A 111,053-nucleotide genomic window follows, 5' to 3' on the forward strand; every position below is an offset into this window, starting at 1 on the left:
TGCTGGCCGCGCCGGTGCTGCCGCTGCTGGATGGCATCGGCAACCCGCACAATCTCGGCGCCATCGCGCGCTCCGCCGCCTTCTTCGGCTGCACGGGCCTGCTGCTGTCGGGCGATCCGCGCCAGGCGGGGCTGTCGGATGCCGCCTACCGCACGGCGGAGGGCGGGCTGGAGCATCTGACGCTCATGAAGCTCGCCAACCCCGCCATCGCGTTGCGGGCGCTGGCGCCCAAATTCACCACGGTGGCCGCGGTGGCTGCCGGCGGCGTGGCCCCATCCGAACTGCCACGAACGAAACCCTTCGTGCTGGTGCTGGGCAATGAGGAACGCGGCCTCCCCGGCCTCACCATCGCCGCCTGCGCCCACCGCGTGACCCTGCCGGGCAGCGGCCATGTGCAGAGCCTGAACGTCTCGGTCGCGGCGGCGGTGCTGATCCATGCGATGGGGATGCCGGGCGGGAAGATGGGGGCGAAGGCGGAGGTTCCGCCGCCGGCCGCGCCAGGCTGATCGCCGTCATTGTCGTCCGGGACACCATGACCCATTGTCCCGGGCGATCTCCGGGCCGCGATGCCGCATGAGCAAGGATCTGAACCCGACCAAGGCGCTGATTTTCCGGATCATCCACCGCGACAACATGGCGGATGCGCTGCGGGAGGGCCTGCATTGCCGCAACGCGGTCGCCGGCCGCGATGGCTTCGTCCCCATCGGCAACCCCGACCTCATCCGCAAGCGGCAATCGCGCGTCGTGGACTGCCCCCCTGGCGGCACGCTCGGCGACTATGTTCCGTTCTACTTCACGCCCTTCTCGCCCATGATGTTCAACATCAAGACCGGATTCCAGGGCGTGCAGAAGCGGCGCAGCGAGGAGATCGTGATCCTCGTCTCCTCGCTGCGCCACCTCGCACGGTCATCGATCCCCTTCGTCTTCTCCGACCGCCACGCCTATCTCCGCCTTGCCCGGTTCAGCAGCGACCTCGCCGATCTGGACTGGCTGGACTGGGAGGCCCTGCAGGCGCGGGACTTCCGGCGGGATGATGCGGACCGCTTCGAACGCTATCAGGCGGAGGCGCTGGTCCACCGCCATGTGCCGGTAGAGGCGCTGCTCGGCATCGTCTGCTTCAACGAGGCGGAAAAGACGCGTATTGAGGCTCTCGCCGCATCGGCCGGGAGGGATGTGCGGGTGATCGTGAAGCGGGGCTGGTACCTCTGATGATTTCCTTCACCACCGGCAACCTGCTGGAGGCCGAGGCCGAGGCGCTGGTCAATACCGTCAATACGGTGGGCGTCATGGGCAAGGGCATCGCCCTGATGTTCAAGGAACGCTTCGCGGACAATTTCACGGCCTATGAGGCCGCGTGCCGCGCCGGGGAGGTGGCTGTCGGCCGCATGCTGGTCACGCCGCAGACGCGGCTCGATGGGCCGAAGTGGATCATCAACTTCCCGACCAAGCAGCACTGGCGCAACCCGTCCCGCATGGAATGGATCGAGGCTGGCCTCGTCGACCTGAAGCGCGTGCTGGTGGAACACGGCATCCGCTCCGTCGCCGTGCCGCCGCTCGGCAGCGGCAATGGCGGGCTGCGGTGGGAGGAGGTGCGGCCCCGCATCGTCGCCGCACTCGGTGACCTGCCGGATACGCAGGTGCTGATCTATGAACCGACCGCCACCTACCAGAACGTCGCCAAGCCGTCAGGAGTCGAGCGCCTGACGCCGCCGCGCGCCCTGATCGCGGAACTGGTCCGGCGCTACTCCATCCTCGGCATCGATTGCTCGCTGCTGGAGATCCAGAAGCTCGCCTATCTGCTGGAACGCCAGTTGGAACGGCTGGGCATCGCGCCGGGGCTCGATTTGCGCTTCCAGGCCGACCGCTACGGCCCTTACGCGCCCCGCCTCGCGCATCTGCTGGACGCGCTGGATGGAAGCTACCTGCACTGCGACCGGCGCCTGGCGGATGCGCGGCCCTTCGATCCGATCCGCTTCGATGATTCCCGCAAGGACATCGTCGCCGCCTATCTGGCAGGGCCGGAAGCGCAGCCGTATCGCGTGGCGCTGGACCGCATGACCGATTTGATTGACGGCTTCGAATCGCCCCTTGGCATGGAACTGCTCGCGACCGTGGATTGGCTGGTCGCGCGCGAAGGGGCTGCGCGGTCCATCGAGGGCATTACCGCCGGCCTCCGGGACTGGTCGGCTGGCACCGACGCGGCACAGCGCAAGGTGCGCCTCTTCGATCAGCGGATGATCGGCATCGCGCTCGACCAGTTGTCGCCGCTCCACGCCGTCTGACCTCACAGGGCCGCTTGCCCACCCGCGCCGATCCGGCGCAGGCTTTCCGAAACCGGACAGGGCAGGGGCACCACGATGCTGAACCGACGCACCATCATCGGGGCCACTGCCGCGCTCCTCGCCGCCCCCGCACTGGCGCAACCCGTGGCGGGCGGGCGCACCGTGCGCCTCATCGTGCCCTTCCCGCCGGGCGGCGCGGTGGACATCCTGGCCCGCCTCATCGCCGAACGGCTCGGCCCCGTGCTCGGCCAGGCCGTTGTGGTGGACAATCGCGGCGGCGCGGGCGGGCTGCTCGGCGCCGATGCGGTGGCGAAGGGGGACCGGGACGGCACGGTGCTCGGCGTCATCAGCGTCACCACCCTCTGCGCCGTGCAGTACATGACGGCGCGCATGCCCTTCGACCCGGCGCGGGACCTGGCGCCGGTCAGCCAGATCACGGACGGCGCGCTGCTCTGCGTGGTGAATGCGGAGACGGCGCGGCGGAACGGCTGGACCGATTTCCGCAAGCTCATCGAATGGAGCCGCGCCAATCCCGAGCAGGTGAAGATGGGCTCCTCGGGCCCCGGCACGAACAGCCACCTGAACATCGAGGCCGTGAACAGCTTCGCGCGCGCCCGCATCCTGCACGTGCCCTATCGCGGCGGCGGGCCGGCCATCAACGACCTGCTCTCGGGCACCATCGACATGATGTTCGACGTCATGCCGGCACTGATGCCGCATGTCGAAAGCGGCAAGTTCCTGGCCTTCGCCGTCAGCAGCAAGGCGCGGCTCGGCATATTGCCGGAGGTGCCGGGGATGGGCGATTTCGCCGATCTCGGCCTGGGCGACCACAACCTGGTCAACTGGAACGCCATCATGACGGCGGGCGGCACGCCCGCGCCGGTGGTGGCGCGGCTGCACCAGGCGATCCAGGCGGTCGCCGCCGATGCCGCCTTCCGGGACCGGCTGCGGCCGCTGGGCTACGGCACCGTCACCAGCTCCACCCCCGCCGCGCTGACGGAACTCGTGGAGCGGGAGCGTCCGCAATGGCGCCGGCTGGTGGAGATCAGCGGCGCGCGGCTCGATTGAATCCTGGCGCGCCGGTTTTCGTTCCTGCTATGTTCGAACCGCCGCCGGGATCGCCGCGCCCTGGCGGCGGACTCCACCCCCGGAAATCGGTGCTAAACGCTCATAAACGGCTAAATCGGCTAAAAGGGGTAAGAGACTTGAATGTCACACGCCGAGGCCTTGTTCCGGCCGCCGGGGTGGGCATGACGATCACTCCTGCGTAACGGGGCGCTTGCCGGGCGGCCCCGACCCCCACATGGACGCCGAATGCCTCGCCTCCCCACGGATCCCGATCTGCTCGTCATCGGTGCCGGCGCCGCCGGTATCGCCGCCGCCCGGACCGCTCTCGAAGCCGGCCACAGCGTGGTGGTGCTGGAAGCCCGCGACCGCGTCGGCGGCAGGGCGGTGACGGATACGGCGCGGCTCGGCCTGCCCTATGACCTCGGCGCCACCTGGCTGCACCAGGCCGCGACCAACCCGCTGGTCCCGCTGGCCGCAGGGGTCGGCGTCACGCTGCATGATTCGGATGCGCTGCGGCGCGAACAGACCCGCATCGGCAACCGCCCCGCCGCGCCGGCGGAGGATGCGGAATACACCGCCGCCTTTGCCGCGGCCGAGCGCGCGATCGAGGCCGCCGCCAACGCGCCGGGCCCCGACCGCAGCCTGGCCGAGGGCATGGCCGCGACCGGCCCCTGGGCCCCCGCCATCGAGGCCTGGCAGGGAGACATCATCTCCGCCGCCCCGGCCGCGGAGGTCAGCCTGCGGGACTTCCAGGCCAATGCGCTGGAAGGCGGCAACCGCCTGCCGGAAGGCGGTTTCGGCGCGCTGGTCGCCCGCCTGGCGGAGGGCCTGCCCGTGATGCTCGGCGCGCCCGTCACCCGCCTGTCCTGGGGCGGGCGGCAGGCGGTGGCGGAAGGCCCCTTCGGCACGCTGCGCGCCCGCGCCGCCATCGTCACCGTGCCCACCAGCCTGCTGGCGGCCGGCGCCCTCCGCTTCGATCCGCCCCTGCCGGCGGAGGTGCTGCAGGCCGCGCATGACCTGCCGCTCGGCCACGTCGTGAAACTCGGCTTCCGGGTGGAGGGCGAGGAACGCTTCGGCCTGCCGCCCTTCAGCTCCGTGGACCGCCAGGTGGCGCCGGGCGAGCCGCTGGTTGCCATGAGCCTCTGGCCCTTCGGCCGCCCCGTCATCTCCTGCCATGTCGGCGGCGCCGCCGGCCGGGCGCTGGAGGCGGAGGGCGATGCGGCCGTCGAGGCTTTCATGCGGGCCGAGATCGCGACGCGCTTCGGCGCCGATGCGCCGAGGGCGCTGCGCCCCGGCCCGATCGTCTCGGAATGGGGACGGGACCCGTGGTCGCGCGGCGTGTACAGCTATGCCCGAATCGGGCGCGCCGAGGCCCGGGCCATCCTGGCCCGGCCGCTCGCTGGCGGCCGCCTCTGCCTGGCGGGCGAGGCCTGCGACACCGGCATGGCCGGCACCGTCGGCGGCGCTTGGCGGTCCGGCGTGGCGGCGGCGCGCGCGGCGATGGTGGCTGGGGCGGGGTGATGGCGAAGCAGGCGCAGGCATCGACGGGGCTGGAGGTCAGCGGGGGCGCGGCCCTGCTGTCCGGCCGCGTCGATACGGAAGCCGCCGCCCGCCTCTGGGATCCGCTGATGGCGGAGGCCCGGAAGGCGCAGGGCCTGGTGCTCGACCTCTCGAAGGTGGAGGCGGTCGATACCACCGGCGCCACGCTGGTGCTCAGCGCGGAAGCCGCCGGTGCGCGGATCGAGGGCGCGAGCCCCCCGGTGGTCGCGGTGCTGGACCGCGTGCGGGCCGCGCTGGCCGCACCGCGCCCGAAGCCCGCGACCTACCGCTTCTCCCCCGTCAGCGGCATCGGCCGCCGGGTGGTGAATGCGGGCCACAACCTGCTGGATGCGCTGGGCTTCGTCGGCGAATTGCTGGTGGTGCTGCTCGGCACCGTGATCCGGCCGCACCGGCTGCGCTTCCGCGAATTGCTGCGCCACCTCGATGAGGCCGGCACGCGCGCCTTCGGCCTCGCGGTGCTGCTGGGCTCGCTGCTCGGCGTCATCCTGGCCTTCCAGTCGGCCATCCCGCTGCGCCGCTTCGGCGCGGAGATCTTCGTGCCGAACCTCGTCGGCATCTCGCTCTTGCGCGAACTCGGGCCCCTGATGGCGGGCGTGGTGCTGGCGGGGCGGACCGGCTCCGCCTACGCGGCCGAACTCGGCACCATGACGGTGAATGAGGAAGTGGCGGCGCTGCGCATCATGGGCATCGACCCCATGGCGCTGCTGGTGCTGCCCCGCGTGCTGGCGGGGATGCTGGTGATGCCGGTGCTGTCTTTGCTGCTGACGCTCGCGGGCCTCATCGGCATGGCGCTGATCATGGGCATGCTGGGCTTCCCGCTGACGACGGTGACGCAGCAGCTGGGCTCCACCGTCACGGTCGGCGACATGCTGGGCGGCCTCTTCAAGTCGCTCTTCTTCGGCCTGGCGATCGCCGGCATCGGCTGCCGCGCGGGGCTCGGCGCCGGGCGCGGGCCGCGTGCGGTGGGCGATGCCGCGACATCCGCGGTGGTGGGCGGCATCGTCGCCATCGTGCTGCTCGATGGCGGCTTCGCCGTGCTCTACGAAAGGCTCGGCCTGTGACCGAGCCTACCCTGCTCCGCCGCCCCGGCGAGGCCGCGAAGCCCGTCTTCGGCCCCGCCGTCATCGTGGCGGAGGACCTGACCGCCCGCTTCGGGACCAACACGCTGTTCCGGAACGTCAGCTTCGAGGTGAAGCGCGGCGAGGTCTTCGTCATCCTCGGCGGCTCCGGCTGCGGCAAGTCGAGCCTTCTCAAGCTGATGATCGGCCTGGTGCCGCCGGCGGAAGGCCGCGTCTCCATCCTCGGCACGGATGTCTGGTCGACGGAGGGCGCGGCGCGGCTCGACCTGCTGAAGCGCATCGGCGTCATGTGGCAGCAGGGCGCGCTGTTCGGGTCGCAGACGCTGCTGGAGAACGTCATGATGCCGCTCGCCGAGCACACCACCCTGCCCGCCGCGGCGCGGGAGGAGGTGGCGCGCGCCAAGCTCGGCCTGGTCGGGCTCTCGGAAGCGGCCGCGCGGCTGCCGTCGGAGGTCTCCGGCGGCATGCTGAAGCGGGCGGGCATCGCCCGCGCCCTGGCGCTCGACCCCGCCATCCTGTTCCTGGACGAGCCCTCGGCGGGGCTCGATCCCATCACCTCGGCAGGGCTCGACGAGCTGATCCGGGACCTGTCGCGCTCGCTCGGCACCACCTTCGTGGTGGTGACGCATGAGCTGGCCTCGATCCTCGCCATCGGAGACCGCTGCATCATGCTGGACCGGGAGGCCAAGGGAATGATCGCGGAAGGTGACCCGCGCGACCTCAGGGACCACAGCACGCATCCCACGGTGCGCGCCTTCTTCCGCCGGGAAGCCGCCTGATGGCCGCGCGGGGGCTCTATCTCCGGGTCGGCGTGCTGGCCATCGCGGGCATCGTGCTGGCGGTGGGTTTCATCGTCTTCTTCGCCGGCGGGCGGGGGCTGCAGGCGACCGAGGTGTTCGAGACCTATATCGAGGAATCGGTGCAGGGCCTCGATGTCGGCGCGCCGGTGCGCTACCGCGGCGTGCCGGTCGGCCGCGTGACGCAGATCGGCCTGGTCTCCGCGGAGTACCGAAGGCCGCAGGGCGTCGCCTATGGCGAGGGGTTCCAGCAGGTCTTCGTGCGCTTCGGCATCGACCCCCAGCTGATCGGGGAGGCGCCGTCCCTGCAGGACGCCGTTCGGCTCGGCCTCAGGGCCCGCATCCGCGCCCAGGGCATCACCGGCGTGAACTACGTGGAGCTGGATTTCGCCAATCCGCAGCGCTACCCGGTGCCGGACCTGCCCTGGCAGCCGCGCAACCCGGTGCTGCCGGCCATCCCCTCCACCGTCGCGCAGGTGACGAGTGCCGCGGAATTCATGGTCCAGCGCCTGCAGGGCCTGCCGATCGAACAGATGGCGGCCGACCTCGCGGCGCTGCTGGCCAACCTCAACCGGCAGACCGGGGATGGCGATGCGGCGACGGCGCTGCGGGAGTTCGCGCGGTCCATGACGCTGGTGCGCGGCGCGCTGGAGGAGAGCGACCTGGCCGGGGCGCTGGGTGAACTGCGCGCCGCGGCGACGGATGCGCGCAACCTGCTGGCCGGGCCGGAACTGCGCGGCGCGGTGGCGAATGCCAGCGCCGCGGCGGCGGAACTGCGGCGCAGCGCCCAGCGCCTGCCCGGCGCGGTGGAGGGGATGGAACGGACGATGCGCGCGGCGCGGGAGACCACGGTGGACGTACAGGCCGAATTGCTGCCGATCCTGATCGACCTTCGGGCCACCACGGCGAGCCTGCGGGCGATGGCGGACCAGCTCCGTGCCTCGCCCTCCCAGGCGCTGTTCGGCGCACCGCCGACCCCGGACCGCCGGCGATGAGGCGGCGGGCCTTCATCCTCGCCGCGCCCGTGGTCCTGGCGGGGTGCAGCATCCTGCCGGACCGGCCGAATGTGCCGGTGCGGCGCTATGCGCTCGGCCCGCGCCGGCCCTCCACGCTGGAGGCCCCGCGCGGCGCGCCGGTGCTGCTGCAAAGGCGGATGCGGGCGGTGCCGGGGTTGCAGGACCTCGGCCTCCGGCGCGCGCGGCCCGACGGGGCCTACGAATTCCTGCCCTATGAGGAATGGATCGCGTCGCCCGCCGACCTCGCCGATGCCGCGCTGCGCGCCTGGCTGCAGGCCAGCGGCCGCTTCTCAGCCGTGGTGCAGGCGGGCACCCGCGCCGATGCGGACCTCGTGCTGGAATCGCAGCTGACGGTGCTGGAAGCGGTGCCCCATGCCGGCGAGGCGCGGGCTGCCATCGCCGCGGTGCTGATGCGGGAGGAGCGGCTGTCGTCCCGCATCATCGGGACGCTGGAGGCGACCGGCAGCGCACCGCTCGCCGCCAATGCCTCGCCACCGCAGCAGGCCCAGGCGCTGGAAGCGGCGCTCGGCCGGGCCTTCGCCGACCTGGAGGCGCGACTTCCGGCCGGGCGCTGAACGGTCTTGCCCCGGCCGCGTGAGATGAGTTCACGCCGGGCGGGCGGAATCTCGATTTCGGGACGTCCGCCCATCTCGCGTTAACGGTTTCCCCAGGAATCGCTGCGCAATCTCAGGACCGGAAACAGGACCCCGTCCTGTCTCCTTCCTGACGCAGCCAAGACGGCCCCAGGGCGATCCGCCAGCGCGGATTGTCAGGAGATGTATCGCGCCAGGAACTACACCAAAAAGTTGCGTTAACGGCCTTGATTGTCGTTAGCACAACTTTAACGTGCGGATCGGGCGATGAACACGCGGCGGCGGGCCATGATGTCGGACACGGAGTGGGACCAGGTCTGGAGCGACTACGATGCGCGCAACCCCGCGCCGGCGCCCCTGCCCACGCCCGTCCCCGCGCCGTTGCCGACGCGTCCCGCCTTCACCCGCGACAAGGCCCCGGCCCGGACTGGCGCTGGCCTGGCCGGACGTCTGGGCCGGGCCATGGCCGTGGCGGCGCTGCCGCTCCTGGCCCTGGCCTGGATCGCCACCCCCTATGCCACCGCCTGGAACCTGGCCACCGCGCTGGAGGGGCGGGACCATGCGACGCTGGCGCAGCACCTGGACCCCGTCGCGCTGCAGGGCGCCGTGCGCGCCGCCCTCAACCCGGCGGTGGCCGAAGGTGAGCAGGCCAACGCCTTCCTCGCCGCCATGGCGGATGACATCGCCGCCGGCTGGGCCTCCCCCTCAGCCCTCGCGGAAGTCGCGCGGGCTCGCGGCGTGCGTCCCGGCACCACGACGGAGGGCGTCCGCCGCGCCACGCCGGTCGGGCTGACGAAGTTCGAGATGCCGTTGCAGGGCGCGGCCTCCCCCATGACCCTGCAGTGGGAGTTGAAGCAGGAGGGCCTGGCGCCCCGCTGGCAGGTGACGGGCGTGCGGCTCGACCCCGCCGCGCCGGCCGCCAGCCCGGGCCCGGCGCTCCGCCTCAGCGCGATGCGCTGACCATGGCGGGGCTGACCACGCCGCCGCCGCTCTGGCCCGCCTGGCTCAGCCGGATGCGCGGCTCAACCGGTGCCGCGCGCCAGGGCGATGGCCTGCCGCAGCACGGCCATGTCGCCGATCTGGTTGGCGAGGATCAGGGCGAGGCGCGCATCGAAGCGCCGCGCCGCTTCGGCATCCAGGCCGCGATGGGCTTCCATGATCAGGGCGAGGAAGCCGTCGGGGTCCTGCAGCCGGGGTGAGGTATCAAGGTTCATGGTGACCTCCCCATCGCACGGTCGATCGCGGCGCTGACGGCTGCCTCATCCAGCGCGGCGAAGCGCGCCGCGATGTGCTGGTCCGGGCGGATCAGCACCGCGCCGCCAGGCGGCGCGCCGTAGCGCGCGGCGGCGAGGCCGCTGTGGTCCCAGAGCGCGCCGGGCGTCTCCTCCGCGGTGACGAAGAGGCAGCGCAGCCCCGGCAGCGTCGGCGACCAGACGGCATCGAAGACCAGCAGGCAGAAATCCTGGCCGAGGTGGCGCAGCAGCCAGTCCGGCTGTCCATCCCGCATCACCGGCGCATCCGGCGCCGGGGTCCCAGGCACCGCGCCTGCGGGCCAATGGCCTGAATCCACGCTGTTGAGCGGGCTTTCCGCCAGCGTCGCGGGGCGGGAGAGCCTTCCCGAATTGACCAGCGGCCGCGCGAAGGCATGGTCCCGCGCGAGTTCCAGCACCGCATCCCGCCAGGCCCGCGCGGCCTCCGATTTCGGCGTGATGAAATCCGTGCTGCGGGTGGAGTTGAGGATGTTCTCGTCCGTCGCCGGGATGCGCTCGGCATCGTAGCTGTCGAGCAGTCGCTCCGGCGCCTCGCCCCGCAGCACGGCGGCGAGCTTCCAGGCGAGGTTGTCGGCATCCTGCACGCCGCCATTGCCGCCCCGCGCGCCGAAGGGGCTGACCTGATGGGCGCTGTCGCCGGCGAAGATCACGCGGCCATGCCGGAATTGCTCGAGCCGCCGGCAGCGGAAGGTGTAGACGCTGACCCATTCGAGCTCGAAGGGCACGTCGGGCCCGAGCATGGCGCGGACGCGGGGGATGACGCGGTCCGGTTGCTTCTCGGCCTCCGGGTCCGCATCCCAGCCCAGCTGGAAATCGATGCGCCAGACATCGTCGGGCTGCTTGTGCAGCAGCACGGATTGCCCGGGATGGAAGGGCGGGTCGAACCAGAACCAGCGCTCCGTCGGGAAGGCCACATCACCCCTGATGACGACGTCGGCGATCAGGAAGCGGTCGCGGAAGACCTGGCCGGTGAAGGGCAGGCCCATCGCCTCCCGCAGCGGGGACCGCGCGCCATCGCAGGCCAGCAGCCACTCGGCGGTGAGGGTGTAGTCGCCGCCGGGCGTTTCGACGGAGAGCGCCACGCTGGCCGCGCCGGGCTCGATCGCGGCCACGCGATGCTTCCAGCGGAGATCGACGCCCGCCGCGACGCAGGCCTCCACCAGCCATTCCTCGACGTAGTACTGCTGGAGGTTCACGAAGGCCGGGTATTCATGGCCCTGCTCCGGCAGCAGGTCGAAGGCGTAGGCTTCCTGGTCGCGATGGAAGACGCGGCCGGTCTTCCAGGTCACGCCCTTGGCGCGGAGCCGTTCGCCGAGCCCGAGGCGGCCATAGATCTCGAGCGTCCGCTTGGCGAAGCAGATGGCGCGGCTGCCGGTGGAGACGGTGTCGTCATCATCCAGCACCGTCACCGCGACGCCGTGCCGCGCCAGGTCGAGCGCCAGCGTCAGCCCGACCAGGCCGGCGCCGACCACGACGACGCCGCGTGATTCCGGGCCGGCGGGCGGTGGCGGCGCGGCGTAGCGGGGGTTGGCGTGAGTGGGCATGGCCGCTCAGCCATGCACCTCCGCGCTCTTCATCGCGGTCCCATGCTCCAGCGCGCGCCACATCTCGACGTCGCGTTCCGCCGTCCAGATGCGCGGATGGTCCAGGCCCTTGGCCTCGTCGAAGGCGCGAGTGACGTTGAAGGGCATGCAGTGTTCGAAGATCACCCAGGATCCGTATTTCGGGCGCATGAAGCCCATGGTGTCGTCGTAGATCTCCTTGAGGCCCCAGCCCTTGGCCACGCCTTCCTTCACGCGGGTGAAGAGGTCCGTGGTGAAGGACCGCGTGCCCTCGATCGCCTCACGCACATCGCCCTTCGTCATCAGCGCGCGGCCGCGGCCGGGGACCATCCTCTCCGCGCCCAGTTCCGCGACCGCATCGAGCGTCCTCGACCAGTCCGCGAAATGCGCGTCGCCGCAATAGGGGGTGGCGCCGAACTCCACCGTGTCCCCGGCGAAGAGGACCTTGTCTTCCGGCATCCACACCACCGTGTCGCCCGCGGTGTGGCTGCGGCCGACATGGATGACCTGCGCCTCCCGCTTGCCGAGCCAGATCGACATGCGCCGGTCGAAGCTGTGCGTCGGCCAGGTGAGGCCGGGGATGCTTTCCTTGCCGCGGAACAGGCGCGGGAAGCGGCCGATCTCGCTGTCCATGTCCTGCTGGCCGCGCTCCACGATCAGGTCGCGAGTCGTTTCGCTGGCGATGATCACGGGGTTCCCATAGCCGGAAGCGCCGAGCACGCGGACGGCGTGGTAGTGCGTCAGCACCACCTGGCCGACATGGCGCGGCGTGACCGTCGCGATGCGCGCCATCACGTCCTGCGCCATGGCGGGCGTCGCCTGCGCATCGACGACGACGACGCCATCGGGGCCGACGATCACGCCGGAATTGGGATCCCCTTCCGCCGTATAGGCGAAAAGCCCCGGGCCCAGTTCGTCGAAGGAGACGGTCTTGTCTGCAAGGTCGTTCGCCGAGGCGAATCCGGACATGGCGCTGCTTCCTCCGCGGTTGGTGCAACCGTGGCATGGCGCCGGCGCGGGACAAGCGCAAGTGCAGGCGCGCGCAGGAGAATTCCCACAATGCCAGGGTTCTCGTCGGGGTCAGATAAGTATTCCAATCACGATCTTGCGGGGCTACCCTTCTCCTGTTGGATGGCGCCGGCGGGGTGCCTGATCGACGGGGAACAATGAGCCGTAATGCGAGCCTGACGCCTTTGCCTGGCTCCTGCGCCGCCTGTGCCGTGCGGCCCTTCGCCCTGTTCCGGGTGGTGCCGCAGGCCCGGGTCGGCGAGATCGCGAGGGTCCGCTCCGGCGTGCGCCTCGTCCGCGCCGGGGAAGCGATCCACGACAGCATCTTCACCCTCTATGCCGGCTGGGCTTTCTCTTGGACCGCGACGCCGGATGGCCGCCGGCAGGTGCTCGACTTCCACCTGCCGGGTGACCTGGTGGAACGGTCGGAGGATGGCGCGGAGGTGGAGGCGCTGACCGATGCCTCCTTCTGCATCCTGGCGCGCGACCGGCTCTGCGACTTCATGGGCCGCGACCCCGGCCTCGCCATGTCCTATGCGGAAGGGCTGACGCGCGACCGCGCGCGGCTGCGCGAACGCCTCACCAGCCTCGGGCGGCGGGATGCCGCGGGGCGCGTCGCGCATCTGCTGCTGGAACTGCATGGGCGGCTGATGCGCCGGGGTGGCGCGGATGCGCGCGGCGCCGCGGTGCCGCTGAAGCAGGCGCATCTCGCGGATGCGCTGGGCCTGTCGGTGGAACACGCCAACCGGGCGCTGGCCGCCATGCGCAAGGACGGGATCGCGACGCTCAACAAGGGGCGGCTCGAGATCCTGGACCGGGAGGCGCTGGAGGACATGGCCGGCTGGTCCGGCCCCGCCCAGCCCGGCGTCCTGGCCCGCACCCTGGCCGTTTGACGGCCAGGTCCCTGGCGGTCCGAGCCCCAGGCGGAGTAGCTTCCGGCGTCCGAGACCACCGGGATGCCGACCATGACGATGCCGCGCCGCCTGTTCGCCCTGCTGACGATGGTGCTGGGCCTTGTCGCCATGGCGGCCTTCCCGGCCAGCGCGCAGCAGGGCGATCCGTCCTTCACGCTGGTCAACCGCAGCGGCCAGGTCATCAACGAGATCTATGTCTCCCCGACGCGGGAGCCGAATTGGGGGCGGGACCTGCTCGGCCAGTCCACGCTGGCGGATGGGCGGAGCTTCCCGGTGCGCATCGCGCCCTCCGCCGGCTGCCGGCAGGATGTCCGCGTGGTCTATGCCGATGGGCGGCCGGAGGAACGGCGCAACCAGGACACCTGCGCGATTTCAGAGATGGTCTTCGGCGGTGCCGCCCCGCGCGGGCCCTCCGCCGCGCCGAATGCCGGCGGCAACCCGTCCTTCAACCTGGTCAATCGCGGCCGCAGCGCGATCCGGGAGATCTACGTCTCCTCCGCGCGCGACGACAATTGGGGGCAGGATCGCCTGGGCCAGAACACGCTGCCGGTCGGCCAGCACCTGCCCGTGCAACTGCCTCAGGGGGACTGCCGCAACGACATCCGCATCGTCTGGATGGATGGGCGCGCGGAGGAACGGCGCGGGGTGGATACCTGCGCGCTGGTGAACGTGGTGTTCCCCTGAGAGGTTGTGGCTTCATGTCCGACAGCGCTTTCCGTGCGGCGACCAGGCCGATGTCCGCGGCGGACATGAAGGCTCAACCTCGATCTGTCGTGGCACTCTGATGGCGTCGCTGGCGGAGCAGTATCGCGCGCTGCGCGACCGTCGCCGCGCCGGCGATCCGCCGGACTTCGAGGCACTGCTGCGCCGCTTCTACACGGGCTTCCTGAGGCCCGGCGACACGGTCATCGATGTCGGCGCCTTCAAGGGCAAGCACACGATCCCGATCGCCGCCGCCATCGCCGGCCCCGGCGCGGCACTGCACGCGATCGAGCCCAATCCGGAGATGGCGGCAGGGCTCCGGGAGCGGATCGCCGCCGACCCCGCACTGCATTTCGTCATGCTGCATGAATGCGCCGCGGCGGCGGAGAACGGCATCGCCGAATTCGTCATCGCGGTGGAGGCGCCGGGCTATAGCGGCCTGCGCCAGCGCGACTACGACAGCCCCGACGTCACCACGCGCCGCATCGGCGTGCACACGGTGCGGCTCGACTGGCTGCTGCCGCATCTGCCGAGCCTCGCCTACATCAAGCTCGACATCGAGGGCGGCGAATTCGATGCGCTGCGCGGCGCGGATGGCCTGCTGCGGAAGCACCGCCCGGCCATCAGCTTCGAATTCGGCAGCCGCGCCTATGGCGCCTATGGCGTCGAACCCGCCGCGGTCTTCGACTGGTTCGAGGAGAGGCGCTACACGCTGTTCGACATCATCGGCAACCCGATGCCGACGAAGGAGCGTTTCCTGCGCGCGGACCGCATCCCGGGGGTCTTCGACTTCCTCGCCGTGCCGGCCGAGAACCGCGCGCTGCGCCGGCTGGCGCAGGCGCAGCAGGACGCGGCCGGCGTCACCACGCCACCCGAACCCTGAGGCCGGGCTGCGCATCCTCCAGCGTGATGCGCATGCCGTGCAGTTCCGCCACCGCCGCCACCAGCGCGAGGCCAAGGCCCGTGCCCGGCGTGGTGCGGGATGCCTCCAGCCGGTGGAAGCGCCGGAACACCTGGTCGCGCGCCTCGGCCGGGATGCCGGGCCCGTCATCCGCGACGGTGATGGCCTGGCCTTCGAGGGTCAGCCGCACCGTGCCGTCGGCGCGGCCGTGGCGGATGGCGTTCTCCACCAGGTTGGCCAGCATCTGCACCAGCAATTCGCGGTCGCCCTGGATGGCCGGCCCATGGTCGATCTGCGCGACCAGGATCTGGCCATTCTCGTGCGCCGCGGGCGCATAGAGTTCCGCCACCGTCGCGCAGACCTCGTCCAGCGCCACGGGCGCGAAGGCGGCGCGGCGGGCGCCGCTCTCGACCTCCGCGATGCGCAGCAGGGCGGCGAAGATCTCCAGGATGCGGTCGCATTCCGCGACCGCCTCCTCCGCCCCTTCCATGGATTCGAGGCGGCGGCGCAGGCGGGTGAGGGGGGTGCGGAGGTCATGGGCGATGTCGTCGCTGACTTGGCGCAGCGCTTCCATGGTGCCCTGCAGCCGGTCCAGCGTCGCGTTCACGCGCCGCGCCAGCTGGTCGAACTCGTCGCCACCGGGGCGGGCATCGAGCCGCACCTCCATCCGCCCCTCCTCCACCTGCGCCAGGGCGCGTTCCATGCTGGCGGCGCGGCGGGCGACGCCGCGGCCCACCAGCAGCCCGCCACCGAGCGCCAGCAAGATGGCCGCGCCGCCCACCCAGCCGGCGGCGCCCAGCAGCTGCGCCTCCAGCGCCCTGACGGGCGCCAGGTCGCGGCCGACGAGGAGGAAGTGGTTGGCGGGCAGTGCGGTGCCGAAGGCCAGCATCACGCTGTCCTCCCGCGCCGTATCCACCTCGATGCTCGACCAGCCGGCCTGGCGAGGTGCCAGGGCGAGATTGCCGGCGATGCGCCCGCCATCGGGGCCGGAGAGCAGGAAGAACTGCGTGCCGCCACGATCGGCCGCGATCCGCGCCTCGATCGACAGCGCGAGGGAGGGCACGCCGCCAAGTCGCGCGGCGTTCAGCAGCACGCCGACATCGCGCTCGATCTCGGCGGCGATCTGCCGCACGGCGAAGCGCGACGTCGCCCAGTAGCCGATGCCCGCCAGCAGCAGCGTGCCCAGCAGCGTGAGTGCGAGGTGCAGCAGCGTGATGCGGAAGCCCGTCGTGCCGGCCCAGCGGCGCAGCGCGGTCATGGATCGGGCGGCCGGATGGTGTAGCCCGCGCCGCGCAGCGTCTGGATCAGGTGCGGCTCGCCCAGCTTGGCGCGGAGCCGGCTGACATGCGTCTCCACCACGGAGGTGCGCGGGTCGAAATGGATGTCCCAGACGCCTTCCAGCAGCATGCTGCGCGTGACCACGCGGCCGGCATGGCGCAGCAGGTATTCCAGCAGCCGCCATTCGCGGGGCTGCAAATCGATCCGCTGGCCCGCACGCGTGACCGTCCGGCGCAGCAGGTCCATCTCCAGGTCCGCCACGCGCAGCACCGTCGCTTCCTGCGCCATGGCGGCGGGGCGGCGGCCGAGCGCGTTCACGCGCGCCAGCAGTTCCGGCAGCGCGAAGGGTTTCGGCAGGTAGTCGTCCGCGCCGGCGTCCAGACCCTCGACGCGGTCGCCGAGCGATGCGCGCGCCGTCAGCATCAGGGCGGGGGTCGCGACACCCGCGGCGCGCAGCGCACGGACCAGGCCGAGGCCATCGAGGCCCGGCAGCATGCGGTCCACGACCAGCACCTCGAACCCCCCGCCGATCGCCTCCATCAGCCCCTGCTTGCCGTCCGCGACATGGCTGACCAGGTGCCCGGCGGCGCTGAGCGCGCGGGCGATGTCGGCGGCGGTGCCCGCATCATCCTCCACCAGCAGGATCCGCAACCCGCGCTCCCTTACAAATCCGTATGCCTGCCGCGAACAGCCCGAGAGGGCGGCCCGCTACCTCCACGCCACGCCATCCGACAAGGGATGGACGCTTCGCAGAGGGATACACCATGAGCGACAAGTCCCAGCCCGCCCGCAAGACCCCCGGCGGGAAGCGGCATTTCTGGGCCGCCGGTTTCCTGGCCCTCGCCTTGGGCACCACCGCGCTGACGACGCTGCCGCTGACCGGCAGCGCCCAGACGACGACGCCGAGTGCCCCCGCCATCGTCCTGCCGCATCAGCGCGGACCGCAGGGCTTCGCCGACCTCGCCGCCCGCGTGGCGCCTTCCGTCGTGCGCGTGACCGTGACGGGCCGGGCCGAGGCGACGCCCGCCTCGGTGGAGATCCCGCCGGAGCTCCGCGGCACGCCCCTTGAGCCCTTCTTCCGCCAGTTCGAGCGGGGGCAGCGCCAGCCCCGCGGTGAACAGCGGGGCGAACAACGCCGCAGCCTCGGCCAGGGCAGCGGCTTCATCATCGATGCCGCCGGCTACATCGTGACCAACAACCACGTGGTGGGGGAGGCTTCCGCCGTGAAGGTGGAGCTGACCGATGGCCGCGAACTGCCGGCGCGCGTCATCGGCACGGACCCGCAGACGGACCTCGCTTTGCTGAAGGTGGAGGCCGGCGGCCCGCTGCCCGCCGTGACCTGGGGGGATAGCGACCAGCTGCGCGTCGGCGACTGGGTGGTGGCCATGGGCAACCCCTTCGGCCTCGGCGGCAGCGTGACGGCGGGCATCGTCTCGGCGCGCGGCCGCCAGATCGGCGCCGGGCCCTATGACGACTTCATCCAGACCGATGCACCGATCAACCCGGGCAATTCCGGCGGCCCGCTGTTCAATGCAAACGGTGAGGTGGTCGGCATCAACACCGCCATCTACGCGCCGGCGGGCGGCAATGTCGGCATCGGCTTCGCGGTACCGGCGCGGATGGCGCGGCACGTCATCACCGATCTGCAGCAGGATGGCCGGGTGGCGCGCGGCTGGCTCGGCGTGTCCATGCAGCCGCTGAACGCGGAACTGGCGAGCGCGCTGCGCCTGCCGGATACGCGCGGCGTGCTGGTGGCGGGGGTGGAGCCCGGCAGCCCGGCCGCTACCGCCGGCGTGAAGGCGGGCGACGTGGTGGTTGGCATCGATGGCCGCCCGGTCGCCGTGGCGCGGGACCTGGCCGTGGCGGTGGCGGAAGCCACGCCGCGTTCGACGGCCACGCTGACCCTGCTGCGCGACGGCCAGCGCATGGAGCAGGCGGTGACGCTCGGCCAGCGGGAGGCCCCGCGGCAGGAGGCTCGCGCCGGCGGGGCGGAGGCGCCGCGCCACGCCTCGCTCGGCCTGCGGCTGTCTGCCGGCAAGGCGGGCGACGGCGTGACGGTGGCCGCTGTGGAGCCCGGCAGCATCGCCGCCACGCGTGGGTTGCAGGCGGGGGACGTGATCCTGCGGGTGGGCGAGCGCGAGGTGCGCCGGCCGGAGGATGTGAGCCAGGCCGTCGCCGCCGCCCGCAGCGAGGGGCGCCCGGCGATCGCCCTGCAGGTCGCGCGGGATGGCGGGAACGCCTTCATCGCCCTGCCGCTGAACGCGGGGTGACGGGGGGGGCGGGGTTCCGGCCCCGCCCTTCCCATGGCTACCCTGCCTCCATCATCCGGGCAGGGACTCTCCATGAACGCCACAGCACGCCGCCAGGCCTTCCGCGCCATCCTGGCGGGGGAGGCCTGCCTGCACCCGGCCTCCGTCTTCGATGCCATCTCCGGCCGCATCGCCGCCGAGATCGGGTTCGAGACGGCGATCCTCGGCGGCTCCGTCGCCTCCCAGGCCGTGCTCGGCGCGCCGGACCACATCATCCTGACCCTGACGGAACTGGCGGACCTGGTGCGCCGCATCACGCGGGGCGGCGCGCCGCCGCTGCTGGTCGATGCCGACCATGGCTTCGGCAATGCGCTGAACGTCATGCGCACGGTGGAGGAGCTGGAGGCCGCGGGCGTCGCCGCGCTGACCATCGAGGACACGCTGCTGCCCCGCCCCTATGGCCCCGACGCCGCCGCGCTGCTGCCGCTGGAGGAAGGACTGGGAAAGATCCGCGCGGCGCTGGCGGCGCGGAGCGATCCCTCCCTCGTGATCGTCGCGCGCACCGGCGCGCTCTCTGTCACCTCGACCGATGACGCGATCGCCCGCGCGCGGGCCTATGCGCAGGCCGGCGCCGACGGGATCTTCGTCACGGGGCTGTCGGACCTGTCGCAGCTCGACGCGCTGCGGGCCGCCACGGGCCTGCCGCTGCTGGTCGGCAGCGCCAAGGCCGGCATCGGCGGCGCCACGGCGCTGGCCGCGCATGGCGCGCGAGTCGCGCTGCAGGGCCACCACACCTTCCCCGCCGCGGTGAAGGCCATGCGGGATACGCTGCAGGCGCTGCGCGATGGCGTGGCGCCGAAGGACCTGCCGGGCCTGCCCGATGCCGCGACGATGAAGCGGCTGCAGCGGGAGCCCCATTACGACGCGGCGATCCGCGACTTCCTCGGGGGGTAGGCGCGCGCCGCCATTCCCGCATACTGCGCGGAATGACGGAGGAAACGGAGTGGGCGGGCCGCGGCGCCGCCTTGCGCGCGTGACGCGCCTGGCCGGCCTCGCGCCCTTCCGGCAGAAGGGCTTCCGGCGGCAGTTTCCCGCCGATATCGCGACCTCCTGGGGCTTCGAGATGGAGACCCTGGTGCTGGGCTGGTACATCCTGGTCAGCACGGGATCGGTCGTCTGGCTGACCGCCTTCGCCTCCGTCCAGTATCTCGGCACGCTGGTCTCGCCCATGTTCGGCGTGATGGGCGACCGGCTCGGCCATCGCGGCGTGCTCTGCGTGATGCGCGGGCTCTATGCGGTGCTGGCTTCCGTGATCGGGCTGATGGCGCTGACGGGGACGATGACGCCGGTCGCGGTGATGGCGGTGGCGGCGGTGGCGGGGCTGGTGCGGCCGTCCGACATGGGGATGCGCAACGCGCTGATCGCGGCGAGCGTGCCGGCGCCGCAGATGCCGGCGGCCATGGGCATCTCCCGCACCACGGCCGATACGGCGCGGGTGATGGGGGCGCTGGCGGGGGCGGGGCTGGTCGCAGCACTCGGCATCGGGGCGACCTATGCCATCGTCGTGCTGCTGTATCTGATCAGCCTCATGCTCACGCTGGCCGTGCCGGCGGTGCGGCGGGTGGCGGCGGCGCCGGCCTCGCCGCTGCGGGAATTGCGCGACGGCTTCGGCCATCTCCGCGACACGCCGCCGCTGATGGCGACGATCCTGCTCGCCTTCCTCGTCAACCTGCTGGCCTATCCCGTCTCCGGCGGGCTGCTGCCCTATGTCGCGCGGGAGGTCTATGGCGTGGACCGCACCGTGCTCGGCTACCTCATCGCCTGCTTTGCGGGAGGCGGGCTGCTGGGGTCGTTGGTGATGATCGGCCGTGGCGGCGTGGCCTTTCCGGGACGGGTGATGCTGGTGGCCTGCGCGATCTGGTTCCCCCTGCTGATCGCCTTCGCCGCGGTGACGGACCCGCGCAAGGGGCTGGTGCTGATGGGCCTCGCGGGTTTCGTGCAAAGCTTCGCCCTCGTGCCGATGTCCGTGATCCTGCTGCGCTGCGCGGAGGAGCGGTTCCGCGGGCGCGTCATGGGGCTGCGCATCCTGGCGGTCTATGGCCTGCCGCTGGGGTTGCTGGTGGCGGGGCCGCTGATCGAATGGCTGGGCTTCACGCGGACCATCACGCTCTACGCGGGTCTCGGCCTGATCTGCACGGGGGCGATCGCGCTGCATTGGCGCCGGCATCTCTGGCCGGCGGAGGCGCCGGCGAATACGGCGCTGCGGTGAGAATCGGATGTCGCCTGCCGGGCCGTGGTCTTCCCCCACCCCGACCCTCCCCCGCAAGCGCGGGGGAGGGAGCAGGATGCGCAGATGGCGCCCCCTCCCCCGCGCTTGCGGGGGAGGGTCGGGGTGGGGGTCTGCGCCACTTCTCAGCGGTGCATCCTAACCCGTGTGGCTGAGCGCCCCCGCCAGCCACTCGGAAAACGCCTGCACGGTGGATCGCCGCGCGGCCATTTCCGTCATCACCAGATGGTAGCCGGTGCCGTCCTCCATCCCGCCATCGAAGGCGCGCACCAGGCGCCCTTCCGCGATGGCGTCGCGCACCAGAACGCCCCAGCCGATGCCGATGCCCTGGCCGGCTTCCGCCGCGGCCAGCGCCATCGCCGTCTCGTCGAAGCGCGGCCCGGGCGCGACGAGGGCAGGGTCGATGCCCGCGGCCTCCGCCCAGGCGCGCCAATAGGGGCGTTCCGCGTAATGCAGCAGGGTCGCGCGGGGCAGGGCGAGGCATGGGTCGGCGGGCAGCGTCGCGCGCAGCGCGGGCGTGCAGACCGGCAGCATCTGCTCCCGCGTCAGGCGCCGCACGACATAATCCGGCCAGTCGCCATTCCCCGTGCGGATCGCGACATCGACATCCGCGCCATGCAACTGCGCGAAGTAGCGATGCGTCTCCAGCCTCAGCTCGATCCAGGGATGGGCGCGGGCGAAATCGCCGATGCGCGGCGCCAGCACGCGCATGGCGAAGCTGCGCGCGGCATTCACCACCAGCGTCGTGCGGCTGCGCGGCTGGCCAATGCGGAACAGCCCGTTCTCCAGCGTCTCCAGCCCCCGCCTGGCGTAATCCGCCAGCACGTCGCCGGCTTCCGTCAGCCGCAGCCCGCGCGGGCCGCGGGTGAAGAGCGGTGCCGAGAGCCGTTCCTCCAGCGCCTTCACCTGGCGGCTGATGGCGCCCTGCGTCACGCCAAGCTCCGCCGCCGCGCGCGCCATGTTGAGGTGCCGCGCCGCCGCATCGAAGGCCCTCAGCGCCTGCAAGGGCAGCCCGGCCATGCCTTGAGCTGAACTCATGGCTGGCGAGCCTATCCCGCGCCTTTCCCGCCCGCCATCCCCGCCCCAGACTGCGTCCAATCACGAAGGATGCCGCATGACCGAGGCTGCCAAGGCTCCCGCTTTCGATCCCGTCACGCTCCAGATCCTCTGGAGCCGGCTGATCTCCATCGCCGATGAGGCCGCGGCCGCGCTGCTGCGCACCTCCTTCTCCACCATCGTCCGCGAATCCAACGATTTCGCGACGGTGCTGATGGATGCCGAGGGCAACAGCCTGGCGGAGAACAGCATCGGCATCCCGAGCTTCGTCGGCCTACTACCCAAGACGCTGCGCCACATGCTGGCGGAGATCCCGCGGGAGGAGCTGCGGCCCGGCGACTGCCTGATCACCAACGACCCCTGGATGGGCACGGGCCATCTGCTCGACATCACCATGGCGCAGCCGATCTTCCGCGGGGACACGCTGGTGGGCTTCGCCGGCGCCACGTCCCACATGCCGGATATCGGCGGCACCTTGTGGTCGGCGGATTGCACGGAGGTCTTCGAGGAAGGGCTCCGCATCCCGCCCGCGAAGTTCCTCATCGAGGGGCGGGAGAACGGCGAGCTCGCCCGCATCATCCGCGGCAATGTCCGCGTGCCCGACCAGGTGATGGGCGACATCCAGGCGCAGGTGACCGCGACCAGCGTCTGCGCGCGGCGCGTGCTGGAATTCCTCGACGACACCGGCCTGCAGGACCTCCGCGCGCTGTCGGCCACGCTGCAATCGCGCGCCGATGCGGCGATGCGCAAGGCGATCGCGGCGCTGCCGGACGGCACCTGGCACGGCACGGTCTACGCGGATGGCTACGAGGACCAGGAGACGCGCATCCAATGCGCGCTGACCATCGCGGGCGACCGGCTTGCGGTGGACTATGCCGGCACCTCGCCCCAGATCGCGCGCGGCCTCAACAGCGTGATGAACTACACCTACGCCTACACCGTCTATCCGCTGAAATGCGCGCTGGACCCGCTGACGCCGCGCAACGAGGGCAGCTACCGCGCGGTGGAAGTCACGGCGCCGGAGGGCAGCATCCTCAACCCGCGCTGGCCGGCGGCGGTGAATGCGCGGCACCTGACGGGGCTGTTCCTGTCCGGCGCGCTCTACCAGTGCCTGGCGCAGATCGTGCCGGGCATCGTGGTGGCGGACAGCGCCAGCCCCGCGCCGCGCCCGGTCTATACGGGGCGGGACAATAATGGCGACCGCTTCAGCCAGGTGCTGTTCGGCAGCGGCGGCATGGGCGCGGCGGCGCATCGCGACGGCCTCAACACCACCGCCTTCCCGACCAATTCCGGCTCCGGCTCCATCGAGGCCTTCGAGGCCTCTGCCCCCATCCTGGTGTGGAAGAAGGATCTGATGCCGGACAGCGGCGGGCCCGGGCAGTTCCGCGGCGGGTTGGGCCAGGAGATCGAGCTGGAGGTGATGACGCAGGAGAGCGTGCGCCTCTCCCTCATCGCCGACCGCATGAAGCATCCGGCCGGGGGCCTCGATGGTGGGAAGGCCGGCGCGCCGGCACTCGTGGAATTGCAGGATGGCCGCAGGCCGCATCCGAAGTCGCGCAGCACGCTTCAGCCCGGCGATCGGCTGCTGATGCATCTCGGCGGCGGTGGCGGCTATGGCGACTCGCGGGCGCGCGATCCGGCGGCGGTCCGGCGCGATGTCGCGGATGGCTATGTCTCGCCCGAAGGGGCGCAACGGGATTACGGGGTGACGCCATGATGACCATCACGCGCCGTGCCTTTGCCGCCTTGGTGCTGGCTGCGCCCGCCGTGGCGCGCGCGCAGATCACGCGCCCGGTGCGCCTGATCGTGCCCTTCGCCGCGGGTGGAGGTTCCGACACGCTGGCGCGCCTGCTCGCGGTGCCGCTGAGCGAAAGGCTCGGCCAGCCCGTGGTGGTGGAGAACCGCGCGGGCGCGGGCAGCCAGATCGGGGCGGAGGCGGTGATGCGCAGCGCGCCGGATGGCACGACACTGCTGCTGGGCGACACGCCGCTCGCCACCATCCCCGCCGTGCAGGTCGCGGGCGGGCGGCCCGCGCCCTTCGATGCGGCGCGGGATTTCACGGCGGTGTCCGCGCTCGCCATCGCGCCGGCGCTGGTTGTGGTGGGCGGGCAGTCGCGCTTCCGCACGCTCGGCGAATTGCTGGCGGCGGCGCGCGCCAATCCGGCGGCGATCGACTTCGCCTCGGCGGGTGTGGCCAGCTCCACCCATCTCATCCTGGAACTGCTGCAGATGCGGTCCGGCGTGCGCGTCACGCATGTGCCCTATCGCGGTGCGGCGCCGGCGGTGCAGGACGTGCTCTCGGGCACGGTGCAGGCGACGATCATGGCGCTGGCCACCGCCGCACCGCTGGTGCAGTCCGGCCAGATCCGCGTCGTCGGCGTCGCATCCGAACAGCGCATCGCCGCCATGCCCGATGTGCCGACGCTGAAGGAACAGGGCATCGACCTCGTCTCCGGCTTCTGGTGGGGCGTGCTCGGCCCGCTCGGCATCCCGGAGCCGGTGCTGGCGCAACTCGTCTCGGCGATCGACGCCTCCATGGCCAGCGAGACGATGGCGGCGCGGCTGCCCTCCCTCGGCCTCAACCGCCTGGCGCTCGGCCCCGCCGAGTTCCGCGCGCTGCTGGCGAGCGAGACGCGGCGATGGGGCGAGGTGGTGCAGGCCGCGGGGATCAAGCCTGAATGAGTGTTCCCTCGGTTCGCATCGGCGTCGATGTCGGTGGCACCTTCACCGATTTCGTGCTGGTGGATGAGGCGCGATCGCGCGTCCTGACCGGCAAGCGCCTGACGACGCCGGACGATCCCGGCCGCGCCATCCTGGAAGGGCTCGACCGGCTGCTGGCAGAAGCCGGTGTCGGCATCGGCGATGTCCGGCAGATCGTCCACGGCACGACGCTCGTCACCAACATCGTGATCGAGCGCAAGGGCGCGAGGATCGGCCTGATCACCACGCGCGGCTTCCGCGACAGCCTCGAGATGGGGCGGGAGATGCGCTACGATCTCTACGACCTGTTCCTGGAGAAGCCGGAGCCCTTGGTCCCGCGTCCGCGCCGGATGGCGGTGACGCAGCGCCACGACGCCCATGGCACGGAACGCCTGGCGCTGGCGGAGGCGGAAGTGCGGGACGCCGCCCGCGCGCTGAAGGCGCAGGGGGTGGAGGCGGTGGCCGTCTGCTTCCTGCACAGCTACCTCGATGCCAGCCATGAACGCCGCGCGGCCGCGATCCTGGCCGAGGAACTCCCGGGCGTGCCTGTCACGCTCTCCTCCGACGTGGCGCCGGAGATCCGGGAATACGAACGCGCCAACACCGCCTGCGTGAATGCCTATGTCACGCCGCTGATGGACCGCTACCTCGCGGTGCTGGAGGCCGCGCTGAAGGCGAAGGGGCTGGGCGGGCCGCTGCATCTGATGCTCTCGGCGGGCGGCATCGCGACGGTCGGCTATTCCCGCGCCAACCCCGTGCAGCTGATCGAAAGCGGCCCCGCCGCCGGCGCCACGGCGGCCATGCATCACGGTCGCATCGCTGGTGTGGCCGACATGATCTCCTTCGACATGGGCGGCACCACGGCGAAGATGTGCCTGATCGAGAAGGGGGAGGCCGAGCATGCCTCCGTCTTCGAGGCCGCGCGCGTCCGCCGCTTCCGCAAGGGATCGGGCCTGCCGCTGAAGGTGCCGGTGATCGACCTGATCGAGATCGGCGCCGGTGGCGGTTCCATCGCGCAGGTCAGCGCCATGGGGCTGCTGACGGTGGGGCCCGAAAGCGCGGGCTCCGTCCCCGGCCCCGTCTGCTACGCCCGCGGCGGCACGCACCCCACCGTGACGGATGCGGACCTGCTGCTGGGCTACCTCTCCCCCGAGTATTTCCTCGGCGGCGAGATGGCGCTGGACCGTGGCGCGGTGGAGCGCGCGATGGAGGAGCATCTGGCGCGGCCGCTCGGCATCACCGTGCTGGAAGCGGCGGCGGGCATCCATGCCATCGTGAACGAGAACATGGCGGCAGCGACGCGCATGTATGTGGCGGAGAAGGGCAGGGATCCCCGCCGCTACGCCATGCTCGCCTTCGGCGGCGCCGGGCCCGTGCATGCCTATGGGTTGGCGAAGCTCTTGAAGCTGCCGCGCGTGATCGTGCCAGCGGGGGCTGGCGTCGCCTCCGCGCTCGGCTTCCTGGTCGCCGCGCCGGCGATCGACCTGGTGCGAAGCGGCGTGCAGCGCTTGAACGCCGTGGAGTGGTCCGGCGTCGCGCAAAAATTCGCGGCGATGGAGGCGGAGGCGCGCGCGATGCTGGAGGATGCGGGCGCGGCCCCCGGCGACGTGACGTTCCGCCGCAGCGTGGACATGCGCTATGCTGGCCAGGGCTTCGACATCGCCGTGCCTTTGCCCGATGCCATCGATGCCGCCAGCGTCGAGGCCGCCTTTCTCGACACCTACCAGCGCCTCTTCGACCGGCGCATCACGGGCGTGCCGATGGAGGTGCTGTCCTGGCGCCTCAACGCCACCGCGTCGCGTCCCTCCGTGCCGGAATCCAGCGCGGCAGGCGACGGCCATTCGCTGAAGGGCGAGCGCCCGGTCTGGTTCCCCGAGACCGGCATGGCGCCCTGCCGCGTGCATGACCGCTACCGGCTGCGCCCCGGCGAACGCCACGCCGGCCCTGCGGTGGTGGAGGAGCGCGAATCCACCATCGTCATCGGCCCCGATGCGACCTTCATGGCCGACAGCCACGGCAACATCATCATCGACCTGACGGGAGACGCCGCATGACCAAATCCGCCAGCCATGCATGGCTCGATGGCAAGCTGGTCCCCTGGGCCGAAGCCACCATCCATATCTCGACCGAGGCGGTGCTGCGCGGCGAGAATGTCTTCGAGGGCATCCGCGCCTATTGGAACGCGGAGGAAGGCCAGCTCTACGCCTTCCGCCACGCCGACCACATCGCGCGGTTGCGGCAGGGCGCGCATATCATGCGCATGGAAGTGCCCTACAGCGATGCGCAGATCGAGGCCGCCTCGCTCGACCTCATCCGCGCCTGCGGCTACCGGGAGACGATCCACTACCGCCCCGTCGTCTATTTCGCGGAGGGCGAGCTGACGCATTATTTGCCGAGCGAGATCCGCACGGGATTCTTCATCCTCGCCTTCCCGATGCCGTCCAAGCCGACCATCGAGACGGGCGTGAAGAGCTGCGTCAGCACCTGGCGGCGCAACAGCGACATGGCGTCGCCATCCCGCATCAAGGCCGGCAGCAACTACCACAATTCGCGCCTGGCCTATGTGGAGGCCCGGCTGAACGGCTTCGGCCCGCCGGTCATGCTGAACGCCGCGGGAAAGGTGGCGGAGGGCCCCGGCGCCTGCATCATGATCGTCCGCCGCGGCAAGCTCATCACGCCGCCCGTCACCGCCGACATCCTGGAGAGCATCACGCGGGAGACGGTGATGGAGCTGGCGGAGCGGGAGCTCGGCCTGACGGTGGTGGAGCGGGACATCGACCGCTCCGAACTCTACGTGTGTGAGGAAGCCTTCTTCTGCGGCAGCGGGGCGGAGGTGCTGCCCATCGCCTCCATCGACCATTACGCGATCGGGGATGGCAAGCCCGGCGCCATCACGAAGCGGCTCCAGCAGATGTACTTCGACGTCGTGCGCGGGAAACTCGAAAAATACCGGCACTGGCTGACGCCGGTCTATGGCGCGGAAGCCGCGCGCCAGGCGGCGGAGTGATGGGGCGCAGCGTCGGGCGCCTCGTCGCCGAAAGCCTCGCCGCGCAGGGCGTCGACCTGATGTATTGCGTGCCGGGGGAAAGCTTCCTCGGGCTCACGGATGCGCTGGTCGATGTGCCGCAGCTGCGTCTCGTGGTCTGCCGGCACGAAGGCGGCGCGGCCTATATGGCGGTGGCGGATGGGCGGATGCGGGCGGGGAAGGCGGGCGTCTGCCTCGTCTCCCGCGGCCCCGGCGTCTCCAACGCCATGATCGGGCTGCACACGGCGCATCACGACGCGGTGCCGATGGTGCTGCTGATCGGCCAGGTGGAGCGCCGCGAGCGCGGGCGCATGGCCTTGCAGGAGCATGACTACGGCAAGCTGCTGGCCGACATCACCAAGGCCGTCATCAATGTGGACCTGCCGTCCCAGGCCAGCGAGGCGGTGGCGCGCGCCTTCCACCTGGCCGAATCCGGCACGCCCGGCCCCGTCGCCGTGGTCTTCCCGGAGGATGTGCTGGACGAGCCGGCCGACGACCTGCCCCTGGCGAAGCCGCGCCCCCGCGCCACGCCCGGGCCTTCGCCCGCGCAGATGGACGAACTCGCAAAACGCCTCGCCGCCGCGCAGCGCCCGCTGGTGCTGGTGGGCGGCGCGATGGATGGCCCGCCGGAGACCCTGGCCGCGCTGAAGCGCTTCGCCGAGGCGTGGCACCTTCCCATCTCCCCCACCCATCGCCGGCCACACCTCTTCGACAGCCACCACCCGCACTATGCCGGCTATGTCGGCAATCGCGTGCAGGCGCGGCTGATGGCGGAGATGCGGGAGGCCGACCTGCTGGTGGCGCTGGGCGAGCGCATGACCGATGTGGTCAGCCAATCCTGGACATGGCCTACCGCGCCCGACCCGCAGATGCCCTTCGTGCATGTCTGGCCGGACCCTTCCGAGCTGAACCGCGTCTGGCGCGCGGACCTCGCCATCTGCGCCGAGCCCGCCGCCGTGGTGGCGGCGCTGCTGGAACGGAAACCCGCCCATCCGCCCGGCCGCTGCGCCTGGATCGCGCGGCTGCATGCGATCCACCGGGAGCTGACGGCGCCGGGCTGGGAGGCTGCGCCGGATGGCGTGAACTTCGCCGCCGTCTGCGTGGGCGTCGCGGAACGCATGGCCGCCGATGCGGTGCTGACGACAGACGCCGGCAATTTCACGAGTTTCGTGCACCGCCACATCCCCTTCCGCCCGGGACAGATCTTCCTCGGCTCCGCCGTCGGCGGCATGGGGGCGGGGATGCCCATGGCCGTCGCCGCCAGCATCCGCCACCCCGGCCGCCAGGTGATCGCGGTGGCTGGCGATGGCGGCGCGCTGATGACGGGCAACGAGATCGCGACGGCCATTCGCCACATGGCGGCGCCGGTGCTGCTGATCCCGGACAACCGGACCTATGGCTCCATCGGCATGCACCACGAGAACCGCTACCCCGGCCGGCCCTTCGCGGAGGCCGCCGATCTCGTGAACCCCGATTTCGCCGCCTGGGGCCGCGCCTTCGGGGCGGAGGGCTTCACCATCCGGACGGAAGCGGACATTGCCCCCGTCCTCGACGCCGCCCTGGCGCCGCGCACCGTGCCGGCGGTGGTGCATGTGCATGCCTCCGCCCTGCAGGTCACAGCCTTCCGGCGCCGGAAGGCGTGACCGCTACAGCAGCTCCAGCTGCCGCGCCGCCATCGCTCCCGGCACCTTGAACTGCGTGCAGTCGAGCGAGGCGCTGAAGCTGTTCTGGACGCCGCGGCCGGTATAGCCGCGGCCATCCAGCCCGAAGCGGCGCAGCGCCAGCTTGAAGCGCTGGGACAGCAGCTCGGCATAGGGGCCCGTGCCGGTCTGCCGCGCGCCGAAGCGGCTGTCATAGAGCTGCCCGCCCCGCGTCTCCCGCACCAGGGCCAGCACCCGGGCGGCGCGTTCGGGGTGGTGCTCCGCCAGCCAGGCCTCGAACATCGCCTTGATCTCGAGCGGCAGGCGCAGCAGCACATAGCCCGCCCGGGTCGCGCCGGCGCGGGCGCTGGCTTCCAGGATCCGCTCCATCTCCGCGTCGTTCAGGCCAGGGATCATCGGCGCCGCCAGCACGCCGACGGGGATGCCCGCCTTCGCCAGCTCCGTGATCGCGCCGAGTCGCTTCAGCGGCGATGCCGCGCGCGGCTCCATCACCCGCGCCAGCTTCATGTCGAGCGTGGTGACGGAGAGGCAGACATGCACCAGGTTCCGCGCCGCCAGGCGCTGCAGGATGTCGATGTCCCGCACCACGCCCGCGCCCTTGGTCACGATGGTCACGGGATGGCCGAACTTCTCCAGCACCTCCAGCGTGCGCCGCGTGATGCCGAGGGTGCGTTCCACCGGCTGGTAGGGGTCCGTGTTCGCCCCCAGCGCCACCGGCTTCGGCTCATAGCCCGGCTTGGAAAGCTCCTTCTCCAGCAACTCCGGCAGGTTCGGCTTGAACATCAGCCGGGTCTCGAAATCGAGGCCGGGGGACATGCCGACATAGGCGTGGGCAGGGCGGGCATAGCAGTAGACGCAGCCATGCTCGCAGCCGCGATAGGGGTTCAGCGAGCGGTCGAAGCCGATATCCGGGCTGTCGTTCCAGGACAGCGCGGATTTCGCATGGTCCCGCGTCAGCGTCGTCGGCAGCGGCGGCATTTCCGCGAATTCCGCGGCCAGCGTGCCCCAGCCATCATCCCATGCCTCGGTCCGCGTGCTTTCATAGCGCACGCCGGGATTGGTGACGGCGCCCCGGCCCTTGCGGGCCAGGGAGGGCATCGCGGAGGCTCCCCCATCAGGCATCGTCCGGTCCTTCGATTTCCTGGTTTGTTCTCACGGAAGGTGGGGTATCCCCGGGCAGTGCGTCAAGAACAAAATGCGAATTGAAGGCCTCTCCATCGTCATTCCCGCGCTGAATGCGGCGGCAAGCCTGCCGGGCACGCTCGCGGCGCTCGGAACGCAGGACATCGTCGTCGCCGATGCCGGCAGTGCCGATGCCACCGCCGCGGTCGCGGCCACCGCTGGCGCGCAGGTGGTGCAGGCCCCGCGCGGCCGTGGCAGCCAGATCGCCGCGGGGATCGAGGCCGCGGCCGGCCCCTGGCTGCTGCTGCTGCATGCCGATACGCGGCTCTCGCCGGGATGGCAGGAGGCCGTCCGGCGCGCGATGCGCGACCCGTCCCGCGCCTGGCATTTCCGCTTCGCGCTGGATGACGATTCGCCCGCCGCCCGCCGCCTGGAACGCGCCGTCGCCTGGCGCTGCCGCGTTCTCCGCCTGCCCTATGGAGACCAGGGCCTGCTGATCCACCGGGACCTGCTGCGGGCGGTCGGCGGGATGCGCCCCCTGCCGCTGATGGAGGATGTGGACCTGGTCCGCCGCCTCGGTCGTTCGCGGATCGGCGCGATGGAGGTCGCGGCGGTGACGAGTGCGGCGCGCTTCCGGCGGGAAGGCTATCTCCGTCGTTCCGCCCGCAACCTGTTCTGCCTCGCCCTCTGGTTCGCCGGCGTCAGCCCCGCCACCATCCAGAAGCTCTATCGGGGACGGGGATGAGGGGCGACACGCTGGTGATCTTCGCGCGGGCGCCACGGCTCGGTGCGGTGAAGCGGCGGCTGGCGAAGGGGATCGGCGCCCGGGCTGCGCTGCGCTTCTATGTCGGCCAGCTTGCCGCCGTGCTGCGCGCCACGGCGCGGGACCGGCGCTGGCGGACCGTGCTGGCCGTGACGCCGGACCGCGCCCCCGCCCGCTGGCCCATGGCGGTGCCGCGCGTGGCGCAGGGGCGGGGCGACCTCGGCCAGCGGATGCTGCACGCCATGCGGCCCCATCGCCGCTGCGTGCTGGTCGGCAGCGACATCCCTGGCGTCGCGGCCAGCGACATCGCCGCGGCCTTCAGGGCGCTTGGCCGCGCGGATGCCGTCTTCGGGCCGGCGCGTGATGGCGGCTACTGGCTGGTCGGACTGGGTCCGCGCCGCCCCGCCACGCCCTTTGCCGCCGTGCGCTGGTCCACGCGCCATGCGCTGGCCGATACCGAAGCCAATTTCGCGGGACGGCGGCTTGCCAGGGTCCGCACGCTGCGCGACGTCGATACCGCCGCCGACCTGGTGGCCCTCAGGAAGCGCAACCCATGAAAAGTCCCGACTGGAGCCGAACCAGCGCCGACTATGCCCGCCATCGCCAGGGCTTCCCGCCGCGCTTCCTGGACCAGTTGGAACGAGACGGGCTGTTGGCGCCGGGCATGGCGGTGCTGGACCTCGGCACCGGCACGGGTACCCTGGCGCGCGGCCTCGCGGCGCGGGGCGCGACAGTGCTCGGCCTTGACCCCGCCGCGGGCCAGATCGCGGAGGCTCGACGCCTGGCGGCGGAGGAGGGCCTCTCCGACCGCGCCCGCTTCGAGGAGGGCCTGGCGGAGCGCACCGGTCAGGCGGACGGCGCCTTCGACCTGGTCATCGCCGGCCAGTGCTGGCACTGGTTCGACCGCGGCCTGGCCGCGGCGGAGGCGTGGCGCGTGCTGAAGCCCGGCGGCGCGCTGGTGATCTGCCACTATGACTGGCTGCCGCTGCCCGGCAGCGTGGCGCACGCCACCGAATGGCTGATCGAGGCGCACAACCCCCGCTGGCGCATGGGCCGCGGGACGGGCTTCTACCCCGCCTGGGCGGGCGATCTCTCGCTGGCCGGCTTCCGCGACATCGGCTTCGCCGGCTTCGACCATGACGCGCTCTACAGCCGGGAGGATTGGCGCGGCCGGGTCCGCGCCTCCGCCGGCGTGGGCGGCGCGCTGGGGGGCGATGCGGTGGCGCGCTTCGATGCGGAACTCGCCACCCTGCTCGACCAGCGCTTCGGGCAGGACCCGCTCGTGGTCCCGCACCGCATCTTCGCGATCTGGGGCACCCGTCGGTAGCCCCAGCCGCCGTCAGGCGTGGGTCTTCGGCCTGCCCGCGAAGCGCGCCTTCACCCATTCCCGCATGGTCTGGAACACGACATAGAGCATCGGGATCATGAAGATGCCGATGATGGAGGCCGCGAGCATGCCGCCGAAGACCGGCATGCCGACCGCGCGGCGGGACGCACTCGCCGCGCCGGTCGCGATGACCAGCGGCACCAGGCCGAGCACGAAGGCGATGGAGGTCATCATCACCGCGCGGAAGCGGAGCCTGGCGCCCATCACCGCCGCCTCCTGGATCGACTTGCCGGCCTCCCGCTGCTCCTTCGCGAATTCGATGATCAGGATGCCGTTCTTGGCGGCCAGCGCGATCAGCACCACCAGACCGATCTGCGCATAGACGTCGAGCGAGAGGCCCGCGATGCCGATCGCCGCGAAGGACCCCAGCACGCCGACCGCGATGGAGGTGAGCACCGGGATCGGGATCACCCAGCTCTCATAGAGCGCGACCAGGAAGAGGTAGGCGAAGAGCAGCGCGAGGGCGAGGATGATGCCCGTCTGCCCGCTGGCCAGCCTCTCCTGGAACGCCGTGCCTGTCCATTCATAGCCGTAGCCCTGCGGCAGCACGCGGTCCGAGAGCTGTTCCATCGCCACCAGCGCATCGCCGGAGGAGACGCCGGGCCGCGGCGCGCCGTTGATGGAGACGCTGCGGACGTTGTTGTAGCGGCTGATGGTCTGTGGCCCGAGCACGACGCGGATGTCGGCGACGGAGCGCAGCGGCACCATCTCCCCGGCCGCGTTGCGGACATGGATGCGCCAGATGTCGGGGATGTCGTCGCGGTCGGTCGATTCGGCCTGGATGTTCACCTGCCAGGACCGGCCGAAATAGTTGAAGTCGTTGACGTAGAAGCCGCCCAGCGTCGTCTGCAGCGCCGTGAAGATGTCGCTGATCCGCACGCCCAGCGCCTGCGCCTTGTCGCGATCCACATCCAGGAACAGGGACGGGTTGTCGGCGGCGAAGGTCGAGAACACCGCCTGCAGCCGCGGATCCTGGTTGGCGGCGACGACGACGCCGAGCATGGCGCTCGACATCTCCTCCGGCGGCCGGCCTTCCAGGTTCTGCAACTGGTACTGGAAGCCCGCGCCGGTGCCCAACCCGATGATGGGCGGGATGTTGAAGGCGAAGGTGTTCGCCGCCCGCACCTGCTGCGTCGCGCCGAAGACGGTGCGGATGGCGCTGAAGACGCTTTCCTGCGCCGTGGTGCGGTCCGCGAAGGGCTTCATGCGGACGACGATGAAGGCGGCATTGGACTGCGCGCCGCCATCGATCAGGCTGAAGCCGACGATGGCCAGCACGCGCTCCACCCCCGGCACCGGCTTGATGATCTCCTCCACCTGCTCCACCGCCGCCCGGGTGCGGGACAGGGAGGCGCCCTGGGGCAGCTGCATCTGCACGAAGAAGGCGCCCTGGTCTTCCTCCGGCAGGAAGCCCTGCGGCGTCCGGCCGGCGAGGAAGGCGATGCCGCCCATGAAAACCGCGGTCAGCAGCAGCGACAGGATCGAAAGGCGCACCAGCCGGGCGACGATGTTGCCGTAGCCGTCCCGCACCCAGTCGATGCCCCGCATCACGGTCGCCAGCACGCCCTTCCGGGGCCCGTGATGCGGCCGCAGGAAGACGGCGCAGAGCGCGGGGGAGAGCGTCAGCGCGTTGATGGCGGAGATCACCATGGCGACGGAAACCGTCACCGCGAACTGCGCGAACAGCGCGCCGGACAGGCCCGGGATGAAGCCCACCGGCACGAAGACCGAGAGCAGCACCAGCGTGATGGCGATGATCGGCGCCGTGATCTGCCCCATCGCCTTCTTGGTGGCCTCCGCCGGCGACAGCTCCGGCTCCTCCTCCATCACCCGCTCGACATTCTCCACCACCACGATGGCGTCATCGACGACGATGCCGATGGCCAGCACCATGGCGAGCAGCGAGACGGTATTGGCGGAAAAGCCCACCACCAGCAGCACCGCGAAGGTCGCGATCAGGCTGACCGGCACGGCGATGACCGGGATGATGGTGGCGCGGAAGCTGCCGAGGAACAGCAGCACCACGATCACCACCAGCACGAAGGCCTCCAGCAGCGTCTTGATCACCTCATGCATGGTGTCGGTGACGAAGGTGGAGGTGTCGTAGAACACGTCCGTCCGCATCCCTTCGGGGAAGCGGCGGTTCATCTCGTCCAGCGTGCCCTTCAGCGCGGAAGCGGCGGCCACCGCATTGGCGCCCGGCGCGAGATAGGTGCCGAGCGTGATGGCGGGCTGGCCGTTCAGGCGGCTTTCCGTGTCCATCCGCGCCGCGCCCAGTTCCACCCGCGCCACGTCCCGCAGCCGCAGCAGGCTGCCCTGCGCATTGGCGCGGATGACGATGTTGCCGAACTCCTCCGGCGTCGAGAGCCGCCCTTGGGTTTGCAGGTTGAACTGGAACTGCTGGTCGTCGCTGATCGGCCGCGCGCCGATGCGGCCCACGGCCGCCTGCACGTTCTGCGCCTGGATCGCCGCCACCACGTCGGACGGCGTCAGGTTGAGGCTGATGAGCTTGTCCACCTCGAACCAGATGCGCATGGAGTAGTCCATGGCGCCGAACATCGACACCTGGCCGATGCCGGGCACGCGCGCCAGCCGGTCCAGCATGTTGATGGTGACGTAGTTCGAGAGGTAGAGCGGGTCATGCGCCGCGTTGCTCGACGTCACCGTCAGGAACTGCAGCACGGCGGAGGACTGCTTGCGCACGGTCACGCCCTGGCGCTGCACTTCCTGCGGCAGGCGGGCCAGCGCCGACTGCACGCGGTTGTTCACGTTCACCGTCGCGATGTCGGCATTGGTGCCGAGGGCGAAGGAGACGTTCAGCGCATAGGTGCCGTCATTGGCGCTGTTGGAGGACATGTAGATCATGCCCTCCACGCCGTTCACGGCGCTTTCGATCACCTGCGCGACCGTCGATTCCACGACGGTGGCGGAGGCGCCGGGATAGGAGGTGCTGACCTGCACCTGCGGCGGCACGATGTCCGGGAACTGCGCGACGGGGATGCGCAGCATGGCCAGCGCGCCGGCCAGCGTCATCACGATGGAGATGACGATCGCCAGCCGGGGCCGGTCGACGAAGACGGACGAGATCATGGTGGCTCAGCCCCGGCCGGGGCTGCGCAGCGGCGCGTTCGCCGGTCCGGGCTGCACGGGCTGGCCCGGGCGCACGCGCTGCACGCCCTCCACCACGACGCGCTCGCCACCCTCCAGCCCGCGCTCCACCACCACCTGGTCGGCGATGCTGCGGCCGAGTGTCACGGGCCGGCGGGCGGCCTTGTTCTCTGCGTCGAGCGCGAAGACGTAGTTGCCCTGCTGGTCCTGCAGCACCGCGCTGCGCGGGATCACCACGGTCGGCACGGGCTCCGCGCCTTCGACGAAGACGTTGACGAACATGCCGTCGATCAGCTCCCGGTCCACGCCGCCTTCCGTGCCGGTGCCAGGGCCGGGCCGCGGGGGGTTCGGGATCAGCGCGCGCACCAGGATCGTGTCCGTGTTGCGGTCAACCTGGGTGTCGATGAAGTCGATCCGCCCGACCTGGCCGTAGATCGCGCCCGTCACCAGGCGGATGCGCACGCGCGTGGCCTCCGCACCGCCGCGGCTGGCGTAGCGGTCGCGCAGTTCCGTGCCGGTGCGAAGGTTGACCGGGAAGGCGACGCGCATCGGGTCCTGGCTGACGATGGTCGCCAGCAGGTCGCTGGACGGCCCGACGACGGAGCCGACGGAGAAGGTGGAGCGGCCGATCTTGCCGTCGATCGGCGCCGCGATCTCCGTATAGCCGAGGTTGATCTGCGCCACGCGCAGCTGCGCCTGCGCGCCGAGCAGGGATGCCTGGGCGGAGCGCTGCGCCGCCGTCGCGTCATCCACCCGCACCTGCGTGCCGGCGGAGGTGCGGACCAGTTCCCGCGCGCGGGCCAGCGCGATGTTGGCGTTCTGCAACTCGGCCTCGGCGGAGGCAACGGTCGCCTGGGCGCGGGCGACCTCGGCCTCGAAGGGCGCGCGTTCCAGGCGGAACAGTACCTCGCCGGCCTTCACCTCCTGGCCCTCACGGAACAGGCGCTCCTGCAGGAAGCCGGTGACGCGGGCGCGGAGTTCGACGCGCTCCGGCGCCTCCACCCGGCCGACGAATTCGGTGCTTTCCGTCACCGGCCGCCGCTCGACCGTGACCACGCCGACCGCGGGCGGCCCGCCCGGCCCGGGCTGCGCCAGCGCGGGCGCGCCGGAGAGGAGAAGCAGGAGGGCCGCGCTGGGCGCGGCGAGGCGGGCAAGACGCATGGGCACCATCCGACGATTGGATCGGTTCTGGGCGCCTCGCCCTCCGCGCGTCAAGTTTCGTGAATGTTACTACCCGGCGGCGAGCGGGGGCCTTGAAGACTCGTAGGCCGCGATGTCGTCGGCCAGCGTCAGCGTCAGCCCGATCTCGTCCAGGCCACGCAGCAGGCAGTCCCGCGCGAAGGGCGGCACGGTGAATCCATGCTCCGCGCCGTCCGGTGCGGTCAGGATCTGGCGCTGGAGATCGACGGTGATCGTGGCGCCCGGCGCGGCGGCGACGGCGCCCCGCAGCGCGTTCACGGTCGACTCCGGCAGCTTCACGGGCAGCAGCCCGTTCTTCAGCGCGTTGCTGAAGAAGATGTCGCCGAAGCTCTCCGCCACGACCGCGCGGTAGCCCATGGCGAGCAGCGCATAGACCGCCGCTTCGCGGGACGACCCCACGCCGAAGTTGCGGCTGGCCACGAGGATTCCCGCCTGGTTGAAGGGCGGCTGGTTGAGGATGAAGTCGGGCCGCGTCGCACCCTCCGGAGTGAAGCGGAGGTCGTGGAAGCCATAGGCGACGTAGCGCTCATCCCGCGGCCGGCGCATGAAACGGGCCGGCATGATCTGGTCGGTGTCGACATTCGGCATGTCGAGCGGCGCGGCGATGGCCGTCAGGGTCGTGAAGGGCTCAGGCACCGATCAAGCTCCCGCCTGCATCAGGCGCCCGGCCAGCGCGGAAGCCGCGGCGGAGGCGGGCGACACCAGATGCGTCCGCGCCCCACGGCCCTGCCTGCCGGCAAAATTGCGGTTGGAGGTGGAGGCGCAGCGCTCGCCCTCGCCGACGCTCTCCCCGTTCATGGAAACGCAGAGCGAGCAGCCGCTCTCCTCCCACCGCGCGCCCGCTTCCAGGAAGATGCGGTCCAGACCCTCGGCCTCCGCCGCCCGCTTGGTGGCCGACGATCCCGGCGAGACGAGCATCGGCACGGCGATCTTCCGCCCCTCCAGCACGGCGGCGGCGGCGCGGAGGTCCTCCAGCCGCGAATTGGTGCAGGATCCCAGGAAGACGCGATCGACGCGCACATCGGCCATCGCCTCGCCCCCCTGCAGGCCCATGTAGTCGAGGCTCCGCTTCCAGGCGCGAGCGCGGGCCTCGTCGGGCGCCTCCTCCAGCCGGGGGACGCGGGCGGAGAGCGCCACGGCCTCCTCCGGGCTGGTGCCCCAGGTCGCCATGGGGGTGATGGCGGCGGCGTCCAGCGTCACTTCCCGGTCGAAGGCGGCATCCGCGTCGCTGTGGAGGTCGGCCCAGGCCGGGTCGGGCTGCGCCGGCGCGTGCGGGCGGCCGGCGAGCCAGGCGGCGGTGATGGCATCCGGCGCCACCATGCCGGTGCGGGCACCCGCCTCGATCGCCATGTTGCAGAGCGTCAGGCGGCCCTCGACGGACAGCGCGCGAACCGCACTGCCCGCGAATTCGATCGCGCCGCCGAGCCCGCCGCCCGTGCCGATCTGCGCGATCAGGGCGAGCGCCATGTCCTTGGCCGTGGTGCCGGCTGGCAGCGTGCCCTCGAACCGCGCGCGGATCTGGCGGGGCTGGGACTGCCAGATGGTCTGCGTCGCCAGCACATGCGCGACCTCGCTCGCGCCGATGCCGAAGGCCAGCGCGCCGAGGGCACCGTGCGTCGAGGTGTGGCTGTCGCCGCACACCACCGTCATGCCCGGCAGTGTCAGGCCCTGCTCCGGCCCGGCGACATGGACGATGCCCTGGTCGGGATCGGCCAGGTCGAAGGCACGGATGCGGTGGGCGCGGGCATTCTGCTCGAAGGTCTCGATGATGCCGCGGATCTCGGGGTCCTGCACCGCGTCGGTCCGGCGGGCATTGGTGGGGACGTAATGGTCGCCGAAGCCGAAGGTCAGGTCCGGCCGCCGCACGGGAATGCCGCGGGCGCGGAGCATGTTGAAGGCGTGGAAGCTGCCTTCGTGGAAATAGTGCCGGTCGATGTAGAGCAGCACGAGCCCGTCATCGCGCGCATGCACGACATGGGCATCCCAGATCTTCTGAAACAGCGTTCTTCCCATGGCCGGACCTTGGCCCCGGCCCCGCTGGACGGCAAGAGGGGGCGGGGGCAGGGTGCGCGGCATGTGGACCGACCCGCCCAAGCTGATCCAACCCTCCCTGCTGTCGCGCATGCCCGACCCGCTGCGCCGCCTGCGGCCGACCGCCTGGGCGGATGCCAACCGGGCGGGCCAGGCGGTGCACAGCTTCCTCGAGGGGCCCTGCTTCGATGCGGCGGGGAACCTCCATTGCACCGACATCCCGCATGGCCGGATCTTCCGGGTCTCCGGCAGCCATTGGGAGGTTGTCGCGGAGTATGAGGGCTGGCCGAACGGGCTGGCGGCGCGGGGCGAGGATCTGCTGGTGGCGGATTACCGCCACGGGCTGCTGACGCTCGATCCCGTCACGGGCGCCATGGCGCCGCTGCTGGAGACGATCCTCAGCGAGGGGCTGCGCGGCATCAACGACCTGATCCTGCTGCAAGATGGCGGCGTGGTCTTCACGGACCAGGGGCAGACCGGGCTGCAGGACCCGACAGGCCGCGTCTGGCGCCTGCATCCCGATGGGCGGATGGACAAGCTGATCGGCAACGGGCCGAGCCCCAACGGCCTGGTGATGAACCGCGCCGGCACGCATCTGATGGTGGCCATGACACGGTCCTGTGAGATCTGGCGCTTCGTGCTGCGCCCCGATGCGGTGGTGGCCAAGGCCAACCTGTTCTTCCGCATCCCCGCCGGCACCTCCGGCCCCGACGGGCTGGCGGTGGATGCGCATGACCGGCTTTTCGTCGCCAATCCCGGCCATGGGCAGGTCTGGGTGGTGGACCCGCACGGCCTCTGCACCCACCGGATCGACTGCACGGGCTTCGGCCGCATGCCCACCAACTGCACCTTCGCCCCCGATGGCCGCACGCTGGTGATCACGGAAAGCCAGTCGGGCAGCCTGCTGGCAGCGGAGATTCCGGCGCCCTGACCGGCGGCGGGCCGCGCGCCCGCTTGCGACGGGTGCGCCGGGCCGGTGTAGGCTGGGCGCATGCCGACCTACAGCCTGACCGGCGCGCGCTGGACCAAGCCCGTCGTGACCTGGTCCTTCGGGCAGCCAAGCCCGATGACCAGCTACACCACCGCCATCACCGCCCCGGCCGCGCAGGCAACGGTCGCCCGCGCTTTTGACCGCTGGGAGACCGTGAGCGGAATCGACTTCACGCTCGTGCCCGGCATCGGCGCCGCCGCCGATATCAGCATCGGATTCGCCGAGTTTCCTGGCCCCTTGGCCGGCTTCGCCTTCTACGTCGTGTCGGGCGACGGCGCGATTGCCAGCGCCGAGATCGTGATCGAGAGCGATCCGGGCTTCCTCTACCAGATCGCGCTGCATGAGGTGGGGCACGCCATCGGGCTCGACCACGTCAACGATCCGGCGGAAATCATGAATCCCGTCATCTTCGCCACGGATCTTGGCAGTGGCGACATTGCGGGGGTGCAGGCGCTCTACGGCCCGCCGCGCGCCGTGGCGCCACCACCGGCACCGGCACCGCCGCCGGCACCACCGTCGGCGCCCGCGCCGCTGGCGGTGGCTGGCGACCTCAATGCCGATGGGCGGGCCGACCTGCTCTGGCAGAACGGCACCTCGGGCCAGGTGGTGGCGTGGCAGATGAATGGCCTGGCCGTGACCGGTGGCGGGCTGTTGGGGCCGGCGGTAGGCGAGAACTGGCGCGTGGTCGGCCTCGGCGATGCGGATGCCAGCGGCACCGCCGACATCCTGTTCCAGGCCGCGGACGGGCAGGTGGCGATCTGGCTGGTCTCCCGCACCGGCGGCATCGGCGGCGGGCCGCTGGCGACGAACCCCGGCCCCGCCTGGCGCGCCGTGGCGGCCGCCGATTTCGACGGTGACGGGCGGGCCGACATCCTCTGGCGCGGGCCGGGCGGGGAGGTGGTGGTCTGGCAGATGAACGGCACGACCGTGGCGGGCGGCGGCATGGTGCCGGTCAATCCAGGCACGGCCTGGCGGGCCGTGGGCGCCGCCGATGCCGATGGCGATGGGCGGGCCGACATCCTCTTCCAGCACGAGAGCGGCGGGGTGGCGGTGTGGCTGATGCAGGGGGCGCAGCTTCGTGGCGGTGGCGTGGTGGCGGGCGCCCCGGGCGCGGGCTGGGAGGCGCGGGCCTTCGCCGACATGGATGGCGACGGCCGCGCCGACATCCTCTGGCAGAACGCGACCGGCCAGCCCGCCATCTGGCTGATGGACGGCGCCGCCATCCGTGGCGGCGGCACGCCCAGCTACAATCCGGGCCCGAACTGGACCGCGGAGGCGGCCCGCGACACGAACGGGGACGGGCGGGCCGACATCCTCTGGCGGTCCGATGCCGGGGAGGCCGCGGTCTGGCTGATGGACGGCACGCTGGTCGCCGGGGGCGGCCTGCTGTCGCCGGTCCCCGGGCCGGACTGGGCGCTGCTCTAGCAGGCTGCGGAAGAACGGGACGGGTCGGCTGGACGGCGCCTTTCCGCGCAGGATTCGTCTGCCGCTTGCCACGATGCAACCACATCGTGTCTGCGCGTCATCCTTTCCTGCACGAAAATTCGCTCGCCCATCCTCAGCCGCCCGTTCTTCCGCAGCCTTCTAGGGGCGGCTGCGCCTATCCCAGCGTGATCCCCGTCTCCCGGATCAGGTCCCGCACCAGGGCGCGTTCGCGGACCAGGCGGGCGCCGAGGGCATCGGCCTCGGCCGGTGTCGCATCGGCGCCGGCGGCGGCATAGCGAGCCTTCACCTCGGCGTCGGAGGTGGCGTGGTTCACCGCCTCCTCCAGCGTGCGCCGGACCGGCTCCGGCGTGCCGGTGCGGCAGAAGAGGGCGTTCCAGCTGGTCAGGTCGAAGCCGGCGAAGCCCTGGCTGGCGATGGAGGGATGGCTGCCGATGCCCGCCGCATTGGTGGTGCCGGCCACCACGGCGCGCCCGCCCTCCACCAGGGGGTTGAGGGAGTTGCCGGAAATGATGGCAGCGTCGAGCGTCCCGGATGCGAGGTCCCGCGCCGCCTCCGCGCCGCCGCGATAGGGCACGTGTTCCAGCCGCACCCCCGACCGGTGCGCCAGCATGACGCCGGCGAGGTGCCCGATGCTGCCGACGCCCGGCGATCCGTAGGAAAGCCCGCCCGGCGCCGCCCGGGCCGCGGCGAGGAAGCTGGCGACGTCCGTGATCCCCCGGCTCCGCGCGACGCCCAGCAGGTAGGGCACATCCGCCACCGTGCCGACCGGGGCGAAGTCACGCTCATAGTCGAAGCTGAGGTTGCGGTGGATGAACTGCGCCACGACGAAGCTGGCGCTGTCGAAGAGCAGGGTGTGCCCATCCGCCGGCGCCTGCACCACCTGCGCCGCCCCGATCGCGCCGCCGGCGCCCGAGCGGTTCTCGACCACGATCTGCTGGCCCAGGAAGGCCGACATGCGCGGCTGGATCAGCCGCGCCAGCGTGTCCGAATTGCCGCCGGGCGCGAAGGGCACCACCAGGCGAATCGGGCGGTTGAACTGGGCCTGGGGGCGCTGCGCCAGCGCCGGCACCGGCAGTAACGCAAGGGCGAGCAGGGCGCGGCGCGGGGTCATGGCGGTTCCTCCGGTTTGGCGCGGAGGCTAGAGCGGCCGCCGCCGCCTTGTCATGCCCGGAACGGAGTCGCGCCATGCCCGCCTTCATCCACTGCCACATCGCGACCAGCCTCGATGGCCGGATCGCGCGGGCCGACGGCTCCGTGGACTGGCTGCTGGAGGGCGCGCCCCCGCCGGAGGCCTTCGGCTTCGAGGCCTTCTACGCCGGCATCGACGCCATCCTGATGGGCCGCGGCACCTATGAGGCGGTGCGCGCCATGGGCGACTGGCCCTATCCCGGCAAGCCCGTGATGGTCGTGACCACGCGGCCCCTGGAGGATACGCCGGCCGGGGTGGAGATCATCGGCGGCGGGGTCGAAGCCGCCGTCGCGGCGCTGGAATCGCGCGGCCATGCGCGGATCTGGGCGGAGGGCGGCGGGCAGTTGCTGCGGGGGCTGATGGCGATCGGCCGGCTCGACCGGCTGGAGATGGCGGTGCTGCCGCTGGTGCTGGGGGAGGGGCCGATGCTCTTCCCGCCGGGCACGGTGGAGACCCGCTTCCGCCTCGTGGAGGCGCGCACCGTGGAGGGCGGGTGCCTGCACCTGGTCTATGACCGCATCGCCTGACGGCCGATACTCGCCGCCTGCAAGGAAAGACCGATGACCTCCCCGACCCCGCTGGCTGGCCTGCGCGTGCTGGAATTCACCCACATGATCATGGGCCCCTCGGCCGGCATGGCGCTGGCGGATCTGGGTGCGGAGGTCATCAAGGTGGAGCCGGCGCCCGATGGCGATTCGACGCGGCGGCTGACGGGCTCCGGCACCGGCTTCTACGCCGCCTTCGGGCGGGGGCGCCGCAGCCTCTGCGTCGACATGAAGAAGCCGGAGGGCATCGCGCTGGTGCAGCGGCTGGCGGCAAAGGCCGATGTGCTGGTGGAGAATTTCCGGCCGGGCGCCATGGCCAAGCTCGGGCTGGGGTATGAGCAGCTGGCCGCGGTCAATCCGGGCCTCGTCTATGCCTCCTGCAAGGGGTTCCTGCCCGGCCCCTATGAGCACCGGACGGCGCTGGATGAGGTGGTGCAGATGATGGGCGGCCTCGCCTACATGACCGGGCCGACGGGGCGGCCGCTGCGGGCGGGCAGCAGCGTGATCGACATCATGGGCGGGCTGTCCGTGACGGTCGCGATCCTGGCCGCGCTGCGGGAACGGGAGAGCACGGGCAAGGGCGGCCATGTGCAGGCCGGGCTGTTCGAATCGGTGGCGCTGCTGATGTCCCAGCACATGGCGCAGGCCCATATGACGGGCGTCGAGCCGCCGCCCATGTCCACGCGCCTGCCGGCCTGGCCGGTCTACGACATCTTCGACACCGCCGATGGCGGCCAGGTCTTCGTGGGCGTCGTCACCGACACTTCCTGGCCCATCTTCTGCAACGCCTTCGGGCTGGAGGACATGGCGACGGACCCCAGCCTCGCCACCAAGAACCAGCGGGTGGAGGCGCGGGCGCGGACCATCCCGCGCGTGGCGGCGGCGCTGGCGGCCTATACCAAGGCCGAGCTGATGGCGAAGTGCGAGGCGCTGGGCCTGCCTTTTGCCCCGATCGGCCGGCCGGCGGAGCTGTTCGACGACCCGCACCTCAACGGGTCGGGCGGGCTGGTGCCGATGACCTTGCCGGATGGGCGGCCCATCAAGCTGCCGGCGCTGCCGGTCTCGATCGACAGCGCGCGGCCAGGCGGCGCGGGCGACCTGCGGCCGGCGGGGGCGGATGGCGCGGCGATCGCGGCGGAGCTGGGCTATTCGGAAGCCGAGATCGCGGCGCTGCGCGCGGCGGGGGTGATCACCGGTGGGGTGTGACTTTTAAGTCGCTAAGCGACTTATGCCGATTATGCCGTTTATGCGCGTTTAGCACCGTTTTCGCGGGGGGGGGGGCGGAGGGCGGTCGCACGGGGGGTGGCGGCGTTCTCGAACATAAAGCGAACAAAACCCTGTCGCCACCTTTTTCTCTCATCCCGGCCGCTTCGCCACCGCCAGCCCCAGGCCGAGCGCGATCATCGCGGCGCCCGAAGCCTCCCGCAGCCGTCGCACCAGCCCGGGCCGTGCCGCCGCGCCGTCCCGCAGCCGGCCGGCGGCCAGTGCGACCGCGACATCGGCCAGGGTGTTCAGTGCGACGGAGATCGTGCCTAGCAGGACGAACTGCAGGCCTGCCTGGCCCGCAGCGGGATCGACGAATTGGGGCAGGAAGGCCAGGAAGAAGGCGGCGGTCTTGGGGTTCAGCGCCTCCACCACCACCCCCTCCCGGAAGGCGCGGCGGGGGCCGCCAAGGGGAGGCATCGGGGGCGCGGCGGCGCCGGGCGGGGCCTCGGCGCGGGCGGTGCGGATGGCGCGCCAGCCGAGCCAGGCGAGGTAGAGCGCGCCGGCCCATTTCAGGGCGTTGAACAGCTCCGCACTCGCCAGCACCAGGGCGGAGACGCCGAGGCTGCCGGCCATTACATGCGCCATGCCGCCGAGCCCGGTGCCGAGGCTGCTGGCGATGCCCTCCGCCCTTCCGCCGGCCAGCGTCCGCGCGGCGACGTAGAAGATCCCGGGCCCCGGCGTGACCGCGAGCAGCAGCGCGGCCAGCAGGAACAGCGGCAGCGTCTCCGTCATTCCGGCATCGCCGCCGCGACGGCGCGGTCCGCCGGCCGGTCGCTGGCGGCAAGTGCCGTGCGCACGCCCGCACGATCCTCGGCGCTGCGGTTCTGGCTCAGCTTCCGCTTGCCCTCCAGCCGCGCGATGGGCAGGCGCAGCCCGACGATGCCCTTCAATTGGCCGCGGATGAAATCGGCCGGTGCGTCGAAGACGGCCCAGGGCGCGGGGCGGGGCGATTCGTGGCGCTCGGTCAGCCTGGTCACCAGGGCCAGCAGCCGGTCCGGGTCCTCGTAGAACTCGGCCGCGCCATAGGCGTGGACGGTCACGTAGTTCCAGGTCGGCACCACGCGGTGATGCTCCTGCTTGGAGGGATACCAGGAGGGGCTGACATAGGCGTCCGGCCCCATGAACACCGCCATGGCCTGGCCGATGGCGGGCGTCCGCCATTGCGGGTTGGCGCGGGCGAGATGGCCATGCAGCGTGCCGAAGGGGCCGTCCTCGGGATCGAGGAAGAGGGGCAGGGGGCTCGCGACCAACCCCTCTGCCGTGGCGGTGACCAGGTTGGCGAGGCCCGCCGCGCGGATGGTGCCGTGCAGGCCGGGCAAATCGTCCAGGCGGAAGGCGGGGGGGATGTACATGGGCTCGTCCTCTTCAGCCTGGACCCTGCCGGCCTTCTGGCCCAGAAGGAATGGCCAGTTTCTGGCAAAACCACTGGGCCAGTTCAGGGATGAAGCAGGACGGCATCGGGCAGCGGATCGTGGCGGCGATCCGCCGGCGGATCGAGGCGGGGGAGGATGCGCCGGGGGCGCCCATGCCCTCCAGCCGCGCGCTGGCGGCGGAATGGGGCGTGTCCCGCACCACCGTCACCGCCGCCTATGACCAGCTGGTGGCAGAGGGCTATCTGGAGGTGCGGCCCGGCGCGCGGCCGCGCGTGGCGACGGGGCTGGGGCGGGGGGCGCGGGGCGCGCCGGCCGCGGCACCGGGATCGGGCGCCCGGCTTTCCGCCTTCGGGAAGCGCCTGGCGGCCCTGCCGCCGCTGCCGCCCGCGGGGATGGATGGGCTGGCGGCGGATTTCCGCTATGGCGAGTTGTCGGCGCGGGACTTTCCGCGCCTCGCCTGGCGCCAGGCGGTGACGGCCGCGGTGCTGCGGTCCCCGCCCATCCTGCGCTATGGCGACCCCGCCGGGTCGCCGCGGCTGCGCGCGGCGCTGCAGGGCTATCTGTGGCGGGCGCGCGGGCTGCGCTGCGCGGCCTCGCAGATCATCGTCGTGAACGGGTCGCAGCAGGGGATCGACCTCGCGGCGCGGCTGCTGCTGGACCCCGGCGATGCGGTGGTGATGGAGGAGCCCGGCTATGCGCTGGCGCGGCACGCCTTCGCGGCGCTGGGCGCGCGCGTGCTGCCCGTGACGGTGGATGGGGAGGGGCTGCGGACCGCGGGATTGCCGCCTGCGCGCCTCGCCTATGTGACGCCGTCCCACCAGTATCCGCTGGGCGCGGTGCTGTCGGCGGCGCGGCGGCGGGAGTTGCTGGCCTGGGCGAAGGGCTGCGGCGCCCAGGTGATCGAGGACGATTACGACAGCGAATACCGCTACGACATCGCCCCCGTCCCGCCGCTGCAGGCGATGGATGAGGAGGGGCGGGTGCTCTACCTCGGCACCGCCTCCAAGACCCTGTCGCCGACCTTGCGGCTGGGCTGGCTGGTGGTGCCGCCGGGCCTCGTCGAGCCCTTCACGCAGGCGCGCCGCCTGGCCGACCGCCACGCGCCGGCGCTGGAGCAGGAGGCGCTGGCGACGCTGATCGAGGAAGGCGCCTATGAGCGCCACATCCGCCGCGCGCGCCGGCTGAACGCAGAGCGCCGCGCCGCGCTGCTGGCCGCGCTGGCGCGGTACCTTGGTGATTCGGTGGTGGTGGAGGGGGCGGAGGCCGGGCTGCATGTGGTGGCCTGGCTGCTGGACGTGCCGGCGGAGCGGGCGGCGGCGCTGGTCGCGACCGGGCGCGCGGCGGGGATCGGGCTGCATCCGGTGACGCCACTCTTTGCGGAGGGGGTGCCGGGGCGGGTCGGGCTGGTGATGGGGTATGCGGGGCTGGAGGTGGCGGCGATCGAGCGGGGGGTGGGGGTGCTGGCGGAGGTGGTGCGGGGGGTGGGGTGAGGGACTAGCCGTGAGTGAGGCTGGATGGCTGCTTGCGACCCTGAGCGGTCCTTTGGATCCGGTCTAGGTCCGACAGACAGCAGCAAGGTGGTCACAACCTTGCAAACAACAGAGGCAGCGTCTTCGCCGATCAAAGCGCCTTCGTTCAAGCCGGCGACGCTTGTTACGGGTACTGCGTTTCGATGGACTTTCGCAACGAACGGAGTTGCTGCGTCAAATGCGCCCAGTCACTACTGGTCTGCTGTTCAGCCAACGCCAAAAAGAGCGATACTTGATCGGCGGCTAGAGACGAACGAGCCGACAACGCGCATTGGAGACGGTGTTGAACGTCAGCAAGAATTGGGCGATCGTCCGGATTTGGCCTAAGACAATCCGCCACCAAAACTGCCAAATCTTTATGGGGGAGCGGTTCTTTTACGTTGCACCCCATCTCCAGCCATTTTATCCAATATTTATTTTTTTGCCAGCGGTTGAAGCCGGGATTTATTTGGCGATGCCAGTCACCGCCATGAACACCTATGGGATGTACGCCGCGGGACAGAAGCTCGTGTAGCATAATCCCCGCAACGAAGACGCTGGTCCATTCTCCGATCTGCGCTCTCTTCCATTGCTCGGGAGCCATGTAGGGGCGTGTCCCGCCGAACTCCTGCTTCTCAGCAGCCAAGTTGACGCTGCCAAAGTCTGCCACCAGTGGGCGCAGCCAGAGGTCGTTGTCCGGAAGACCTTGAAAGCTTTTGCGCAGGTCACGGACAAAGATGTTCTCGGGCTTTAGATCTTGGTGGGCCAAACTCCGTCTGTGGCAATGGAGCAAGCCCGCAACTAGCTGCGTAATCAAGCAAATTCGGCCAATATCTCCGAAAGACGGTTCCTCGATGTAGTGCGATAGGTCGCCTTCCCAGCGGCGAAAGTAGGCTATCGGCACGCCTAAGATCATAAAGACCTTAAAAGGCCAATGGACGTTGGGGTGATAGTGAGCTGAGGCTTGAAGTTCAAGCTCCCTAAGAAATCGCACGGCTCGCTCGCGCGGACTCAATCCCTCGCGTCGCTTTGGATACTTCGCAACGATGTAGCGTGGATAAACGCCCTCCCCGTTGTCGAGAAACACGATCTCGCCCGCGAACCCCGCGCCTGCTTCGCACGCCTTTTTTGCCTTACCATGAAAAGCAATCAGCGCGTTCCTATACTGAATGGGAAGTTCATAGAAGGCGTCGGGCGACATAGAAGGCCGTCCATTGTTCGGGGGTGGAAGACCATTGGAATAAGATAAGGATGCTTCGGAAGCGCAAGGACGTCTAGGCCAGCAGCGTGTCTGTGCCGACGCAACAACTCAGTTTCAGCGCGAATGGCAGCTTGCGCCACGCGAAGTGGCCCAAGCTGTCGGACGTCACCCGGCCGAAGCCGGGGTCGCTCCCATTTACCGCTCCACAGTCAGTTCACGAGGTGGATCACGTTGTCAGGCTGCGAACCCTGTACAGCCGCTCCCCGCCCTTCTCGGACATCGCCATTCAGCGCTGGGCCCGCCCCTCAGTGGTGGATGAACACCGGGCAGCGCGCATCTCGCAGCAGCACATGCGTCGCGCTGCCGGTGACGAAGCGGCGGAGCCCGCTTTCCTCGAAGGCGCCGAGCACCAGCAGGCGCGCATTCAGCCCCTCGGCCTCCGCCAGCACCAGGTCGGCGGGGCGGTCGCCGACCAGCGGCAGGGGCGCGCATTCGATGGCGTGGCGGCGGAGGAAGGCGCAGGCTTCCTCGGCCATCAGCAGCGCGGCGTCGCGGTCCTCCGCCACGGAGGCGACGCGCACCATCGATCCCTCCGCCAGGCCGAGCAGGGCGAAGAGCTGCAGCGCCGCCATGGCGGGGAGGGAGGCGTCGTAGCCTACCAGCACGGGCCCCTGCGTGCCGAGCGTGGCCCCGGGCGGGATGACCAGGAGGGGCCGGGCGCCGTCCATCAGCAGCTGCTCGATGACGGGGGCGACGTTGTCCTCCACCTGCTCCCGGCCGAGGGTGCTGTCGCGCCCGACCACCACCAAATCATGCGTGGCGCCGGCGCGCAGCAGGGCGGGTTCGGGGGCATCGGCCAGGCGGAGTTCGGTGTAGGGCGTGTCGCCGGCAACGGCGGCGCAGGCGGTGAAGGCGGCGGCGGCATCGGCCTCCGCGCGCTTCGCCAGCGCCTCGTCCCGCCGCGCCTTGAAGGCGGCGCCGCCGATCGGGACGAATTCATGCTCGCTGCGGGTATTGGGCGTGTCGAGCACCACGGCGGCGGTCAGCGCCGCGCCGGTGCGGCGCGCCAGCGCGAAGGCGGCGTCGCGGGCGGATTGGGCGCCCTGTGTGTCGTCCAGCGCGACGAGGATGCTGCGCAGCATGGTGAGGTCTCCCCTTGGGTCGCAGCCTAACGCGGAACGCGGTCGGGCGACACCGGGGGTCAGCGCGCGTGGCACGCGCCGCAGGTGGCGCGGGCGGGATCGCGGAGCGCATCGCCGGCGCTGCCGCGGGCGGCGACGACCAGGCCCTGGTGGAGGGCGATGATCGCCAGCGCCGTGCCTGCCGCCAGCATCAGGGATTTCGCGAGCCTGCCCATCGCCGCCTCCGCCCTTGCGGGGGAAGGCTAGCGGGGCGCCGCGCGGCCGCGCCACTTCCGACAATGGGATCAGCGGGGCCGCAGCACCCAGAAGCCGAGGGAGCAGATGACCAGCGCGACCGCGAAGGTCAGCAGCGCCGCGCCGTTCCCGCCCCAGCCCGCGACCAGGCCCGAGAGGCCCTGCAGCACGGCGGCGCCGAAGAAGAAGCTGAGGTTGGAGCAGGAGAGCGCGCGGCCCGTCTGTTCCGGCGGCACCGCGCCGCGGACGAGGGAGAAGGCCAGGACCTGGAAGGAGATGATGGCACCGAAGAGCACCAGCAGCACCAAATCCCAGGCGACCGGCATGGCGGGCCAGGCCAGCGCGCGCGCGATCGGGTCGCCCGCCACGATCAGGGCGATGAGGCCGGCGCAGATGAGGTGGCTCAGCGTCATGAGCACGGGGGCCTGGCCGAAGCGCTTCAGCACCAGGCCGGCCAGCGCCGGGCCGATGGTCAGCGCCACCGTGCAGGCCAGCAGGATGTTGCCGGCGGCGATGCGGTCGAGCCCCTTGCCCTCCATCAGCCAGGGCCCACCCCAGAGGCCGCGCACGCCGAGCACCGCGGCGAAGGAGGCGAAAGTAAAGACCATGACGCCACGCAGCCCGGGGGTGAGGGCGACGCGGCCGACCTCCCGCAAATCATGCATCAGGCCGCGCCGTGGCGCGGGGGCGGGGCGGTCGGAGGGGACGAGCAGGGCGACGAGCGCGATGGCGAGTGCGGCGATCCCCGCGCAGGCCCAGAAGCCGGCGCGCCAGTCCACCGCCTCGATCAGCAAAGCGAGAGGGCTGGCGGAGAGCAGCATGCCGGTATTGCCGGTGGCCTGGATGATGCCGGACCAGACGGCGAAGCGGGGGGCGCTGAGGGCGCGGGCCGCGAAGGTGATGGGGCACATCAGCATCCCCGAGCAGCCGGCGCCGAGCACGGCCTGGGCGAGGGCCATGGACCAGGGCCCGGTGGCCAGCGCCGCCATGACGGCGCCGCATCCCGCGACGGTCAGCAGGAAGAGGTTGGTGCGCTTCACGCCATAGCGGTCGAGCGCGATGCCGACCGGGATCATCACGGCGGCGAAGGCGGCGGGGAAGATGCCGGTGATCTGGGCCAGCGCCTCGGCGGTGATGCCGAGGTCGCGCGTCAGGACATCGACCGCGACGGCGGGCAGGGTGCGCGCGGCGTTGGAGAAGATGTGGCCGGTGCAGAGCAGCAGGATGGCCAGCGCGACGGGCGTGGCGGGCATGGCGTTTCCTGGTTTCTTCATTCGTGCCGCCTCCCCCAAGGGGGAGGCGGAAGCGTCGTTCAGTTCCGGAACATCTTCCCGGGATTCATGATGCCCTTGGGGTCGAGTGTCGCCTTCAGGCTGCGCATCACGGCCAGCGCCTCGATCCCATGCTCGGTCTCGAGGAATTCGCGCTTGCCGAGGCCGATGCCGTGTTCGCCGGAGCAGGTGCCGCCCAGCGCCATGCCGCGGGCGACGATGCGGCGATCCATGTCCCAGGCGCCCTCCAGCCCCTTCGGGTCGTTCGGGTCGTAGAGCACCATCTGGTGAAAATTGCCGTCGCCGACATGGCCGACGATGCAGGTGGTGTGGCCGAGGCTCTTCGCTTCCTCCTTGGCGCCGACGAGGGCTTCCGTGAGGCGGGAGATGGGGACGCAGACATCGGTGGTCAGCGCGCGGCGGCCGGGGATCCAGGCGACGCCGGCCCAGTAGCTGTCGTGCCGCGCCTTCCACAGCTTGGCGCGCGCGGCGGGATCGGTCTCCCACCGGAAGCCGCTGCCGCCATGGTCGGTGGTGATGGCCTCGACGAGTTCCGCCTGTTCCTTCACGCCGGCCTCGGTGCCGTGGAATTCCAGGAAGAGCGTGGTCAGCGGCGCGAAGCCTTCGAGCTTCGAGAAGGCGATGGAGGCGGCCATCATGTCGTCGTCCAGCAATTCGATCCGCGCGACGGGGATGCCCATCTGCATGACCTGGATCGTGCTCTCCACCGCGCCGGCGAGCGTCGGGAATTGCACGACGGCGCTGCTCATCGCCTCCGGGATGCCATGCAGACGCAGCCGCACCTTGGTGACGACGCCGAGCGTGCCCTCGCTGCCGATGAAGAGCCGCGTGAGGTCGTAGCCATTGGCGGCCTTGCGCGTGCGGCCGCCGGTGGTGATGACGCGGCCATCGGCGAGGACGACCTCGAGGCCCAGCACATTCTCCCGCATCGTGCCGTAGCGCACGGCATTGGTGCCGGAGGCGCGGGTCGCGACCATGCCGCCGATGGTGCAGTGGCTGCCGGGATCGACGGGGAAGAACAGGCCCTTGTCGCGGAGGTATTCGTTCAACTGCTGGCGCGTCACGCCGGGCTCGATCAGGCAGTCCATGTCCTGCTCGTTCACCTCCAGCACCGCCACCATGCGCGAGAGGTCGAGGGAGATGCCGGCGCGGACGGGGTTCACATGCCCCTCCAGGCTGGTGCCGGCGCCGAAGGGCACGACGGGCACGCCGTGCTGGTGGCAGAGCGCCAGCAGGCGGCTCACTTCCTCCGTGGTCTCCACGAAGGCGACGGCGTCGGGCAGCGTGGGCGTGGAGCTGTCCTCGCCATGGCTGTGCTGTTCGCGGATCGCGCCATTGGTGGTCATGCGATCGCCCAGGAAGGCGCTGGCGGCGGCGATGACGGCATCCACGGGGCGGGGCGAGATGGTGTTCATGCGGGGCTCCGGGGGCCTGGCCCTGCCGGCCGGCCCGCAGCGCCACCCTGCCATGCGGAAGGCGGCTCGGCAAAGGCGCGGGCCCTGCGTTGACGGTAGCCCTGGCCCGGGCCTAGCGTCCGACTTGTCCTGTCATCATACAACCCAAGGGGGGGACGGAGTTCCAATGGCAAATGGCGTCAAGGCGGCCTGGGCGGCGGGCAAGCCGGTGGTCAATGGGTGGCTCGCCATCCCGAGCGGCTTCACGGCCGAGGTGATGGCCCAGGCGGGCTGGGACAGCCTGACGGTTGATATCCAGCATGGCGTGCAGGACTACATGTCCATGGTCGCCTGCTTCCAGGGCATGCAGCCGCATGGCGTGACGCCGATGGTCCGCGTGCCGTGGAACGAGCCGGGCATCATCGGCAAGGTGCTGGATGGCGGTGCCAAGGGCGTGATCTGCCCGATGGTGAACACGGAGAAGGAGGCGCGGGACCTCGTCTCCTTCTGCCGCTACCCGCCCAAGGGCACGCGCAGCTTCGGCCCGATCCGCTCCGGCATCTACGGCGCGGCCGCCGACACCAATGCGGCGAATGACGACGTGCTGGTGATCCCGATGATCGAGACGAAGACCGCGCTCGACAATCTGGAGGCCATCGTGCGCGTCCCCGGCGTGGACGCGATCTATATCGGCCCGTCCGACCTCAGCCTGTCGCTCGGCATGGCGCCGCTGCAGGACCGGCGGGAGCCGGAGTTCCTGGCGGTGCTCGACAAGATCCGCACCACCGCGCAGGCGGCGGGCGTGAAGGTCGGCATCCACACCATGACGGGCCAGTACTCGAAGGAGATGTTCGAGCGCGGCTTCAACCTGGCGACCATCATGAACGACAGCGGGTTGATGCTGACGGCCGCGAAGGCGCAGGTCGCCGTCGCGAAGGGCTGAGGCGAGGGGGCGGCGGGCGCGATGCCCGCCGCCTCAAGCCGCCTGGCGGGCGGCGACGGCGGCGATGATCTGGGTCAGCGCCTGGCGCTGGCTGTCATCGGGCGTGACGAAGCAGAGGCGGAGACGGTTCTCCGCGCCGACCACCACCGCATTGCCGTTGAAGGCGACGCCGGGATGGGCGAGCTGGATCGACACCGGCGATCCCACGGGCGGCAGGCTGGCCCCGGCTTCCAGCGCGCAGCCCGTCATCGACAGGTCCACCACCGTCACCGTGCGCACCGCGCCATTGGGCAGGCGGAGCTGCGCCGGGATATGGGCGGGGAAGCGGGGTGCGGAGCGGCGATCGACCTCCGGCGCGGCGTGCCGCACCACCTTCACGAGCTTGCCGCGCAGACCGGTCACGGCCTCGCTGGCCGCGGCGGCGCCCTCGCGCAGCTGGGTGGCGCGCGTGCCGCTATCCGCGACCTGGGAGGCGACGCGGATGATGCCGTCATTGACGCTGCCCGCGGCCTGGGATGCCAGGGCGATGGCGCGGGCGATTTCCTGCGTTGCGGCGCCCTGTTCCTCCATGGCGGCGGCGATGGCGCTGGCGGCGCCGTTCACCTCGGCCACCGCATCGGCCATCTCGGTCACGACGCTGACGGTGCTTTCCGTCGCGCGCGTCACTTCTTCGACCTGGCGGGCGATCTCCTCCGTCGCCTTGGCGGTCTCGGCAGCCAGGGCCTTCACCTCATTCGCCACCACGGCGAAGCCCTTGCCGGCGTCGCCGGCGCGCGCGGCCTCGATCGTGGCATTCAGGGCGAGGAGGTTGGTCTGCCCGGCGATCTCGGCGATCAGGCGGGCGACGCCGCCGATGCGATCCACCTCCCGCGCCAGGGCCTGGATGCTCTCGCGTCCCTCCTGCCCGCGGGCGGCGGCCTTGTTCGTGGCCTGCGCGGTGTTCGTCACCTGCGTGACGATCTCGCGGATCGAGGCGCCGAGTTCCTCGGTGGCGGCGGCGACGGTCTGGACATTCGCCTGCGCATCGCCGGCGGCGTTGCGCACGGCGCCGCTTTCGGTGGCGACCAGGCTCGCGGTCTCCGCCATCGCCTGGGTGTCGCGGGCGATGGCGGCCATCTGCGCGGCGACGAGATCGACGGCGCGGCCGGTCTCGGCCTCCACCTTCTCCGCCATGTCGCGCAGCGCCGCGGCGCGATCGGCTTCCGCCCGGGCGCGGGCCTCGGCCTGCGCGGCGCGGGCGGCATCCGCTTCGCGCAGCCCGTTCTGGAAGACGATGACGGCGCGGGCGAGTTCGCCGACCTCATCGCCGCGGTTGCCGTGGGGGATGGCGCCGTCGAGCCTGCCATGGGCGAGCAGGCGGGTGGCGGCGGTGACCTGGGTGATGGGGCGCGTGACGCGCAGCACGATCAGCGCCGCCACGCCGACCAGCAGCGCCAGCGTCCCGGCGAGCAGCGAGACGGCGATCCAGAGGTTGCGGTTGGCATCCTGCATCGTCGCGGTGACGAGCGCGCCGCTATCGGCAATCTGCGCATCGAGCAGCAGGCCGATCGATTCGGTCAGCGGGTCGATGGCGGGGTAGAGCCGTTCGCGCACCAGCTGGTCGAGCAGCGCCGCATCGCGTTCCCGCACGATGAGGGTGACATCCGCCAGCAGGCGCTGCGCCGCGCCGATGCGCGCGCGGGCATCGGCCATGGGGCCGGCGCCGGCGGGCGAGATCTCCATGGTGGAGACGGCGCGCCAGGCGCGGTCGATGATGGCGGTCGCCTCCGCCAGCGCCGCGGCCCCTTCCTCCCAGGTGAAGCCGCCATTGCGGACCTTGTGGGAGGCATCGACGACGCTGACGGCATAGGCATCCGACAGCGCCTTCAGATGCACCATCGGCTCCACCGCCTGGTGGGAGACGCGGGCGAGCGAATCGGAGGCCTGGCGGAGCGACAGCACGCCGAAGCCGGTGGAGCCGAGCGCGAGCAGGGCGACCAGGCCGACAAGGGCCGGCAGCAGGGCGGCGAGGCGAAGGCGCATGGCAGGCGTCATCCGGGCGGGGGGTGGCGGAAGCAATCTTCCTGACAAGAATTAACTGTCGTTGAACCGTAGCGGTGGCATTGCCCGCTGCCCTTCGGCTGGCGTCAGTCGCCGGGGCGGATGCCGGCCGCCTGCACCACGGCGCGATACTTCTCGAACTCCGCCTGCTGGAAGGCGGCGAAGTCGCGCTGGCCGCGGAAGGTGATGGGCGTCGCGATGCGGGCGAAGCCTTCCACCGTGGCGGGGGCGCGCAGCGCCTGGGCGCAGGCCGCTTCCGCGCGGGCCAGGAATTCCGGCGGCGTGGCGGCGGGGGCGTAGAGGCCGGCCCAGATGGAGGAAACGAGGTCGAAGCCCTGTTCCCGCAAGGTCGGCACTTCCGGGAAGTCCGCCGTGCGCGATTCCGCCATGACGCCGACGGCGACCAGGTTGTTGGCGCGCAGGCCGCCCGGCAGGTCCGCATAGATCGAGACGTCGTCGCGCAGCAGGGAGATGATGGCCTCCGCGCTGCCGCGGAAGGGCACATGCGTCATCGGCACGCCGGCGCGCTGGGACAGCGCCACCATGACGACATGCGGGATGGAGCCGGGGCCGGCGGAGCCGTAGTTGAAGCCACCATTCGTGGCGCGGGCGCGCGCCACCACATCAGCCACGCTGCGGATGCCGCTGACGGGGGCGGCCATCATCATGACGGGCGCATCGCCCAGCAGGCAGATCGGCGCGAAATCCGCGAGGCGATAGGGCAGGTCTGCCCGGAAATGCGGCTGGATCGCCATGGGGCCGGTCGTGGTCAGCAGCAGCGTCGTGCCATCCGGCCGGGCGCGCGCCACTTCCTGGGCGCCGATGGCGCCGGCCGCGCCGGTGGTGTTCTTCACCACGACGGAGGCGCCGAGCGCTTCCGACATCACGGGCGCCACCAGCCGCGCCATGCGGTCCGCGCTGCCGCCGGCGCCGAAATTCACGACGATGGTAATCGGCGCCTGGGCCTGGGCGCTGCCGATGGCGAGGGCGCCGGTCAGCAGCAGGGAGAGCAGGAAACGCATGCGGGGGGATGTCCTCGGGCGGGTTGGCCCCGCCCGCGAAGCAATACCCGCGCCAATGTTACGTTTTCGTGACGCGCGCTTCCGCCATCAGGCAGAGGATCTCGAACATCATCGTCGCGCCGATCAGCGCGGTGGCGTTGTTGAGGTCGAAGGGCGGCGCGACTTCCACCACATCCGCACCGATGATGGGCAGGCCGCGGAGCGCGCGCAGCATGCGCTGCGCCTCCCGCGGCATCAGCCCGCCGATCTCCGGCGTGCCGGTGCCGGGGGCGAAGGCGGGGTCGAGGCAATCGACATCGAAGGTGAGGTAGCAGGGCGCATCGCCGACGACGCGCCGCGCCTCCGCCATCGTCGCCTCGATGCCGAGGTCCTGGAATTCCTCGATGGTGATGATGCGGATGCCCTGGTCGCGCGCCCAATGCATGTCCGTGGCATCGAAGAGCGAGCCGCGGATGCCGATCTGCACGATGCGGGCCGGGTCCAGCAGCCCTTCCTCGATCGCGCGGCGGAAGGGCGTGCCATGGGTGAAGCGGGCGCCGCCGAAATAGGTGTCGTTGGTGTCGGAATGGGCATCGAAATGCACCATCCCGATCGGGCCGAGGTTGGGCTGCGCGCGATGCAGGCCGCGCAGGATGGGGAGCGAGATGAGGTGGTCGCCGCCCAGCGCCAGCGTCCAGGCGCCGGTCGCCCTGATCTCCGCCACGCGATCCTCGATCATCGTGAGCGACTGCATGAGGTCGGCCGGGTTGGTCGGCGTGTCGCCGACATCGGCGACGCGGCACAGGCGGCAGGGCTCGACCCGCGTGACGGGATGCGCGCGGCGGATGATGGAGGAGACGTTGCGGATTTCCCGCGGGCCGTGGCGCGGGCCGGTGCGGTTGGTGGTGCCGAGGTCGAAGGGCACGCCGAGCAGGCCGATATCGACCTGGGCGGCGTCCTCGATCTGCGGCAGGCGCATGAAGGTGACGGGGCCGGCGAAGCGGGGGGTGATGGCGCCGTCGAGGGGCTGGGGGAAATTGGTCATGCGCTCTCTCTCGGGGAGGAACGCGATCCTTGGCGGCAAGGTGGGCTGCAAGCAAGCGCAGGCGGTGGAACCCCCACCCCGACCCTCCCCCGCAAGCGCGGGGGCGGGAGGCGCGGATACTCCCTCCCCCGCGCCTGCGGGGGAGGGGTGGGGTGGGGGTTAGGCCGACGCTATGCCGGCAGCTGCTGCGGGCTGGTCCAGCCGATGGTGCCGACGGAATTGCACGTCGGGCAGGCTGGCGCCCATTCGGCATGGTCGGTGCCGCAGGAGGAACAGCGCCAGCGGGGTTCCGGCGCCGCGGTGGCGGCGGCGCGCAGCCAGCGGGCCTGGGCGGCGCGGCCTTCCGGCAGGTCGCCCTTCTCCACCTCCTCCAGGTCGCAGAGCGCGAGATAGGCGCGGCGGTCGGCGCGGCCGGAGGCGACCAGCGAATCGAGTTCCGTCCGCGCCCGGCCCGTGAGTCCGGCGGCGAGCGCCGCGCGGCCCATCAGCAGCTGGCTTTCCGGGTGCTTGGCGTTGTTGTGGACCAGCGCCTCCACCGCCTTCACGCGGTGCAGCGGGTCCGTCTCCTCCAGCAGGTAGTCGCGCGCCAGGTCCGGGTGCGGGCGGGCGGCCCAGGCCTGTTCCAGCGTGGACCGCGCCCGGCGCGGGCTGCCGGCCGCGCGCAGCCGCGCGGCGAAGGCGAGCGCCGCGGGGGCGAAGGCGGGGTCCGCCTGGAAGGCCTGGCGTTCCAGCTCGATGGCGCGGGAGGGATCGCCTTCCTGTTGCGCGGCGGCGAGCGCGAGGCCGGCCTGGGTCGGGCCGGGGGCGGCCAGCGACAGCGCCTCCCGCCAGTCGCGGGTGCGGAGCGCCAGCGTCTCCCGCTCCTGCCGCAGCCAGGCGGCGCCGGGCTGGGCGGCTTCCGCTTCGCGGGCCAGGCGCTGGGCGGTGGGCCAGTCCTCCCGCTGGATGGCCTGGCGGAGCAGGCCGCGGAGCCCGAGGAAGCGGGCATCGGGGCGGGCGGCGAGGGCCTGGAAGACCTCGGCCGCCGCATCCTCCCGCCCCGCCAGGCGCTCGGCCTCGGCGGCCAGCAGCAGGGTCTGGGGCGTGTCGCCCAGGCCCTTGCGGGCGCGCTTCACCTCGAGGCGCGCCACGTCGGGCGTGCCGGCGGCGAGCGCGATCAGCGCGCGGGTCAGCGCCGCGTCGCCCTCGTTCCGGTGCTTCGCCGCGCGCCTGTCGCGCAGGCGGCCAGGCAGGCGGCGCAGCCAGCCGATGCAGGCCAGGATCAGGTGCAGGACCAGGAACAGCACCGCGAGCAGCAGCAGGGCCACCGGCAGGCTGACCAGGATTTCCGCATCCGCCACGCGGATCTCGACCGCGCCGCCGAGGCGGGCGAGCCAGAGGATGCCGGCAAGGCCGCCGGCCAGCAGGACCAGGTAGAGAAGGGCGCTGCGCATCGGCCGCGCCCCTCAGCCGGCGGCCAGGCTGCGGAGCGCGGCGCGCGCCGCGACCAGCGCCTCGGCCTGGCTGATCCAGCCGCGCATCGCCTCCTTCGCCGGGGGCGAGAGGCGCGAGAGGCGCTGGATGGCGCCTTCGAGGTCGCCGGCCTCCAGCGCGCGGCGGGCGCGCTCGATCTCGGCGGCGGCGGCGTCGCCCCAGACCATCTCCTCGCCCCGGCGCACGGTGACGAGGCCGGAGAGGCGGCTGACGGCGCTGTCCAGCACGCCGGCACCCTCGCGGGCCGGTTCGCTGGCGGCGCGGCCGGCGCGGGCGGCGTCCTCGAAGGACAGGCGCAGCGCCGATTCGGTGGGCGGTGCCGTATTGGCGAAGCGGGTCAGGGCCTCCGGCGCGTCGCGCAGGCCGGCGAGCGCGCCGCCGAGGGGACGACCGGCTTCCAGCGTGGCGCGGAGCGCGTCGATCGTCGCCATGCGGCCGGCGCGGCCTTCCAGCGCCGCCAGCCGCTGCGCGGCGCCTTCCAGCGTGGCGATGCGGCCGGCCTGCGCCTCCGCCGCGCTGGTGCGGGCGGCGAGGCCCTGTTCCAGCGCGGTGGTGCGGTTGGCGAGCGCCTGTTCCAGGGCCGCGGTGCGGGTGGCGAGGGTCTGTTCCAGGGCGGCGATGCGCCCGGCCAGCGCCGCTTCCGTGGCGCCGATGCGCTCCCTGGCCTGGGCCTGGCCCTGTTCCAGCGCCGAGTCGCGGGTGGCGGCTTCGCGGGCCAGGCCCTCGATGCGGGCGGTGGTGGCGGCGGCGCGGGCCTCGTCCTGGCGGATCGCGGCCTCGGTGCGGTCGGAGAGGCGGTCCAGGCGCTGGGTCAGCGCCTCCACCGCCGTGCGGGCGGCGAGCTGGGTCGGGTCGATGGCCGGGCGGGCGGCGGTGTCACGCGCGATCCGCTCGACGCCGGCCAGCTGCTCGGCCAGCGCGGCGGCGCGGCGCTCACCCTCCGCGACCTGGTCGCGCAGCGGCGCGAGGTCGACGGGCGGGCGGCCCTCGATGGTGGTCACGCGCTGGGTCAGGCCTTCCAGGCCGGTGACGCGCTGCGCCAGGCCTTCGAGCGCCGCGATGCGGGGCGGCAGGGCTTCGAGGCCGGCGATGCGGGCGGTCGTGCCCTCCAGCGCGGCAATGCGGCGATCGAGGCCGGCCACCTGCTGGAGCTGGGCGCGGAGTTCCGCGACCTCCGCCGCCATTGGGCTGGCCGGGGGCTGGGCCGGCGGCAGGGGGCGCGCGATCAGCCAGGCGACGGCTCCCACCAGGACCACGCCGGCCACGGCGATGGGCAGGGCGGCGGGGTCCAGGCGCAGGCGGCGGAGGCGGTCCTGGAAGGACGGAGGCGGGGGAGGGGCGCTCATGATGCTCCTGGCGCGGCTGGTGGCGCGGCGCGGCCCGAAAGCAGCGCCAGCAAGGCGTCTTCACTGGGCCGGCCGGCGACGTGGATCGCCCGGAAGGCAAGGGGGGCGATGGCGGCCGCGGCGGCATCCGCCACCCGCTGGCTGATCGCGAACGCCTCCATCCCCGCCAGGGTTGCCGCATGGCCGGCGGCCCGGAGCAGGGTGATGGCACAGTGCGCGGAGCGAGGCGAGTGGAACAGGATGGATGTGATCGTTCCGTGCCCGAGCGCGGCGGCGCAGGCTTCCGGCAGTGTCAGGGCCGGGGCGGCGCGATAGGCAATGCGGCGCGCGACGCGGAAGCCGCGCGCGCGGAGATCGGCGGCCAGATCAAGGGCATAGCCTTCGCCGACCGCGAGAAGCAGCGGGCCGGCGGCGGGGTCCAGCCGTTCGGCGGCAAGGCGGGCGAGGTCGGCCGCGGTGCCGGCGGCGGCGGTCACATCCGTGAAACCGGATTCCCGGGCGGCGGCCGCGGAGGCCTCGCCGACGGCGAGGAGGGGGACGGGTTGCGGCGTCAGGGCCCGGGCTGCGGCGCGGCTGGTGATCAGGATCGCCTGGGCGCGTGGCACCGCGACGGGGCGCGGCTGCAGGACCAGGGCGGGCGCGAGGATGGGGGCGAAGCCAAGGGCGCGCAGGCGCGCGGCGGTCTCCTCGCCCCCGGGTTCGGGGCGGGTGACCAGCACCGCTTGCGGCGCCGCCTCGGTCAGGCGAAGAGGTCCGCGGGGCTGTCGCGGCGGAGGCTGTCGCCGAGTTCGCGGCCGAGGCGGACGGCATCGGCGGCCGGGCCGTGCAGGCTGCGCTTCAGCAGGAAGGAGCCATCGGCACGGGCCACCAGGCCCGTCAGGTGCAGCCGGCCATCGGGCAGCAGGCGGGCATGGCCGCCGATGGGTGTGCGGCAGGAGCCGTCCAGCGCCGCGAGCAGAGCACGTTCGGCGGAGGAGACGGCCTTGGCTTCCCGGTCCTCGATGGCGGAGAGGAGTTCGTGCAGCTCCACGTCATCGGCGCGGACGGTGACGCCGACGATGCCCTGGCCGGCGGCGGGGACCATGGCATCGGGGTCGATCACGACGCCCGCTTCCGCTTCCAGGCCGAGGCGGCGGAGGCCGGCCAGGGCCAGGAGGGAGGCGGTGGGGCCGCCGGGGTCGCGCACCTTGGCGAGCCGCGTCTGCACGTTGCCGCGGATCATCTCCACCTTCAGGTCCGGCCTTGCATGCAGGATCTGCGACTGGCGGCGGACGGAGGCGGTGCCGATGACCGCGCCCGCGGGGAGGCAGGCGAAGGGGTCGGAGGGGTCGGGCGCGTGGCAATCCGGGCCGAGGATCAGCGCATCCCGCGCATCCTCCCGCTTCAGGGTGCAGGCGAGGACGATGCCGGGGGGGAGTTCGGTCTCGAGGTCCTTGAGGCTGTGGACGGCGAAGTCGATCCGGCCATCGGCCAGCGCCTCATGGATCTCCTTGGCGAAGAGGCCCTTGCCGCCGATATCGGCCAGGCGCTTGTCCTGGATCCGGTCGCCGGAGGTGGTGATGGCGTGTTCCTCGAAGGCCTTGGCATCCCGCAGCACCGGACAGAAGCGGGTGATCAGGTGGAGGAAGTGGCGGGTCTGCCACAGCGCCAGCGGCGATCCCCGCGTGCCGACGCGCAGCGGGAGGGAGCGCATATGCGGCTTCACGGCCTGATGCGGGTGGGGCGCGCCAGGCTGGGACTGGGCGTGGGGATGGGCTACCGACATGGGCGCCGGACATAGGCCCGGTATCGGAAAGGCGAAAGTGGTGCAGGCGACGAAACCCATGCGGCCCCTGCGGGACAGCGACGTGGTGCTGGGGCTCGAATCCTCCTGCGACGAGACGGCGGCGGCGCTGCTGCGGGCGGATGGGACCATCCTGGCGGAGGCCGTGCTCTCCCAGCTGGAGGACCACACGCCCTATGGCGGGGTGGTGCCGGAGATCGCGGCGCGGGCGCACCTCGCCCACCTGCCCGGGCTGGTGCGGCGGGTGATGGGGGAGGCGGGCGTCGGGCCGGGGGACCTGGCGGCGGTGGCGGCGACGGCGGGGCCGGGGCTGATCGGCGGGCTGATCGTCGGCGCCACGCTCGGCAAGGGCATCGCGCTGGCGGCGGGGGTCCCCTACCTCGGCATCAACCACCTGGAGGGGCATGCGCTGACGCCGCGGCTGCCGGGGGTTTTCGCCGGCGGGCTGCAATTTCCCTACCTGCTGATGCTGCTGTCGGGCGGGCATTGCCAGTGTGTGAAGGTGGAGGGGGTGGGCCGGCATGTGCGGCTCGGCACCACGCTGGATGACGCGGTGGGCGAGGCCTTCGACAAATCGGCCAAGCTGATGGGCCTGCCCTGGCCGGGCGGGCCGCATCTGGAAAGGCTGGCGGCGTCCGGCGACCCGACCCGCTTCGTGCTGCCGCGGCCGCTGCTGGGGCGGCCGGGCTGCGACTTCTCCTTCAGCGGGCTGAAGACGGCGGTGGCGAACATCGTGGCCAAGGGCGTGGACGAGCAGGGGAGGGCGGACCTCGCGGCCGGGTTCCAGGCGGCGGTGGCGGCGACGCTGGCGGACCGCGCGGCGCATGCGCTGGCCATGGTGCCGGATGCGACGGCGCTGGTGGTGGCGGGCGGGGTCGCGGCCAACCAGGGCATCCGCGCGGCGCTGACGGCGGTGGCGGGCAGGGCCGGCTTGCCGCTGGTGGCGCCGCCCATCCGCCTCTGCACCGACAATGCCGTCATGATCGCCTGGGCGGGGATCGAGCGGCTGCGGGCGGGGCTGACGGAGGCGCTGGACCACGCGCCACGGCCGCGCTGGCCGCTTTCCGACCTCTCTGTCACCCCCGTGTGAGCGGCGGGAGCCAAGCGCGGCAAGGGGCGTTGCAGGGGCGGACAGTTATGGAGGATACGCCGATGCGTTTCGCCCCTCGATTCATGATGGTCATGGCCCTGGCGCTCGGCGTCGCGGCCTGCGGGTCCTCGCCCGGCAGCCGGGCGGTCAGCGGCGGCCTGCTGGGCGCCGGCGCCGGCGCGGCGGTGGGCTCGCTCTCGGGCAATGCGGGCACGGGCGCCCTGGTGGGCGGCGGGCTCGGCGCGGTGGGCGGGGCCGTGACGGCGCGGTGATACGTGCCTGACCGGGGTGGGGTCGGCTTGCGCCGACCCCACCCCGGCGCTAGCCCCCCGGCGTGAATTACCGCCACGCCTTCCATGCCGGGAATTTCTGCGACGTCGCCAAGCATGCGCTGCTGGTGGCGTTGCTGCGTGGGCTGCTGGCCAAGCCGAAGCCGTTCCGGGTGCTCGACACCCATGCGGGCATCGGGGCCTACGACCTTTCCGCACCGGAACCCCAGCGGACGGGGGAGTGGCGGGATGGGATCGGGCGCGTTTCCGGCGCGGATGACCCGGCGCTGGCCGATTATCTACGGACTGTGGAGGCGCTGGGATACCCGGCGGCCTATCCGGGATCTCCCGCCATCACCCGGGCGCTGCTGCGGCCGCAAGACCAGCTCGTTCTCTGCGAGCTTCATCCCGAGGACCATGCGACGCTGCGCGCGCGCTACCGGGGCGACGCGCAGGTTGCGGTCCACAAGCGCGATGCCTGGGAGGCGATCGAGGCGCTGACGCCCTTTCCGGAGCGTCGCGGCCTGGTGCTGATCGACCCGCCCTTCGAGCAGGACGGCGAGTTCGACCGCCTGGCCAAGGCCATCGCCCGGCTGCGCCACCGCTTCCGCGCCGGCATCGTCGCGGCCTGGTATCCCATCAAGCACCGCGCGCCCGTCCGCGCCTTCCACCATGCGCTGCAGGATGCCGCCGCGCCGGATTGCGTCGCCGCCGAGATCGTCATCCGGGAACCCGTCGACCCCACGCGGCTGAATGGCTGCGGGCTGCTGGTGGCCAATGCGCCCTTCGGCTTCGAGGAGCAGGCCGCTGTCATCCTGGCGCGCTTGCTGCCGCGCCTCGCGCGCGGCGAGGATGGGGCCGGCGCGGGCGTCACCCGCGTGACGCCGGAATAGGGACCAGCATGGCAGGAACGGGCCGGATCGCGGTGCTCGGCGCGGGCGCCTGGGGGACGGCGCTGGCGCAGCAGGCGGCGCGGGCGGGGAATGCCGTCACGCTCTGGGCGCGGGATGCGGGAAGGGCGGCGACGATCGCGGCGGCGCGAGAGAACCAACGCTATTTGCCTGGCGTGGCGCTGGAACCGGCGGTTAGCGTGACGGCGGAGGCCGCGGCGCTGGACGGCGCCGATCTCTGGCTGCTGGTGGTGCCGGCGCAGCACCTCCGCGCGACGCTCGCGGCCCTGCCGGATACCGGCGCGCCCCTGGTGGTCTGCACCAAGGGGGTGGAGCGGGGGACGCTGAAGCTGCCGCTGGAAATCCTGGAGGAGGTGCGGCCCGGCGCCGCTGCGGCCGTGCTCTCCGGGCCGAATTTCGCGCATGAGGTGGCGAAGGGGCTGCCGGCGGCGGCCGTGATCGCCAGCCGGGATGCGGGGCTGCGGGGGCTGGCGGCGGAGCGGCTGGGGACTGCGGGCTTCCGCCTCTATGGCGGGGATGACCCGATGGGCGTGCAGGTCGGCGGCGCGGCCAAGAACGTGATCGCCATCGCGGCCGGGGCGGTGATCGGCGCGGGGCTCGGGGAGAATGCGCGGGCGGCGCTGGTGACGCGCGGCTTGGCGGAGCTGTCGCGGCTGGTGGTGGCCCTGGGCGGGAAGGCGGAGACGGCGGCGGGGCTCTCGGGGCTCGGCGACCTGCTGCTGACGACTACGGGGCCGGGCAGCCGGAACACCTCGCTCGGCATCGAACTCGGCCGGGGTGCGACGCTGGAGGCGGTGCTGGCGGCGCGGGTCAGCGTGGCGGAGGGCGTGGCGACGGCGCCGGCCCTCGTCGCGCGGGCGGCGGCGGCGGGGGTGGAACTGCCGATCGGCGCGGCGGTGGCCGATCTGCTGGCGGGGAGGCTCACGGTGGCCGAGGCGATGGGCAGGCTGCTGGCGCGACCGCGGAGGGATGAATGAGCAGCCTCTTCCCGCCGGGAACGCGCGACAGCGTCACCCATCGCGTGCTGGCCTCCGAACTCGCGCCGGTGGCGGCGCTGATCGGGTCCGACGATCCCGCGCTGGCGGTGCGGGCGGCGGGGACGCTGATGACGCGGCTGCTGCTGACGCGCCTGCCCGGCCCGGGCTGCCGCCTGCTGCGGGAGGATTTTTCGTTCAGTGGCCATCTGGCGGAGGGCGACGAGGTCGTCATTTCGGCGGAGGTCGAGGCACCGACGAACCCCGGCGTGGTGCGGCTGCGCTGCGCGGTGCGGCATGCCGGGGGCGAGCCGATCCTGACGGGCATTGCGGAGCTGACGGAACCGCTGGAGCGGCATGGCGACCTGACGGGGCCCTTCGGCACGCAGCCGCGGCGGCTGCTGGCGGCCATGCTCGCGCGTTGCGTGGGGCGGCCGCCGGTGCCGACCGCCGTTGCCCATCCCTGCGACGGGGAGAGCCTGCGCGGTGCACTGCTGGCGGCGCGGCACGGCTTGATCGCGCCGATCCTGGTGGGGCCGGAGGCGCGCATCCGCGCGGCGGCGGAGGGGCTGGACCTCTCGGGCATCGAGATCGTGCCGACCCCCCACAGCCATGCCAGTGCGGAGGAGGCGGTGCGGCTGGTCAGCCAGGGCCGTGCGGCGGCGCTGATGAAGGGCAGCCTGCACACGGATGAGCTGATGGGGGCGGCGCTGGCGCGGGAGGCGGGGCTGCGCACGGAGCGTCGCGTGTCGCATTGCTTCGTCATGGATGCGCCGCTCTATCCGCGGCCGCTGATCATCACCGACGCCGCCATCAACATCGCCCCCGACCTCGACGCCAAGGCGGACATCATCCGCAACGCGATCGGGCTGGCGGCGGCGATGGGGGTGGAGCTGCCGCGGATTGCGCTGCTCTCGGCGGTGGAGACGGTGACGGCGAAGATGGTGTCCACGCTGGATGCCGCGGCGCTCTGCAAGATGGCGGATCGCGGGCAGATCGCGGGGGGCGTGCTGGATGGGCCGCTGGCCTTCGACAATGCGGTCTCCCTGGAGGCGGCCAGGACCAAGGGCATCGTCAGTGCGGTGGCGGGCCGGGCGGATGTGCTGGTCTGCCCGGATATCGAGTCGGGCAACATGCTGGCGAAGCAGCTGGCGCTGCTGGGCGGCGCGGCCAGTGCTGGCATCGTGCTCGGCCTGCGGGTGCCCATGGCGCTGACGAGCCGCAGCGACGACGCCAACAGCCGCCTGGCTTCGGCGGCACTGCTGCGCCTGGTCGCAGCCTGATTCGAGACGGTCCAGGGGCGTCTCGCCCCTGGCAAGGGGGTGCGGGGGAACAGCGTTCCCCCGCGGTTGAAACCCTCCTGCCGCGCGCGCATATCGCCGCCCGCCCATACTTCTCACCAAAGGGGACATCATCGTGAGCGAGACCGTGGAACGGCATGAATTCGGCGCCGAGGTGGGGCGCCTTCTCGATCTCGTCGTCCATGCCCTCTATTCCGAGCGCGAGATCTTCCTTCGCGAGCTGGTCGCCAATGCGGCCGATGCCGTGGACCGCCGGCGGTTCGAGGCGCTGTCGGACCCCACCCTGATGCTGCCGGGCGATGCCAGCCTGCGCGTGGTGCCGGACAAGGAGGCGCGGCGCCTGACGATCAGCGACACCGGCATCGGCATGAGCAAGGCCGATCTGGCGCAGCACCTCGGCACCATCGCCAGGTCCGGCACGCTGGCCTTCGCGAAGTCGCTGTCGGAAAGCCAGGCGGCGGACAAGCCGAGCCTGATCGGCCAGTTCGGCGTCGGCTTCTATTCCGCCTTCATGGTGGCGGACCGGGTCGAGGTGACGTCGCGCCGCGCGGGCAGCGAGGAGGCGTGGCTCTGGGCCTCCGACGGACGCGGCGAATACACGCTGGCGCCGGCGGAGCGGGCGGAAGCCGGCACCGACATCGTGCTGCACATCAAGGAGGATGCGACGGAGTTCCTGGAGCCCTTCCGGCTGCAGTCGATCATCCGGAAATGGGCCGACCACATCACCATCCCCATCACCGTGGCGCGCGACGGGAAGGACGAGCCGGCCAACGAAGGCACGGCGCTGTGGCGCAAGCCGAAGTCGGAGATCACGGCGGAGCGCTACACGGAGTTCTACCGCCATCTCGGCCATGTCTTCGACGAGCCCTGGGCGACGCTGCATTGGCGGGCCGAGGGGCAGATCGACTTCACCGCGCTGCTCTTCATCCCCGGCATGAAGCCCTTCCAGGCGGTCGAGGGGGAGCGGGAGAGCAAGGTGCGGCTGCATGTGCGGCGCATGTTCATCACCGACGAGGCCGAGCTGCTGCCGCCCTGGCTGCGCTTCGTGCATGGCGTGGTGGACACCGAGGACCTGCCGCTCAATGTGTCGCGGGAGATGCTGCAGGCGACGCCGGTGCTGGCGCGCATCCGCCGCGCGGTGACGAACCGCGTGATCTCCGAGCTGAAGACGAAGGCCAAGGATGCCGAGGCCTACACGAAGTTCTACGAGAATTTCGGCTCCATTTTGAAGGAAGGCGTCTGGGAGGATAGCGAGCACCGCAAGGATCTGGCGGGGCTGCTGCGCTTCAAGTCGTCGGCCGTCGAAGGCTGGACCACGCTGGCCGACTACGTGGCGCGGATGAAGGAGGGGCAGGAGGCGATCTACTACCTCGCCGGCGACGACGCGGCCGCGCTGGCGCAATCCCCGCAGCTCGAGGGCTTCCGCGCCAAGGGCGTGGAGGTGCTGCTGATGGCGGAGAACATCGACGCCTTCTGGCCGGAACGCCTCGACAAGTTCGAGGAGAAGCCGCTGCGCAGCATCACCCAGGGCAGCATCGACCTCTCCAAGGTGGCGGGCGAGGCGGCGGAGCAGGGCGAGGCCGCGGATCTGTCCCGCCTGCTGCCGCTGGTGAAGGACGCGCTGGGCGAGGATGTCAGCGAGGTGCGGGCGACGGACCGGCTGGTGGACAGCGCCGTGGTGCTGGCCGCGCCGGAATACGGCCCCGATCTGCAGATGCAGCGTCTGCTGAAGCGCGCGGGCCGCGCGGCGGGGGCGGGGGCGCCGATCCTGGAGATCAACCCGCGCCATCCCCTGATCCGCAAGCTGGCGGAGAAGGCGGCGGGCGAGGCCGACCTGAAGGACGAGGCCGGGCTGCTGCTGGACCTGGCGCGGCTGCAGGATGGCGACGTGCCGCGGGATCCCGTGGGCTTCGCGAAGCGCGTCGCGGCGGCGCTGGCGCTGTGATGCTTCCCTGACCCGTCGCGCCATGGAAGCATGGCGCGACGGGCAGGGGGGATTTGACCATGGCATCACCTGTCGCGCTGGTGACGGGCGCGGGACGCGGCATCGGGCTCGCCACCGCGAAGCGCTTCCGGGCGGAGGGGTGGCGCGTCGCGCTGCTCGATATCGACGCGGCGCTGCTGGACGACGCCATGGCGCAGATCGCGGCGCCCGATGAGACACTGGCGCTGGCCTGCGACGTGGCCGATCCGGTGGCGGTCTCGGCTTCCGTGCAGCGCGCGGCGCGCCAATTCGGGCGGATCGACGCGCTGGTGAACAATGCCGGCACGGCCGTGTTCAAGCCGATCCTGGAGACGACGCTGGAGGAGTGGAACCGCGTGCTGGCGGTGAACCTCACCGGCCCCTTCCTGATGGTGCAGGCGGCGGCGCCGATCATGGCGGAAGGCGGCGGCGGCGCGGTGGTGAACATCACCTCCATCTCGGGGCTGCGCGCCTCCACGCTGCGCGTCGCCTATGGGACCAGCAAGGCGGCGCTGGCGCATCTGACGAAGCAGCAGGCGGCGGAACTCGCCAGCCTCGGCATCCGGGTGAATGCGGTGGCGCCGGGGCCGGTCGATACCGCCATGGCGAAGGCGGTGCACACGCCCGAGATCCGGCGCGACTACCACGACACCATCCCGCTCAACCGCTACGGGCTGGAGGAGGAGCTGGCCGAGGCGATCTTCTTCCTGGCCAGCGACAGGGCCTCCTACATCACCGGCCAGGTACTGGCGGTGGATGGCGGGTTCCAGGGCACGGGGATCGGTCTGCCGACCCTGCGGGCGGCGCGGCGGAACCTGTAGGTCAGCGGCAGACCTCGCGCTCCACGACGCGCCAGCGGACATTGCCCCAGCGGTCGCGGAAGGGGACGCGGCGCGCCTCGATCCAGCAGCGGCGGCGACGGCGGCGATGGCCGGGGGGCGGGGCATGGTAGTACTGCGCCTCCTCCACCCGTGCTTCCAACTCCTCCATCAGCAGCTCCTCCGGCCGCGTCACTTCCGGCGGTGGCATGCGCAGCGCCGCATCGGCAGGGCGCGTCAGGGCGGCGATCGTGCCGGCCAGGCCGGCAAGGAAGAAGCGACGGCGTTCCATCTCTCTCCATCTGCAGAAGGATGCGGAGACGGAACGCCGGCGCGGGCGCCTGGTTTCAGAAGCGCTCGAGCAGCGGGCCGCAGCCCGCGACCTTGTCCTGGATGCCCATGGTGCGGAGCGCATGCCAGTAGGTGGCGGTGTTGATGGCGATAACGGGCTTGCCGAGCCACATCTCCGCCATCACGGCGAGCTTCACCATGGAGAGGTTGGTGCCGACCTGGACGATGGCGTCCACATCGTCGCCATCGATGGCCTTGATCGCCTCGACGCACTGCTTCGGCGTGACCTCCGCGATGCCGGTCCAGGAGGGGCAGTGCAGCGCGATGTCCTTCTTCACCGTGAAGCCCATGTCGGTGAAGTAGCGCGCCACCTGTTCGTTCATGGCGGGCCAGTAGGGCGACATGATGGAGATGTTCTTGACGCCGCCATAGGCGTTCATCGCGGCAGTGCAGGAATGGCTGCCGACGCTGATCTTGAGGCCGGAGACCTCCTCCACCTGCTTGACGAAGGCATCGGCCCCCTTGGCGCCGTCGAAGAAGGTGACGGCGGACATGCCCATGACCAGGTGGTCGGGCTTGCAGGTCATGACGGACTTCACGGCATCGAGCGTGTTGTTGCCGATGAGGCGCGCGCCGGCCAGGAAGGTCTCGTTGGAGATGGCATCGGCATTCGGCGTGTAGATGCGGCTGTAGTGGTTGGTGACGCCCGCGGGGCGCATCATGTCGTAATCCGGCTGCACCACCGTGTTGGTGGAGGGGCCCATCACCCCGAACTTGCAGCGCCAGCCCAGCACGTCACCCATCAGAGGCTCTCCATTCGCCAAGCCGGCGGGCAGGCTACCACGGTGTGTGGCAGGGGCCGGCCGGCGGGGCGATGATTTACCGTCCTGGCGGTCTTGCACAGGGGTGGGATACAACCCCACCCTCCGCGGCAAGGTTCCAGGAGCATAAGGACGATGTCGAAGCCCATGGTCACACGACGTGGTGCCTTGCTGGCGGCCGGCGGGGCAATGATGCTGCCCGGCCTGGCACGGGCCCAGGGCACGGGGGATTGGCCGAACCGGCCGATCCGCTGGATCAACCCGGGCCCGGCCGGCGGCGCCGGCGACGTGCTGTCGCGACTTGTCGCGGACCGACTGCAGGCGCGACTCGGCCAGCCCGTGGTGGTGGACAACCGGCCTGGCGCCGGGACGAATATCGGCATGACGGCGGTCGCCCGCGCCGCGCCGGATGGCTACACGGTGGGGCTGGCCTCCATTGCCGCCAATGCCGCGAACAAGTGGCTGTACCGCAACATGCAGTTCGACCCGGAGAAGGATTTCGCGGCCGTCGGCATGATCGCGCTGGTGCCGAACATCGTGGTGATCCCGCCGGCGGTGCCGGCGCAGAACCTCCAGCAATTCATCGCCTGGGCGCGGGCGCAGAACCGGCCGATCAATTTCGGCTCGGTCGGCGCGGGGTCTTCGCAGCACCTGGCGGGCAGCCAGTTCCAGGTGATCACGGGGCTGCCGATGCAGCACCTGCCCTATACGAATAGCGGCCAGATGAACACGGACCTCATCGAGGGCCGCATCGACATGCTGTTCCAGTCCATCTCGGCGGTGACGCAGATGGCGCAGGCCGGGCGCATGCGCCCGATCGCGGTCAGCGGGGCGGAGCGCGTCGCGGCTTTCCCCGATCTGCCGACGATGCAGCAACAGGGAGTGGAGATCGTCTCCACCGGCTGGTTCGGGCTCTGCACGCCGGCGGGCGTGCCGGAGCCGATCCTGGCGCGGCTGGAGACGGAGCTGCTGGCGGCGATGGAGGAGCCCGCGCTGCGGGAGCGCATTGCGACGGGTGGTTCGGTGCCGCGGCGCATGGGCCGCGTGGAATTCGCGGAGTTCATGGCGGCCGAGAGCGCGCGCTGGCGGACGGTGATCCAGGCGGTGGGCGCGACGGCGGATTGAGCGCGCCGCAGGGGGACGCCGTCCCCCTGCACCAACCGTGGCACGCAGGGGGACGCCGTCCCCCTGCAACCCCCGGCCAGGGCCGAGCCGGCCCTGGACCGTCTTCAGTTCACGCGCGCGCCCGAAACCTCCACCAGCCGCTGCCATTTCGGGGTCTCGCTGACGATCAGCGCGGCGGCGGCGGCGGTGCTGTCGCTCACCACGGCGTCGTAGCCGAGCGGGCGCATGGCGTCCTTGAAGGACTGGGTCGAACCCACCTGGCGGATGGCGGCGGCCAGGCGCTCGACCTCCGCGGCCGGAGTCGCGGCGGCCGTGACGATCATGTTCCAGGACCGGATGTCGAAGCCCTCCAGCCCCGCCGTCTCGGCGAAGGCGGGGATGGCGGGGAGCATGCCGAGACGGCGGCCCGAGGAGGTGCCGAGGATGCGGATGCGCCCGGCCTCCAGCTGCGGCACCAGGGCGGTCGGCAGGTCGGCGCTGCCCTCGATGGTGCCGTTCAGCAGGTCAGCCGTCATCTGCGCGCCGCCGCGATAGGGGATCTGGTTGAACTCCGCCCGGGACTGGGCGGAGAGCGCGGCCAGCGTCAGGTGGCTGACGGTGGCGGCGCCGGCATGGGAGACCTTGAAGACGCCGGGATTGGCGCGGCACCAGGCCAGCAGGCTCGCCATGTCCGTCCAGCCGCGACGCGTCGCGACCTCCGTGTTCACGGCCAGCAGCACGGCGCTGTCGCTGATCTGCGTGATGGCGCGGAAGTCGCGCGCGACGTCGAAGGGCATGGTCTGCTGCAGGAAGTGCGCGGCGCAGAGCGTGGCGGCGCCGATGACGCCGATCGTGGTGCCATCCGGCGGCGCCTTGGCCACGGCATCGGCGCCGATCAGCCCGCCGCCGCCGCTGCGGTTGTCCACCACCACCGACTGCTCCAGCACCGGCGCCAGGCGGTCCGCCAGCACGCGGCCGAGGCCATCCACCGATCCGCCCGGCGGGAAGGGGATGACGATGCGGAGCGGCCGGCGCGACTGGGCCTGCGCCAGGGAAGGCACGGCCAGCGTGGTGGCGGCCAGCAGCAGCCGGCGCGTCAGGCGAGGCGTCATCGCAGGGTCTCCCGTTGTTGCGGGAAGGGTAGGGATATCGGCGCTACCCCTGCAACGGGATCGCGGAACGCGCGGCGATCGATGCCGGAATGGCACCGCGCTTCGCGGCTTCCCGCCACACCCGCTCGATCGCGGCGCGGCCGCGCCTGGTGACGGAGGCCGCGTCCGCGGTGGTGGGCTTGCCATCCCGCAGCAGCACGCGGCCTTCCACCATCGCCAGCGTCAGGTCGGAGGCGCTGCCATTGGTGATCAGCGATTTCAGCGGATCCCAGACCGGCTGGTAGCGCGACGAGCCGAGGTCGAACATCACGAGGTCGGCCCGCGCGCCGGGCGCCACGAGGCCGAGGTCGTCCCGCCCGAGGGCCAGCGCCGCATCGCGCGTCGCGGCGCGGAGGATGCGGACGGCGGCGAGCCCATGCGGCGTGCCGGACTGCGCCTTGGCGAAGACGGAGGCGGTGCGGATCTCATGCAGCATGTCGAGCGTCACGCCATCCGTGCCGATGCCGAGCCGGAGGCCCGAGGCTTCCATGCGGGCCACCGGCACGAAGCGGCCGGAGCGCGCGAAGGCGAGCGGGCAGGAAGCGAGCGCCGCACCCTCCCGCGCGATCATCGCCATCTCCTCATCGGTGGCGAACATGCCATGCGCCAGCACCACGCCGGGGCGCAGCAGGCCGAGGCGACGCAGATGCTCGATGGAGCCGGTGCCATGCGCGGATTTCACGCGCTCGATCTCGATCAGGTTCTGCGCGGCGTGGATGGAGACGATGGTGTCGAGCTCCCGCGCCTTGGCATCGACGCGCTTCAGCAGCTCCGGCGTGTTGCTGTCCGGGCCATGCGGGCCGAAGCCGACGCGCGTCACGCCGTGCCTGCCCTCGTCGAAACGCTCGAAGAGCTTCAGCGTGGCCTCGAAGCCGGTGTTGTCGGTCGGCGTGTAGATGGGCTTGCCATCGGCGCCCATGCCGACCGTCTCGCTGAACAGGTAGGGGCAGGACCAGCTGCGCAGCCCGATGCGCTTCGCACGCTCGATGAAGGGCCATTGCTGCACGCGATAGACGTCGAGCAGCCCGGTGGTGCCGCTGCGCAGCCCCTCCATCAGCGCCATCTCGACGGCGTCGCCGATATCCTCCTCCGTCATCAGCGCGGCCGCGACGTCGCCGAGCGGCATGAGGAGGGAGAAGACGATGTGGCCGGGCAGGTCGCCCGGCGCGATGTCATCCGCCAGGCCGCGGAAGAGCGGCGCGGACATGGCGTGGTTGTGCAGGTTGATGAAGCCCGGCATCAGCAGGCTGTCGGGCGCGACGATACGCTCGGCGTCGAGGCTCGGGCGATGCGGCGTGACATCGGCGATGGCGCCGTCCTGGACGACGACATGGTGGCCGGGGCGCAGGCCATGGTCGGCGTCCCAGACCCAGCCGGGCTCGATGACGAGGGTCACGGCAGCACTCCCCTGAAATGGCCGATCAGCGCGGACAGCGTCAGCACCGACAGCGCCGTGGTGATGACGACGGCCGCACCCGACCGGTCCATGCCGATCGTGTAGCGGCGCGCGAAGATGAAGGCGTTGGCGCCGGTCGGCAGCGCGGACATCGTCACCGCGACGGCGGTCTCGATCGGCGTCGCGCCGATCGCGATGGCGATCAGCCAGACCAGGCCGGGCAGCGCCACCAGCTTCACGATGATGATGGTCAGCGTCTCCGCCCAGGCGGCGCGGCCACTGATGGCGGAGAGGCCGCCGCCCAGGCAGAAGAGCGCGACGGCGGGCGTGGCATTGCCCAGCAGTTCCAGCGTGCGCTCCATCGGGCCGGGCATGGTGAGGCCGAGCGTCGTCCAAACCAGCGCCGCCACCACCGCCATCACCACGGGGTTGCGCGCGACGCCGCGCACCGTCGTCACCGCGACGCGGCGCCAGGGCGCGTGCTCGTTCAGCCCCATCTCCGTCACGATGGTGGCGAGGCCCAGCAGCACCATGGTCTGAAGTGCGAGGATGCCGAGCATGGGCGGCACGCCGGCCTGGCCGAAGGCCGCGACGATGATGGGCACGCCCATCATCAGCGAATTGCCGAAGACGCAGGCCAGCGCGAAGAGGGCTGCTTCCGACAGCCCCATGCGGAAGAAGCGCCGCCCCGCCCAGGTGGCCAGGAGGAAGACCAGCACGCCGCCCGTCAGCAGCGCCGCCGCGGCGCCGCCGGCGCTGTCATGCGGCCTGGTGCCACCGAGGAAGATGAGGGAGGGCGCGGCGAGGCCGAAGACGAAGGCCGACATGCCATCGAAGGCCGCGCGCGGCAGCAGCGCCCGGCGGCCCGCGATGAAACCGAGCCCGATGAGGGCGAAGACCGGGAGGACGACTTCGACAACGCCCCCCATGCGCGCCTACCGGCCCAGCAGCGTATCGACGAAGCCGGGAAGCCAGGGCTGGCGGGCGCGGGTGGTGCGGGCGGCGTGGAGGATGGCGCGGACTTCCGCGACGCAGGCATCGAAATCGCGGTTGACCAGGACGTGGTCGAAATCGGACCAGTGGGTCATCTCCTCCCGCGCGATGGCCAGGCGCTTGACGATCTCGGCCTCATTCTCCTGCTGCCGGCCGCGGAGGCGGCGTTCGAGTTCCTCCATGGAGGGGGGGAGGAGGAAGATGCCGACGACGTCCTGCGGCAGCTTGTCCTTCAGCTGGCGGTGGCCCTGCCATTCGATGTCGAAGAGCACGTCATGGCCCTTGGCGAGGGCGGCTTCGACGGGGGCGCGGGGGGTGCCGTAGCGGCGGCCGAGGAAGCCGGCGTGTTCCAGCAGCTCGTCGCGCTCCACCATCGCCTCGAATTCTTCCTGCGTCTTGAAATGGTAGTGGACGCCATCGGTTTCGGCGGGGCGGGGCGCGCGGGTGGTGGCGCTGATGGAAAGCGAGAGGTCGGGCTCCGTCTCCAGGATCTTGCGGGAGACGCTGGTCTTGCCGCCCCCGGGGGCGGCGGCGAGGACCAGGCAGATGCCGCGGCGGGCGGGGAGGGTGGGGCTCATTCGACGTTGGCCGCCTGTTCGCGCAGGCGTTCGATCGCGGCCTTGAGGTCGAGGCCGATGCGCGTCAGCGCCGTGCTGGCGGATTTGCTGCAGAGCGTATTGGCTTCCCGCACGAATTCCTGCGTCAGGAATTCCAGCTTGCGGCCGACGGCGTCGCCGGACTTCAGCAGGGACCGCGCCTCGTTGATGTGGGCGGTCAGCCGGTCCAGCTCCTCCCGCACATCGGAGCGCTGGGCGAGCAGGGCCACTTCCTGGGCGAGCCGTTCCTCCGGCACGCGGGCGCGGAGGTCGCCCTCGCCCAGCAGGTTGGCGAGGTTCTCCATCAGCCGCGCGCGCTGGGCGGCGGGCTGGCCGGCGGCTTCCTTCGCGGCGGCCTCCCGCAGCGAGGCGATCTCATCCAGCAGCGTCGTCAGGATCGTGGCGAGCTGCGCGCCTTCGCGGGCGCGGGAGGCGACCAGGCCATCGAGCGTGGTCGCGAAGGCGGTGGCGAGGGCGGCGCGGCGGGCTTCCTCCGCGGCCTCGTCGGGCTCGACGATTTCGGCGCGAAGCACGCCGGGCAGGGTCAGCACGGCTTCGGGGCTCGGGGGCGCGGCGCCGGGGATGCGGGCGGCGACGGAGAGCACCAGGGCGATGGCCTGTTCCAGCGCGGCGGGATCGGGCGTCAGGCGGGGGGCGCGTTCCTCCCGCTTCACGGTGAGCGTGGCGGAGACGTTGCCGCGCTTGAGGCGCTTGCCCAGCGCCTCCCGCAAGGCAGGCTCCAGCGCATCCAGCCCGCCGGGCAGGCGGAGGCGGAGGTCGAGGCCCCTTCCGTTGACGCTGCGGAGTTCCCAGACGAAGGAGGTGCCGTCCGGCAGGGTGCCGCCTTCGCGCGCGAAGCCGGTCATGGAAGCGAGCTTGCTCATGGGGGGGTTCTCCCCCTTGTGAGGGTGGAGGGCAAGGTGGCGGCATACCCGTGGCGTGACGTGATGATCACCGGCGCGACCGGGGGGCTCGGCAGGGCGCTGGCCGAGGCCTGCGCGGCGCCGGGGGTGACGCTGCATCTGAGTGGCCGGGACGAGGCGCGGCTGGATGCGGTGGTGGCTTCCTGCGTGGCGCGGGGGGCGGCGGTCAGCCCGAAGGTGCTGGACGTGACGGACCAGGCCGCGATGGCGGATTGGGTCGCGGGGGCGGGCAGGCTCGACCTGGTGATCGCCAATGCGGGGGTTTCGGGCGGCACGGGCGGGCAGACGGAGCCGGCCGACCAGGTGCAGCGGATCTTCGCCACGAATGTTGGGGGCGTGCTGAACACGGCGCTGCCGGCGCTGGCGGTGATGGCCGGGCAGGCGCCGGATGCGGCGGGGGTGCGGGGGCGGATCGCGGTCATTGCCTCCATCGCCGCCTTCGTGGCGGCGCCGGGGGCGCCGGCCTATTGCGCCAGCAAATCGGCGGTGCAGCGATGGGCGGAGGCGCTGGATGCCAGCGAGCGGGCGCGGGGGGTCCGGCTGCACGCGGTCTGCCCGGGCTATATCCGCACGGCGATGACGGCGCGGAACCCCTTCCCCATGCCGCTGCTGATGACGCCGGAGGTGGCGGCGGCGCGGACGCTGGCGGGGATCGCGGCGGGGCGGGTGCGGGTGGTCTATCCCTGGCCGCTCTACGCCGCGGCGCGGCTGGTGGGGGCGCTGCCGCCGACGTGGCGGAACCGGCTGATGGGGGTGGTGCCGGCGAAGCCGCGGGAGGGGTAGGGGCAGCGGGACGGTATGACGATTGCGCCTGGACGTCATACTCGCCACGCCCCTAGCATCGGCGCTCCGAACCGGAGGCCTCCCCGTGCCGCGACTCCCCCGCCGCGCCCTGATCGCGGCCGCCCTGGCCGCGCCGTCCCTGTCCGGCGCGCGGGCGCAGGGGCCGGGGACCACCGTGCGCGTGGCGGTCTCCGCGCCGCGGGGCATCGGGGCGGCGGACCCGCACCTGGCCTCCGCCCATCCGGACCGCATGCTGGCCTCCTGGGTCCATGGCGCGCTGGTGCGGTTCCGGCCGGGCTCCACCAGCCCCGCCGAGATCGAGCCCGACCTGGCGGAGGCCTGGGAGCATTCGGCCGACCGGCGGGACTGGCTGTTCCGGCTGCGGCCGGGCGTCGCCTTCCATCGCGGCTTCGGGCCGGTGACGGCGGAGGATGTCGTCTTCAGCCTGCGCAAGGCGGCCAATCCCGCGACCTCCGCCCATGCCGGCGATTTCGCGGGGCTCGAGGAAGTGTCGGCGCCGGATGCCTCCACGGTGCGGCTGCGCTGGCGGGTGGCGCCGCCGGCGCCGCTCGGGCCGCTGACCAATTATGCCGGCGGCTTCATCCTCTCCCGCCGCGCGATGGAGGCTGGCGGCGAGGCGGCGGGGATGGTGGGCTTCGGCCCCTTCGCGGTGGCGGAGCACCAGCCCGGCCAGTTCATGCGGCTGGCCGCCAACCAGGCCTATTTCCGCGGCAGGCCGAGGCTCGTGGAAATCCTGTACCGCTTCGTGGGGTCGCCGGCGGTGGCGGACCTCGCCTTCCAGGCGAATGAGGTCGACATCATCGAGGGGCAGGGCGATCCCGCCTGGATCGCGCGGCTGCGCGCCGCCGGCGCCACGGTGGATGTGATCGAGCCGGCGGAGCTGTCGCAGCTGCATCTCAACGTCACGCGGGCGCCGCTCGATGATGTCCGGGTGCGGCGTGCCATCGGCCTGGCGGTGGACCGCGCGGCGCTGGCGCGCTGGCGGGGCGACGTGGCGCGGGCGGCGCGGGGCGTGCTGCCGGCGGGGACGCTGGGCTTCGTGGAGACGGGGCTGCCCGCGGCCGATCCGGAGGGCGCGCGGCGCCTGCTGGCGGAGGCCGGCTACCCCGACGGCATCACGCTGCGCAGCATCCACACCAGCAACACCGGCATGCTGGGCGCCATCCAGGTGGTGCAGGCGCAGCTGCGCCGCGCGGGCATCACGCTGGAGGTGCAGGTGGTGGACCACCTCTCCTACCACGCCATGATCCGGCAGGATCTGAGCGCCGTGGTGCACTACTCGGCGGCGCGCTTCCCGGTGGCCGATGTGATGCTGACGCAGTTCTTCCACGGACGCAGCATCGTGGGCAGGCCGGGGGCGGTGACCAACTTCTCCCATTGCAGCGTCGCGGATGACGCGATCGAGGCCGCGCGCGTCGCGACCGATGGCGCCGCGCAGATGGCGCATTGGGCGGAGGCGCAGCGGAAGATCGCGGCGGCGCATTGCGCCGTGCCGCTGGTTGAATCCATGGGCGTCTGGGCGCGCCGTGCGCGCTTCGACTACGGCTTCGAGTTCCGCGGCGCCATGGCGACCGGGCCGCTGCTGACGGAGCGGTCGCGCTTCACCTGACGCTCACTCGTGATGGTGCCCGCCGCGTCGCCTGCCGGCGCGGGGGGCGGGCATCAGGTTGATGCGGCCGAGCCGGACGCCGCGTTCCGCGATCAGGGACTCGGCGAAGGGGCGGACTGCCTGGGCGGGGCCGCGCAGCAGCGCGACCTCCACGCAATGATGCGCATCCAGATGGGCGTGCAGCGTCGCGACGCTGAGGTCGTGATGGGCGTGCTGGGCATCGAGCAGCCGCCGGCCCAGCTCCCGCTCCGCATGGTCATAGACGAAGGAGGCGACGGCGACGCAGTCGCCCTGGGGTTCTCCCGCCTCCTCCGCATGGCGGGCCAGGCCGCCATGCAGCAGGTCCCGCATCGCCTCCGACCGGTTGGCGGAGCCGCGCTGCGCCATGAAGGCGTCGAGCGCCGCGACGGTATCGTCATCGAGCGTGATGGTGATGCGCTGTGTCATGGCGGTCCCCGGGGCGGCTGGATGCTACGGGATGCGGCGGCGGGATGCCATTTGGCGCGATGGGTGTGACACCCTTGCCATCCTTTCTCGAAACCGCGTTACCCATGACGCAGTGTCATGGATCGAAAACGCGCAGTGTGCTGTTGTCATGGGCATGCCAACGTATATGCGTAGTGCCGGCCTCGCCTGTCCGCAGGCGGAGAACTGATCCCATGACGGGAGGATCCTCCCTGCTGGCCATGCGGCGGCTGCCGCGGGGGCGGCGCTGCCTGATCGCCGCCGTGGTCATCCTGGTGACCTTCGCGCTGAGGGTCGCGATCCTGGGCTGGCAGCCCGGCGGGGCCTACCTGCCTTTCCTGCCCATGGTGGTGCTGACGACGGTGCTGCTGGGCCTGGCGCCGGGGCTCTTCGCCGCGGCGCTGGGCTGGGCGATGGCCGTCGTGTGGTTCGTGGAGCCGGTCGGCGGGTGGCGCATCGCCGACTGGGGCGACATCGCCTTTGCCGTGCTCTTCCCCGCCGGTGCGGCCTTCGCCGCTGTCGTGACGGAGGTCTTCGTCAGCACGGCGACGGCGGGGCAGGAGGAGTAGCGGCGCGCGTCAGCTGCCCGTCTCGGCGGCCGGGAAGTTCAGCTCCAGCACCACCCCGTTGGGATCGGTCAGGAAGATCTGGGTGACGCCGTCGCGCGGCACCACCTGCTCGCGGAACGTCACGCCCTTGGCCTGGAGCCGCGCGCGCATCTCGGCCAGGCCGGTGGCGGCCAGCGCCACGTGGTCGATCTGGCCGGTGGGCTGGGCGCGGCGGGGCGGGCGGTTGGCATCTGCGGCGCGGGGGCCGACCAGGTGGATGACGGGCGCGCCGCCGGCATAGAGCCAGGCGCCGGGGAAATCGAAGGGCGGCCGGTCGCCCGGCTCCATCCCCAGCACCTCCCGGTAGAAGGCGAGGGTGGCGTCGAGGTCGACGGCCCAGATGTTGATGTGCTCGATCCCGCCGATGGGCATGGACGCCTCCCCTTGTTGCCGCGCGCATCAGCGCATGGGGCGGGCCCCAGCGTCCAGGGTCAGGCGGGGGCCTTGGCCGGTGGGGGCTGGGAGGTGGCGAGCCAGACGCCCGCCAGCACGACCAGCCCGCCGAGCAGCACGCCGGCCGCCGGCCATTCGCCGAGCAGCAGGGCCCCGACGCCGGCCGCGAAGGGCGGCTGGATGTAGCCGACCATGGAGGCGTCGGTGACGCGGGTGCGCGTCAGCAACTTGAGAAACATGGTCAGCGGGATGGCGGAGGTGACGATGCCGAGCAGCGCGATGACGCCGAAGACCCAGGCAGGCTGGTCATAGGCGCCGATGCCGTTGAAGGGCAGGGAGAGCATCCCGGCGACCAGGCCTGACACCACCTGCTGCCCCAGCACCAGCTGGGCGGAGGCGCCGGGCCTCGCCATGCGGGCATAGATGGTCCCGGCGGCATAGGAACAGCCGGAGATCAGGATCAGCAGCCCGCCGGTGAAGGACGCGTTGCCGGACAGCGCCGCGGGGCCGAGGATGACGGCGATGCCGGCGAAGCCCAGCAGCAGCCCGGCGACGCCCCGCCAGCCAGGCCGGTCGCCGGGCAGCAGGACACTCGCCATCAGGGCGACCTGCAGGGGGGTGGCGGCGTGGATCAGGGCGGCGGGCGCGGCCTCGATCCGGTCGAGCGCCAGGGCCGTCAGCAGATTGGGCACCCAGCCATTGCAGGTGCCGAGCACCAGGGCGGCGCGCCAGACATTCCAGCCGCCGCCCCGCAACTGGCCGGTGACGGCGAGGAAGGCGAGCACGCCGAGGGCGGCGAAGGCACCGCGGCAGGCGGCCAGCGCGAAGGGCGGCATCTCCCCCGCCACCAGGCGGAGCAGGGGGAAGGAGGACCCCCAGAGGCCGCCGATGACGAGGAGGCGCCACCAGAGGGCGGGGCCGGTCAGGGGCGTCATGCGGGAGGCAGGGGGAGGGCGGGCGTCACCGCGCGGGGGAAGCGGCGCGCGAGCGCTCGATCTCCCGCCAGCGGGCGACGTTGCGGTTGTGCTCCTCCAGCGTGCGGGCGAAGGCGTGGCCGCCGGTGCCGTCGGCCACGAAGTAGATGAAGTCCGTCGCTTCCGGCCGCGCCACGGCGCGCAGGGCGTCCCGGCCCGGGCTGGCGATGGGGCCGGGGGGCAGGCCGCGGATGCGGTAGGTGTTGAAGGGGTGGTCGCGGTCGAGGTCGGCGCGCGTCAGCGGGCGTTCCAGCACGCCGCCATCGGCCGCGGCATAGGCCGCCGTCGGATCGGATTGCAGCATCATGCCGCGCCGCAGCCGGTTGACGAAGACGCCGGCGACACGGGCGCGTTCGTCGCCGCGGCCGGTCTCGCGCTCCACGATGGAGGCGAGGATCAGCGCCTCCCGCGCCGTGGTGATGGGCAGGCCGGGCTGACGGGCGGCCCAGATTTCCGCCAGCGCCTGCTCCATCGCCTGTTCGGCGCGGCGGACGACCGCGGCGCGGGTGTCGCCGAACTGGTAGCTGTAGGTCTCGGGCAGCACCTCGCCCTCGGCGATCTCGGGCATCTCCCCGGTCAGGCCCTCGGCGCGTTCCAGGATGGCGGTGATCTGGCGGGCCGTCAGGCCTTCCGGGATGGTGACGCGGCGCTGGACGGGGCGGGCCTTGCGCAGGATCTCCAGCACGTCGCGCAGGCTGGCGCGGGCGGGGAAGGTGAATTCGGCGGCGCGGACGGCGCCATCGCCCCGCGTCAGCCAGACGGCGGCCAGGAAGGCGCGGGGGTCGGCGATGACGCCGCGCTCCGCCAGGCCCTCGGCGATGACGGTGGTGCCGCCGCGAGGCACGACGATCGTCGTGGCCTCCGCCAGCGGGCCGGGGGCGGTCCAGGCGCGGTGGGCATACCACCAGGCGCCGCCGCCGAGGCCGGCGATGAGGAGAAGCACGAGGAGGAGGGCGACGAGGCGGCGCATGGGCTAGTGGTGGCGCCGCCTTAAGGGTCTGGCAAGGCGCCCGCGCGTCAAACTCCCCGCGGGCGGGTCAGTGTGAAGGCGGACCGGCTGGCTGGCCGGTCCGAGCGCCCGGATGGACGCCGCCGGCAGTCCGGCAGACCTAAGCATGCGTAGCGCGCGCCCGGCGTCTGAGGGCATGACGAGAGGAGGCGGACCGGCTGGCTGGCCGGTCCGAGCGCCCGAACGGGCGCCGCCGGAAGTCCGGCGAAGCCAAGGCGGCGGATGCCGCCGCCCGGCGCTTGAGGGCATCAACAAAGGCTTGATCGTGGCCGCCGGAGGCGGCCGGGATCAAGCCGCCTTCTTGAAGATGATGCTCGCGTTCGTGCCGCCGAAGCCGAAGCTGTTGGACAGCGCGATGTCGATCTTGCGCGGCTGGGCTTCCAGGGCCACGCGGTCGATCGGGCTTTCGCGGGACGGGCTTTCCAGGTTCAGCGTGGGCGGGGCCACGCTGTCGCGGATGGCGAGGATGGAGAAGATGCCCTCCACCGCGCCCGCCGCACCCAGCAGGTGGCCGATGGCCGACTTGGTGGAGGACATGGCGAGCCTCGATGCCTCGTCGCCCCAGAGCCGTTCCACCGCCTGCAGTTCCAGGTCGTCGCCCATGGGCGTCGAGGTGCCGTGCGCGTTGACGTACTGGATGTCGGACGGCGCGAGGCCGGCGCTGCGGAGTGCCGCGCGCATGGCACGGAAGGCGCCGTCGCCATCCTCGGTCGGCGCCGTGATGTGGTAGGCGTCGCCGGACATGCCGTAGCCGATGACCTCGGCGTAGATCTTGGCGCCGCGGGCCTTGGCGTGCTCCAGCTCCTCCAGCACCACCACGCCGGCGCCTTCGCCCATGACGAAGCCGTCGCGGTCCTTGTCCCAGGGGCGGCTGCCCTTGGTCGGGGCGTCATTGAAGGCGGTGGAGAGGGCGCGGGAGGCGCAGAAGCCGGCCATGCCGATCTCCGCCACCGCGGCCTCGGCCCCGCCGGCCACCATGACATCGGCGTCGCCGAGGGCGATCAGCCGCGCCGCATCGCCCAGCGCATGCACGCCGGTGGCGCAGGCCGTGACCACGGCGTGGTTCGGGCCCTTGAAACCGTATTTGATCGAGACGTGGCCGGAGGCCAGGTTGATCAGGGCCGAGGGGATGAAGAAGGGCGAGATGCGCCGCTGCTTGCCCTGGGCGATGAGGAGCGAGGCCTCATAGATGGTGGGCAGGCCACCGATGCCGGAGCCGATCATGACGCCGGTGCGGCAGCGGGCTTCCTCCTGGTCCTCGCCAGGCATCCAGCCGCTGTCCTCGACCGCTTCCTGCGCCGCGACGAGCGCGAGCTGGATGAAGCGGTCCATCTTCTTCTGGTCCTTGACGGGGATCCACTCGTTGATGTCGAGCTTCCCCTCCGCCTTGGTGCCGAGCGGTACCTGGCCGGCGATCTTGGCCGGCAGGTTGCTGACGTCGAAGGACTGGATCGCCGCCAGCCCGCTTTCGCCGGCCAGCATGCGCTTCCAGACATTCTCGACGCCGAGGCCGAGCGGGCAGGCGATGCCCATCCCCGTGACGACGACGCGCCGCGGCGCCGCGAGATGACCGAACACCCCTGGATCCCCTACCCTGCCGAGCCGTTGCCTGGGTTCAGGCCGACTTCTGCTTCTCGATGTAGTCGATCGCGTCCTTGACGGTCGTGATCTTCTCGGCGGCGTCGTCCGGGATCTCCACCCCGAAGGCTTCCTCGAAGGCCATGACCAGCTCGACCGTGTCGAGGCTGTCGGCGCCCAGGTCGTCGATGAACGACGCCTCGGTCGTCACCTTGGATTCCTCGACGCCGAGGTGCTCCACGACGATCTTCTTCACCTTTTCGGCGGTGTCGCTCATCCCGCGATATCTCCTGCTGGTACGTGCCGTGCTGCGAACGCGAAGGGTGCCCGCCCGGCCGTTGGTTCCGGGGCGGCGCCGCTTAACATGGATGCGTCATCTGGCCTAGGCGGGCGCCGCGCGCAAGCCGCCCCAAGGCCGGAAGCGGTGGAAAGGCGAGGGGGAGCCCCGCCTTTTTTGCCGGGCTGGGGCGCATCCCCCAACTCTGGCGGCCGCCCTTGCGGCCGAGGCCGCGAAGGCGGCCCGCCGCAAGCGTGCCTTTGGCACGACGCGCTTGCGGGCATGGAAACTCAGATCATCGCCATGCCGCCATTCACATGGATCGTCTGGCCGGTCACCCAGCCGGCTTCCGGGCTGGCCAGATAGGCGACGGCGCCGGCGATATCCTCCGGCGTGCCCATCTTCTGGGTGGGGATGCGCGACAGCAGCGCGGTGCGCGCCGCTTCCGGGAGCGAATCGGTCATCGCGGTCTTCACGAAGCCCGGCGCGACCACGTTCACGGTCACGCCGCGGGTCGCCACTTCCTGGGCGAGGGACTTGGACATGCCGATCAGCCCGGCCTTGGCGGCGGCGTAGTTGGCCTGGCCGGCATTGCCGGTGACGCCGACGATGGAGGCGATGGAGATGATCCGCCCCTGCCGGCGCTTCATCATGCCGCGGAGTGCCGCGCGGGCCAGGCGGAAGGGGGCGTTGAGGTCCACTTCCAGCACCGCGTTCCAGTCGGCATCGCCCATGCGCAGCGCCAGCATGTCCCGCGTGAAGCCGGCATTGTTGACGAGGATGTCGAGGGCGCCGAGCTCGGCCTCCACCTTCTCCACCAGCGCGGCGGGCGCCGCCGGGTCGGCGAGGTCGGCGGGGGCGACCAGGACGCGGTCATTGCCGAGCGCTTCCGCCAGCGCGGCCAGCTCCGCCTCCCGCCGCCCGGTGATGGCGACCTTGGCGCCTTGGGCGTGCAGCGCGGTGGCGATGGCGGCGCCGATGCCGCCCGTGGCGCCGGTCACGAGCGCCACCTTGCCGTCCAGACGGAACATCAGCCTGTCTCCCCGCCTGCATCCAGGCGCTTGATCATGGTGAAGCGCGTCTGGCCCGGGGGGCAGTCGGGGATGGCCCCGACGACGCGGTAGCCCTGCTTTTCATAAAAGCCGCGGGCCTGGAAGGTGTAGGTATCGAGCCTGGCGCCGATGCAGCCCCGGGAGCGCGCCTCGGCCTCGGCGGCGTCCAGCAGCCTCGTGCCCCAGCCGGCGCCGCGCAGCGCGGGCGGCACGGCCAGGTTCTGGGTGTAGAGCCAGGACCAGCCCGTGACGCCGACCAGCCCGCCGATCACCGCGCCCGATTCGTCCCGCAGCAGCACGGCGAGGGGAACGGTATCGTGCGGGAAGCCGGCGGCGGCATTGGCGTCACGCAGCGCCCCGCGCGCGGCCGCCTCCTCCGCCGCCGTGGGGGCGGCAGTCAGGTGCAGCGTCGCGGTCACAGCGCCTTGAGGAAGGCTTCGATATCGGCGGGGGTGCCGATGGCGCTGGCCTGCGCCTCCGGCATCAGGCGCTTCATCAGCCCCGTCAGCACCTTGCCCGAGCCGACCTCCACGAAGCGGTCGCAGCCCATGGCGCCCATGGCCAGGATGCATTCGCGCCAGCGGACCGTGCCGGTGACCTGGCGGACCAGCAGGTCCCGGATGGTGTCGGGGTCCGTCGCCTTGGCGGCGGTGACGTTGGCGACGACGGGCACGAGCGGCGCCGCCATCCCGGCCTTGGCCAGCGCCTCCGCCATCGCGTCGGCGGCGGGGGCCATGAGGGCGCAGTGGAAGGGGGCGGAGACCGGCAGCTTCATGGCGCGCTTCACGCCGGCGGCCTTGGCACCCTCGATCGCGCGATCCACCGCGGCGGTGGCGCCGGAGATGACGATCTGCCCGCCGCCATTGTCGTTGGCGATCTGCACGACCTCCCGCTTCCCCGTCTCCGGATCGGCCTCGGCGGCGGCGCAGATGGCGGCGGCCTGGTCGAATTCGGCGCCGAGGAGGGCCGCCATGGCGCCGGTGCCGGGGGGCGTCGCCTGCTGCATCGCCTCGCCGCGCAGGCGCAGCAGGCGGGCGGCGGTGGAGAGGCTGAAGGTGCCGGCGGCGGCGAGTGCCGCGTATTCGCCGAGCGAATGGCCGGCCACGAGGGCGACGCGGTCGCGCAGCGCGAAGCCGCCTTCCTTCTCCAGCACCCGCACCACGGCGAGGGAGACGGCCATCAGCGCGGGCTGGGCATTGGCGGTGAGGGTGAGTTCCTCGGCCGGGCCCTCGAACATCAGCTTCGAGAGCTTCTGGCTGAGCGTGTCGTCCACTTCCTGGAACACCTCCCGCGCGACGGGGAAGGCGTTCGCGAGGTCGCGGCCCATGCCGGGGGCCTGGCTGCCCTGGCCGGGGAAGGTGAAGGCGAGAGCCATTTTCTTCTGCGTGACCCTGGTGTGACTCGCGCGGCCCTAGGCCCCGGGGGCGGGAGCGTCAAGGGTGGGGGATCACGCGGCGGTGAGGGTGGCGGGCCTGGTGGCTGGCCCTGGCGCGGACTCCGGGCTAATGGCGGCGGTCCAACCCGAACCGAGCAAGAAGGGCCTTCCGCCATGCCGCTCCTCCGCGTCGTCAACCGCAAGCGCCGCAAGGCCCTGGCCAACCTCAAGGGCGCCGACCTGAAGGAGCGCCTGGCCGCCGCCGCGAAGCGCCTGAAGGCGAAGCGCCGCCGCGGGCTGTGAGCTGACCGGCGGGGCGGCGACGCCCCCGGTTGCGTGACGAAGGGCGCGCCCGGCCAGGCCGGGCGCGCCCTTCGCATGTCCGGCCTGCCCGATTCATTTCTTGCCCCGGCGGGTCCGGCGTGCTTTACGCCGCGCTTCCCTGCCGGGACCCGAGGCATCGGTCCCGGCTATGCCCGTTCGTGCGTATTCCGGCATGGTGCCGGGGGCGCCTGGGCTGAGACAGCCGGAGGGACCCGATGCCCTTGTATGAATGCGTGCTCATGGCGCGCAACGACATCACGCAGCAGCAGGTCGAGGCGATCGCCGCCCAGGTGGCGACGACGGTCGGCGAGCAGGGCGGCGAGATCAAGAAGCAGGAATACTGGGGCCTCCGCGGCCTGGCCTACAAGATCAAGAAGAACCGCAAGGCGCATTACATGCTCCTCGGTATCTCCGCGCCCCCCGCCGCCATGCTGGAAGTCGAGCGTCAGCTCGGCCTGCACGAGGACGTGCTGCGCAGCCTGACGCTGCGGATCGAGGCGATCGACGAGGCGCCCTCCGCCATCCTGGCCCGCCGTGGCGAGGATCGTGAGCGTGACCGCGGCTTCCGCGGGCCCCGCCCGGCCGGCCGCTTCGGTTCCGGCCGCACCGGCGGCGGGCGCGAGCGCGACGACCGCGAGGAATACCGCGCGCGGCCGCGCGAGGAAATGGACATGGGCGCGGGCGAGGAGTGATCTGAGATGTCCGACCGCAACGACGAGATTTCGCTGAACCCCGCCATGCGCCGCCCCGCCGTGGGCGCCCGCCGGCCGTTCTATCGCCGCCGCAAGTCCTGCCCCTTCTCCGGCCCGAACGCGCCGAAGATCGACTACAAGGATGTGCGCCTGCTGAGCCGCTTCCTGTCGGAGCGCGGCAAGATCGTGCCGAGCCGCATCACGGCCGTGAGCGCGAAGAAGCAGCGCGAGCTGGCGAATGCCATCAAGCGCGCCCGCTTCCTGGCCCTGCTGCCCTACGTCATCAACGACTGACGGGCGGCCGAGGGTAGAGGCCGGGCGGTCATGGCCACGGACAGCACGCAGCAGGGGGCGGAGGAGGATCGGCGCATCGCGTCCGATCCCCGCTGGCTTGCCGCGGGCGCTGCCGGGCTGGCTGCGGCGGTGCTCACCCTCTGGGGCTTCCGGGGCATGCCCGGCGGCGCGCTGACGCTCTGGCTGGCGCCACTGCCGCTGTTCATGGCGGGCATCGGCTTCGGCGCGGGCGCGATGATCGCGGCGGTGGGGGTGGCCTTCGTGGCGCTTCTGGCCGTGGGCTCCAGCCTCGGCGCCGGGCTCTTCCTCGGCATCTTCGGCGCGCCGGCGGCGGCGCTGGTCCTCGCGGCCCGGCGCAGCGCCGAGTCGGGGCTGGCGGTGCCGGACCTGGCGGCGTCCTTCACCCTGCTCGGCATCCTGCCGGCGGCCGGGGTCGCGGTGGCGGCCTGGCTGCTGTCCGATGTCCCGGGCGGCATGGAAGGCGCGCTGCGCGGCGCGGTGGAACAGGCGATGTCCCGCATGGGGCTGCCGGTGGCCGAGGGGCTGGTTTCCGAACTGGTCCGGGTGAAGGCGGCCGCGATCGGCTTCTGGGTCGCGATGGCCCTGCTGATCAACGCCGCCGCGGCCTCCGGCCTGCTGGTCCGCCTCGGCATCACCACCGCCCGTCCGGCCTTCCGCGAGGCGCGGCTGCCGGCCTGGTATGTGGTGCTGCCCTTCATCGCCCTCGGCCTCTGGCTGGCGGCGGAGGAGGGGAGCGACGCGGTGGAACTCTCCCTGCTGCTGGCGCTGATGGTGCCGGTCTTCCTGCATGGGTTGGCCGCCTTCCATCGCGCGACCGCGGCGCTGCGTGGCCGGCCCATGGTCCTGGGCGGCGCCTATGCCGCGCTTCTCATCATGTCCGTCCCGGTGGCGCTGGCCGTCACGGGTTACGGCCTGTTCGATATCCTCAACGGAACACGGGGCCGGCGCGGTGCGCCGCCCCCCCAGCGCTGAAACGGTGCAGCCATGATCGAAGTCATCCTGATGCAAAGGGTCGAGAAGCTCGGCCAGATGGGCGAACTGGTGAAGGTCCGCCCGGGCTATGCGCGCAACTTCCTCCTGCCGCAGGGCAAGGCGATCCGCGCGAACAAGGACAACCTCGCGCGGTTCGAGCGGGAGCGCGCGCAGCTCGAGGCCCTGAACCTCAAGAAGCGCGAGGAGGCCGAGCGCATTGCCGAGCGTGTGCACGGCCTGACGGTCGTCATCATCCGCTCCGCCGGCGAGAGCGGCAGCCTCTATGGCTCCGTCTCCGGTCGCGACATCGCGGAGGCCTGCAAGTCCTCCGGCCTGACGCTGGATCGCAGCCAGGTGCTGCTGGAGCAGCCGATCAAGACGCTGGGCCTGACGCAGGTCCGCGTGGCGCTGCACCCGGAGGTTTCCATCCCGGTCGGCGTGAACGTCGCGCGCTCCGTCGAGGAAGCCGAGAAGCAGGCCCGCGGCGAGGACCTGCGCGCCGCCGACCAGGCGGAGGAGGAGAGCCTGGAGGCCGAGCTGGCCGCCGAGCTGGCCGAGCTGGGTGCGGCGTCCGAGCGGGATTGATCGGTCCGCAGGGGGCTCCGCCCCCTGCACCCCCGGCAAGGGCCCCAACGTCAGGATTTGGGGGCCCTTGCAACCCTTGTATTGACGATGGTCCAGGGGGGTCTCCCCCCTGGCGGGTGGGGTATGGGGAGGGCAGCGCCCTCCCCATCTTCATTTGTCCCCCCTCGTCCCCGATATCCACAGGCCAGCCCCGCCTGACGGGGGCGCGCCCGACTCGTCTGCCGCGCTATGATGCCGGCATGAACACCTTTGGCGCCCCGCCCAGCCCCGCCTTCGGCGGCGATGGCCTTCTCGGTCTCTCCCAGCGCCTGCCGCCCGCCAATATGGAGGCCGAGCAGTCGCTGCTCGGCGCGCTGCTGGCCAACAACAAGGCCTATGAGCGCGTCAGCGAATTCCTGGCGCCGGAGCATTTCGCCGACCCGATCCATGGCCGCATCTATGGCGCCATCCAGCGGCGGATCGAGGCCGGGCAGCTGGCGGATGCCGTCACGCTGCGGGCGGAGTTCGAGCATAACGGCCTGCTGGATGAGGTCGGCGGCACTGCCTATCTGGGCCAGCTGCTCGGCGCCATGGTCGGCATCATCAATGCCGGCGAATACGGCAAGGTCATCCATGACGCCTGGATGCGCCGCCAGCTGGTCGATCTGGGCGAGGTCATCGTCAACCGCGCCTTCGGCGCGGAGCCGGAGCTGGATGGGCGGCAGCAGCTGGAATCCGCGGAACAGGCGCTGTTCGACCTGGCCAAGGACAACGGCTCCGATGGCGGCTTCGTGCATTTCGAGAAGGCGCTGGCCACGGCGGTGCACCATGCCGCGGCGGCCTTCTCCAACCCCGGCGGCGTCAGCGGGTTGTCGTCGGGGCTGCGCGACTTCGATGCCAAGACGGGCGGGCTGCACAAATCGGACCTGCTGATCCTCGCGGGGCGGCCGGCCATGGGCAAGACCGCGCTGGCCACCAAGATCGCCTTCGGCGCGGCGCGCAGCATCCTGCGCAAGGCGCGGGAGAATGACCCGAACGCGATCCCGCGCGGTGGCGTCGCGATCTTCTCGCTGGAAATGAGCGCCGACCAGCTCGCCACCCGATTGCTGTCGGAGGAGGCGCGGATCAGCGGCGACCGCATCCGCCGCGGCGACATCATGCAGCGCGACTTCGACAAGTTCCTGGAGGTGAGCCGGGAATTGCAGGCGCTGCCGCTCTGGATCGACGACACGCCGGCCATCACCATCAGTGCGCTCCGCACGCGCTGCCGGCGCCTCCAGCGCACGCGCGGGCTCGACCTGGTGGTGGTGGACTACCTGCAGCTGATGCGCCCGGCGGCGGGGACCAGGCCGGAAAGCCGCGTGCTGGAGATCAGCATGATCACGCAGGGGCTCAAGGCGATTGCGAAGGAGCTGTCGATCCCGGTCATCGCGCTGTCCCAGCTCTCCCGCCAGGTGGAGAGCCGGGAGGACAAGCGGCCGCAGCTGTCGGACCTCCGTGAATCCGGCTCGATCGAGCAGGATGCGGACATGGTGATGTTCGTCTATCGCGACGAATACTACCTGGCGCAGCGCCAGCCGAAGGAGCTGAACTTCGAGAACCCCCAGAAGCTCCAGGAAGCCATGGAGAAGTGGCAGAAGGACATGGAGGGGGCGCACAACAAGGCGGAGCTGATCATCGCCAAGCAGCGCCACGGACCGACGGGCACGATCAAGCTGTTCTTCGAGGGCGAGTTCACCCGCTTCGGCGACCTCGACCAACACCACGACGATGGCGGCTATGGCGACTGAGGGGGTGGTCGTCCGCGCGGCGGTGCCGGAGGATTTCTCGGCCTGGCTGCCGCTCTGGCACGGCTACAACGAATTCTACGGGCGGGCGGGGGAGACGGCGCCGGCGGCGGCGCTGACGGCGGCGACCTGGGAGCGGTTCTTCGACGGCATGGAGCCGATGGAGGCGCTGGTCGCGGAGGCGGGTGGCGGGCTGGTCGGGCTGGCGCACATCATCTTCCACCGCAACACGGGGCTGGTGGGGCCGACCTGCTACCTGCAGGACCTGTTCGCCGCGCCGGAATTGCGCGGGCAGGGGGTGGGGCGGGCGCTGATCGAGGGCGTCTATGCCCGCGCCCGTGCCGCCGGGGCGAAGCGCGTCTACTGGCACACGCATGAGAGCAATGCGGTGGCGCAGCGCCTCTATGACCAGGTGGCCGAACGGTCGGGCTTCATCGTCTATCGGCAGGATCTGTGATGGTTCCCGGACAGGGCGTGCTGCGGATCGACCTTGGCGCCATCGTCGCGAACTGGCGGGACCTCGTCGCCCGGCATGGCGCGCCCTGCGCGGGGGTGGTGAAGGCGGATGGCTATGGGCTGGGCGCCGCCGCGGTGGCGGGCGCGCTGCGGGATGCGGGCTGCGACACCTTCTTCGTGGCCCACCTGACCGAGGGGCTGGCGCTGCGCCAGGCGCTGGGCGCTGGCCCCGCCATCATCGTGCTGAACGGCTTCCCGCCGGGGGCGGATGGGGAGGCGGGGCTCTGGCCCGTGCTGAACGGGCTGGGGGATGTGGAGGCGCATGCGGCGGCGGGGCGCGCGGCGGGGGCGGCGCGGCCGGCGCTGCTGCACCTCGATACCGGGATGGCCAGGCTCGGTCTGGATGCGGGGGAGCAGCGGCGGCTGGCGGAAGATCGGGGGCGGCTGGCGGGGCTCGACCTGCGCTACGTCATGACCCACCTGGCCTGCGCGGACGAGCCGGAGCACCCGCTGAACACGCGCCAGGCGCAGCGCTTCGGGCTGGCAGCGGCGCGGATCGCGCCCGGTGTGCCGCGCAGCTTCGCCAATTCCTCGGGTATCTTCCTCGGGGACGACCATGCCTCCGACCTCGCCCGGCCGGGCTGCGCGCTCCATGGCATCAACCCGACGCCGGGCCAGCCCAATCCGATGCGCCAGGTGGTGACGCTGGAGGCGCCGGTGCTGCAGATCCGCAGCATCGCGGCGGGTGATACCGTTGGTTACGGGGCTTCCTGGGCCGCGAAGGAACCCCGGCGGGTTGCAACCGTTGCGGCGGGCTATGCCGATGGCTACTTACGTAGCCTCTCCGGCCGGTCGCTGGCGCTGCTGCGCGGGCGGGCCGTGCCCCTCATAGGCCGGGTATCGATGGATCTGACGACCTTCGACGTGACGGATGTGCCGGAAGCCCAGGTCGGCGACAGCATGATGCTGATCGGCGGGCCCGGAAACACGCCGGATGACATCGCGGCGCGCTGCGGCACCATCGGGTATGAGGTGCTGACCAGCCTCGGCGCGCGCTATGCGCGGCTGTACAGCGGCGGCGCCTGATCGCCTTGGATCGTACCCTGGACCTGACCGCGGCGCTCGGCCGGGTCGTCATCGGCTTCCTTCGGTCGGTCGGCGCCATCGCGATCTTCGCGGCGGAGGCGATCAGCCACCTGGTGCGGCCGCCCTTCCATGGGCGGCTGTTCCTGAAGGCCTTCATCGAGATCGCCTGGTTCAGCCTGCCCGTGGTGGCGCTGACCGCGGTCTTCACCGGCATGGTGCTGGCGCTGCAATCCTATACCGGCTTCTCCCGCTTCAATGCGGAAGGGGCCGTCGCGAATGTGGTGGTGCTGTCCATCACCCGCGAACTGGGCCCGGTGCTGGCGGGGCTGATGGTGGCCGGGCGGATCGGTGCGGCCTTCGCGGCGGAGATCGGCACCATGCGGGTGACGGACCAGATCGACGCGCTGTCCACGCTGTCCACCAACCCGATGAAATACCTGGTCACGCCCCGCATCCTGGCCGGGACGCTGGCGCTGCCGCTGCTGGTGGTGGTGGCCGACATCCTGGGCGTGATGGGCGGCTGGCTGATCGGCACGCAGCAGCTGGGCTTCGCCTCCGGCGCGTATCTGAAGTCCACCTTCGACTTCCTGCACGCGGCCGATGTGATCTCCGGCCTGATCAAGGCGGCGGTGTTCGGCTTCGTGATCACGCTGATGGGGTGCTGGGCGGGCTACCAGTCCGGCGGCGGGGCGCAGGGCGTGGGCCGGGCGACGACCTCCGCCGTGGTGGCGTCCTCCATCCTGATCCTGGCGCTGGACTACATCCTGACCGCGATCCTGTTCGCCCGATGAGCGATACGCCGAAGATCAGGCTGCGGGGCCTGACGAAAGCCTTCGGGTCGAAGGTCGTGCTGGATGGCGTCGATCTCGATATCCGGGCGCGGCATTCGATGGTGATCCTGGGGGGCTCCGGGTCCGGCAAGTCCGTGACGCTGAAATGCATCCTCGGCCTGATCACGCCGGATGCCGGGACCATCGAAATCGATGGCCAGGACGTCGCGCGGATGAGCCGGCGGGAGCGGGAGGCGCTGAACGACCGCATCGGCATGCTGTTCCAGAACGGCGCGCTGTTCGACAGCCTGCCGGTCTGGGAGAATGTCTGCTTCAAGCTGCTGGCGCAGCGCCGCATCTCTCGCCGCGCGGCCCGCGACAAGGCGGCGGAGGTGCTGGCGCAGGTGGGCCTCGCGGCCAGCGTCGGCGACCTCTCGCCGGCGGAGCTGTCGGGCGGCATGCAGAAGCGCGTCGGCCTGGCCCGCGCCATCGCCGCGGAGCCCGACATCATCTTCTTCGACGAGCCGACCACGGGGCTCGACCCCATCATGGGCGCGGTGATCGACGGGCTGATCGTCGATTGCGTGGAGAAGCTGGGCGCGACGGCAGTTTCCATCACGCATGACATGGCAAGCGCCCGGCGCATCGGCGACGACGCGGCGATGATCCACAAGGGAAGGATCGTCTGGCGGGGCGGCGCGGCCAATCTCGGCGAGACGGGGAACGCGATGGTGGACCAGTTCGCGCGGGGGGAGCGCGAGGGGCCGATCCAGATGGAGTTGAGGAAGTAGGCGGCAGTCCCGGTCCTGGAGCGGATCAGACCAGGCGGATTCGCTCGATCTCCGAGAAGCGCAAAGTCTCGCTACCAATAGTGATGGTGCCGCTGAAGGACATGATCTCGCCCTTCGCATCCACGAAGTAGACTTGGTCGCCGGTTGCCCGCATCACCAGTTCGGACCGGCCGTCGACTCGCAGTGCGGACAGCAGCCCCGCCAGGCTCACGCTGCCGATGTCCAACGAGTCGAGGCCAGAGCCGCCGCGGAACTCGTCGTTGCCGTCGCCGGGCGTCCAGGTGAATCGGTCGCTACCCGCGCCGCCCAGGGCGAGATCCGCCGCGTGGTCGTTGGTGCCGCCAATCAACAGGTCGTCGCCGTCCCCGCCATCGAGCCGGTCCTGGCCGTAACCTCCATTGATGGCGTCGTTGCCGGTACCACCAAAGGCGGTGTCATTTCCTGCCGCCAGAAGCATGACGTCATTGCCGGCCTCGCCATACGCCTCGTCGTTCCCGGCCCCGATGGCCATGGTGTCGTTGCCATCCCCGGCGAACACCAAGTCGTCTTCGGCGCTGCCGAACACCAATTCACTTCTGGCGGTGCCTTGCTTGACGGCCCCGCCGGTCACCTGAGCGAGGTCTGCCGCCGTCAGGCGCTTCATCTGTGCCACGGTGGTTGGCCATCCCTTGCTGGGTCGATAGTGAACCGTATCATTCGTCACGCATGCCTGGAATGCATGGGTTCCGATGGGTGGCATAGGGCATGCCTATCCGGGGGGCTGGCGAGACGTGGCAAGCAGGGCCGCATGTCGCACTCGCGAGAATGGCGGCTCGCCATGGGTCGTGCTCCTGGTGCCTCCTTTCCGGTGATGCCGGCCGGTAGCAGGGTCGTCACGAAGTTCGACGTCATGGCCCGGAATCGTCGATCGTTGCGGCGCCGTAGGCGGACGCAATTCAGTCCCCGGCGCAGGGGGCGGTCTGGCGGTTGCGCTGGGCGGGGCGCGCGGAGCCGGAGGTGGAACGGGTGGCGGGGTAGGGGAACCCGCCCTGGTGCCGGGCGTGATGGCCCCTTCGGGAGAGGGAGCATCACGCCATGGACATGGGTCGCTGCATCGCCGCGTGCCTGGACTGCCACCGCACCTGCCTCGCCACCATCCAGCATTGCCTGACCAAGGGCGGGCATCATGCGGAGCAGGCGCATATCCGGCTGATGATGGATTGCGCGCAGATTTGCGCGACCAGCGCCGATTTCATGATCCGGGGGTCGGAGCATCATCCGCATCTCTGCGCGGAATGCGCGGAGATCTGCCGCCAATGCGCCGAGGATTGCGAGGGCCATCCAGGTTCGGATGACGCCATGCGTGCCTGCGCCGCCGCCTGCCGCGCCTGCGCGGAGGAGTGCGCCACGATGGCCCGTCCCCGCTGACGACGGTCCCGGGGGCGGTTCGCCCCTGGCAGGGGGCTGCAGGCGGGAAGTCTGGGCCACGAAGCGTGAGGGGTGAAGGCTCGCCCCCCCTTCATTGCCGTTCCTGTTTCGTGCTAGTCGTGGCGCATGGCCAAGCCCGTCACCCGCTATGTCTGCCAAGCCTGCGGCGCGCCGCACCCGAAATGGCAGGGCCGCTGCGATGCCTGTGGCGAATGGAACACGCTGTCCGAGGAAACGACGGAGGCGCGCGGCCCTGGCCCGGCGGCCAAGGCCGGGGGCGGGCGGCGGGTGGAGTTCGTGGGCCTCAAGGGCAGGTCGGCGCCGCCCCAGCGGATCCTGACGGGGATCGCGGAGCTGGACCGGGTGCTGGGGGGCGGGCTTGTGCCGGCCTCCGCCGTGCTGGTCGGCGGCGATCCGGGCATCGGCAAATCGACCATCCTGCTGCAGGCGGCGGCGCGGATCGCGAGTTCCGGGAGGCGCGCCCTCTACATCTCGGGCGAGGAGGCGGTGGAGCAGGTGCGGCTGCGGGCGGCGCGGCTCGGGCTGACGGACAGCCCGCTCGGCCTCACGGCCGCGACCAGCCTGCGGGACATCGTGGCGAGCCTGGAGGGGGAGCAGGATGTCGCGCTGGTCATCATCGACTCGATCCAGACGGTGTGGCTGGACGCGCTGGATTCGGCGCCCGGCACGGTTAGCCAAGTGCGGGCCTGCGCGGCGGAGCTGATCCGGCTGGCCAAGGCGCGGGGCTTCGCCATCGTGCTGGTGGGGCATGTGACGAAGGAAGGCACGCTCGCGGGGCCGCGGGTGCTGGAGCACATGGTCGATGCGACGCTCTATTTCGAAGGCGATCGCGGCCACCAGTTCCGCATCCTCCGCGCGGTGAAGAACCGCTACGGCGCGACGGATGAGATCGGCGTCTTCGAGATGACGGAGCGCGGGCTGGTCGAGGTGGCGAACCCCTCCGCGCTGTTCCTGGCGGAGCGGCGGGGCAATGTCTCCGGCAGCGCGGTGTTTGCAGGCATCGAGGGCACGCGGCCGGTGCTGGTGGAGGTGCAGTGCCTGCTCTCCCCGAGTAGCGGCGGGTCACCCCGGCGGCAGGTGGTGGGGTGGGATAGCGGGCGGCTCGCGATGCTGCTGGCGGTGCTCGAGACGCGGTGCGGCTTGGGCGTCGGCATGAACGATGTCTATCTCAACGTGGCGGGCGGGCTGCGTATCGCGGAGCCGGCAGCGGACCTCGCGGTCGCGGCGGCGCTGGTGAGTGCCGCGACCGACCGGCCGACGGACCCCGGCGCGGTCTATTTCGGGGAGGTCGGGCTCTCCGGCGAGGTGCGGCAGGTGTCGCAGACCGAGAGCCGGATGCGGGAGGCGCAGAAGCTCGGCTTCACCGCGGCGACCCTGCCGCGGCGCGTGGCGCGCGGGTCGGCGCCGCCGGCGGCGGTGCCGGGGCTGAAGCTGACGGAAACGGGGCACCTGGCCGACCTGGTGGCGATCTTCGCGGCCAAGACGGTGAAGAAGAAGGGGGAGGGGGCTACGGCTTCCCCGGCCCCTGCTTCTTCCTCTGCTCCGTGACATAGGCGCGGAGCACGGCGTTCATCCAGGTCTGGTAGCCGGGGCCGCTGGCCCGGAACCACTCGACGATGTCCTCGTCGATGCGAAGCGAGATGAGCTTCTTCGGAGGCTGGCGGACGACGACGGCGTTGTCGTGCCAGTTGGGCGGGATGTCCTTCCAGTCCGGGTCGTCGGCTATCGAGCGCTCAAGCTCCGCCTCCGTCATGGCGCGGATGTGGGCATCATCGGTGAGGCTTTCGCCACGGGCGCGCTTCTCATGAAGTTCGAGCATCGAGTAGCGGCGGATGTGGTCGTCCTCGGCCATGTTGTGGTCCTGGGTTGACGTGTTGCGCAAACCCCCACCCCGCCAGCCTTCGGCGTCGCGGCATTGCCGCAACCCCCCGCAATCGCGGGGGAGGGAGATTCCGGTTGTGCTACTGCCTCCTCCCTTGCACTTGCGTGGGAGGTTCGGGGTTGGGAGTAGGGCGGGGCATGGCGTAGCTACATCCGTCGCTACACGCAACACCTTACATCCCCCAAGACACCACCATGACACCCCGCCCCGCCCCCGCTATACCCGCGCGCGATGACCTGGGTTGATGGCCTTGTCCTGGCGGTGATCCTGCTTTCGGCGGGCCTCGCCTATTTCCGCGGTCTCGTGCGCGAAGTGCTGGGCATCGGGGCCTGGGCGGGGGCGGTGATCGCTGCCATCATCGCGGAGCCGCAGGCGACACCGATCGCCGCGCAATATGTCCAGCCTCCCTGGCTCGCGACCGGCGCGGCCGTCGGCGTGGTGTTCCTGCTGGTGCTGGTCGTCCTGAAAATCCTCATCGCCTGGCTGGCCGGCAAGGTGCAGCGTTCCGCGCTGGGCGGCGTGGACCGCGCGCTGGGGTTGCTGTTCGGCGCCGCGCGGGGTGCTTTCCTCGTCGTGGTTGCCTATATCGTCGCCGGGCTGCTCCTGCCCGCCACCGACAAATGGCCTGACCCCGTCCGCGAGGCGCGCAGCCTGCCCCTCGCGGCCGATGGCGCGGCCTGGGTGGTGGCGAAGCTGCCCGAGGAATTCCGCCCGCGCCTGCCTGAGGGCACGGGCCGCCAGGATCCCAGCATGGACCAGCTGCTCCGCCCCCCCGCGCGCAGCCGGTAGCGAAGGACGCGCATGACCGATCTTTCAACCCAGCCTTGGGAAACCGGCGATGACGACCACCCGCATGAGGAATGCGGCGTCGTCGGCATCTGGGGCAGCAGCGATGCCGCGGCGCTGACCGCGCTCGGCCTGCACGCCCTGCAGCACCGGGGGCAGGAAGCCGCGGGCATCGTCTCCCTCGCGGGGCAGGGGCAGTTCCACGCCCATAAGGGCCGGGGCCTGGTCGGCGACAATTTCGGCGATGCGCAGGTGATCGCGGGGCTGCCCGGCCACGCCGCGCTCGGCCACAACCGCTACGCCACCACCGGAGAGACGGCGCTGCGCAACGTGCAGCCGCTCTATGCCGATTTCGAATTCGGCGGCTTCGCGGTGGCCCATAACGGCAACCTGACGAATGCCCACCAGCTGAAGCGCGCGCTGGTGCGGCGCGGCTGCCTGTTCCAGTCCACGACGGACAGCGAGGTGTTCATCCACCTCATCGCCATCAGCCTCTACACCACCGTGATGGACCGGCTGATCGACGCGCTGAAGCAGGTGCAGGGCGCCTACAGCCTGGTCGCGCTGCACAACGGCGCGCTGATCGGCGCGCGGGATCCGCTCGGCGTCCGGCCGCTGGTGCTCGGCAAGCTCGCGACCGGCGGCTATGTGCTGGCCAGCGAGACCTGCGCCCTCGACATCATCGGCGCCGACATGGTGCGGGATGTGGAGCCGGGCGAGATCATCATTATCGACGACAGCGGCATGAAGTCCGTCCGCCCCTTCGCGCGGGCGCAGTCGCGCTTCTGCATCTTCGAATACATCTACTTCGCGCGCCCTGACTCGGTGGTCGAAGGCACGCCGGTCTATGACACGAGGAAGCGCATCGGCGCGGAGCTGGCGCGGGAATCGGGCGTGGCGGCGGATGTGATCGTGCCCGTGCCCGACAGCGGCGTGCCGGCGGCGATGGGCTATGCGGCGGAAGCGGGCATCCCCTTCGAGCTCGGCATCATCCGCAACCACTATGTCGGCCGCACCTTCATCGAGCCGACGGACCAGATCCGCCACCTCGGCGTGAAGCTCAAGCACAGCGCCAATCGCAGCATGATCGAGGGCAAGCGCGTGGTGCTGGTGGATGACAGCATCGTCCGCGGCACCACCAGCCGGAAGATCGTGGAGATGGTGCGCCAGGCCGGCGCGACGGAGGTGCATATGCGCATCTCCTCCCCTCCGACGACGCATTCCTGCTTCTACGGCATCGATACGCCGGAGCGCGGCAAGCTGCTGGCGGCGAAGCATGACGTGGCGGAGATGGCGCAGATCATCGGCGCGGACAGCCTGGCCTTCATCTCGCTGGACGGGCTGTACCGGGCGCTCGGCAAGAAGGGGCGCGATGCCGGCGCGCCGGCCTATTGCGATGCCTGCTTCACCGGCGACTACGCCATCCCGCTGACGGATGCGCAGGACAATTCGGAGCGTCCGCTGTCGCTCCTCCAGGCCGCCAACCGCTAGGAAGACCATGTCCCTACCGCTTGAGAATCGCGTCGCGCTCGTCACGGGCGCGTCGCGCGGCATCGGCGCGGCGCTGGCGCTGGAACTGGCGAGGCTCGGCGCGCAGCTCGTCCTCATCGCCCGCACCCAGGGCGGGCTGGAGGAGGTGGATGACCGGATCCGCGCCGAGACGGGGCGGGGTGCCACGCTGCTGCCGCTCGATCTGCAGAAGGATGCGGAGAAGCAGCTGGACCTGGTCGGGCCTTCGATCATGGAGCGGTTCGGGCGGCTCGACATCCTGGTGCACAATGCGGGCGCGCTGAACAAGCTGACGCCGGTCGCGCATATCGATCCGAAGGATTGGGCGGAGGTGATGGCGGTGAACCTCACCGCCGCCTGGCGCCTGATCCGCACCTGCGATCCGCCGCTGCGGGCTTCCGATGCTGGCCGTGCCGTGTTCCTGACCAGCGGCCGCGTGCTGCGGCCCAAGGCCTATTGGGGCATGTACGGGGCCGCCAAGGCGGGCATGGAGCATCTGGTGCAGACCTGGGCGCAGGAGGTGGTGCATACGCCGCTGCGCGTGAACCTGGCCGATCCTGGCGTGGTTGCGACGCGCATGCGCGCCACCGCGATGCCTGGCGAGGATCCGGCCAGCATCCCGCAGCCCGCCGATGTGGCGCCTGCGCTGGCGGCGCTGTGCCTGCCGAGCGAAACCCGTCACGCCCAGCGCATCGAACTCTGAAGACGGTCCAGGGGCGTCTCGCCCCTGGTGGATGGGGTCCGGGGAAGGCAAGGCCTTCCCCGGGATTCACCGGCCTCCCGGTCGCAGGCTCCGCTCCAGCCGCTGCGAATACTGGCTCATGGTGAAGCACAGCAGGAAGTAGACGGCGGCCGCGAAGACGTAGGCTTCCGTCGCGAAGCCCAGCCAGTTCGGGTCGCCGAGTGCCGCGCGGAGCGTGGTGAAGAAGTCGAAGACGCCGATGACGACCACCAGCGTCGTGTCCTTGAACAGCCCGATGAAGGTGTTGACCTGGGACGGGATGGTGATCGTCAGGGCCTGCGGCAGGATCACCAGCCGCATCTTCTTCCAGTAGGAGAGGCCGAGCGCGTCCGCGGCCTCGTACTGCCCGCGCGGCATGGCCTGCAGCCCGCCGCGGATGACTTCCGCCATATAGGCCGCGGTGAAGAGCGTGTAGGCGACCAGCACGCGCGCCAGCCGGTCCAGCGTGACGCCTTCGGGCAGGAAGAGCGGCAGCATGATCGCCGCCATGAAGAGCAGGCTGATCAGCGGCACGCCGCGGACGCATTCGATGACGGCGGTGGAGAACCATCGCACCAGCGTCAGGTCGCTGCGCCGGCCGAGTGCCAGCAGGATGGCGAGGGGATAGCCGAGCGCCAGGCCATAGACGGCGATGACACCGGTGATGGTGAGCCCGCCCCAGAGCCGCGTCTGCACCGCGGGAAGGCCGAAGACGCCGCCCGCCATGAGCACCAGCATGGCCGGCGCCGCGACCGCCCAGGCCAGCAGCAGCCCGCGGCCCCAGAGCCGCCGCTGGGTGGAGGCGACGACCATGACGATGAGGATCGTCATCATCGTCGCCGGCCGCCAGCGCTGTTCGTAGGGGTAGAGGCCGAAGATGGAGAACCAGAACTTCTCCCGGATGAAGGCCCAGCAGGCGCCACCGGCCTCCCGGCAGGCATTGGCGTTGCCGTTCCAGGTGGCGCGGGTGACGGCCCAGTCCCAGAAGGGCGGCACCAGCCACCAGAGCAGCGCCAGGCAGGCCAGCGTGATGGCGACGTTCAGCGGCCCATCGATGCAGGCGCGGGCGAAGGCGGTGGCGCGGCCGGCGAAGCCGGGCAAAGCGGGGGCCTGGCGCATCTCAGCGCTCCCTCAGCGCGACGCGCGCATTGTACCAGTTCATCAGGGCGGAGGTGGCGAGGCTGAGCGCCAGGTAGATGGTCATGAAGATGGTGATGACCTCGATCGCCTGGCCGGTCTGGTTGATCGAGGTATTGGCGACGGAGACGAGGTCCGGGTAGCCGATGACGACGGCCAGCGACGAGTTCTTCGTCAGGTTCAGGAATTGCGAGGTCATGGGCGGGATGATGACGCGCAGCGCCTGCGGCAGGATCACCAGCCGCATGATCCGCCCGCCCGGCAGGCCGAGCGCCCGCGCCGCTTCCCACTGGCCGCGATGGACGGATTGGATGCCGCTGCGCACGATCTCCGCCACGAAGGCGGCGGTATAGACGACGAGGCCGAGGAGCAGGGCGAAGAATTCGGGGGAGAGGGCGAGACCGCCTTCGAAGTTGAAGCCGGCGAGTTCCGGCCACTGGACCTGCGGCACGAAGCCGGCGGCCATCGACAGCGCGGGGAAGCCCAGCAGCATCAGGAGGCCGGGCAGGATGGTCGCGCGGCGCTCGCCCGTTTCCGCCTGGCGCGCACGCTCCCGCCGCAGCAGCAGCCACCAGCCGATGGCGCCGGCGGCGAGGGCCGCGAGGAAGGCGTAGAGCGCGGGGTCCGCCATCAGGGCCGGGATCTTCAGGCCGCGCTGGCTCAGGAAGACGCCGGGCAGCGGGTTCAGCGCCTGCCGCACGCTCGGCATCTGGAGCATCACGGCGTGCCAGAAGACGAGCTGGAGGACGAGCGGCGTGTTGCGGATGACCTCGATGTAGCCGCCGGTCAGCGCGCGCAGCAGGGGATTCGCCGAAAGCCGCGCCAGGCCGAGTGCCACGCCGAGGATGGTGGCCAGGAGGCAGCCGATGATGGCGACGCGCAGCGTGTTCAGCAGCCCGACGGTCAGCGCCTGGCGATAGGTGTCGGCGGGGGTGTAGGGGATCAGGCTCTCGCCGATCGGGATGCCGGCGGAACGGTCGAGGAAGCCGAAGCCGAAGCGCAGCCCGCGCGCGGCCATGTTGGCTTCCGCATTGGACCAGAGCCACATTCCCGTGGCGACGAGCGCGACCAGCAACGCGGCCTGGATCAGGTAGCCGCGGGCGGGGCCGCGAAGGACGGACAGGCTCATGCGGCGCTGATCCCGGAGAGGCAGAAAATGAGGGGGGCCGAAGCCCCCCTCCGGATCAGCGCGCGGGGGGCGCGTAGAGCAGGCCGCCGCGGGTCCAGATGTTGTTCATGCCGCGCTCCAGCCCGAGCGGGGTGTTGGTGCCGAGGTGCCGTTCGAACATCTCGCCGTAATTGCCGAAGGTGCGGATGATCTGGCGGGCATAGTCGGGGCGGGCGGCGCCCAGGCTCTCACCCATGTTGCCCTCGACGCCGAGCAGGCGGCGCACGACGGGGTTGGTGGAGGAGGCCGCGATCTGCTCGACATTGGCGCTGGTGATGCCGAGTTCCTCGGCGTCGATCAGGGCGAAGGTCGTCCAGGCGACGATGTTGGTCAGTTCCTCGTCACCCTGGCGGATGGTGACGGCGAGCGGTTCCTTGGACAGGCGCTCCGGCAGGATCACGTGGTCGGCGGGGCGGGCCAGCAGCGTGCGCTGGGCGGCGAGCGCGGCGAAGTCGTTGGTGAAGACGTCGCAGCGGCCGCTGTCATAGGCGCGGCGCAGCTCGTCCAGGTCCGCGATCACGACCGGCGTGAAGCGGAGGTTGTTGGCGCGGAAGAAGTCGGCGAGGTTCAGCTCCGTCGTCGTGCCGGGCTGGACGCAGACGGTGGCGCCGTTCAGCTGCCGCGCGCTGGTCACGTTCAGGCGGCGCGGCACCATGATGGCCTGGCCGTCATAGAAGGTGATGGCGGGCTGGTTGAAGCGGTTGACGTTGGTGTCGCGCGTCAGCGTCCAGGTCGTGTTGTTGGACAGCACGTCCACCTCGCCGGAGGAGAGCGCCGGGAAGCGGGACTGCGTCGTCACGGGGACGAATTCGACGCGGTTCGGATCGCCGAAGATGGTGATGGCGATGGCGCGGCAGACCTCGACATTGAAGCCGGACCAGCGGCCCTGGCTGTCGGGCACGCCGAAGCCGGGGTTGGAGGGGCCCTGGACGCCGCATCGCAGCGTGTTGCGCTGCTTGATCTGATCGAGGTCGCGGCCCGCCAGGGCCTCCGACACGCCAAGGGACATGAACGCCGCCGCGGCGGCGGCGAGCATCGACCACTTCATCTTCTGCTTCCCTGTTTCCCGGCGGGACCGTTCCGGCCCTCGCTGCGCGGCGGACATGGCGAAGATCGCGTATAATTGCAAGATTGTAATTCATTGGCCATTTCTTGGGCGTGGCTTGCCTCCGCTGCCTGCCTGCTGGTCAGGCGCTGGCGCGGGTTGGCGCGGTGGCTGCGGTAACCCGGGATTAAACCGCGGGCGGCTAGGTCTCCGGCGGCGGAAGATCCGCACCAGCACCGGGGAAAGATTCCACCGCATGAAGTCAAGGAAGTATCGCGGAAAGCGTGCCGCCCGGCCGCGTTCGGTGGTCGTCGTTCCCGTCTTCATCCTGGTGGGCGTCGCCGCGCCCGGCGTGGCCGGGGAGGTGGTGACGACGGACCGCACCCTGACCGGCACGCAGAATGGCGCCTTCGGCAGCGGCTACCTGGTGCAGGGCGCGACGCTGACCTTCAACAACGCCACCGTCTCCAATTTCGTGACGCAGGGCGGCGCGGGCAGCGGCGGCGGCGCGGGGCTGGGCGGCGTCGTCTTCGTCGACAATGGCGCCAGCCTGGTGCTGAACAACGTGACCATGGCCGGCAACAGCGCCGTCGGCGGCACTGGCGGCAGCGGCTTCACGGGCGGCATCCTCAACGGGCTTCTGACGGCCAGCGCGAATGGCAGCAATGGCAGCGCCGGCACGGTCTTCAGCGACAACATCGTCCTGATCGGCGATGGCAACGGCAATGGCATGCTGGGCGGCAATGGCGGCAATGCCGGCGCGGGCACGAATGGTGTCGGCGGCACGGGCGGCACCGGCGGCAGAGGCAGCGATGGGTGGGACCACAACCCCGCCCTGATCTACGCGGTCACGCAGGCGACCGTCGCGGAAGCCGTCGCGATCGCGGAGGTGACCGCTGGCTCGGCCGAGGTGCCACCCAACCCCGCCCAGGCCATCGCCGCCGCCGCGGCCCTGGTCGCCGCGACGGCGGCGCTGGGGGAGGCGACGGCCCAGCTCGTCAGCTGGGAGAACGCGCTGGCGGCGGGTGATGTGGGCCTGGGTGGCGATGGCGGCGCGGGCGGCGTCGGTGGCCAGGGCAGCTTCGGCTTCGGCGGCGGCCGTGGCGGCGCGGGCGGCGCGGGCGGCACGGGCGAGGGCGGCGCGCGGGATGGGCTCGGCGGCGCGGGGGGCACGGGTGGCGCGGGCGGGTTCGGCGCCGGCGGCGGCTCCGGCGGCCATGGCGGGCTGGGTTCGACGCGGGGCGCGGCGGGCGCGGGCGGCGCGGCGGGCTTCGGCGGCGGCGCGGGCAGCAGCGGCGCCGGCAACGGCGTCGCGAGCAGCGCGGGCGGCGGCGGCGGATCGGGCCTGGGCGGCGCGATCTTCGTGCGGGATGGCGGGTCGCTGACCATTACCGGGAACACCACCCTCGGATCGAATACCGTGCTGGCCGGGGGCAGCCTGAATGGCGGCGCCGTCGGCTCCACCGCGGGCAGCGACATCTTCGCCATGCGCGGCGCCACCCTCACCTTCGCGGCCGGCGCGGGGAACACCATCACGGTGAATGGCGGCATCGCCGATGACAGCGCGGCCAGCATCAGCTTCGGCAGCGTCGCCACCGGGCAGGGCGCCAGCGTCACCATCGCCAGCGGCCTCGTCATCTTCAACGGCACCAACACCTATACCGGCGAGACGCGGATCACCGGCGGCGCGCTGCGCGCGGTGGATGGCGTGGGCCTGCACACCGCGAGCAACCTGAACCTGGCCGGCGGCGTGCTTGAATCCAGCGGCACCTTCAGCCGCTTCATCGGCAGCCAGCCCGGGCGGGTGCAATGGACCGGCTCCGGCGGCTTCGCGGGCGGGGGCGGGGACCTGACGGTCTCGCTGAATGGCGGTGCCGGGCTCACCTGGGGCAGCACGGGGTTCGTCGCGAATACGGACAGCCTGGTGCTCGGCTCCTCCACCGCCACGGGCAACGTGACCTTCGCCAATGCGCTCGACCTCGGCGGCGGCACGCGCACGATCCGCGTCGAGGAGAACAGCGGGAACGAGGCGGTGCTGGCCGGCGTGCTGTCCAATGGCGGGCTGACCGTGACCGCCAATCGCGGCAGCGCGCGGCTCGTGATGACGGCCGCCAACGACTACGCGGGCGCCACCACCATCCAGTCCGGCACGCTGGCGCTGCGGGGCAGCGGCAGCATCGCGACGTCGAGCGGCGTCACGGTCGATTCCGGCGCCAGCTTCGACATCGCGGGCACCACGGGCGGCGCCAGCATCAAGGCGCTGTCCGGCCAGGGCGCGGTGGCGCTGGGCGCGCGGACGCTGACCATCACCCAGGGCGGCACGACCTTCGCGGGCGCGATCGGCGGCACGGGCGGGCTGACCATCGCGGCGGGCACGCAGACGCTGACGGGCAGCAACACCTTCACTGGCACGGCCACCATCGCATCCGGTGCCACGCTGGCGCTGTCCGGCACCGGCAGCATCGCGGGCGCGTCGCGCGTGGCGGCGGAGGGCAGCTTAGACATCAGCGCCACGACCGGCGGTGCCAGCATCGGCAGCCTGTCCGGTGCCGGGAACGTGGCGCTGGGCGCGCGGACGCTGACCATCACGGCCGGCGCGCACAGCTTCGCGGGCGCGATCGGCGGCACCGGCGGTCTGACCATCGCGGGCGGGTCGCAGACGCTGACGGGCAGCAACGGCTTCACCGGCGCGGCCGCGATCGCCAATGGCGCGACGCTGGTGCTTTCCGGCGGCGGCAGCATCGCGCAGGCGTCGCAGGTGCAGCTCGGCGGCACGCTGGACGTCACGGGCAACACGACGACCGCGATCCGCACCCTGACGGGTGCCGGCACCGCGGCGCTGGGCAGCGCAGCGCTGACCATCACTGCCGGCAGCACCAGCTTCGGCGGTGGCGTGACCGGCACGGCATCGAGCCTGCTGCGCGTGACGGGCGGGACCCAGACGCTGACGGGGGCCAATGCCGGCTTCGGCGGCACGGCGCGGGTGGACAGCGGCGCGACGCTGGCGCTGAACGGCGCGGGCAGCCTGGCCAATGCGGCGCTGGTGCAGGCCGATGGCACCTTCGACATCGCGGCGACGACGGCGGGCACGGGCATCGCGACGCTGACGGGCACGGGCAGCGTGGCGCTCGGCGCGCAGCGCCTGACCATCACGGCGGGCAGCACGAGCTTCGGCGGCAGCATCGGCGGGACGGGCGGCGTGACCATCGCGGGCGGCACGCAGACGCTGACGGGCAGCAGCGGCTTCACCGGCAGCGCCATCATCGACGGGGGCGCGACGCTGGCGCTTGCCGGCAGCGGGGCCATCGCCGCCGCCTCCGAGGTGCAGGCGGATGGCACGCTCGACATCGCCGCGCGCAGCGGCGGCGCGAGCATCCGGACGCTCTCGGGCAGCGGCACGGTGGCGCTCGGCGCCGAACGCCTGACGATCACGGCCGGCAGCACGGGCTTCGCGGGCGCCATCGGCGGCACGGGGGGCGTGACGGTCGCGGGCGGCACGCAGACGCTGACGGGCAGCAACGGCTTCACCGGCAGCGCCGTCATCGATTCCGGCGCGACCCTGGCGCTGACGGGGCCAGGCAGCGTGGCGGCGGCGGCGCGGCTGCGTGCCGATGGCAGTTTCAGCATCGCCGGCACCACCGCGGGTGCCGCCATCACGACGCTGGAGGGCAGCGGCACCGTGGCGCTCGGCGCGCGCAGCCTGACCATCACGGCCGGCAGCACCAGCTTCGCGGGCGCCATCGGCGGCACGGGCGGCATCGTCATCGCGGGCGGCACGCAGGCGCTGTCCGGCAGCAACGGCTTCACCGGGGCGGCCGTGATCGATGCCGGCGCCACCCTGGCGCTGACCGGCACGGGCAGCATCGCGGCCGCCGCGGGCGTGCTGGCGGAAGGCACCTTCGACATCGCCGGCACGACGAGCGGCGCCGCGATCCGCACGCTGGAGGGTGCGGGCAGCGTCGCACTGGGTGCGCGGACCCTGACCATCACGGCCGGCAGCACCGATTTCGCCGGCGCGATCGGCGGCAGCGGCGGCGTGACGATCGCGGGCGGCACGCAGCGGTTGACCGGCGCGAACACGCTGACCGGGACGGTCGGCGTCGATGCCGGGGCCGCACTTAACCTGGCGGGCACGGGCAGCATCGCCAGCGCCGCTGCGCTGCGCGTCGATGGCGAGGCCTCGATCGCCGCCACCACGGCAGGCGCCTCGATCCGTTCGCTCTCGGGCGGCGGCGTGATGCGGCTGGGCAGCCAGACGCTGACCATCACCGCAGGCAGCACGACTTTCGCGGGCGGCATCACGGGCAGCGGCGGCGTCACCGTCACGGGCGGCACGCAGGTGCTGTCGGGCCAGAACATCTTCCGCGGCGCGCTGACCATCGCCTCCTCCGCCGTGCTGGACCTGGCGGGCACGGGCAGCGTGGCGGAGGCCTCCGTCGTGGATGTCGCCGGCACCTTCGGCATCGGCTCCACCAGCGCGGGGGCGTCCATCACCACGCTGACGGGCGCGGGCAGCGTGGCGCTGGGCGCGCGGACGCTGACGGTGACGGCGGCGAGCACGGAGTTCACCGGCAGCATCGGCGGCACCGGCGGCTTCGCCGTCAGCGGCGGCACCATGACGCTGACGGGCATCAACGGCTACAGCGGCGGCACCTTCGTCACCAATGGAGCGACCCTGGCGGTGGCAGGCGATGGGTCGCTGGGTGCCGCGTCGGGTGGCGTCAGCCTGAATGACGGGCGGCTGCGTTTCCTGGCCGATGCGACGTCCGCCCGCGCCTTCACCCTCGGCGGAGAGGGCACGGTGGATACCAACCGCCGCGCCATCACCCTGTCGGGTGCCATCGGCGGCAGCGGCAAGCTGGTGGCGGATGGCGGCGGCGTGCTGACGCTGACGGGCAGCAACAGCTACAGCGGCGGCACGCTGGTGATCGGCGGCACCACGCTCGCCGTCGGCAGCGACGCCGCGCTGGGCGAGCCTACGGCGCCGCTGGTGATCGACAATGGCAAGCTGCTGGCGCTGGCGAGCTTCAACTCCACCCGCCCGATCCAGGTGAACCAGGCGGGCGAGATCGATGCCAATGGCTTCGTGCTGAACCTCAGCGGCCCGATCGCCATGCAGCAGGCGAATGCGCCGGATGTCACGCTGTTCAACGGCAACGCGACGGTGCAGGGGCCGATCACGGTGGGGGCGGAAGGCCTGACCGTGCTGGCCAATGCCACGCTGCGCGGCACGGGGGAGGTCTATACCCCCACCACCATCAATGGCGTGCTCGCCCCCGGCAACAGCCCCGGCACGCTGACCTTCCTGGCGCCGGTCGTGATGGGGTCCTCCGGCACGCTGCGGCTCGACATCGATGGGCCTGGCACGGGCACGGGGGCGGGCAACTACAGCCGCGTCGTCGTCTCGGGCGGCAGCTTCACCGCGCAGGGCGGCACCATCATCCCCGTGCTGCGCGGCATCACCGGCGATGCCACCAACAGCTACAGCCCGCCGATCGGCCAGGCCTTCACCGTGGTGCAGGCGGATGGCGGCGTGATCGGCAGCTTCGCCAGCCTGACGCAGCCGGAGGGGCTGCTGCCCGGCAGCCGGATGGATGCGCTCTATCACCCGCAGGCGCTGACGCTCTACGCCACGCCCGCCACCTACACGAACCTGAACCCCTTCGGCATCGGGCTGACGCCGAACCAGCGCTTCGTGGCGCGCGGCCTGGATGCGCTGCGCCCCGAACCCGGCCTGCGCACGGATGCGGAGCGGACCACGGTGCTGGCCACGCTCTTCAGCCAGGCGCCCGCGGCGCTGCCGCCGCTGATGACCCGCCTGGCCGGCACGATCTATGGCGACGCGCTGATGGTCGGCATCGATCGCAGCCGTGCCTTCGGCGAGGTGATCGCGGGCGAGATGGCGGCCCGCCGCGGCATGGCCGGCCGCGCCACGACGGCGGCGGAAGGGCGCCGCACCAGCTGGGCCAGCGGCTTCGGGGGCAATGCGCGCTTCGATGCCACCGGCGACACGGGCTACCGCGCCAGCACCGCCGGCATGGCGATCGGCATGGATGTCCGGCTGGAGTCGGGGGTGGTGCTCGGCCTCGCGCTGGGCGGCAGCAGCGGGCGGATCAGCAGCAGCGGCGCCGATGCGCGTGTGGGCGGAGAGGCCGTGCACGGCGCGCTCTATGCCAGCTGGACCCGCGGGCCGTTCTTCGTGGATGCGCAGGCGGGGCTTGGCCATGCCAGCGTCTCCGCCCGCCGCAACCTCGGCCTCAACGGGCTGTCCGCGCATGGGTCAGGCGGCGGGCTTGGCACCGCCGCGGCGATCGAGGCCGGCACGCGCCACAGCCTCGGTGGCTGGCAGATCCAGCCCAGCCTCGGCCTGCGGCATGACGGGCTGTCCCGCGGCCGGCTGACGGAGCAGGGCGGCAGCGTGCTGTCCCTGACGGTGGAGGACAGCCAGGTCAGCCGTTTGCGCGCCACCGCAGGGTTCCGGGCGGAGACGGTGGCGAGCCTCGGCGATGGCTACACGCTGCGCCCGCATCTGCGCCTGCACCTGGCGCAGGAGCTGGAGGATGCGCCCGCCCGCACCACCAGCGCCTTCGCCGCCGCGCCCGGCACGGCCATGGCGGCGGAGAGCGCCAAGCGCGGGCGCACCGCGGGGCTGGGCGGGCTCGGGCTCGATCTGGGTCTGCCCGGGGGCGTCACGCTCTTCGCGACCTACAGCGGAACGGCGCAGGCCGATGTCTCCAGCCATGCCGGCCAGGTCGGCGCGCGTTTCCAGTGGTGAACCGGACAACGGAGGGAGAGTGACCATGGGCATTCGCAGGATCGCGCCGCGTGGGCGGCAATGGGGCCTGGCGGCGGGGCTGCTGGTGGTGGCGGGCGGCGCCGTGCTGTGGCCGCTGGTCGGCCCGGTGGCCCAGCCCGCGGGGCGCGGCGCACCACCGGCTGCCGCGCCCGCGGTGACTTCGCCCGGCAGCGCCCCGGCCGCCACGCCGGCGGCGCTGACGACGGAGGCGCCGGAGCGCACCAGCGCGCAGTTCGGCGACTGGTCG

At 71.6% G+C, this 111,053-nt stretch carries 105 protein-coding genes (2 of these 105 only partly in view); 58 read left to right on the top strand and 47 right to left on the bottom strand.

From position 1 onward, the window contains the following. The 10 genes from G3576_RS14065 to G3576_RS14110 form a co-directional block, all read left to right on the top strand. Positions 1-506 carry the 3' portion of a TrmH family RNA methyltransferase gene (locus G3576_RS14065; RefSeq protein WP_328729107.1) on the top strand. Its footprint begins 448 nt before the window's first position, so 506 of the gene's 954 nt are visible here — the last part of the coding sequence; the start codon falls outside the window, past its left edge; the stop codon is at positions 504-506. Between the two features lie 67 nt (positions 507-573). After that, on the top strand, positions 574-1,209 hold the full coding sequence (gene darT / locus G3576_RS14070; RefSeq protein WP_164695046.1) for a type II toxin-antitoxin system toxin DNA ADP-ribosyl transferase DarT: 636 nt from the start codon (positions 574-576) through the stop codon (positions 1,207-1,209). After that, positions 1,209-2,282, top strand: coding sequence for a type II toxin-antitoxin system antitoxin DNA ADP-ribosyl glycohydrolase DarG (gene darG / locus G3576_RS14075; protein ID WP_164695047.1), 1,074 nt, complete (start codon positions 1,209-1,211; stop codon positions 2,280-2,282). Before darT ends, darG begins: the two co-directional genes overlap by 1 nt. Before the next feature lie 75 nt (positions 2,283-2,357). Further along, complete coding sequence (locus G3576_RS14080; protein ID WP_164695048.1) at positions 2,358-3,350, top strand: Bug family tripartite tricarboxylate transporter substrate binding protein; 993 nt, start codon at positions 2,358-2,360, stop codon at positions 3,348-3,350. Between the two features lie 246 nt (positions 3,351-3,596). Continuing rightward, the gene (locus G3576_RS14085) at positions 3,597-4,871 is read left to right on the top strand and encodes a flavin monoamine oxidase family protein (RefSeq protein WP_164695049.1); all 1,275 of its coding nucleotides are present in this window, start codon (positions 3,597-3,599) and stop codon (positions 4,869-4,871) included. Continuing rightward, positions 4,871-5,971 (top strand): ABC transporter permease, encoded by a 1,101-nt coding sequence (locus G3576_RS14090; RefSeq protein WP_164695050.1) that lies wholly within the window; start codon positions 4,871-4,873, stop codon positions 5,969-5,971. The genes G3576_RS14085 and G3576_RS14090 overlap by 1 nt, the downstream gene beginning before the upstream one ends. A gap of 62 nt (positions 5,972-6,033) precedes the next feature. Continuing rightward, complete coding sequence (locus tag G3576_RS14095; protein ID WP_164695334.1) at positions 6,034-6,768, top strand: ABC transporter ATP-binding protein; 735 nt, start codon at positions 6,034-6,036, stop codon at positions 6,766-6,768. Further along, the gene (locus G3576_RS14100; RefSeq protein WP_164695051.1) at positions 6,768-7,781 is read left to right on the top strand and encodes an MlaD family protein; all 1,014 of its coding nucleotides are present in this window, start codon (positions 6,768-6,770) and stop codon (positions 7,779-7,781) included. The genes G3576_RS14095 and G3576_RS14100 overlap by 1 nt, the downstream gene beginning before the upstream one ends. Further along, the gene (locus G3576_RS14105; protein WP_164695052.1) at positions 7,778-8,377 is read left to right on the top strand and encodes an ABC-type transport auxiliary lipoprotein family protein; all 600 of its coding nucleotides are present in this window, start codon (positions 7,778-7,780) and stop codon (positions 8,375-8,377) included. Before G3576_RS14100 ends, G3576_RS14105 begins: the two co-directional genes overlap by 4 nt. Before the next feature lie 285 nt (positions 8,378-8,662). Then, positions 8,663-9,355 carry a DUF2939 domain-containing protein gene (locus G3576_RS14110; protein ID WP_164695053.1) on the top strand — a complete coding sequence of 231 codons (693 nt, stop codon included), beginning with the start codon at positions 8,663-8,665 and terminating at the stop codon, positions 9,353-9,355. Between the two features lie 62 nt (positions 9,356-9,417). On the opposite strand, the gene G3576_RS14115 is transcribed toward G3576_RS14110, so the two are convergent. From G3576_RS14115 to G3576_RS14125, 3 genes are read right to left on the bottom strand one after another with little or no spacing between them, the layout of a single operon-like run. Then, entirely contained in the window at positions 9,418-9,609 is a 192-nt protein-coding gene (locus tag G3576_RS14115; protein ID WP_164695054.1) for a DUF2783 domain-containing protein, read from the bottom strand. Next, a complete protein-coding gene (locus G3576_RS14120) occupies positions 9,606-11,210 on the bottom strand; it encodes an FAD-dependent oxidoreductase (protein WP_164695055.1) in 1,605 nt (534 codons plus the stop codon). Before G3576_RS14120 ends, G3576_RS14115 begins: the two co-directional genes overlap by 4 nt. A 6-nt stretch (positions 11,211-11,216) precedes the next feature. Then, positions 11,217-12,197: an MBL fold metallo-hydrolase gene (locus G3576_RS14125; RefSeq protein WP_164695056.1), complete on the bottom strand. Its 981-nt coding sequence runs from the start codon at positions 12,195-12,197 to the stop codon at positions 11,217-11,219. A gap of 197 nt (positions 12,198-12,394) precedes the next feature. On the opposite strand from G3576_RS14125, the gene G3576_RS14130 reads away from it, so the two are divergent. The 3 genes from G3576_RS14130 to G3576_RS14140 all read left to right on the top strand — a co-directional run bounded on the left by G3576_RS14130 (position 12,395) and on the right by G3576_RS14140 (position 14,735). Continuing rightward, a complete protein-coding gene (locus G3576_RS14130) occupies positions 12,395-13,129 on the top strand; it encodes a Crp/Fnr family transcriptional regulator (protein WP_164695057.1) in 735 nt (244 codons plus the stop codon). Positions 13,130-13,201: 72 nt separating this feature from the next. Continuing rightward, positions 13,202-13,834, top strand: coding sequence for a hypothetical protein (locus G3576_RS14135; protein WP_164695058.1), 633 nt, complete (start codon positions 13,202-13,204; stop codon positions 13,832-13,834). Between the two features lie 100 nt (positions 13,835-13,934). Next, the gene (locus tag G3576_RS14140) at positions 13,935-14,735 is read left to right on the top strand and encodes an FkbM family methyltransferase (RefSeq protein WP_164695059.1); all 801 of its coding nucleotides are present in this window, start codon (positions 13,935-13,937) and stop codon (positions 14,733-14,735) included. Here G3576_RS14140 and G3576_RS14145 read toward each other — a convergent pair. Then, complete coding sequence (locus tag G3576_RS14145) at positions 14,713-16,011, bottom strand: sensor histidine kinase (protein ID WP_164695060.1); 1,299 nt, start codon at positions 16,009-16,011, stop codon at positions 14,713-14,715. The genes G3576_RS14140 and G3576_RS14145 overlap by 23 nt on opposite strands. Further along, a complete protein-coding gene (locus G3576_RS14150) occupies positions 16,008-16,682 on the bottom strand; it encodes a response regulator transcription factor (protein ID WP_164695061.1) in 675 nt (224 codons plus the stop codon). The genes G3576_RS14145 and G3576_RS14150 overlap by 4 nt, the downstream gene beginning before the upstream one ends. 113 nt (positions 16,683-16,795) lie before the next feature. Between G3576_RS14150 and G3576_RS14155 the strand changes: the two genes are divergently transcribed. The 3 genes from G3576_RS14155 to G3576_RS14165 all read left to right on the top strand — a co-directional run bounded on the left by G3576_RS14155 (position 16,796) and on the right by G3576_RS14165 (position 20,549). Continuing rightward, complete coding sequence (locus tag G3576_RS14155) at positions 16,796-18,301, top strand: DegQ family serine endoprotease (RefSeq protein WP_164695062.1); 1,506 nt, start codon at positions 16,796-16,798, stop codon at positions 18,299-18,301. A 72-nt stretch (positions 18,302-18,373) separates the two neighbouring features. Beyond that, complete coding sequence (locus G3576_RS14160) at positions 18,374-19,234, top strand: isocitrate lyase/PEP mutase family protein (RefSeq protein WP_164695063.1); 861 nt, start codon at positions 18,374-18,376, stop codon at positions 19,232-19,234. A gap of 49 nt (positions 19,235-19,283) precedes the next feature. Beyond that, a complete protein-coding gene (locus G3576_RS14165) occupies positions 19,284-20,549 on the top strand; it encodes an MFS transporter (RefSeq protein ID WP_164695064.1) in 1,266 nt (421 codons plus the stop codon). A 156-nt stretch (positions 20,550-20,705) separates the two neighbouring features. Here G3576_RS14165 and G3576_RS14170 read toward each other — a convergent pair whose 3' ends face one another. Beyond that, positions 20,706-21,605, bottom strand: coding sequence for a LysR substrate-binding domain-containing protein (locus tag G3576_RS14170; protein WP_164695065.1), 900 nt, complete (start codon positions 21,603-21,605; stop codon positions 20,706-20,708). Between the two features lie 76 nt (positions 21,606-21,681). Here G3576_RS14170 and G3576_RS14175 point away from each other — a divergent pair, with 76 nt between their 5' ends. Genes G3576_RS14175 through G3576_RS14195 form a run of 5 tightly spaced genes read left to right on the top strand, consistent with a single transcriptional unit; the run spans position 21,682 to position 28,991 of the window. After that, the gene (locus G3576_RS14175) at positions 21,682-23,340 is read left to right on the top strand and encodes a hydantoinase B/oxoprolinase family protein (protein ID WP_164695066.1); all 1,659 of its coding nucleotides are present in this window, start codon (positions 21,682-21,684) and stop codon (positions 23,338-23,340) included. Then, entirely contained in the window at positions 23,337-24,305 is a 969-nt protein-coding gene (locus G3576_RS14180; RefSeq protein WP_164695067.1) for a Bug family tripartite tricarboxylate transporter substrate binding protein, read from the top strand. The genes G3576_RS14175 and G3576_RS14180 overlap by 4 nt, the downstream gene beginning before the upstream one ends. Then, positions 24,302-26,377, top strand: a complete 2,076-nt coding sequence (locus G3576_RS14185) for a hydantoinase/oxoprolinase family protein (RefSeq protein WP_164695068.1) — start codon at positions 24,302-24,304, stop codon at positions 26,375-26,377. Before G3576_RS14180 ends, G3576_RS14185 begins: the two co-directional genes overlap by 4 nt. Next, entirely contained in the window at positions 26,374-27,330 is a 957-nt protein-coding gene (locus tag G3576_RS14190; RefSeq protein WP_164695069.1) for a branched-chain amino acid transaminase, read from the top strand. The genes G3576_RS14185 and G3576_RS14190 overlap by 4 nt, the downstream gene beginning before the upstream one ends. Next, a complete protein-coding gene (locus tag G3576_RS14195; protein WP_164695070.1) occupies positions 27,330-28,991 on the top strand; it encodes a thiamine pyrophosphate-dependent enzyme in 1,662 nt (553 codons plus the stop codon). Before G3576_RS14190 ends, G3576_RS14195 begins: the two co-directional genes overlap by 1 nt. A 3-nt stretch (positions 28,992-28,994) precedes the next feature. On the opposite strand, the gene G3576_RS14200 is transcribed toward G3576_RS14195, so the two are convergent. Further along, positions 28,995-30,107 carry a PA0069 family radical SAM protein gene (locus tag G3576_RS14200; protein ID WP_235951932.1) on the bottom strand — a complete coding sequence of 371 codons (1,113 nt, stop codon included), beginning with the start codon at positions 30,105-30,107 and terminating at the stop codon, positions 28,995-28,997. A 97-nt stretch (positions 30,108-30,204) separates the two neighbouring features. Here G3576_RS14200 and G3576_RS14205 point away from each other — a divergent pair, with 97 nt between their 5' ends. The 3 genes from G3576_RS14205 to G3576_RS14215 are packed head-to-tail and all read left to right on the top strand — an operon-like array spanning position 30,205 to position 32,221. Beyond that, positions 30,205-30,876, top strand: coding sequence for a TIGR04283 family arsenosugar biosynthesis glycosyltransferase (locus tag G3576_RS14205; protein WP_164695072.1), 672 nt, complete (start codon positions 30,205-30,207; stop codon positions 30,874-30,876). Next, complete coding sequence (locus G3576_RS14210; RefSeq protein WP_164695073.1) at positions 30,873-31,451, top strand: TIGR04282 family arsenosugar biosynthesis glycosyltransferase; 579 nt, start codon at positions 30,873-30,875, stop codon at positions 31,449-31,451. Before G3576_RS14205 ends, G3576_RS14210 begins: the two co-directional genes overlap by 4 nt. Beyond that, entirely contained in the window at positions 31,448-32,221 is a 774-nt protein-coding gene (locus tag G3576_RS14215) for a class I SAM-dependent methyltransferase (RefSeq protein WP_164695074.1), read from the top strand. The genes G3576_RS14210 and G3576_RS14215 overlap by 4 nt, the downstream gene beginning before the upstream one ends. A 12-nt stretch (positions 32,222-32,233) precedes the next feature. On the opposite strand, the gene G3576_RS14220 is transcribed toward G3576_RS14215, so the two are convergent. From G3576_RS14220 to leuC, 4 genes are all read right to left on the bottom strand, one after another. Beyond that, positions 32,234-35,371 (bottom strand): efflux RND transporter permease subunit, encoded by a 3,138-nt coding sequence (locus G3576_RS14220; RefSeq protein WP_164695075.1) that lies wholly within the window; start codon positions 35,369-35,371, stop codon positions 32,234-32,236. Positions 35,372-35,377: 6 nt separating this feature from the next. Then, positions 35,378-36,550 (bottom strand): efflux RND transporter periplasmic adaptor subunit, encoded by a 1,173-nt coding sequence (locus G3576_RS14225; protein ID WP_164695076.1) that lies wholly within the window; start codon positions 36,548-36,550, stop codon positions 35,378-35,380. Positions 36,551-36,619: 69 nt separating this feature from the next. Continuing rightward, on the bottom strand, positions 36,620-37,225 hold the full coding sequence (leuD, locus tag G3576_RS14230) for a 3-isopropylmalate dehydratase small subunit (protein ID WP_328729114.1): 606 nt from the start codon (positions 37,223-37,225) through the stop codon (positions 36,620-36,622). Between the two features lie 3 nt (positions 37,226-37,228). Then, positions 37,229-38,602 carry a 3-isopropylmalate dehydratase large subunit gene (gene leuC, locus G3576_RS14235; RefSeq protein ID WP_164695077.1) on the bottom strand — a complete coding sequence of 458 codons (1,374 nt, stop codon included), beginning with the start codon at positions 38,600-38,602 and terminating at the stop codon, positions 37,229-37,231. 61 nt (positions 38,603-38,663) lie between these two features. Here leuC and G3576_RS14240 point away from each other — a divergent pair, with 61 nt between their 5' ends. Both G3576_RS14240 and G3576_RS14245 read left to right on the top strand, forming a co-directional pair. After that, positions 38,664-39,551 carry an SMP-30/gluconolactonase/LRE family protein gene (locus G3576_RS14240; protein WP_164695078.1) on the top strand — a complete coding sequence of 296 codons (888 nt, stop codon included), beginning with the start codon at positions 38,664-38,666 and terminating at the stop codon, positions 39,549-39,551. Positions 39,552-39,611: 60 nt separating this feature from the next. Continuing rightward, positions 39,612-41,036, top strand: coding sequence for an FG-GAP-like repeat-containing protein (locus G3576_RS14245; RefSeq protein ID WP_164695079.1), 1,425 nt, complete (start codon positions 39,612-39,614; stop codon positions 41,034-41,036). 175 nt (positions 41,037-41,211) lie between these two features. On the opposite strand, the gene G3576_RS14250 is transcribed toward G3576_RS14245, so the two are convergent. Beyond that, entirely contained in the window at positions 41,212-42,168 is a 957-nt protein-coding gene (locus tag G3576_RS14250; protein ID WP_164695080.1) for a Bug family tripartite tricarboxylate transporter substrate binding protein, read from the bottom strand. A 74-nt stretch (positions 42,169-42,242) separates the two neighbouring features. Between G3576_RS14250 and G3576_RS14255 the strand changes: the two genes are divergently transcribed. Beyond that, entirely contained in the window at positions 42,243-42,773 is a 531-nt protein-coding gene (locus G3576_RS14255) for a dihydrofolate reductase family protein (RefSeq protein WP_164695081.1), read from the top strand. Positions 42,774-42,806: 33 nt separating this feature from the next. Then, positions 42,807-43,997, top strand: a complete 1,191-nt coding sequence (locus tag G3576_RS14260; protein WP_164695082.1) for a CaiB/BaiF CoA transferase family protein — start codon at positions 42,807-42,809, stop codon at positions 43,995-43,997. A gap of 150 nt (positions 43,998-44,147) precedes the next feature. Here the strand turns inward: G3576_RS14260 and G3576_RS14265 are convergent, their stop codons facing one another. Then, on the bottom strand, positions 44,148-44,789 hold the full coding sequence (locus G3576_RS14265) for a LysE family translocator (RefSeq protein ID WP_164695083.1): 642 nt from the start codon (positions 44,787-44,789) through the stop codon (positions 44,148-44,150). After that, on the bottom strand, positions 44,786-45,409 hold the full coding sequence (locus G3576_RS14270) for an FMN-binding negative transcriptional regulator (RefSeq protein ID WP_164695084.1): 624 nt from the start codon (positions 45,407-45,409) through the stop codon (positions 44,786-44,788). Before G3576_RS14270 ends, G3576_RS14265 begins: the two co-directional genes overlap by 4 nt. Before the next feature lie 89 nt (positions 45,410-45,498). On the opposite strand from G3576_RS14270, the gene pdxR reads away from it, so the two are divergent. After that, positions 45,499-46,920 carry a MocR-like pyridoxine biosynthesis transcription factor PdxR gene (pdxR, locus tag G3576_RS14275; RefSeq protein WP_164695085.1) on the top strand — a complete coding sequence of 474 codons (1,422 nt, stop codon included), beginning with the start codon at positions 45,499-45,501 and terminating at the stop codon, positions 46,918-46,920. 163 nt (positions 46,921-47,083) lie between these two features. Here pdxR and G3576_RS14280 read toward each other — a convergent pair whose 3' ends face one another. The 5 genes from G3576_RS14280 to G3576_RS14300 form a co-directional block, all read right to left on the bottom strand. Next, entirely contained in the window at positions 47,084-48,139 is a 1,056-nt protein-coding gene (locus tag G3576_RS14280; protein ID WP_164695086.1) for a protein kinase domain-containing protein, read from the bottom strand. A gap of 305 nt (positions 48,140-48,444) precedes the next feature. Next, complete coding sequence (locus G3576_RS14285; protein WP_164695087.1) at positions 48,445-49,281, bottom strand: universal stress protein; 837 nt, start codon at positions 49,279-49,281, stop codon at positions 48,445-48,447. Positions 49,282-49,340: 59 nt separating this feature from the next. Next, a complete protein-coding gene (locus G3576_RS14290) occupies positions 49,341-49,496 on the bottom strand; it encodes a hypothetical protein (RefSeq protein ID WP_164695088.1) in 156 nt (51 codons plus the stop codon). Positions 49,497-49,565: 69 nt separating this feature from the next. Beyond that, positions 49,566-50,768 carry an MFS transporter gene (locus G3576_RS14295; RefSeq protein WP_164695089.1) on the bottom strand — a complete coding sequence of 401 codons (1,203 nt, stop codon included), beginning with the start codon at positions 50,766-50,768 and terminating at the stop codon, positions 49,566-49,568. A 59-nt stretch (positions 50,769-50,827) separates the two neighbouring features. After that, on the bottom strand, positions 50,828-52,222 hold the full coding sequence (locus tag G3576_RS14300) for an FAD-binding oxidoreductase (RefSeq protein WP_164695090.1): 1,395 nt from the start codon (positions 52,220-52,222) through the stop codon (positions 50,828-50,830). Positions 52,223-52,388: 166 nt separating this feature from the next. Here G3576_RS14300 and G3576_RS14305 point away from each other — a divergent pair, with 166 nt between their 5' ends. Continuing rightward, positions 52,389-53,144, top strand: a complete 756-nt coding sequence (locus G3576_RS14305) for an HpcH/HpaI aldolase family protein (RefSeq protein ID WP_164695091.1) — start codon at positions 52,389-52,391, stop codon at positions 53,142-53,144. 33 nt (positions 53,145-53,177) lie between these two features. Here G3576_RS14305 and G3576_RS14310 read toward each other — a convergent pair whose 3' ends face one another. From G3576_RS14310 to hemC, 7 genes are all read right to left on the bottom strand, one after another. Beyond that, positions 53,178-55,166 carry a methyl-accepting chemotaxis protein gene (locus G3576_RS14310; protein ID WP_164695092.1) on the bottom strand — a complete coding sequence of 663 codons (1,989 nt, stop codon included), beginning with the start codon at positions 55,164-55,166 and terminating at the stop codon, positions 53,178-53,180. Positions 55,167-55,270: 104 nt separating this feature from the next. Beyond that, positions 55,271-56,206 carry a Bug family tripartite tricarboxylate transporter substrate binding protein gene (locus tag G3576_RS14315; RefSeq protein ID WP_164695093.1) on the bottom strand — a complete coding sequence of 312 codons (936 nt, stop codon included), beginning with the start codon at positions 56,204-56,206 and terminating at the stop codon, positions 55,271-55,273. Between the two features lie 58 nt (positions 56,207-56,264). Then, positions 56,265-57,230, bottom strand: coding sequence for an agmatinase (gene speB / locus G3576_RS14320; RefSeq protein WP_164695094.1), 966 nt, complete (start codon positions 57,228-57,230; stop codon positions 56,265-56,267). A 170-nt stretch (positions 57,231-57,400) separates the two neighbouring features. Further along, the gene (locus G3576_RS14325; RefSeq protein ID WP_164695095.1) at positions 57,401-58,663 is read right to left on the bottom strand and encodes a heme biosynthesis HemY N-terminal domain-containing protein; all 1,263 of its coding nucleotides are present in this window, start codon (positions 58,661-58,663) and stop codon (positions 57,401-57,403) included. A 12-nt stretch (positions 58,664-58,675) separates the two neighbouring features. Next, positions 58,676-60,049 (bottom strand): MICOS complex subunit MIC60, encoded by a 1,374-nt coding sequence (locus G3576_RS14330; protein ID WP_164695096.1) that lies wholly within the window; start codon positions 60,047-60,049, stop codon positions 58,676-58,678. Then, positions 60,046-60,768: a uroporphyrinogen-III synthase gene (locus G3576_RS14335; RefSeq protein WP_328729121.1), complete on the bottom strand. Its 723-nt coding sequence runs from the start codon at positions 60,766-60,768 to the stop codon at positions 60,046-60,048. The genes G3576_RS14330 and G3576_RS14335 overlap by 4 nt, the downstream gene beginning before the upstream one ends. A 20-nt stretch (positions 60,769-60,788) precedes the next feature. After that, complete coding sequence (gene hemC / locus G3576_RS14340) at positions 60,789-61,814, bottom strand: hydroxymethylbilane synthase (RefSeq protein WP_164695097.1); 1,026 nt, start codon at positions 61,812-61,814, stop codon at positions 60,789-60,791. Between the two features lie 58 nt (positions 61,815-61,872). Between hemC and tsaD the strand changes: the two genes are divergently transcribed. From tsaD to G3576_RS14375, 7 genes are all read left to right on the top strand, one after another. Next, a complete protein-coding gene (gene tsaD, locus G3576_RS14345; protein ID WP_164695098.1) occupies positions 61,873-62,922 on the top strand; it encodes a tRNA (adenosine(37)-N6)-threonylcarbamoyltransferase complex transferase subunit TsaD in 1,050 nt (349 codons plus the stop codon). Positions 62,923-62,984: 62 nt separating this feature from the next. Then, entirely contained in the window at positions 62,985-63,194 is a 210-nt protein-coding gene (locus tag G3576_RS14350) for a YMGG-like glycine zipper-containing protein (RefSeq protein ID WP_164695099.1), read from the top strand. Positions 63,195-63,256: 62 nt separating this feature from the next. After that, on the top strand, positions 63,257-64,084 hold the full coding sequence (locus G3576_RS14355; protein WP_164695100.1) for a 23S rRNA (adenine(2030)-N(6))-methyltransferase RlmJ: 828 nt from the start codon (positions 63,257-63,259) through the stop codon (positions 64,082-64,084). Between the two features lie 8 nt (positions 64,085-64,092). After that, the gene (locus G3576_RS14360; RefSeq protein ID WP_164695101.1) at positions 64,093-65,079 is read left to right on the top strand and encodes an NAD(P)H-dependent glycerol-3-phosphate dehydrogenase; all 987 of its coding nucleotides are present in this window, start codon (positions 64,093-64,095) and stop codon (positions 65,077-65,079) included. After that, positions 65,076-66,359 carry a bifunctional enoyl-CoA hydratase/phosphate acetyltransferase gene (locus tag G3576_RS14365; protein WP_164695102.1) on the top strand — a complete coding sequence of 428 codons (1,284 nt, stop codon included), beginning with the start codon at positions 65,076-65,078 and terminating at the stop codon, positions 66,357-66,359. The genes G3576_RS14360 and G3576_RS14365 overlap by 4 nt, the downstream gene beginning before the upstream one ends. A 133-nt stretch (positions 66,360-66,492) precedes the next feature. Beyond that, positions 66,493-68,322, top strand: a complete 1,830-nt coding sequence (htpG, locus tag G3576_RS14370) for a molecular chaperone HtpG (RefSeq protein ID WP_164695103.1) — start codon at positions 66,493-66,495, stop codon at positions 68,320-68,322. A 59-nt stretch (positions 68,323-68,381) separates the two neighbouring features. Next, entirely contained in the window at positions 68,382-69,161 is a 780-nt protein-coding gene (locus G3576_RS14375; protein WP_164695104.1) for an SDR family NAD(P)-dependent oxidoreductase, read from the top strand. A gap of 1 nt (position 69,162) precedes the next feature. On the opposite strand, the gene G3576_RS14380 is transcribed toward G3576_RS14375, so the two are convergent. Next, the gene (locus G3576_RS14380; RefSeq protein ID WP_164695105.1) at positions 69,163-69,450 is read right to left on the bottom strand and encodes a hypothetical protein; all 288 of its coding nucleotides are present in this window, start codon (positions 69,448-69,450) and stop codon (positions 69,163-69,165) included. A gap of 55 nt (positions 69,451-69,505) precedes the next feature. Beyond that, on the bottom strand, positions 69,506-70,252 hold the full coding sequence (locus G3576_RS14385; protein WP_164695106.1) for a maleate cis-trans isomerase family protein: 747 nt from the start codon (positions 70,250-70,252) through the stop codon (positions 69,506-69,508). Positions 70,253-70,405: 153 nt separating this feature from the next. Here G3576_RS14385 and G3576_RS14390 point away from each other — a divergent pair, with 153 nt between their 5' ends. Next, positions 70,406-71,395: a Bug family tripartite tricarboxylate transporter substrate binding protein gene (locus G3576_RS14390; protein ID WP_164695107.1), complete on the top strand. Its 990-nt coding sequence runs from the start codon at positions 70,406-70,408 to the stop codon at positions 71,393-71,395. Between the two features lie 104 nt (positions 71,396-71,499). Here the strand turns inward: G3576_RS14390 and G3576_RS14395 are convergent, their stop codons facing one another. From G3576_RS14395 to G3576_RS14415, 5 genes are read right to left on the bottom strand one after another with little or no spacing between them, the layout of a single operon-like run. Continuing rightward, positions 71,500-72,486 carry a Bug family tripartite tricarboxylate transporter substrate binding protein gene (locus tag G3576_RS14395; protein WP_164695108.1) on the bottom strand — a complete coding sequence of 329 codons (987 nt, stop codon included), beginning with the start codon at positions 72,484-72,486 and terminating at the stop codon, positions 71,500-71,502. 43 nt (positions 72,487-72,529) lie between these two features. Further along, a complete protein-coding gene (locus G3576_RS14400; protein WP_164695109.1) occupies positions 72,530-73,921 on the bottom strand; it encodes an amidohydrolase family protein in 1,392 nt (463 codons plus the stop codon). Further along, positions 73,918-74,850 (bottom strand): AEC family transporter, encoded by a 933-nt coding sequence (locus tag G3576_RS14405; protein WP_164695110.1) that lies wholly within the window; start codon positions 74,848-74,850, stop codon positions 73,918-73,920. The genes G3576_RS14400 and G3576_RS14405 overlap by 4 nt, the downstream gene beginning before the upstream one ends. A 6-nt stretch (positions 74,851-74,856) precedes the next feature. Further along, positions 74,857-75,492: a guanylate kinase gene (gmk, locus tag G3576_RS14410; protein WP_164695111.1), complete on the bottom strand. Its 636-nt coding sequence runs from the start codon at positions 75,490-75,492 to the stop codon at positions 74,857-74,859. Next, positions 75,489-76,394 carry a YicC/YloC family endoribonuclease gene (locus G3576_RS14415; RefSeq protein ID WP_235951934.1) on the bottom strand — a complete coding sequence of 302 codons (906 nt, stop codon included), beginning with the start codon at positions 76,392-76,394 and terminating at the stop codon, positions 75,489-75,491. The genes gmk and G3576_RS14415 overlap by 4 nt, the downstream gene beginning before the upstream one ends. A 36-nt stretch (positions 76,395-76,430) precedes the next feature. Between G3576_RS14415 and G3576_RS14420 the strand changes: the two genes are divergently transcribed. Then, positions 76,431-77,216 carry an SDR family NAD(P)-dependent oxidoreductase gene (locus G3576_RS14420; protein WP_328729127.1) on the top strand — a complete coding sequence of 262 codons (786 nt, stop codon included), beginning with the start codon at positions 76,431-76,433 and terminating at the stop codon, positions 77,214-77,216. A gap of 85 nt (positions 77,217-77,301) precedes the next feature. Beyond that, positions 77,302-78,846 carry an ABC transporter substrate-binding protein gene (locus tag G3576_RS14425; protein ID WP_164695112.1) on the top strand — a complete coding sequence of 515 codons (1,545 nt, stop codon included), beginning with the start codon at positions 77,302-77,304 and terminating at the stop codon, positions 78,844-78,846. A 3-nt stretch (positions 78,847-78,849) separates the two neighbouring features. Here the strand turns inward: G3576_RS14425 and nikR are convergent, their stop codons facing one another. After that, the gene (nikR, locus tag G3576_RS14430) at positions 78,850-79,293 is read right to left on the bottom strand and encodes a nickel-responsive transcriptional regulator NikR (RefSeq protein WP_164695113.1); all 444 of its coding nucleotides are present in this window, start codon (positions 79,291-79,293) and stop codon (positions 78,850-78,852) included. A 212-nt stretch (positions 79,294-79,505) separates the two neighbouring features. On the opposite strand from nikR, the gene G3576_RS14435 reads away from it, so the two are divergent. Beyond that, complete coding sequence (locus tag G3576_RS14435) at positions 79,506-79,880, top strand: DUF4118 domain-containing protein (protein ID WP_164695114.1); 375 nt, start codon at positions 79,506-79,508, stop codon at positions 79,878-79,880. A gap of 9 nt (positions 79,881-79,889) precedes the next feature. On the opposite strand, the gene G3576_RS14440 is transcribed toward G3576_RS14435, so the two are convergent. The 8 genes from G3576_RS14440 to fabD all read right to left on the bottom strand — a co-directional run bounded on the left by G3576_RS14440 (position 79,890) and on the right by fabD (position 86,577). Continuing rightward, a complete protein-coding gene (locus tag G3576_RS14440) occupies positions 79,890-80,291 on the bottom strand; it encodes a VOC family protein (protein ID WP_164695115.1) in 402 nt (133 codons plus the stop codon). Between the two features lie 59 nt (positions 80,292-80,350). Further along, positions 80,351-81,247: a DMT family transporter gene (locus G3576_RS14445; protein WP_164695116.1), complete on the bottom strand. Its 897-nt coding sequence runs from the start codon at positions 81,245-81,247 to the stop codon at positions 80,351-80,353. Between the two features lie 25 nt (positions 81,248-81,272). Next, on the bottom strand, positions 81,273-82,256 hold the full coding sequence (gene mltG, locus G3576_RS14450; RefSeq protein ID WP_164695117.1) for an endolytic transglycosylase MltG: 984 nt from the start codon (positions 82,254-82,256) through the stop codon (positions 81,273-81,275). A gap of 327 nt (positions 82,257-82,583) precedes the next feature. Beyond that, positions 82,584-83,873, bottom strand: coding sequence for a beta-ketoacyl-ACP synthase II (gene fabF / locus G3576_RS14455; protein ID WP_164695118.1), 1,290 nt, complete (start codon positions 83,871-83,873; stop codon positions 82,584-82,586). A 37-nt stretch (positions 83,874-83,910) separates the two neighbouring features. Then, positions 83,911-84,150, bottom strand: coding sequence for an acyl carrier protein (locus G3576_RS14460; protein WP_164695119.1), 240 nt, complete (start codon positions 84,148-84,150; stop codon positions 83,911-83,913). A gap of 290 nt (positions 84,151-84,440) precedes the next feature. Next, positions 84,441-85,181 (bottom strand): 3-oxoacyl-[acyl-carrier-protein] reductase, encoded by a 741-nt coding sequence (gene fabG, locus G3576_RS14465; protein ID WP_164695120.1) that lies wholly within the window; start codon positions 85,179-85,181, stop codon positions 84,441-84,443. Next, positions 85,181-85,621 (bottom strand): GNAT family N-acetyltransferase, encoded by a 441-nt coding sequence (locus tag G3576_RS14470; RefSeq protein ID WP_164695121.1) that lies wholly within the window; start codon positions 85,619-85,621, stop codon positions 85,181-85,183. The genes fabG and G3576_RS14470 overlap by 1 nt, the downstream gene beginning before the upstream one ends. Then, positions 85,618-86,577, bottom strand: coding sequence for an ACP S-malonyltransferase (gene fabD, locus G3576_RS14475; protein WP_164695122.1), 960 nt, complete (start codon positions 86,575-86,577; stop codon positions 85,618-85,620). The genes G3576_RS14470 and fabD overlap by 4 nt, the downstream gene beginning before the upstream one ends. A 174-nt stretch (positions 86,578-86,751) precedes the next feature. Between fabD and G3576_RS32310 the strand changes: the two genes are divergently transcribed. From G3576_RS32310 to G3576_RS14520, 10 genes are all read left to right on the top strand, one after another. Next, complete coding sequence (locus tag G3576_RS32310) at positions 86,752-86,880, top strand: hypothetical protein (protein ID WP_268888541.1); 129 nt, start codon at positions 86,752-86,754, stop codon at positions 86,878-86,880. Between the two features lie 236 nt (positions 86,881-87,116). Next, entirely contained in the window at positions 87,117-87,593 is a 477-nt protein-coding gene (gene rpsF, locus G3576_RS14480; RefSeq protein WP_164695123.1) for a 30S ribosomal protein S6, read from the top strand. Between the two features lie 6 nt (positions 87,594-87,599). Next, positions 87,600-87,887 carry a 30S ribosomal protein S18 gene (gene rpsR / locus G3576_RS14485; RefSeq protein ID WP_164695124.1) on the top strand — a complete coding sequence of 96 codons (288 nt, stop codon included), beginning with the start codon at positions 87,600-87,602 and terminating at the stop codon, positions 87,885-87,887. Positions 87,888-87,917: 30 nt separating this feature from the next. Next, positions 87,918-88,880: a DUF2232 domain-containing protein gene (locus G3576_RS14490; protein WP_164695125.1), complete on the top strand. Its 963-nt coding sequence runs from the start codon at positions 87,918-87,920 to the stop codon at positions 88,878-88,880. 12 nt (positions 88,881-88,892) lie between these two features. After that, a complete protein-coding gene (rplI, locus tag G3576_RS14495; protein ID WP_164695126.1) occupies positions 88,893-89,465 on the top strand; it encodes a 50S ribosomal protein L9 in 573 nt (190 codons plus the stop codon). Between the two features lie 239 nt (positions 89,466-89,704). Beyond that, positions 89,705-91,234: a replicative DNA helicase gene (locus tag G3576_RS14500; protein WP_164695127.1), complete on the top strand. Its 1,530-nt coding sequence runs from the start codon at positions 89,705-89,707 to the stop codon at positions 91,232-91,234. Continuing rightward, positions 91,224-91,688: a GNAT family N-acetyltransferase gene (locus G3576_RS14505; RefSeq protein ID WP_164695128.1), complete on the top strand. Its 465-nt coding sequence runs from the start codon at positions 91,224-91,226 to the stop codon at positions 91,686-91,688. The genes G3576_RS14500 and G3576_RS14505 overlap by 11 nt, the downstream gene beginning before the upstream one ends. Further along, positions 91,688-92,773, top strand: coding sequence for an alanine racemase (gene alr, locus G3576_RS14510; RefSeq protein WP_164695129.1), 1,086 nt, complete (start codon positions 91,688-91,690; stop codon positions 92,771-92,773). Before G3576_RS14505 ends, alr begins: the two co-directional genes overlap by 1 nt. A 5-nt stretch (positions 92,774-92,778) precedes the next feature. Then, positions 92,779-93,564: an MlaE family ABC transporter permease gene (locus G3576_RS14515; protein WP_164695130.1), complete on the top strand. Its 786-nt coding sequence runs from the start codon at positions 92,779-92,781 to the stop codon at positions 93,562-93,564. Next, a complete protein-coding gene (locus tag G3576_RS14520) occupies positions 93,561-94,334 on the top strand; it encodes an ABC transporter ATP-binding protein (RefSeq protein ID WP_164695131.1) in 774 nt (257 codons plus the stop codon). The genes G3576_RS14515 and G3576_RS14520 overlap by 4 nt, the downstream gene beginning before the upstream one ends. 25 nt (positions 94,335-94,359) lie before the next feature. On the opposite strand, the gene G3576_RS14525 is transcribed toward G3576_RS14520, so the two are convergent. Continuing rightward, positions 94,360-94,977 carry a calcium-binding protein gene (locus tag G3576_RS14525; RefSeq protein ID WP_235952023.1) on the bottom strand — a complete coding sequence of 206 codons (618 nt, stop codon included), beginning with the start codon at positions 94,975-94,977 and terminating at the stop codon, positions 94,360-94,362. A gap of 431 nt (positions 94,978-95,408) precedes the next feature. Here G3576_RS14525 and G3576_RS14530 point away from each other — a divergent pair, with 431 nt between their 5' ends. Both G3576_RS14530 and radA read left to right on the top strand, forming a co-directional pair. Further along, on the top strand, positions 95,409-95,741 hold the full coding sequence (locus G3576_RS14530) for a four-helix bundle copper-binding protein (RefSeq protein ID WP_164695133.1): 333 nt from the start codon (positions 95,409-95,411) through the stop codon (positions 95,739-95,741). A gap of 126 nt (positions 95,742-95,867) precedes the next feature. Continuing rightward, complete coding sequence (gene radA / locus G3576_RS14535; RefSeq protein WP_164695134.1) at positions 95,868-97,310, top strand: DNA repair protein RadA; 1,443 nt, start codon at positions 95,868-95,870, stop codon at positions 97,308-97,310. Here the strand turns inward: radA and G3576_RS14540 are convergent. Further along, on the bottom strand, positions 97,270-97,614 hold the full coding sequence (locus tag G3576_RS14540) for a BrnA antitoxin family protein (protein WP_164695135.1): 345 nt from the start codon (positions 97,612-97,614) through the stop codon (positions 97,270-97,272). The genes radA and G3576_RS14540 overlap by 41 nt on opposite strands. A 261-nt stretch (positions 97,615-97,875) precedes the next feature. Here G3576_RS14540 and G3576_RS14545 point away from each other — a divergent pair, with 261 nt between their 5' ends. The 3 genes from G3576_RS14545 to G3576_RS14555 are packed head-to-tail and all read left to right on the top strand — an operon-like array spanning position 97,876 to position 100,642. Beyond that, entirely contained in the window at positions 97,876-98,433 is a 558-nt protein-coding gene (locus G3576_RS14545) for a CvpA family protein (RefSeq protein ID WP_164695136.1), read from the top strand. A gap of 12 nt (positions 98,434-98,445) precedes the next feature. Beyond that, entirely contained in the window at positions 98,446-99,921 is a 1,476-nt protein-coding gene (gene purF, locus G3576_RS14550; protein WP_164695137.1) for an amidophosphoribosyltransferase, read from the top strand. Positions 99,922-99,928: 7 nt separating this feature from the next. Next, positions 99,929-100,642, top strand: a complete 714-nt coding sequence (locus G3576_RS14555; protein ID WP_164695138.1) for an SDR family NAD(P)-dependent oxidoreductase — start codon at positions 99,929-99,931, stop codon at positions 100,640-100,642. Between the two features lie 66 nt (positions 100,643-100,708). Here G3576_RS14555 and G3576_RS14560 read toward each other — a convergent pair whose 3' ends face one another. Genes G3576_RS14560 through G3576_RS14570 form a run of 3 tightly spaced genes read right to left on the bottom strand, consistent with a single transcriptional unit; the run spans position 100,709 to position 104,013 of the window. Next, positions 100,709-101,779, bottom strand: coding sequence for an amino acid ABC transporter permease (locus G3576_RS14560; RefSeq protein ID WP_164695139.1), 1,071 nt, complete (start codon positions 101,777-101,779; stop codon positions 100,709-100,711). A gap of 1 nt (position 101,780) precedes the next feature. Next, a complete protein-coding gene (locus G3576_RS14565; RefSeq protein ID WP_164695140.1) occupies positions 101,781-102,926 on the bottom strand; it encodes an amino acid ABC transporter permease in 1,146 nt (381 codons plus the stop codon). Between the two features lie 55 nt (positions 102,927-102,981). Further along, a complete protein-coding gene (locus G3576_RS14570) occupies positions 102,982-104,013 on the bottom strand; it encodes an amino acid ABC transporter substrate-binding protein (protein ID WP_164695141.1) in 1,032 nt (343 codons plus the stop codon). Between the two features lie 253 nt (positions 104,014-104,266). Between G3576_RS14570 and G3576_RS14575 the strand changes: the two genes are divergently transcribed. Continuing rightward, positions 104,267-110,785, top strand: coding sequence for an autotransporter-associated beta strand repeat-containing protein (locus G3576_RS14575; RefSeq protein WP_164695142.1), 6,519 nt, complete (start codon positions 104,267-104,269; stop codon positions 110,783-110,785). 25 nt (positions 110,786-110,810) lie between these two features. Continuing rightward, positions 110,811-111,053: the beginning of an invasion associated locus B family protein gene (locus G3576_RS14580; RefSeq protein ID WP_164695143.1), read on the top strand. It continues 405 nt past the right edge of the window; 243 of the gene's 648 nt are visible here — the first part of the coding sequence; its start codon is at positions 110,811-110,813; the stop codon falls past the right edge of the window.

The organism is Falsiroseomonas algicola, from assembly GCF_011040385.1.
GTDB classification, from domain to species: Bacteria; Pseudomonadota; Alphaproteobacteria; order Acetobacterales; family Acetobacteraceae; genus Falsiroseomonas; species Falsiroseomonas algicola.

Excerpts from the sequence above, each read along its gene's own strand:
- darT (WP_164695046.1), top strand. The coding sequence starts at position 574 with ATGAGCAAGGATCTGAACCCGACCAAGGCGCTGATTTTCCGGATCATC.
- darG (WP_164695047.1), top strand. The coding sequence starts at position 1,209 with ATGATTTCCTTCACCACCGGCAACCTGCTGGAGGCCGAGGCCGAGGCG.
- G3576_RS14080 (WP_164695048.1), top strand. The coding sequence starts at position 2,358 with ATGCTGAACCGACGCACCATCATCGGGGCCACTGCCGCGCTCCTCGCC.
- G3576_RS14085 (WP_164695049.1), top strand. The coding sequence starts at position 3,597 with ATGCCTCGCCTCCCCACGGATCCCGATCTGCTCGTCATCGGTGCCGGC.
- G3576_RS14090 (WP_164695050.1), top strand. The coding sequence starts at position 4,871 with ATGGCGAAGCAGGCGCAGGCATCGACGGGGCTGGAGGTCAGCGGGGGC.
- G3576_RS14100 (WP_164695051.1), top strand. The coding sequence starts at position 6,768 with ATGGCCGCGCGGGGGCTCTATCTCCGGGTCGGCGTGCTGGCCATCGCG.
- G3576_RS14105 (WP_164695052.1), top strand. The coding sequence starts at position 7,778 with ATGAGGCGGCGGGCCTTCATCCTCGCCGCGCCCGTGGTCCTGGCGGGG.
- G3576_RS14110 (WP_164695053.1), top strand. The coding sequence starts at position 8,663 with ATGAACACGCGGCGGCGGGCCATGATGTCGGACACGGAGTGGGACCAG.
- G3576_RS14115 (WP_164695054.1), bottom strand. The coding sequence starts at position 9,609 with ATGAACCTTGATACCTCACCCCGGCTGCAGGACCCCGACGGCTTCCTC.
- G3576_RS14120 (WP_164695055.1), bottom strand. The coding sequence starts at position 11,210 with ATGCCCACTCACGCCAACCCCCGCTACGCCGCGCCGCCACCGCCCGCC.
- G3576_RS14125 (WP_164695056.1), bottom strand. The coding sequence starts at position 12,197 with ATGTCCGGATTCGCCTCGGCGAACGACCTTGCAGACAAGACCGTCTCC.
- G3576_RS14130 (WP_164695057.1), top strand. The coding sequence starts at position 12,395 with ATGAGCCGTAATGCGAGCCTGACGCCTTTGCCTGGCTCCTGCGCCGCC.
- G3576_RS14135 (WP_164695058.1), top strand. The coding sequence starts at position 13,202 with ATGACGATGCCGCGCCGCCTGTTCGCCCTGCTGACGATGGTGCTGGGC.
- G3576_RS14140 (WP_164695059.1), top strand. The coding sequence starts at position 13,935 with ATGGCGTCGCTGGCGGAGCAGTATCGCGCGCTGCGCGACCGTCGCCGC.
- G3576_RS14145 (WP_164695060.1), bottom strand. The coding sequence starts at position 16,011 with ATGACCGCGCTGCGCCGCTGGGCCGGCACGACGGGCTTCCGCATCACG.
- G3576_RS14155 (WP_164695062.1), top strand. The coding sequence starts at position 16,796 with ATGAGCGACAAGTCCCAGCCCGCCCGCAAGACCCCCGGCGGGAAGCGG.
- G3576_RS14160 (WP_164695063.1), top strand. The coding sequence starts at position 18,374 with ATGAACGCCACAGCACGCCGCCAGGCCTTCCGCGCCATCCTGGCGGGG.
- G3576_RS14170 (WP_164695065.1), bottom strand. The coding sequence starts at position 21,605 with ATGAGTTCAGCTCAAGGCATGGCCGGGCTGCCCTTGCAGGCGCTGAGG.
- G3576_RS14175 (WP_164695066.1), top strand. The coding sequence starts at position 21,682 with ATGACCGAGGCTGCCAAGGCTCCCGCTTTCGATCCCGTCACGCTCCAG.
- G3576_RS14180 (WP_164695067.1), top strand. The coding sequence starts at position 23,337 with ATGATGACCATCACGCGCCGTGCCTTTGCCGCCTTGGTGCTGGCTGCG.
- G3576_RS14185 (WP_164695068.1), top strand. The coding sequence starts at position 24,302 with ATGAGTGTTCCCTCGGTTCGCATCGGCGTCGATGTCGGTGGCACCTTC.
- G3576_RS14190 (WP_164695069.1), top strand. The coding sequence starts at position 26,374 with ATGACCAAATCCGCCAGCCATGCATGGCTCGATGGCAAGCTGGTCCCC.
- G3576_RS14195 (WP_164695070.1), top strand. The coding sequence starts at position 27,330 with ATGGGGCGCAGCGTCGGGCGCCTCGTCGCCGAAAGCCTCGCCGCGCAG.
- G3576_RS14200 (WP_235951932.1), bottom strand. The coding sequence starts at position 30,107 with ATGCCCTCCCTGGCCCGCAAGGGCCGGGGCGCCGTCACCAATCCCGGC.
- G3576_RS14205 (WP_164695072.1), top strand. The coding sequence starts at position 30,205 with ATGCGAATTGAAGGCCTCTCCATCGTCATTCCCGCGCTGAATGCGGCG.
- G3576_RS14210 (WP_164695073.1), top strand. The coding sequence starts at position 30,873 with ATGAGGGGCGACACGCTGGTGATCTTCGCGCGGGCGCCACGGCTCGGT.
- G3576_RS14215 (WP_164695074.1), top strand. The coding sequence starts at position 31,448 with ATGAAAAGTCCCGACTGGAGCCGAACCAGCGCCGACTATGCCCGCCAT.
- G3576_RS14220 (WP_164695075.1), bottom strand. The coding sequence starts at position 35,371 with ATGATCTCGTCCGTCTTCGTCGACCGGCCCCGGCTGGCGATCGTCATC.
- G3576_RS14225 (WP_164695076.1), bottom strand. The coding sequence starts at position 36,550 with ATGCGTCTTGCCCGCCTCGCCGCGCCCAGCGCGGCCCTCCTGCTTCTC.
- leuC (WP_164695077.1), bottom strand. The coding sequence starts at position 38,602 with ATGGGAAGAACGCTGTTTCAGAAGATCTGGGATGCCCATGTCGTGCAT.
- G3576_RS14240 (WP_164695078.1), top strand. The coding sequence starts at position 38,664 with ATGTGGACCGACCCGCCCAAGCTGATCCAACCCTCCCTGCTGTCGCGC.
- G3576_RS14245 (WP_164695079.1), top strand. The coding sequence starts at position 39,612 with ATGCCGACCTACAGCCTGACCGGCGCGCGCTGGACCAAGCCCGTCGTG.
- G3576_RS14250 (WP_164695080.1), bottom strand. The coding sequence starts at position 42,168 with ATGACCCCGCGCCGCGCCCTGCTCGCCCTTGCGTTACTGCCGGTGCCG.
- G3576_RS14255 (WP_164695081.1), top strand. The coding sequence starts at position 42,243 with ATGCCCGCCTTCATCCACTGCCACATCGCGACCAGCCTCGATGGCCGG.
- G3576_RS14260 (WP_164695082.1), top strand. The coding sequence starts at position 42,807 with ATGACCTCCCCGACCCCGCTGGCTGGCCTGCGCGTGCTGGAATTCACC.
- G3576_RS14265 (WP_164695083.1), bottom strand. The coding sequence starts at position 44,789 with ATGACGGAGACGCTGCCGCTGTTCCTGCTGGCCGCGCTGCTGCTCGCG.
- G3576_RS14270 (WP_164695084.1), bottom strand. The coding sequence starts at position 45,409 with ATGTACATCCCCCCCGCCTTCCGCCTGGACGATTTGCCCGGCCTGCAC.
- pdxR (WP_164695085.1), top strand. The coding sequence starts at position 45,499 with ATGAAGCAGGACGGCATCGGGCAGCGGATCGTGGCGGCGATCCGCCGG.
- G3576_RS14280 (WP_164695086.1), bottom strand. The coding sequence starts at position 48,139 with ATGTCGCCCGACGCCTTCTATGAACTTCCCATTCAGTATAGGAACGCG.
- G3576_RS14285 (WP_164695087.1), bottom strand. The coding sequence starts at position 49,281 with ATGCTGCGCAGCATCCTCGTCGCGCTGGACGACACACAGGGCGCCCAA.
- G3576_RS14290 (WP_164695088.1), bottom strand. The coding sequence starts at position 49,496 with ATGGGCAGGCTCGCGAAATCCCTGATGCTGGCGGCAGGCACGGCGCTG.
- G3576_RS14295 (WP_164695089.1), bottom strand. The coding sequence starts at position 50,768 with ATGCCCGCCACGCCCGTCGCGCTGGCCATCCTGCTGCTCTGCACCGGC.
- G3576_RS14300 (WP_164695090.1), bottom strand. The coding sequence starts at position 52,222 with ATGAACACCATCTCGCCCCGCCCCGTGGATGCCGTCATCGCCGCCGCC.
- G3576_RS14305 (WP_164695091.1), top strand. The coding sequence starts at position 52,389 with ATGGCAAATGGCGTCAAGGCGGCCTGGGCGGCGGGCAAGCCGGTGGTC.
- G3576_RS14310 (WP_164695092.1), bottom strand. The coding sequence starts at position 55,166 with ATGCGCCTTCGCCTCGCCGCCCTGCTGCCGGCCCTTGTCGGCCTGGTC.
- G3576_RS14315 (WP_164695093.1), bottom strand. The coding sequence starts at position 56,206 with ATGCGTTTCCTGCTCTCCCTGCTGCTGACCGGCGCCCTCGCCATCGGC.
- speB (WP_164695094.1), bottom strand. The coding sequence starts at position 57,230 with ATGACCAATTTCCCCCAGCCCCTCGACGGCGCCATCACCCCCCGCTTC.
- G3576_RS14325 (WP_164695095.1), bottom strand. The coding sequence starts at position 58,663 with ATGCGCAGCGCCCTTCTCTACCTGGTCCTGCTGGCCGGCGGCCTTGCC.
- G3576_RS14330 (WP_164695096.1), bottom strand. The coding sequence starts at position 60,049 with ATGAGCGCCCCTCCCCCGCCTCCGTCCTTCCAGGACCGCCTCCGCCGC.
- hemC (WP_164695097.1), bottom strand. The coding sequence starts at position 61,814 with ATGTCGGTAGCCCATCCCCACGCCCAGTCCCAGCCTGGCGCGCCCCAC.
- tsaD (WP_164695098.1), top strand. The coding sequence starts at position 61,873 with ATGCGGCCCCTGCGGGACAGCGACGTGGTGCTGGGGCTCGAATCCTCC.
- G3576_RS14350 (WP_164695099.1), top strand. The coding sequence starts at position 62,985 with ATGCGTTTCGCCCCTCGATTCATGATGGTCATGGCCCTGGCGCTCGGC.
- G3576_RS14360 (WP_164695101.1), top strand. The coding sequence starts at position 64,093 with ATGGCAGGAACGGGCCGGATCGCGGTGCTCGGCGCGGGCGCCTGGGGG.
- G3576_RS14365 (WP_164695102.1), top strand. The coding sequence starts at position 65,076 with ATGAGCAGCCTCTTCCCGCCGGGAACGCGCGACAGCGTCACCCATCGC.
- G3576_RS14375 (WP_164695104.1), top strand. The coding sequence starts at position 68,382 with ATGGCATCACCTGTCGCGCTGGTGACGGGCGCGGGACGCGGCATCGGG.
- G3576_RS14380 (WP_164695105.1), bottom strand. The coding sequence starts at position 69,450 with ATGGAACGCCGTCGCTTCTTCCTTGCCGGCCTGGCCGGCACGATCGCC.
- G3576_RS14385 (WP_164695106.1), bottom strand. The coding sequence starts at position 70,252 with ATGGGTGACGTGCTGGGCTGGCGCTGCAAGTTCGGGGTGATGGGCCCC.
- G3576_RS14390 (WP_164695107.1), top strand. The coding sequence starts at position 70,406 with ATGTCGAAGCCCATGGTCACACGACGTGGTGCCTTGCTGGCGGCCGGC.
- G3576_RS14395 (WP_164695108.1), bottom strand. The coding sequence starts at position 72,486 with ATGACGCCTCGCCTGACGCGCCGGCTGCTGCTGGCCGCCACCACGCTG.
- G3576_RS14405 (WP_164695110.1), bottom strand. The coding sequence starts at position 74,850 with ATGGGGGGCGTTGTCGAAGTCGTCCTCCCGGTCTTCGCCCTCATCGGG.
- gmk (WP_164695111.1), bottom strand. The coding sequence starts at position 75,492 with ATGAGCCCCACCCTCCCCGCCCGCCGCGGCATCTGCCTGGTCCTCGCC.
- G3576_RS14415 (WP_235951934.1), bottom strand. The coding sequence starts at position 76,394 with ATGAGCAAGCTCGCTTCCATGACCGGCTTCGCGCGCGAAGGCGGCACC.
- nikR (WP_164695113.1), bottom strand. The coding sequence starts at position 79,293 with ATGACACAGCGCATCACCATCACGCTCGATGACGATACCGTCGCGGCG.
- G3576_RS14435 (WP_164695114.1), top strand. The coding sequence starts at position 79,506 with ATGACGGGAGGATCCTCCCTGCTGGCCATGCGGCGGCTGCCGCGGGGG.
- G3576_RS14440 (WP_164695115.1), bottom strand. The coding sequence starts at position 80,291 with ATGCCCATCGGCGGGATCGAGCACATCAACATCTGGGCCGTCGACCTC.
- G3576_RS14445 (WP_164695116.1), bottom strand. The coding sequence starts at position 81,247 with ATGACGCCCCTGACCGGCCCCGCCCTCTGGTGGCGCCTCCTCGTCATC.
- mltG (WP_164695117.1), bottom strand. The coding sequence starts at position 82,256 with ATGCGCCGCCTCGTCGCCCTCCTCCTCGTGCTTCTCCTCATCGCCGGC.
- G3576_RS14460 (WP_164695119.1), bottom strand. The coding sequence starts at position 84,150 with ATGAGCGACACCGCCGAAAAGGTGAAGAAGATCGTCGTGGAGCACCTC.
- fabG (WP_164695120.1), bottom strand. The coding sequence starts at position 85,181 with ATGTTCCGTCTGGACGGCAAGGTGGCGCTCGTGACCGGCGCCACGGGC.
- fabD (WP_164695122.1), bottom strand. The coding sequence starts at position 86,577 with ATGGCTCTCGCCTTCACCTTCCCCGGCCAGGGCAGCCAGGCCCCCGGC.
- G3576_RS32310 (WP_268888541.1), top strand. The coding sequence starts at position 86,752 with ATGCCGCTCCTCCGCGTCGTCAACCGCAAGCGCCGCAAGGCCCTGGCC.
- rpsF (WP_164695123.1), top strand. The coding sequence starts at position 87,117 with ATGCCCTTGTATGAATGCGTGCTCATGGCGCGCAACGACATCACGCAG.
- rpsR (WP_164695124.1), top strand. The coding sequence starts at position 87,600 with ATGTCCGACCGCAACGACGAGATTTCGCTGAACCCCGCCATGCGCCGC.
- G3576_RS14490 (WP_164695125.1), top strand. The coding sequence starts at position 87,918 with ATGGCCACGGACAGCACGCAGCAGGGGGCGGAGGAGGATCGGCGCATC.
- rplI (WP_164695126.1), top strand. The coding sequence starts at position 88,893 with ATGATCGAAGTCATCCTGATGCAAAGGGTCGAGAAGCTCGGCCAGATG.
- G3576_RS14500 (WP_164695127.1), top strand. The coding sequence starts at position 89,705 with ATGAACACCTTTGGCGCCCCGCCCAGCCCCGCCTTCGGCGGCGATGGC.
- G3576_RS14505 (WP_164695128.1), top strand. The coding sequence starts at position 91,224 with ATGGCGACTGAGGGGGTGGTCGTCCGCGCGGCGGTGCCGGAGGATTTC.
- alr (WP_164695129.1), top strand. The coding sequence starts at position 91,688 with ATGGTTCCCGGACAGGGCGTGCTGCGGATCGACCTTGGCGCCATCGTC.
- G3576_RS14520 (WP_164695131.1), top strand. The coding sequence starts at position 93,561 with ATGAGCGATACGCCGAAGATCAGGCTGCGGGGCCTGACGAAAGCCTTC.
- G3576_RS14525 (WP_235952023.1), bottom strand. The coding sequence starts at position 94,977 with ATGAAGCGCCTGACGGCGGCAGACCTCGCTCAGGTGACCGGCGGGGCC.
- G3576_RS14530 (WP_164695133.1), top strand. The coding sequence starts at position 95,409 with ATGGACATGGGTCGCTGCATCGCCGCGTGCCTGGACTGCCACCGCACC.
- radA (WP_164695134.1), top strand. The coding sequence starts at position 95,868 with ATGGCCAAGCCCGTCACCCGCTATGTCTGCCAAGCCTGCGGCGCGCCG.
- G3576_RS14540 (WP_164695135.1), bottom strand. The coding sequence starts at position 97,614 with ATGGCCGAGGACGACCACATCCGCCGCTACTCGATGCTCGAACTTCAT.
- G3576_RS14545 (WP_164695136.1), top strand. The coding sequence starts at position 97,876 with ATGACCTGGGTTGATGGCCTTGTCCTGGCGGTGATCCTGCTTTCGGCG.
- purF (WP_164695137.1), top strand. The coding sequence starts at position 98,446 with ATGACCGATCTTTCAACCCAGCCTTGGGAAACCGGCGATGACGACCAC.
- G3576_RS14555 (WP_164695138.1), top strand. The coding sequence starts at position 99,929 with ATGTCCCTACCGCTTGAGAATCGCGTCGCGCTCGTCACGGGCGCGTCG.
- G3576_RS14560 (WP_164695139.1), bottom strand. The coding sequence starts at position 101,779 with ATGCGCCAGGCCCCCGCTTTGCCCGGCTTCGCCGGCCGCGCCACCGCC.
- G3576_RS14565 (WP_164695140.1), bottom strand. The coding sequence starts at position 102,926 with ATGAGCCTGTCCGTCCTTCGCGGCCCCGCCCGCGGCTACCTGATCCAG.
- G3576_RS14570 (WP_164695141.1), bottom strand. The coding sequence starts at position 104,013 with ATGAAGTGGTCGATGCTCGCCGCCGCCGCGGCGGCGTTCATGTCCCTT.
- G3576_RS14575 (WP_164695142.1), top strand. The coding sequence starts at position 104,267 with ATGAAGTCAAGGAAGTATCGCGGAAAGCGTGCCGCCCGGCCGCGTTCG.